This window comes from Niastella caeni (genome assembly GCF_004834005.1).
Classification (GTDB): Bacteria; Bacteroidota; Bacteroidia; order Chitinophagales; family Chitinophagaceae; genus Niastella; species Niastella caeni.
Map to the genome: position 1 here is coordinate 230,686 of NZ_STFF01000005.1, position 115,343 is coordinate 346,028.

Sequence of the window (115,343 nt, forward strand, 5' to 3'; positions counted from 1 at the left end):
TGTTGGTTTGTGGTTATTCCGGAAATTCGTGAAGCCTTATTGTAATAAAGAATACCTGGATGAAAGAACCATAAACAAAAAACTTTAAACCATAAACTGATTAACTTTCCTCGTCGAAGTATAACTTATAATATTTCTTACCACTCATTTCATCCACCCCTTTTTCAATAAGATCGCGACGGCCGTGAATATAAACGTGGAAGTTCTTATCGAGCTTTAATACAGTTTTGAATGCGCGCTGCTGTTGCTTTACCGCAGATACGTGAATGGCGAACTCATCCTGTATTTCGAAATTGCGCGCTGATTCAAAATTCTTTTTATAGTCCATAAAGGTATCTACCACTTCCTGGTGGTGAATGACCTCATTAGTGAATTCTTCAATGCTGAAATTCTCTTTGGTCTTAAAGTATTCCATTGACCGGTTCAGCATATCTATCTGGTCGCTTTTTGAAACATCGAATTTCTCCGCGTATTCATTGGTGATAAAGCTTTTGCACAGGCTCAGGTATTTGTCGGTGTGGTGATAGCTGTCCGCATACGGTTCTACCTGTAAAAAATCGGTGACCCAGTATTGGGCATCGTTTTGTTTGTTGGTGGCATCTACCACACAAACTTTAAACCCTTCGTTTGTGTTGGTATGGAAGATAAGGCAGCCTTTGTCGAGTTTATTGATGTTCACACCTTCTTCCTGAATCACTTCCCAGCTTGGACCATGCTGAAATACTTTCAGGAAGGTTTCTTTGGTTTCTGATTTGAATAAACCAATGGCCCTGATAAAATCACCATCAAAAGGTACATCGTCAAACATCACCACATAAAACTCCCCTTCCTTTACTTTTACGTGGGTTGACTTGCTGTACAGGAATTGCGCCAGTAATGCAGATTGTTGGGTAAAGCTTTCGCGGTCCTCAAAGATCTTACGCACAAAAGCATATACCTCGTTCATTTCTATATCGCTGAGGTGGGTAAAGCGATATAATTCATTCTCGTTGAAGGGGCCGAGAAAGTATTTGGTGAGTAACGCCCTTACCATATCATCGTTGAGGGTAAGCGGGTTAACGGAAAGCTTTAAGTCTTCGCCACGGGAAGGATTACCAACTTTATGTACGATAACCTGTTGCAACTGTACGCTGTCAATGCCGGTCATAACCTGTTTTTGAGGCCGCGAAGATAAGGTTGGGAAGCTATGGAATGGGAAAGATTTGTTGAGCCGGCATCGGATGTTGATAATTTTTAATCTGCAACGATTGAATACGACTGGTTGTCAAGTGGAACAAAAGCACACTATGAAATATCTTATAACTTTATTGATAGTCCTGCCATTATTTATGGGGTCCTGTAAAAAGGATCATGAAGAGAATGGGGAAGATTATGGTTGTATTGAACGCATTTTTATAAGCCCAAAAGACCATGACATCAAAAGCACTGATGTGCCAATTGTTGATAAGCTGTTTTCTGACAATGGGATAGACAATAGTAATTTCAGGTATGCCAGGTATTTTCAGGAAACGCGGAATCGTCAGTACCAACCATTTGAGTTGTATAATTACAAAAATGTGCGCGTAGATCAGTATAAAAATGGCTTGCGGGTTTTTAATGCAGGGATGATCTTCGCATTTGTGAATGATAAGCAGGATTTTGTTGCTACCAACCCGGTTGATGTATCGGGGTTAGACACAGTTGCTCATTTAACGCTTCCGCGGTTAAGAAAGTTATTCTCTGACGAACTAAAGCGGTCCTATGCTTTTCATAGTCAATACGCTGATTTCTGTTTCGAAGCAGAATTTGGATATTATAAAAAGTCCATAGCCATTGGAAATAATGAAAATAAAACCGTAAAAGCCTGGAGAGTGACAATAAAAGGGCACAGGGATGTGCCGGCTGGGTATTATGCCGATGAAAATGGAAAACTTATTTTCTTTGACAGTGGTATAATAATCGATTAATAATAACAAGGTGGGCTAGCCGTCAGTTGGCGAAGCCCATCCTATACTTTATTTTACATCGAAGTCGATCACAACTTTTTCAGTACGCGGGTGGCTCTGGCAGGTAAGAATATACCCGGCATCTACTTCCTCCTGTTCAAGGGCATAGTTCGTATCCATGTTTACCCTGCCTTCTATGAGTTTGGCTTTGCAGGTGCTGCATACGCCGCCTTTGCAGGAGAATGGCAGATCGGCGCCTTGTTGTAAGGCTGCTTCCAGTACGGTTTCGCCTTCATAGGGGAGATCAAAGTCAAAGGCAATGCCATCTAACTTTACCGTTACCTTACTTTTTTCAGTAGTGGCCCCTTCTTCTTTTCCTGCTTCCGTCTTCTTGCTTCTTACCTCGGCTTTCTGCCCCGGTGTAGTAAACAGTTCAAAATGAATTTTCTTTTTATCAATGCCTTGCTGTTGCAGCCAGTTCAGCACCGTAAAGATCATTTGTTCGGGACCACAAATGAAAGTATCGTCCATGCCCTGCACATCAATTAACTTTTCACTCAATTGATTTAATTTATCGGTATCTATTCTCCCAGAATAAATAGTGGCATCGGTTTGTTCGCGGCTTAACAGGAAGTGAAGAGACAGCCGGTTGATGTACTTGTTCTTTAAAGCTTCGAGCTGTTCTTTAAAAATTATATTGCTTCTGTTCTGATTACCAAATACCAGTGTGAACGTGCTGTTGGGCTCAGTTTGCAGCGTTGTTTTAATAATGGATATTATGGGCGTAATGCCGCTGCCGGCTGCAAATGCCAGGTACCTTTTCTTATGATCAGGATTGAGTTCGGTAAAGAAGGTGCCGGTGGGCGGCAATACTTCCAGCACATCTCCCTTTTTTAGCAGGTTATTGGCCCATACCGAGAACTTGCCGTAAGGCGCTTTTTTAATGGCTACGCGGAGTTCATTATCAGCAGGGCTGGTGCAAATGGAATAAGAACGGCGGATTTCTTCATTATTGATAACCGTACGTAATGTAAGGTTTTGCCCCTGCTTAAACAGGTAGGTTATTTTCAGATCATCAGGCACCGCAAATGCGATAGACACACAATCGGGCGTTTCTTTTCTGATATCAGCAATCGTCAATTGATGAAAATGCGTAGCCAAAAGGGCAAATTTTTAATGAAAAACTATGCTTGTTTACGGAGTCCATCCACCAGTATCTGCACCATATTATCCTCCAGCACTTCGCCGGCAATTTTCTTTTTGCTGCGATGCCAGGATTCGATACCACTTACCGCATGCAACATGATCAATACTGCAGTGGGTGCATCTATTGGTTTTATTTCTCCTTTGCGAATACCATCTTCAATTACGGAAGCAAAGCGTTGACGGTAGGTCCTGCGCTGGCTTTGTATGTTCGATAAATAAGGATCGGTGAGGTGTTTCCACTCCCGGTCGCTTACATATACTTCTTCATAGTTATCCAGCATTTGCTTTATATGAAAACGAAGAATGGCCTGTATCTTTTCAATAGCCGATTTATTGGGGGTGGCATCCACTTCCTCAATATGCGACATGAAATTATTAGCTATTTTAAAACAGATCTCCTGCAAGATCTCGGCTTTTGAACTGATGTGGTTGTACAGGCTGGCTGCCTCTACACCTACATGTTCGGCCAGATCGCGCATGGAAGTGGCGCTAAAGCCTTTTTCGCGAAACAGTTTGGCTGCTTTGGCGATAATTACGTCTTTCCTTGTACCGTTTCTGTTTCTTTTAATTTTTGCCATATATGAATCGGGGGTCAAAGATAATAAAATGCTAACAATTGTTAGCGTGTTTTACAGTATTATAGGTAAAAAAATAAAATTAGTTTACTAACGATTAATTGGCAATAACACTAAGTGGGCAGTAATACTGAAAACGGGTCATAATCATGGCCGCCGTAAAAACGGCTTGCTAAATAGTCACGTAGCTTTGTGTGGTATGTGTTTAACACATTAGCCAGCAATCGAAAATAACAAGATGGCAGCAAGTTAACAAATAGTCTGTCAAAACCGCCTTGTTGTTTCAGCACATCCAAAATTTCGCGTAGGTTTGCACGCCGCTTCAACCCCCTTCCATCGGGGAACAGGGTTTGTATGAGGCTTTCATCATTCCTTTCAATAATAATTAATTAGTCGCCCGGGGCCGCCTGTAAGGATGAGCTAAAAGGGTTAAAAATTTGCTTATGTCTTTGATCGTTGTGGGCACTATGGCCTTTGATGCTATCGAAACGCCATTTGCCAAAACCGACCGCATTATAGGCGGATCTGCCACGTATGTAGCCTATGCGGCCAGTAATTTTATCCAGCCAATTCAGCAGATCTCTATCGTTGGGTTCGATTTTCCCAAAGAGGAAATGCAGGAGCTGCAAAAAAGAGGTGTGCAGTTAGAAGGTGTTAAAGTGGTACCCGATAAGAAGTCTTTCTTCTGGAGCGGTAAGTACCATATGGATATGAACAGCCGCGATACATTGGTTACCGACCTGAATGTATTGCTTGATTTTGATCCCGTGGTCCCGGAATCATATCAAAGCGCCGAGTTCCTGATGCTGGGCAACCTCGATCCGAAAATTCAAATGAGCGTGATCAGGCAAATGAAAACCCGTCCGAAGTTGATTGTAATGGATACCATGAATTTCTGGATGGAAAGCACCTTGCCTGAACTGGAAGAAGTGCTGAAAATGGTTGATGTGCTGATGCTGAATGACAGCGAAGCCCGCCAGTTAAGCGCCCAGTTCTCCCTGGTAAAAGCAGCTAAGGAAATTATGAAGATGGGCCCCCAATACCTGATCATTAAGAAAGGTGAACATGGCGCCCTGTTATTCCATGGCGACCAGGTGTTCTTTGCCCCGGCTTTACCCCTCGAAGATGTGTTTGACCCCACCGGTGCAGGAGATACTTTTGCCGGCGGATTTATGGGCCATATTGCCCGTACAAAAGACATTTCTTTCGATAATATGAAAACAGGTATCATAGTGGGATCGGCTATGGCTTCCTTCTGTGTAGAAAAATTTGGTCCTCAACGCCTGAAAGAGATCACCCGCGCTGATATTGATACCCGTATTCAACAGTTCGTTGACCTGGTGAATTTTGATATTGAGCTGGTTTGAAAGTCGAATACCGGATTATAATATAACAGTAAACCCTGCCATGTATAAACGCTGGCAGGGTTTGTTTTTCCTATCTTCTTGCCAGTGTTACAGCTTGTTTAAATTTTTTGGTTTTCCCCTGCAGATTAAAGATCTCCGTTAAAACCACGTAAATGCCAACCGGTAATTTTGTCCCGTTGTCGTTCAGTCCATCCCAGCGAAACCGGCCAGTGGCTGCCAGGGTAGCGTTTTGCGCCAGGTGGCGCACTTTTCGGCCATTTGCGTCAAAAATGCGAATGTTAGCTACAAAACCGGGTTCTGGCAATTGATAATCGATGATAGCAAAATCATTGAAGCCGTCGTTATCGGGAGAAAAAACAGCGGGCGCAACTGATACTTGTCCTTGTATTTGCGCATCGGCCGCCAACTGCGAATTGGGATAACCGGGTGTGCCAAAACCCGCTGTTGAAGCGGCCGAGGACCAGTTTGATTTTTGTTGGGTGGGCTGGTTGTAATTGATGCGTTCCAGGGCAATGCCTTCCTTGTCACTAATAAGACCAAAATGCCAGTTATGGTCATAATGCAATTCATCAATAATGCTTCCTTCTGCATTTAACAATACAACGATCCCTTTATCGTCTGGCAGGGAAGGAAGGGCTGGCAGTTCACTAATTAAGTAAGGCTCTTTTACCAGGTATTGCTGTTGCAGCCACCTGCTATTTTCAGTAAGGACCCGGTATTCACCCGGGAAGAATAAAAAAGGAACAGCACTAACAGGTGCAATACCTGTTAACTGGCCGGTAGCATTACGGGTTGCCAGGTGCAATTGCTTCAGGTTGATGGTGCGGTTGCTGCGGTTATATAATTCAATATAATCAAACCCATCGGGTTGGGGATTGAACAAGACTTCATTAATAACGATCGTCATACTATCGGCCATAACGGGAAGGCCGGCTTTGACAGTATTCAACTGGTTAATAGCATTGCCTGCACAGTCTTTTACATTGTTCACCTTTAATTCATAAACCGTTTGGCTATTCAGGGGAGAAGCCAACTTTAACACCACTTCTGTGCACAAGGGCATTATAACCGAAGCTGATGCAGGATGCGCTACGCCGTTATTAAGCGTATAGTTAGCTGCTGCTATAGCCGTGCTGCTATCGAGTGGTTCATCGAACAGGACCGAAATGGTAAGGCTGTCTGTTGTAATGCTTCTGGTTATGGCCGGTGGCTGTTCGTCTATATTGGTATCATCCAGGGTGTTTCTTTTACCGGGAGAACCGCCGGTGTTATTAGTGCTGGCTTTCCAATTGCTCATACCCGTACAGGGGTTTTTGGTATCGATCATTTCAAGGCTCCAGCCTCCGTCGCTCTTAACGGCATTCTGATACCAGTTGCTGTTATAACCAACCGTATGGATCAGCCGGCCTTCGGCAGAATACAGGGATATTACATCAGCATCATTATTAAGGGAAGGGAAACTGCTAACGCCAATGGTATTGCCGAAAGCGGCAAAGGCGGATACTGCGTTATTGGGACAGATAATAACAAAGCTATCGGGTTTTAACAGGTAACTACTAGTTATGTTAGCGGTCGTACTGCCGTCGCTTATTTTCCAATTGCGTATATTAAAGGCCGTGGTAGAAACATTTTTCAGTTCAATGAATTCTGCATTAGGCAATTGAACCGGCGGCGTGGGATCGGGCAGCAGTTCATCGATCACTATATCGAAGCGATTGGCAACCTGGGCGTATGAGCCGCTCATTATAAATAAGAGGCTGCAAGCCAGTAATAAGCGGGGTAAAATAGGTAGTACCATTGTTTTTAGATGGTTTATTACTACCTAAGCAGAGCCAGACCTGAGAGGCGGGCAAATGTATTATTTATTAATATAAAAATTAAATTTGCAAATAATACATTTGCTGACTAATTTTGACCCTCGAAATGCAAAACATAAAGAAATATACAAAGGTTACCAAGACAAACTCCATACACGGGGAAGGTTGAGGACTACTTTGTATATCAACATATTCAGAGGCCTTCCCACAAAACGGGAAGGCTTTTTTATTTTAACTATTTTATTGCCCTGGCTGAAAAGGGCGTTCAACCAAAAAAACAAAACAAAAGGAGCAAACAATGAAAGTCGCGGTTGTAGGTGCCACCGGTTTAGTGGGTACCAAAATGTTACAGGTATTAGCCGAAAGGAATTTCCCGGTTACAGAACTTCTTCCCGTAGCCTCTGAAAAATCAGTAGGGAAAGATGTTGAGTTTAAAGGAAAGAAATACAAAGTGGTTAGCATGACAGATGCTATTGCCGCAAAACCTGCCGTGGCTTTGTTTTCAGCCGGTGGCAGTACCTCTTTGGAATGGGCGCCCAAATTTGCAGAAGCAGGTATTACTGTTATTGATAACTCTTCGGCCTGGCGTATGGACCCTACCAAAAAATTAGTGGTACCGGAAGTGAACGCGAATGTGTTAGGTAAGGATGATAAGATCATCGCCAACCCTAATTGCTCCACCATTCAAATGGTTGTGGCTTTACAACCTTTGCATAAAAAATATAACATTACCCGTATTGTGGTTTCAACTTATCAAAGTGTTACCGGTACTGGTAAAAAAGCGGTTGACCAAATGATGGGCGAACGTCAGAAAGCAGTTAAAAATGCTAAAGACGAATACCCAATGGCGTATAAATATCCCATTGACCTGAACGTTATTCCCCAGATCGATGTATTTCTCGATAACGGGTATACGAAAGAAGAAATGAAAATGGTGCTGGAAACCAAAAAGATCATGGGCGATGATGCTATCCGGGTTACCTCAACTACGGTTCGTATCCCGGTTATGGGTGGCCACAGCGAAAGCGTGAACGTAGAGTTCACCAAAGACTATGAACTGAATGATGTAAAGCAACTGTTGCAATCAGCCCCTGGTGTGGTGGTAGTAGATGATCCTGCCAGCCAGCAATACCCCATGCCAATGGATGCGCATGAAAAAGACGATGTGTTTGTAGGTAGATTGCGTCGTGATGAAACACAGCCTAATACCCTCAACATGTGGATCGTGAGCGATAACCTGCGTAAAGGTGCTGCTACCAACGCCGTGCAAATTGCAGAGTACCTGATGGGGAAAGGTCTTTTATAAATATTGAATATTGAATGCCCATTTTGAATGTCGAAGTAAATACATACTTCGACATTCATTATTTAATATTGGATATTCAATATTTTTATTTCTAGTCTTCCAGAGATCTATTAATGAATTGGACCATCGGCTGCAGTGTTTCAAATGCCATCAAGGTTTTTTTAACCAGGTCTTTTGCGGTTAGGTCGGCATCTTTCACCGATTGCATGGCAATCCAGCTCTTCAGCTTTAAATAATCGGCTGCCGGGTGATCTTTATCGAAACCCTGCGGCACCCTGCTTAAGCTCATATCATCTTCTTTATACAGGTCGCCGTATATGGTGGTAAACTTTTTCGACTGCACAATTTTTTTGAACTCATCGAAGCAATAATCAATTTCCTGCCGCACTTTTTTCATTTCCGGCGCCATAGGCATCCAGATGCCGCCGCCTACAAAGCTTTGTCCGGGTTCTAAATGAAAATAATAGCCGGCAAAAACAGATTTACGGCCGCCGCGGTTAATGCTGGCGCCCATATTCGATTTATACGGCGTTTTATCTTTTGAGAATCGAATATCGCGGTTGATGCGGAAGATGCATTTTTTTGCTTCCTGTTCGCGTATGGTGTCATCTTTTTGGGCGTGACGGTCTATAACAGCCTGAATGAACGTTTCAAAATCTTTCCTGGCATCTTCATATTGTTTTCGATGCGCATCGAACCAGGGCTTGTTATTGTTTTTTTTGAGGTCTTTTAGAAACTTTAATGTGGAAGGTTGTAGCATGGGTCAAAGATAAGAAAAGGCAACAAGGCAACGAGGCACAAAGGCGGTAATTGGCAATCGTGAAACGGCAGTCGGCAATCGTGAATCCGCAATCGTGAAATACAAAACGCCGGGCAATTGTAAAAGGGGCGCAAGAATCGGCAGTCGTGGATCGGAAATCGTGAAAGGGTAAGATGAAAGATCGTGGATTTGCGTTTGCCGGGTGGCTGTTAGTGGCTGCCTGTATTTGGCTTGCTGCTTATAGCTTGAAGCGCGTAGGCTGTATTCTTCCCCAAAAAAAATAAGTGGTGTGAAAGCTAGCCTTATACGATCACACCACTTATTGTCTGCATCAATTACCGGGCACTATTTAATCCTGCCCCAGTTTTCACCACTTTTAATGCGGTACATGGTCATCTCAGAGACGCCAAATTTTTCCGCCAACTTTTTAATGGTGATCTTCCGGTTCTTGTCGCTAAGGATCTTTTTAATGCCTTGAACCTGTTTCGCATTCAGCTTCAAACCTTCGGTTCTGTTTGCCTGTACTTTTTTGTACGCAATCTTTGCCGGGCTGTGTTGCTGATGTTCGATCATTTCTTCAAGCGTTGCCCATTTCAGGTTCTTCACTGCATTATCAAGCTTGTTGTGATTGATGTGAATCACATACTTGTTTTTGAGTGAGGGTTTCTTCAGAAATAAACGGGCAATCTCACGGTGAATGTACAAAGTACCGTTGTTGCCTGGACGATGCAGGTTCAAAGTTCTGTAACCGGTAGTTAGGGAACCCTGAAGCAATTTACCGTCTTCAACAACGTCGTTTGTGTAGCTGGCTATGCGTCCCATGGAGGATAACGCATACTTTTTACGGAGGTGCTTCCAGCCTGGAAACTGCAGTGGTTTCCACACCTCATTGGGGAGTTTTTTTATCATCGCCTTTTCCTTTTGGCTAAAGTTACAAAAAAACAAATGTGAAATTCAAACAATTGATAAGAATCATATCAATGATGTATAAGGGACAGGAATTCGGCTTCGGTTATGATCTTGATTGAGGTTATCTTTTTGGCCTTTTCCAGCTTGCTTCCAGCCTCTTCGCCCGCTACCAGATAGTTTAAATTGGCGCTTACGCTGCTTAATAACTTCCCTCCGTTAGATTCAACCATAGCCTCGGCATCGCTTCGCTTGAGTGTAGGCAAGGTGCCGGTAAATAAAAACGTTTGACCGCTCAGGTTGCCTCCCGTTACCAGGTCCTTTTTGTCGTTTTTCAGCTTCAGGCCTAATGTTTCCAGCTTTTGCAGGGTTTCAATATTGTCCCAATTATGGAAAAATTGATGAACGCTGCCTGCTACTTTTGGGCCAATATCTTCCAGGTTTTGCAGGGCTTCCAACGAGTAATCTTTCAATTCTAACAGATGCTTAACCGCATGGGCAAGCGTTTTTGCAGTTGTTTCTCCTACATACCGGATGCCCAGGGCGTATATCAGGCGGTGAATGGGTTGCGACTTGGATGTTTCAATGGCTGCCTGCAGGTTGGTAATGCTTTTCTTCCCAAATCCTTCTAACGTTCCTATTTGATCAAAGGGCAACTGGTATATGCCAGGTATGTCTTTCAGGAAACCTAACGTATAGAACTTACGAATGTTGGCCTCGCCCAATCCCCTAATGTCCATAGCGTCCTTGCTGGTGAAATGAATGATACGCTCTACAACCTGGGCCTCGCAATTGATGTTGCTGCAACGCCATACAGCTTCTTCGGCCGGCTTTTCCAACTTGTCGCCACATACGGGGCAATGGGTAGGAAAATCTATTTTCTTTTCGGTACCCGAACGCAGTTCAGGTAATGATTTAACAATATAGGGTATTACATCCCCTGCCCGCTCAACCAGTACGGTATCGCCGATCATAAGGTCTTTTTCTTTGATCACTTCTTCGTTAAATAATGATATAGAGCCCACGGTAACTCCGCCAATAGGTACGGGTTCAATCTTGGCAACCGGAGTAACCGAGCCGGTACGGCCAACCTGAAATTCTACCGCCTTTAACCTGCTGGTAGCCTGGCGTGCCTTGAATTTATAAGCAATGGCCCACCGGGGATGATGAGTGGTCATTCCTAACTGGTCTTGCTGGTGAATGTCGTTTATTTTAATCACCATGCCATCGATCTCATAAGGCAGGTCGTCGCGGTGGTGTTCAAATTCGTGGCAATAGGCAATAACGGCATCAATCCCTTTCAATACCTTTTTCTCTTTTACCGGGCTGCGAAAACCAAGCTCCCATAACATTTCCAAACAACCGCTGTGGCTGTTCAATTGGTTATCGGCAGTTGTTTTCGGTAATTGGTTATAATGGCTTACCTGGTATAAAAATGCTTCCAGGTTTCGCTTACTCACTTCTTTGGGATCTTTTATGCGCAAGGTGCCAGCAGCTGCATTGCGGGGGTTGGCTAACGGCGGAAGGTTTTGTTCGGCCAACTGATCGTTATACTTCTTAAAGTTTTGTTTACTCATCAACACTTCACCCCTGATCTCAATTTGCTCAAGGCCATACTTTGAAATGGCAGCCGATAAGGGAATAGACCTGATTTGTTTTATGTTGGTCGTAATATCATCTCCCTGAACTCCGTTGCCCCGGGTGGCACCGCGTACCAGCAGGTCATTCTCGTATACCAACGATATACTGGCTCCGTCGAACTTGGGTTCAACACAATATTCCAAAACATCAACCTTTGCCAATTCCCGCGCCCGGCGGTCAAAGTCGATAAGGTCATCGGCATTATACGAGTTATCGAGCGATAGCATGGGTACCAAATGCGAAACCGTTGGAAATTCCTTGGTAAGCTCTTTGGCTACCCGTTGGGTAGGTGAATCGGGCGTGCGAATGGCAGGATTCTCTTTCTCTAATTTTTCGAGCGCTTTATATAGTAGGTCGTATTCAAAATCGGAAATAAGCGGATCATTCAAAATATAATACCGGTGTTCATGGAAACGAAGCACATCCCGGAGCGTTTCGATCTCTTTATCGGTTATATGACCTTGGGAGTTCTTTTCCATTAAACCGGTAGTTGCCTTTTGTAAGGATTTTGTTTGGTCGGGCGAATACATAAATAAATTAGTTGTTACTGTTTTATGCGAAGTTAGTTCAATACCCTGTTTTATTTGCAAGGGCGTTAGACACTGTTAGCACATCCCGATATTGATAAATATCAATTACTCAGTACTTGCGATGCAGCAAAATAGGCTGTTTTATTCAAAATAACGCCATTCCAGCTACCCATACCGGTTGTAAAACTAATTCATAGGCAATGAGTTGGCGCAATTTCGTCTTTCGTGAAAAGGGTATGGTATTTGAAACATGTCCTTAGTCAAAAAGTGTAGTAAAAAACACAGAGGTGTTCGGGAGTGAAACAATCCATATATCTTTACCGGTATATGACGACCGGCATAAGCCATTCCAGGTTGAATGTGTAGTTATCATACAATTGCGTGCAAATAGGCTTCCTACCGGTGTAATTTAGTTTTCAAAAACAAACCTGTTATACTTTTCAAGACAGGTTAATAAGTATAAATCAAGTATTTCTTAACCCTGACAATCTGCTCATAGCCATGGGAACAGCATTACAAAGAACCATTCATCAATTGCGTTCTGAAGACCGCGAGTTTTTTCAAATCGCCTTTTCGGTTGATTGTGTAATTTTTGGATTCGACAAAAACGAACTTAAAGTTCTGCTCATCAAATCTGACCTTGAAGAATTCAATAATCAATGGTCGTTACTGGGCGATCTGGTAAAACCCAATGAGAATCTTGAAAACGCATCGTACCGCGTATTGAAAGAGCGCACTGGCCTCGATGATGTGTACCTTGAACAGGTGTATACTTTCGGTGAAGTAAACCGCCACCCTGCCGGACGGGTTATCAGCACCGCTTATTATTCTTTGATAAATATCAAAGACCATCAACCTAAGTTTTGTGATAATGAGCTGCACTGGCATCCTGTAAACGAAATTTCTACATTGGCCTTCGATCATAAGACGATCTTATACACCTGCCTTGAACGGCTGCAATCGAAAATTGAAGAACATCCCATCGTTTTCAATTTATTACCGGAGAAGTTCTCCTTGCGTGAGTTACAAAATTTGTATGAGGCCATCCTGGGCGTTAAAATGGATCGCCGTAACTTCCGGAAGAAGTTCTTCTTAATGAACTGGCTCGAAGATATGAATGAGCTGGAACAGGATGTTCCGCACCGACCAGGTAAATTATACCGGTTTAATGCTTCCCGGTTTTCAAACGGTAAAGTAAAATCTACCCCAATGCCCGTATAAAATATTTCTCACTATTTATTAATTAACATGGTTAAAAGCAGCTTTTTATAGTTGGGGCTGTCTTTTAATTAGAAGGACACTAATCATACCTGTAGTCCGGTGCATGGTACTATACTTCAAGTTACCATGTTGACGGCTCATAACCCTTGGATACGGCAGTAATTAAAGTAGCAAAGTAAGTTTTGTTAAGCATCGGCTAAATCGACTTTTTATTTTTTAGAGTCTTGGAAATTGCATAAAATTGTGTTCAGGATACACATTGGTATTATTGTTTTTTAACCAATAACTACTATTATTATGCCCTCAAAACGATTGCTAAAGGCAATATTGCCTTTGCTGACTGTCATCTATTCTCTCAACGTTTATTCTCAAGTAAAACAAATTACGGGAACTATCAAAGACAGCTCGGGTGCCGGTATTAATCGCGCCTCCGTTGTTGTTAAAGGTACCAACTCCGGTACTACCACCAATGAACAAGGTAATTTCAGGTTAGCCGCTCCCGAATCGGCCAGAACCCTCACGATCAGTGCAGTTGGTTATACTTCGCAGGAAGTTGATATTTCAACCAGTAACACGGTTAATATCATCCTCACTGAAAGCACTGTCGACCTTGGCGAAATTGTAGTAGTAGGTTATGGAACCGCCCGAAAAAGAGATGTTACAGGCTCTGTACAATCTGTTAAAGCAAAAGATTTTAATAGAGGGGTGATCGTTTCACCCGATCAGGCTATACAGGGTAAGGCCGCCGGGGTGATGGTTATCAGCAGCAGCGGGCAACCTGGAGCGCCCACTACCGTTCGTATAAGAGGTAATGCTTCTATCAGATCGGGTCAGCAGCCTTTATATGTGTTAGACGGTGTGCCCTTATCAGGCAGTTCGGCCCGCCCCAATGCGATCAGTAATGGGATAGGAACCTCGACGCCGGGAACCAACCCGCTTAATTTTATTAATCCGAATGATATTGCCTCGATGGAGATCCTGAAGGATGCCTCGGCGACGGCCATTTACGGGTCGAGAGGCGCTAACGGGGTAATATATATTACTACTAAAAAAGGGCAGAGTGGCAACCCTGTGGTTGACGCAGGCGCTTCATTTGGGGTAAGCAGAATAATGCGGCAGCTGGAAGTATTGGATGGAAACGAATACAGGGCCACCCTGCAGAAATATGGGCTAACGGGTGGAAATTTTGGCGGAGATTATGATGCCATGGATGAAATTACCCGTACCGCCTACACGCAAAATTATAATGCGGCGGTAGGAGGCGGCTCAGAAAATGCCAGGTACCGTATTTCTTTCAGCTATCTCAATCAACAGGGGATTGTAAAGGAATCGGAGTTTAAAAAATACACCGCCAATTTAAACAGTAGTTTCAAGCTGCTCAACAGCAAGAAAATGAATGTTGATTTTAGTTTGTTTACTACGGGAACAAATGAACAGCTTCCTCCCATTTCGAACGATGCCGGTTTTGAAGGAAGTCTCATTGGTCAGGCATTACAGTGGAACCCAACACACGCTTTTTACAAACCGGGTACCGATTCTGTATGGATCGATCCGGCTGTGGGTGCAACAACCGTTAACCCGGTGGCAATGCTCCAGGCATACGATGCCCGCTCAAATGAGAATATTATTCTTGCAACCGTTTCTCCCTCGTATAAATTCACCGACTTTCTGGAATACAAGCTGCAGTACAGCCTCACCCGGCGTACCGGTAAATCGAGAGGAGAACTAAAGCGGTGGATTAATATAGAAGCTGTTAAAGACCGGGGCGCAGCAGCGATTTTTAGCGCAGAAGAAACGGCGCAACAAATAACCAATACCCTTTCCTTTAACAGGAAAGTAACTGATAATTTTAACCTGAATGCAGTTGTCGGTCATGAATACCTGAAATATGAATCCAATAATTCAGGCTTGTCGGGGTTTGATTTTATTGACGTAGGCGACTTACGTTATTATGATTTCATGCAGTATTCAACCCAGGGTAACCGGCAGATTTATTCTTTTACAACCCCCACTACGGAACTGCAATCTTTCTTTGGAAGAGCTATTATGAATTTCTTCGACAAATATCTGGTAACGGCTACATTACGCGCTGATGGCAGTACCAAATTTGGCGAAAATGAAAAGTACGGTTATTTCCCCTCTCTGGCTTTTGCATGGAACCTATCGAATGAGGACTTTATGAAAGGTGTAGATGTCTTTACGAACCTGAAGGTCCGTATCGGATGGGGAAAGACCGGCAACCAGGAATTTCCTTCAGGCGCTTCCCTGCGCAGGTATGGACTTGGCCAGCAATCGATCACTCAACTGAATATCGAAAATCCTGAACTGAAATGGGAAACAAGTACTACTACCAACGGTGGTATAGATTTCAGTTTTATGAACGACAGGGTAACCGGTTCGATAGATTATTTCTATAAAAAAACAACAGATGTATTGTTTGAACAGAATGTACCTCAACCAGGCCCGGCAGGTACCAAGTACTGGATTAATTTACCGGGCAACATAGTGAATAAAGGGGTCGAAGTTTCATTATTTGGCGGTATCATCAGAAGCAGGGATATAAACTGGAATATAGGTGTCAATGCCTCTTTCATCAAAAATGAACTGAAAGGATTATTGGGATATTATGAAACAGGCGGCCTGCACGGACAGGGTATTTCGGGTGCTACAGCACAACGGTTAGTAAGCGGTCAACCTTTAAACGTGTATTACCTGGCTAATTATGAAGGTTTGGATAAAGCTACCGGCCAGGCCATTTACACCGGCGGTGATCCTTCGATCAACAGGTTTTATAAGGGCAGCCCGTTTCCCAAGACGTTGTTAGGTTTAAGCACCGATTTTTCATATAAGAACTTTTCGGCGGTTATTAATATGAACGGCAATTTTGGCCACTATATATACAATAATACGGCCAATACCGTATTGCCGATCGGTAACCTGGGAACACGTAATATAGCCAAGACACTTATAGAAAGCGATGTTCAGGAAGATCCTTCGAACCCGATTACACCATCCTCCAGGTATCTTGAAAAAGGCAACTACCTGAAAATGGCCAATGCCACCATCAGTTATTCATTCGGAAATTTTCGTAATACCTTCAGAAATTTAACGGTATCATTAACAGGTCAGAATTTGTTTGTGCTCACCGATTTCACCGGTTTTGACCCCGAAGTAAATACCGATAAATCGGTTGGCGGTATTCCATCATTGGGTATTGAGTATACTCCTTATCCAACGGCAAGAACCTTTTTAATTGGTGTATCAATGTCATTGTAAGCAATTAAACAGTTCGAAAATGAAACAATATAAAATTTTAATATTTGGTTTATTTTTCATGCTGGTTTTGGTAGCCTGTACAAAACTGGATGAAAATTTTGAATCAGAGCTTCAGCAAACGCAAACATCTTCTATACCGGTTGCCGATTTGCTCAGAGGTGCTTATAATTCTCTTGCAAACCCATTTATGGATCAGTCGAGATTATGGGCTGCCCAGGAGCATACTACCGATGAAGTAATAGGCCCAACAAGAGGTCCCGACTGGGATGATAACGGCGTATGGAGGGTATTGCATAGCCACAGCTGGACTTCAGAACATACTTTTTTGCGCGAAACCTACAGGGAATTATTACAGGCGCAGTATGCAGCAACAAACGTGTTGCAATTCAACCCTTCGGCACAGCAGGCAGCCGAAGCAAGATTCATCAGGGCGCTCACCGTTTTCGTTGTTGCCGATGGCTGGGACCAGGTGCCTTTTCGCGATGATCTGCAAGATTTGAAAAAAACGCCGACTGTATTAAAAGGCCCTGCAGCGCTTGATTTCGTTATCAGTGAGGTGAATGCTATTATGAGTACATTGCCCGACGGCCCTGCCTATGTAGCCAATAAAGACGGCGCAAGGGTATTGTTAATGAAAGCCTATCTTAATAAAGGCGCTTTCGCCAGCCGGCAAAACCCCACATTCGAGGCCGCAGATATGAATCAGGTAATTACCCTGGCCGACCAGATCATCAATAGTACTAAATATACGCTTGCTAATAACATTTTCGACAATTTTGCACCTGATAACGATGTGAAATCAACCGAGAATATTTATACGTTATATAACAAAGATGGCGACAGAGGTGGTAATGTACGCTCGAGATGGTTTTTAGGATTGCATTATAACATGAAACCAAGCGGCTGGAACGGATTTACTACACTGTCTGATTTCTATAATAAGTTCGGCAGTACCGATCAGCGGCGTGGAGGTTCCTACCCCGGCATGACCGATGTAGGCGGTGTTCGCACCGGCTTTTTGGTAGGTCAGCAATTCAATGAAAAGGGAGAGGCATTAAAAGACAGAAAGGGTAATCCTTTGGTCTTTACTCCCGAAGTAAAGCTGAAAGAAACAGGCGCGAACCTTGAAGTTACCGGTATCCGGGTAATGAAATATCCTATTGACTATTCTGGTGGCGAACAGGCCGATAATGACTACGTTATTTTCAGGCTGGCAGATGTTATGTTAATGAAAGCCGAAGCATTACTTAGGACAAACAATGCTGCAGGCGCTTTAGTAATTGTGAATGCTATTCGAACAAAGCGTGGTGCTACACCATTGACTTCGCTCAATCCGGAGGCATTGCTCGATGAAAGAGGAAGAGAATTGTACTGGGAAGGCTGGAGAAGACAAGACTTGATCCGGTTTGGAAAATTCCTGCAGCCATGGCAGGAAAAACCAACAGATGATCCCAAATATTTGATCTTCCCTATTCCTGCCGAACAATTGGCTGTTAATCCTAATCTAACTCAAAACGAAGGGTATTAATTGTTTTTTATAACTGCAAAACAAAAAGGTCATTCAATGCAATGGCCTTTTTGTTTTTACTTAAATTGTACATGGTTGTTAACATTCAAATTGCCGGTAAAAAGCTAAATTGAATTCACCGGCAATGAATGCCTAATTACTTTTTAGAAATGAAAATGCCACTCAAAATTGTTTACGGTTGTGCTATTGCCATGTTGTTTTCGTGTGGCCGCAATGAAAAAAAGGAGCCCACCCTTTTTGAACTAATGGAAAATACCGGCATCCGGTTTTCGAACGATGTGAAACAGACGAAAGATTTTAATATTTTAACTTTTCGTAATTTTTATAATGGCGGAGGAGTAGCTGTTGGCGACATTAACAACGATGGCCTGGCCGATGTTTTTTTTACGGCTAATGCAGGCAGTAACCAACTGTATCTGAATAAAGGCAACTGGCAGTTTGAGGATATTTCCGCCAAAGCAGGGTTCTCCCTAAAAAAGCAATGGAGTACAGGAACAGTAATGGCAGACATTAATAACGATGGCTGGCTGGATATCTTTGTAGCCAACTCAGGCCATATGAACGATGGTATTTCAAAAGCGAACCAGCTTTTTATCAACAACCATAATTTAACCTTTATCGATTCGGCCGAGGCATACGGACTGGCAGACACCGGTTATACCACCCAGGCCTCATTTTTTGATTACGACCTCGATGGCGATCTCGATTGTTTTGTAGTAAACAACAGTCCTATTCCGGTAAATACCCTGAACTATGCCAATAAACGCGAACTTGCTGCAGAAAACTGGCCTGTAGCCGATTTTTTAAAGGGCGGCGGTGATCATTTGTTGCGCAACGATAACGGAAAATTTGTTGATGTTACCCGCGAATCGGGTATTCATGGTAGTTTGATCAGTTTGGGTTTGGGTGTTACGGTAGGTGACATAAATAACGATGACTATCCGGATATTTATGTATCGAACGATTTTTTTGAACGCGATTACCTGTACATTAATCAGAAAAACGGCACTTTTAAGGATGAATTGGAAAAATGCATGCAGCATACCAGCCTGGCTTCTATGGGGGCCGATATAGCAGACATAAATAATGATGGTTATCCTGATATTTTTACAACCGACATGCTGCCAGGTGATGACTACCGGCTAAAAACTACTTCTTCCTTTGATAATATCGACGTATATCGCCTGAAGGAAAAAAACGGGTTCTATCGCCAGTTCATGCAAAACACGTTGCAACTGAATAACAAAAATGGTGAGTTTATGGACGTTGCCCAATACAGCGGCGTAGCGGCCACCGACTGGAGCTGGGGGGCGCTTATGTTTGATGCAGACAACGATGGATTAACCGATATTTTTGTATGTAATGGTATTTACCTGGATGTTACCGATCAGGACTTTATTGATTTTTTTGCTAATGATATTATTCAGAAAATGGTAATGACCGGCAATAGAGAAGAAGTTGATTCTATCATTAACAAAATGCCTTCACACCCAATTGCCAACAAGGCCTTTAAAAATGAAGGGTATTTAAAATTTTCAGATGCCGGGATAAACTGGGGGCTTGACCAACCTTCTTTTTCAAACGGGGCAGCTTATGGCGATCTTGATAACGACGGTGATTTAGACCTGGTAGTGAATAATGTAAACCAGCCTGCTTTCGTTTACCGCAACAACAGCAGAGAAGCCGGGCAAAACCATTACCTGGCAGTAACATTAAAAGGAAAACATCCCAATAAGTTTGCTGTAGGAAGCGAAGTAAAGTTGTACGCCAATAACCAGGTGTACAGCCGCGAAGTGATGCCCAGCCGGGGCTTTCAGTCATCGGTGGATTATAAAGTAGTAATAGGGTTGGGGCAAACAACAAAAGTAGATTCGATGATCATCATATGGCCTGACCGTTCTTATTTAAAATATGAACACCCTGCCATTGATACCCTGCATACAATTTCGCAACCGGATAATAATAAAATCAATTTTAATACTGATGCACAGCGCATTCAACCGCTCATGTTTGAGGCTGTAAGTAACACCTTCGATAAGCACCGGGAAGATGATCATATTGATTTTTATTACGAGCGTAATATACCGCGATTACTTTCGCGTGAAGGTCCCAGGGCTGCCAGTGCTGATGTGAATGGCGACGGGTTAACCGATATTTACATAGGCGGCGCCGCCAATCAGGGAGGACAATTATATCTTCAAACCCCATCAGGCTTTATTAAAAAGGACGAAAAAATATTTAAACAGCTGGCCGATTTTGAGGATGTATCAGTGCTTTTTTTCGATTGTGATGGCGACAAAGATTTTGATCTTTTTGTTGGCGCCGGGGGAAATAATGTGCCGGCTAATCAGCGCCAATTGCAACACCGTTTATATATAAATGATGGCAAAGGAAATTTCGATCTTGGTTCAAATTCTTTTCCGGCCAATAATATGAATATTTCAGTTGCTGTCGCTAATGATTTTGATGCTGATGGAGATGAAGACCTTTTTGTAGGCGCATCAAACGTTCCTTATACATATGGCGTTTCTCCGGTTAGTTATCTGTACGTAAACGATGGGAAAGGACATTTTACAGAAATTGCAAGAGAAAGGAACCCCGACATTGCCCATATTGGAATGGTTACCGGTGCTGTTTGGGCTAACCTTGCAGGCGATGAGCAAAAAGAATTGGTTATTGTAGGGGAATGGATGGCGCCCCGGATATTTTCCTATGCCGGTGATCGCTTTAAAGAAATTAAAACAGATCTTGTTGATTTGTTTGGCTGGTGGAAAGCAGTGTCAGCAGCGGATATGGACGGAGATGGCGACCTGGACCTGGTATTAGGCAATATGGGAGAAAATTTTTATTTGCATCCTGACCCGCAGCATCCTGTGAAAATGTGGATCAATGACTTTGACCAGAATGGTTCTATTGAAAAAATTATTACCCGCACCATAGAAGGAAAGGATATGCCCGTGTTTCTAAAACGCGAAATGACTGATCAGTTGCCTTCACTTAAAAAACAGAATTTACAGCATCGCGGGTTTGCAAAAAAAACAGTACACGAACTGTTTGATGCCGAACTGATCGAAAAAGCTGTTGTAAAACAAATTAACTATGCCGCATCATGTATAGCTATAAATAATGGCAACGGAAAGTTTACCATTCAGGATCTACCTGCGCCTGTGCAATTTTCATGCGTAAATACAATTAAATGCACCGATATAAACCACGACGGTAAAACAGATCTTATTCTGGGCGGCAATGAATTTGGTTTTCAACCCCAATTCGGCCGGCTCGATGCCTGTGCCGTAACCGTTTTAATGAACACCGGCCATGGTGGGAAATTAAAGGTCATCGACTCACGCGAAAGCGGTTTGCGCCTGAATGGTGCAGTGCGAGATATTGTTGAAATTAAGGGTGTGGAAAACGATTACCTGATCATTCTTCAAAACGATAGCTATCCTGTTTTATACGACGTATCAAAAACTAAAAAATGAAACGGCACACATTACTATATAGACAAGATCCTTTACTATTGCTTTCTTTATGCTGGCTATTGGTTTTGTCGGTATTAACGGGCTGTACATCCAGGCCGGCCCAACCCGTTTTGTTTGAAGCGTTGAATTATAAAAAAACCGGCTTGAATTTTTCGAATCAGTTAACAGCCGCTTCGCAATTCAACCTGTTCACTTACATGTATTTTTATAACGGCGCCGGTGTAGGCGCCGGTGATTTCAATAATGATGGGCTCATTGATTTATTCTTTGCAAGTAATCAGCAGCAGAACAAATTGTATTTAAATGCCGGCAGTTTACAATTTAAAGACGTCACTGCAGCCGCCGGAATTCCAAACGATGGCGGGTGGTCTACAGGGGTTTCAGTAGTTGATATAAATAATGACGGGCTACTGGATATTTATATATGCCGTGTGGGTAATTATGAAACGTTACATAGCCGTAATCAGCTTTTAATGTGCCAGGGTATCGATAAAAATGGCATTCCTGCATACAAAGACAGAGCCCGTGAATATGGCCTTGATTTTTCCGGCTTTAGCACACAGGCTGCATTTTTAGATTATGATAACGACGGTGACATGGACATGTTTCTGCTCAACCATTCTGTGCACGCCAATAGCAACTTTCGTCCACGGGTTCAATTTGCAGGTACTTATGATTCATTATCGGGCGACCGTTTTTACCGCAACGAGGGAACCTATTTTACAGATGTGACCCGCGAAACAGGGATCAACAGTTCTGTTATAGGATATGGATTAGGCGTAACGGTAGCTGATATTAACCTCGATGGCTACGCTGATATTTATGTAGGCAACGATTTTCACGAAAATGATTATCTGTATATCAATCAGCATAACGGCACCTTTAAAGAAGACCTCAACTCCTGCATTATGCATACCAGCCAGTTTTCGATGGGCGTTGATGTTGCCGATGTAAATAATGACGGATTTTCAGAGATCATTTCGATGGATATGCTGCCTTCCGATCCGTACATACTTAAACGGTCATTGGGGGAAGATGCATATGATATTTTTTATGAAAAGATCAGGAACGGGTACCACTACCAATATACACGCAATAATTTTCAATTGAACCGCGGCAATGGGATGTTCAGCGAAGTGGGTTTGTACAGCGGCGTGCATGCTACCGACTGGTCGTGGTCGGCCTTATGGATGGATTTTAATAATGACGGATTAAAAGATCTGTTCATTTCAAATGGTATACCCAAGCGGATGAATGATATCGACTACATCAATTATGTCTCCAACCAGGAAATACAGGGAAAGATTCGCGAGAGTAAAGTAAATGAGACCGACATGGCCTTGCTGGAGAAATTTCCGGAAATTAAAATACCCAATAAGTTTTTTGTTAATACAGGTCAGGGCGTATTTAAAGATGACGAGAAACAGATACATAACAATGAATCCACTTTTTCGAATGGCGCTGTATACGCCGATTTTGACAACGATGGAGATCTGGACGTGGTGGTAAACAATATTAATGAGCCGGCTATCCTGTATCAGAATAAGAACAACGACCAGCACAATAAACGCTATGTTCAAATAATGTTAAATGGTCCGGAAAAAAATATAAATGCCCTGGGCGCTAAAGTGATCATTTTTTCCGGTGGTGAAATTTGCTTATATGAAAAACAACCGGTGCATGGTTTTTTATCGGCTATGGAAATACCCATACATATTGGGCTGGAAAGAATAAAACCTGATTCCGCATTTTTGATCTGGCCTGATAATGCCTGTCAAAAGATACAATTTCCCAAAGACAGCACTGTATTGCATGTGCGGTATAATAAAGGATTGCCACTGTTCGACTACAGTAAAGTTACCAATCACCGGAAGTACAACAGCAGGCCAATGGAAGATATTACAAAGGCTGTTAATTTACCCCACCGTCATGTAGAGAACCCTTTTGTTGAATTCGATCGCGAACCGTTAATTCCGCATATGATATCTACAGAAGGGCCGGCCCTGGCGGTAGCCGATATTAATAATGATGGCCTGGAAGATGTATATATCGGTTCTTCAAAAAGAGAAAAAAGCGTCGTTTATCTGCAACAACCTGCCGGTAAATTTTATAGGTCGGTACAACCAGCGCTTGATATCGACAGTATGTATGAGGATGTGGATGCCTGCTGGGCAGACGTTAATAAAGATGGGCATATCGATTTGGTGGTGGCCAGCGGCGGCAATGAATATTTTGGTGGGGATGAAAATTTATTACCGCGGGTTTATCTTAATGACGGGAAGGCGCATTTCACCAGGTTTAAAGGCGCCATTGAAAATGTATATGTAACTGCATCCTGCGTTATTCCCTATGATTTTAATAAAGATGGTTTTGTTGATTTTTTCATTGGCGGAAGAGCGGTGCCCTGGGAATATGGACGGGCGCCCCGTTCGTACCTGCTGCAAAATGATGGAACCGGGAAATTTAAAGATGTTACCGTTGCCCGTGCTAAAGAACTTGAAAATGCAGGGTTTGTTACGCAGGCTGTTTGGTTCGACCTGGATAAAGATGGCGATAATGATCTGATCGTTTCCCTGGAATGGGGAGGTATTGATGCCTATATCAATACGAATGGCGTTTTTAGTAAAAAGCAACTCATCAATAAAAGGGGCTGGTGGAATTTCATGCTGCCTTGCGATATTGACAGCGACGGCGATATAGATATGGTAGCAGGAAACCTTGGATTGAACAGCCGGTTAAAGGCTTCGGATAAAGAACCGGTTCGGTTGTATTACAACGATTTCGATGACAACGGAAAAAAGGAGCAAATACTCACTTATTATGTCGGGGGCAGGGAAGTGCCTTTTGCCAGCAAAGCGGAATTGGAAAAGAAACTTCCTGTTTTAAAAAAGCGCTTCCTGTATGCCGAGGATTTTGCCAAAGCAAAGCTGGCAGATCTTTTTTTATCTGATAAACTGGATAAGGCAAGCGTGCTGTCGGCTGATTATTTTTCCAATGCTGTTTTAATAAATGATGGTCATCTGAACTTTACAGTAAAGGCGCTTCCCTGGGAAGCACAATTAACATCATATCGCGATGCCATTGTAGTGAATGCAAACAACGACTCACTACCTGACCTGTTGCTGGTGGGCAATTATTATGATAACAATATTGAAATGGGGCGTTATGATGCTGGCTTTGGGACCGTTTTAATGAACAAGGGAAACGCCGTTTTTACCTCGGAAGCAATAAACGGACTGGCAATAAAAGGACAAATCCGTCATATAAGAAAAATTGAAGTTGGGAAAAAAGAAGCGTTTATACTGGCAAGGAATAATGATAGTACCATGGTCGTTCGGTTTAAAGACTGATGCGCCGGTATTAAAAAAACGGGTAACTGATACGGGTAACCCATTTGCTTGTATCCGTTTCGGCAATCCTATCAGTTATTAAAGAATAAAATGGTATGGCGGGTGATTCAAGGTGATGGTCAGTCAGGTAATTTTCCATTTGTGTAAATGCATTGGATATGGTATGCTCTCCCCCTCTCACTTCTGCCACCAGTAAATTACCTGGAACCATTTTCTTTATAACAAAATCATTTTGTTCTTTAACCGCTTTATTAACAGGTATGGCCACCATGGTTGCAAAATGCGTATTATCTTTTCGTAGAATGTTCAACATCGGGTATCCCGTCTCCATTGCTCCCTGTTGCTGAATGTATGTTTTAAGTTTATTTATTAAACTGTATATGTTTTGAGTGGTAGGAAGAGAATCAAAAACCTTTCTGGCAGACAGCAGCAATGTATCTTTTACAAGCGTTTTTTTGATAGTAATACCATATACGTTCTCGGTTTTTTCAAGAAACAGCTTCATGCGGGTCTGCAGTTCTTTAATATGATGCCGTAGCGTACGTGCCTGTCTGTATCGTTGTATCCTTGTGGTAAGGTTAATGCCGGCGTAATAACCAAGATCCCATTGTATATGTACCGAATCTGTATGTTTAGGTATTAGTGTGATCCTGCTGTTAATAGTAAGATCATCGGCGTTAATGCGTACACCAATAGCATCGAACATTTTTTGATGGGGTTGAAAAGTAAAGGCTTTATAAGGAAAAGTAGCGGCCTGGCCTTGAGTTGTATCTTGTACTGAAGTATTTGCAGGCCACCAGGTAAACCAATTTAAATCATTCACAATGTACCTGTTTGCAGCCCCATGCGTACAGTTAATTGTAACTGTTTGTGACAGGTGGATTTTTTTAGGCAAAAAAATGTAGATGGCAAGAAAAGTTGCTGCAATCAAGGCTGTTGGTACAATGATCCATTTCTTCATAGTGCAAATGATCGAGTCTGTATTTGCAAAATAGCGAATATTGGTCTACCGGCAATTGATTATTGCACGTCTTTCTGCTTATCAATGATAAATTGAATGATCTCTTCCAGCGGGGTATTTATTCGGGCGAGGGCATCCGTAATATCATCCCGGTTTACCTGGGCGGCGAAGGAAGGCGTTTTTAGTTTTTTCAGAATGCTTTTCACGTCCATGCCTTCGTACCGGGTTGGCCGAATGAGGGCGGCGGCATGTATAAAACCGGATAATTCATCAAACACATAGATCATTTTATCCATCGTGTTCTGCGGTTCTACCTCAAAATATCTTGGACCATGCGAAGCGATGCAATGGATCACTTCAGGATCAATATTGCGGCGTTCCAGTTCTTCAATGATGATACGGCAATGCGCATCGGGGTGTTTTTCCCAGTCGGCATCGTGCAGGAGGCCGGCCAGTTCCCATTTGCGGGCGGTGAGTTCATCGGCCTGTTCTTTTTCGATGGCCCAGGCTTTCATTACGGCGGCTACCTGTTTCATGTGCAGGCGCAGGCGTTCGTTTGGCACCCATTCATTGAGTAATTGATGGGCTTCTTCAATAGGCATCAGGTTTCCGGTATTGGCAACATCACCAAATGTGTTGCGACCGAGTGCGTGAACAGGCATTAGCGGGATTGTTTTTTTCTGGAATTGTTTTTATTGGTTCTGGTCATGCGGGTTTCCTTGATGGTGATCTCAAGACCAACGGCATCCAGGAAACGAAGCAGATTTTTAAAGGTAACACTTCTGAAGTTATCTGCCTCGTAACGTTGTAATTGTTGTTCTTTAATGCCTAATTGTGCAGCGAATTCCTTTTGCGTTAAGCCGGATTTTATTTTGTATTCGGTGAGTAAGGAGGGAAGGTCGGCAACGAGGCGTTCTCTTAAAATAGCAATCTTGTCTGTCTTTAAAGTTTCATATAGTAATAGGTCCTGCTCTATCTCCTTTTGCATATTTAAGGCAGATGCCAACATCAATTTTATTTTTAATGGATGTTGAGTTGTATCCTTTTTTAGATTATCAATATTCTCATTGATTTCGTTCAACAACTTTTTTGAAATTCTATATTGCTTTTCATTTTTAATCATAAAAAATATCTTTTAGGTTGATTTTAACCAGTCCTTTCTGGTAACCATTCAAATCTTTTTCAAGCATATGTAAATATTGCAGGTTATTGGCATCAAAATGCAAAATGTGGCATTTTAAGTTTCTTCGAATTTCACCGATTTTATTATAATCAAAAAAATCAGGAAATACTTTCTCCAATTTATCGTAGTCTACGTTTTGCAGGTCAAAACACAGATCAATGTCATCAGGATTTATCTTGGTACTGATAAAGCTTCCCCCAATAAATACAGTCGAACAACCACAAGCGCAAAAGATTTCAAAGAATATGAGTGCGTTCTTGATTCTTGCCTTTCTCCAGTCGTTCGTTCCAAAGTGCTGTTCAAATTCCTCTAAAGTTAGTTCTTCGGTCTTGTGTAAATGTCCATTGGAATTGAAGCTTATGCTCATAAAGCAATTGTTTAAATGCTCCTATAGCACATCCCGTGTTGTAGGAGGGGTTAATAATTTGATTCTCCATTGGGTTGTTTGTAGTGTTTTGAGAAATTAGGATAGCAATAAAGATATGAAATAAATACAAACACAACAAAAATGTTGTGTTTTGTAAATTGTATTGCCCTGAACCATATCTAAGTCCTTAAGGTTTATAGTAAATCACAAGACCGCGCTGCATGCTGTCCCACCGTCCTTCGCCTCTGCTCCCATATTCCTTCGCACCCAATTCGCACCCTGTTTTGGGCACAGGCCATGTACCTCACATAATATTGATGCTCTGTTGGTGTAATGTTTACGCCGTTTCCGAAGAAATACCGGCGGTGGTGCGAAGAAAAACAAAAGATGGCCCGGCGGCCTATCGCTATAAGGTCGCTATAACATCGCTATAAGGTCACTATAAAGTCGCTGTAAGTACGCTATAAGGTGGGAGATAAATTAGCGTGGTATGTCAAATTCTCTGTACCTTTCGGTTAAGGGAATGCGTATGAGCTATATTCATTAAAGCTATAAAACTTTTTGATTATGGCCAAAGCAAATAAGAAAGCCATGCAGGGCATGAAGCGCATGACCTTTGTTCGTAGTAAACGGTACGACGAACATGAACGCAACCCCAGAGGCACCTTTAAGCCGGCCGTGCTGAACGAAGCCATGGAACAAAGCAAAAACAGGTTGCTCCAGGTGAACAAAACAGCCAGCCTGATCTTCAGCAGTATTCGCGATGTACATAACGATGGCTCTCTTTGGCCTCGTTTGCTGTCGGTCCTTCGCCTTCAATTAAAAGAGAAAAACTACAATGATGTGCATTGCCTGCTTAACCTTGAATGCCATGCCGTTCATACGCTGCAAAATTTACTCCGTTCCAATTGGTATAGTAATAAGATTGAAATAGATAAACGCCAGTTGTCCATTGCCCTGAGTTTGGATAAAGCACCCAAGTGGAAGACAAAGAATATGCACCAATTTCAACTAAGCTTTTATGTTATATATCCCGACCTGGCTCGTAATAAATTACACAAGGAAATAGTACATAGTGAGGTGTTCAGTCTCTTTGATTACCCGGAGGAGTTATCCTTTGTTGTGCCGGTTCCAGCCCGGGCAGCAGCCTATGCTGTATTTATGAAAGTTACCGGCTGTATTAATGGGGTGCCAGAAAACTGGTTGCAATCTACCGGCATGCGGTGCGTGGAAGTGGGAACCATTGAAAGGAAACAGCCCAAACCGGGTGGGCAAAAAGCCGCTACAAACAGGAAGAAGCCCAATGCCGGGAGTCAAAAAAGTAAAACAACTAACAGGACGGTCGTTAAGGGAAAAAGCAGTGGGAAGTAGTCAATGTGGTAATAGATTAGGCATTTAATAAATGCTGACTCAGGCCGGTATTTTTTAATCATTTCAATAATTGATTACTCACCCTATGCAAAACAGCAAAAACTTTTCTCTGCTGCTTCTGATCATTTTCCGGGAATTGGTTCCATAATGACGTACTTAAAAATGCTTCATTTGTATCGATATTCCATATGCCAGCATGTTCGGTATCATTAAGTTCCGGCTTGTGGTGTACAACAACAGTTATCGGTTCGTTTTCCCCTTTCGGAATAAATATAATAGTTCTTCTCATGGTCTGGTCATAAAGGTAAGGTTTACATCAATACCCGTTCTAATACCCTAATAAGGTTCTATTCAACCGGTATCCGGCTCCCTCAGAACCCGCAACCTTCTACCAATCTCCGGCCCCCAACTAAAAACTCAGAACCCAAAACTCAGAACCCAAAACTGAGAACTAAAAACTAAAAACTGAGAACTGAGAACTGAGAACTAAAAACTAAAAACTGAGAACTGAGAACTGAGAACTGAGAACTCAGAACTACCCATAACCGCCCTAAAACGCCCGCTGCGACTGCTTTTTAGGTATGATGAAAAATAAACTGTCAAAATATTTATTGAAAATCAATCAATTACAACGATGCGATGAAAAATAAGTCGCCAAAATGTTTGCTGTGCCGATTGGAACGGCCTATCTTTGCGACCCGTTTTTAGTTATCTGCTAAAAGCGGAAACAGCAAGCGGGATGGCGTTGCTGTTTAATTTCTTAACCAGCTGAGGCTTACAAAAGCAGCTTTCGGCTAAAAGTTTTTTTATGAGTAAACTTCATTTCACTACCCAACATGCGAATGCGGCTACCGTAAAACGCAACTGGTATGTTGTAGACGGTACCAATCAAACCGTGGGACGCATGTGCGCGAAAATAGCGGCCATTCTTCGTGGTAAGAACAAGGCCTACTATACGCCACATGTTGATTGCGGAGACTACATCATCGTTATCAATGCCGACAAAGTAAAATTCACCGGCAACAAAACCGACGAGAAAGAATACCTGACCTTCTCAGGTTACCCCGGCGGTCAAAAATCTGAAACAGCCCGCGAACTGTTGCGCCGTCGTCCGGAGCAAGTGGTTGAAAGAGCTGTAAAAGGTATGTTGCCTAAGAATCGCCTCGGCCGCAAAATGTTCAAGAAATTGTTTGTGTATGCCGGCGACCAACACGAGCATGCTGCACAAAAACCTCAATCTTTAACTTTCTAATTGTTTTAATACATGGAAAAGCAAAAAAATGCTATTGGTCGTCGTAAAGAAGCTGTGACAAGAATCTGGTTGTCGCGCGGAACCGGTAAGATCACCGTAAACGATAAAGACTACAAAGAATATTTTTCGCTGGTTTATTTACAAAACCAGGTGGAGCTGCCTTTAAAAAGCATTCAATCGCTCGATAAATTTGATGTAAAGATCAATGCTGCCGGTGGTGGTATGAAAGGCCAGGCTGAAGCTGCTAAACTGGGTATCGGCCGTGCGCTGCTTGAACTGAGCGCTGAATACCGCCCAGCTTTAAAAGCTGCTGGTGTACTGAAACGCGATCCAAGATCAGTTGAGCGTAAGAAATTCGGTCACAAAAAAGCTCGTCGCAGCTACCAGTTCAGCAAACGTTAATCCATACCGGCGCCTCCGCCAAATGGCGGAGTGCGTTTTGGAAACGCTTGTGGTCATTATCAAATTTTCAAATCACACATTTCAACTTAGTTAAATGGAAAATAACACTTCATTGCAACAGCAGTTACTGGATGCCGGTGTACACTTTGGTCACCTGCGTAAGAAGTGGAACCCAAAAATGTTGCCTTTCATTTTTGCTGAAAAGAAAGGCATTCACATTATCGACCTCAATAAAACTACCGAAAGCCTGCAGGAAGCCGCAGCGGCCCTGAAGCAGATTGCCCGCAGCGGTAAAAAGATCATGTTCGTTGGCACCAAGAAACAAGCTAAAGAAATTGTTACTGAGTGCGCCCGCAAAGTGAACATGCCTTTCGTTACCGAGCGTTGGTTAGGTGGTATGTTGACCAACTTCAACACCGTTCGTAAAAGCGTTAAGAAGATGCAAAGCATCGACAAAATGCTGGGCGACGGCAGTGCTGAATCACTGACTAAAAAAGAGAAATTAACCCTTGGTCGCGACCGCGATAAAATGGATAAAGTACTGGGTGGTATCAGCCAACTGGGCCGTGTACCCGCCGCTTTGTTCATCATCGATATCGGTCATGAGCACATCGCGCTCGCCGAAGCCAAAAGACTGGGCATTACCACTTTTGGTATGGTTGATACCAATTGCGACCCCAATAAAGTTGACTTTGCAATCCCTGCAAACGACGACGCTACAAAATCTATCGCAATCATCACCCAATACATCACTGCTGCTATAGCTGAAGGTCTTGCTGAAAGACAAGCTGCGAAAGACGAAGAAACTGATGAGCAGGCAGATGACGAAAAAGAAAAGAAAGCACAACGCCTGCTGGCTGAAGCCGAAGCTGAAGCTGGTCGTGGCCGTGGTGGCAACAAAGGCGGCGGCGGTCACGGTGGTGGCGGTCGTGGTCATGGCGGTGGCGGTGGTCATCGCGGTGGTGGCCAGAACAGAGGTGGCGGTGGTCGCGGACCTGGTGGTGGTAACCGCGGGCCTGGCGGTGGTAGAAGATAGTTCTTTAGTTTTAAGCCTGCCTGCCGGCAGGCAGGTTCTTAGTTCTAAGTTCTTTCAGGTTCTGCCCGCTCATTGCCTTTGTGCATTATGATTGTGCAGCACTTTTATGAACCCGGCTACAGAACAACTATTAAGCTACTCTTGCGTCGCACTCTTCTGCGTTCTCTTCGCTCCTGAGCGGAGTTGAAGGATGAGCAGAATTAATAAAATGAAAATGTTTCGCAAGTAATTGATTCGAATGGAATCGGGTTATTTGTGACGCATTTTCAAATTTTCAAATTATTAAATTTTCAAATTAATATGTCAAGTGTTGCTATTACTGCCGCTGATATTAACAAACTGCGCCAGATGACCGGCGCGGGAATGATGGATTGCCGCAAAGCATTGACAGAAACCAATGGCGATTTCGAAGCTGCTATCGACTGGCTTCGTAAAAAAGGCGCCAAGGTTGCTGCTCTGCGTGGCGATCGCGAGGCAAAAGAAGGTGTGGTACTGGCTAAAACTACAGCCGATAATAAAACCGGTATTACGTTGTGCGTTAGCTGTGAAACCGACTTCGTTGGTAAAAACGCTGACTTCGTGGCTTTCGCTCAAAGCATCATCGATGCCGCTGTTGCCAACAACGTAAAAAGCCTCGATGAGCTGAATGGTATTTCTATCAATGGTGCTAAAGTAGCCGACCTGGTTAACGATAAACTGGCCAGCATCGGTGAAAAGATCGGCATCACTAAATTTGAGCGTGTTGATGCTGACTTCGTGGCTTCTTACATTCACGGTGCTAACCGTATTGGTGTACTGGTAGGTATGAATAAAGCTGCTGCTGATGCCGGTAAAGACGTAGCCATGCAAATTGCTGCCATGAACCCGGTTGCCGTAGATGCTGATGCAGTACCTGCTGCTACCATCGAGCGCGAGCGCGCCATTGTTACCGAGCAAATCAAAGCTGATCCTAAAATGGCTGGTAAGCCCGATGAAATGATCGCTAAAATTGCTGAAGGTAAATTGAACGCCTTCTTTAAAGAAAGCACCCTGGTTAACCAGGCTTTCGTAAAAGACAACGGCAAAACCGTTGGCGATTACCTGAAAAGTGTTGACGGCGGCTTAAAAGTTACCGAATTCAAGCGCGTAGCTTTAGGTTAATACGCAATAACCGAATCAAAATAAATAAAGGGGAAACTGCTTATGGTGGTTTCCCCTTTATTGTTGAAGGCTGCCCGTTCAGGGCCAATTGATCCTGAGCGGAGTCGAAGGATGTGGGCAACACATTTTACAAAAGCTGTAAAACATTAATAAAAAATCCTTTCTTTGCACAGCGTTTAAAAAGGTTTGTGGTTTTTTGTTTGTGGTTTGTTGTTGCTGCCGCGCTTTGAAGCTCACAATTAATGGCGCGCCTGTAGCAATGGCAATCATTGACCATTGACCATTCACTATTCACTATTCACGAATAATAAAACGGTCATTCATACATGCTACCTAAGTACAAACGCATTTTGGTAAAACTCTCCGGCGAATCGTTGATGGGCGATAAAAGTTTTGGAATGGATCCCGCTATCCTGGCACAATACGCACACGATATTAAAGAAGTGGCTGACTTGGGTGTGCAGGTAGCTATTGTAATTGGCGGTGGTAATATATACCGGGGTATGAATGAGGCTGAGACAGGCATTGAACGCGCTCACGGCGATTATATGGGCATGCTGGCAACCGTTATCAACGGAATGGCCATGCAGGCCATGCTCGAAAAAATAGGCGTTTTTACGCGCTTGCAAAGCGCCATAAAAATGGAGCAGATCGCTGAACCATACATCCGCCGCCGCGCCATTCGACACGTTGAAAAAGGCCGCGTTGTGATCTTTGGCGCCGGTACCGGTAACCCATATTTCACAACCGATACAGCCGGCTCGTTGCGAGCCATCGAAATACAGGCTGATGTGATCCTGAAGGGCACCCGGGTAGACGGCATTTACACAGCGGATCCCGAAAAAGATCCTTCTGCAAAAAAATACGAGACCATCACCTTCCAGGAATGTATCTCTAAAAACCTGCGGGTTATGGATATGACGGCGTTTACCCTGTGTATGGAAAATAAACTGCCGATCATTGTGTTTGATATGAACAAGCCGGGCAACCTGCGGCGCGTAGCTTGCGGCGAAAAAGTAGGTACCCTGGTAAAAGGATAATAAATGGCTGATAAACAGTTGCTTAAATTTATTAGGCCGCCTTTTTGTAATTATCGAATTAACGTATTAAATTTCCAATACGAAAAACCACCAGATTGGTGGTTTTTTCTTTACCGCCTTTTCAAAATCCCATGAAAAAAATAGTGCAGTAATCCAATTGATTACTATCTGTGATGCGGGAGTATACTCTAATTCCGAAGCCGTTATGAACCATTTATTGCCCGTTATTCTGGGGTACCAGATTTATGTAGGGGTTTTTGAAATAATTTTCTTTTTGCTGGGCGGTATAGTCCTGGGCTTCTTTATTCACTTCTTTCTCGTCAGCCGCAAAACATTTTCTCTAAAATTACCCGAACGCGAACCTCCCGTTATTGCCGATGCTGCTTTCAATAATTCAGAAGAGTGGCGGTATAAATATTATGAAGAAATGGAGCTGCAGGAAAAAGTGCAAATGGAGTTACGCCGTGAGCTCGATGAAGTGCGCGATAATGAAGAATTACTGACCATAGAAGTGGAGGAACTGCAAAAGGAACTAAAACGCCGCCATAACATTCAACCGGCAGCTCCCATCTCAGGCACTTCTCAGGAAGAACAGTCTGAAGAATACCTGGTACGCCTGCAAAGAACGCAGGAAGGCCTGGTAGAACAAAACCAGCAAATTGCTTTATTGCTCGACCAGATAGAACTGTTGAAGCAAACAGAGTTTAAACACATCGATACGCTGAAGGCTAATGAAGAGCTCACAGCCCGTGTAAATGAAGTGCTGAATGTGCTGGCCAATAAAGATGCGCGCATTCTTGAATTGGAGCAGCAACAATTGCTATCGGAAGAAATGGAAGAGCGCATGCAAAAAGCATATGAAGAATTCAATGCATTGCGCCAAAAGTTATCGAAAGTAGAAAGCCTTTCCAACCCGCCCAGCCGGCAGTATGAATTTGAAGAATTGCAGCAGAACCATTTCAAGCTGATCCGCGAATTTGACGAATACAAACAAAAGCACCTCGACCTGCTGGAGGAAAATCAGCGGCTGTCGCGATTGCTGGCCGATACGGAAGAAAAGCTGCGCGAATCGAATTTTCAACGGCAACAACTGCAAAAAAAGATCACCTTCCTCGAAGAATTGAACCGCGACCTGCAACAGATCTCAGAGCATAATAAAAAGCTCGAGAACCAGCTTCGGCGCATGAGCGAAATTGAGGTGATGCTGGCGCGCGTGCAGGGTAAAGCGTCTGATAAAGCGGAGAATGAGCCACCGGAGTAAGAGGAAAACGGCTTCAAGCTACACGCTTCAAGCTGCAAGCTCAAAGGCAAAGCTGAAAGCAGGAAAAGGCACCCAGGCAACGGGAAGCCAATAAGCAATAAGAAAAATGGCAAACATCGGGAATCGGTATTAAACACGATAAACGAATATTATAGAAACAACAAACCCACTAATACTGAGTATAAGTGGGTTTGTTGTTTGGGGCGTTACGGTCGGTTAGTTGGTGGCTACCTATCAAAAAGTTACTTCCGGTTCAATTTTGTCTTCTAACTTATCTGATTTTTTATTGACCAACTATTCCAATCAGTTGTTTGAATTCAGGCTTTAAACAACCGCTCAGCTCTTTATAAGGAATATACAAGAACACTTCTCCAAGAGCATAAGCTGCTATTTCGTAAGGCACATAGTTAAATGCAATGCCTTTAGACGTAAGCATGAAATTATTGCCGGGCGCAATGGTATCATTGAACAGGTATTCAGAAAGTTTCTCTTCCGGCTTTACTTTATACTTTGTACGGAATTTTTTTGCCAGCAATGTACGCAGCGTTTCCCTGCATGCAAGTGTGTCTAATACATCGGTGATGGCCAGCTTATGGTTGTTTACCAGGTCAATGCAGATATATTGAGTGCCGTAATTACCATGAACGCCGCCACCATCTGTATAAATGAATTTCGATAATGTCAGCAATCGTGCATTTCGATATTCTACCTGCACTTTTCTGCTTAATGCATAGGTTGGCGCATCTTCCTCTTTGCCCTGGTTCAAGATTTCATTTTTTTCATTGATCATGATTTTGCCAATGGGCTCCTGGCTCTGCTTTTCATCGAAGGCTTCGTAAATTATTTCTTTTATCAGGTTCGTTGCGGGATGTTTTGAGGAAGCGGCAGGCCATATGGTAGCAGCGTCATATGATAAGGCATCGCGGTTATTTCCATCGCCGGTCAACTTTTTAGAACCCTCTGTGTATATATAGTCAAAAGCCAGCAGATGGCTGTTTTGGGGCAATGCAACCCGGAATGGCAGCATTTTACCTTTATTTTGCCAGGTGCCGGAAAATGAAGAGTCTTTAAAATTTCCCGAGATCTCTTCTGTTACTTCGCCATCCTGGTCATTATGCGCCAGTTTCAGGAACTGGTCTTTTTTAAGAATGCCGTAAACCGCAATAGGCACTTCGGTACTGTTGTAATAATAAATGCCTGAAAACTGCTCATTGATCCGGTACAAATGAAAGGTGACCGGAAATTTGTCGATAGTGCCGGTAAAAAAGTAATAACGGGTAATGACAGGGGCGGCGTTGCTTTTTTGTGCAAGCGCAGCATGAAAGCTGCCAAGGATAAATAAAAGGATAAATGTTTGTCTCATACAGTGTACTGTAAATTAACAGGTAAAATGGATATGATCAAAATCAGTAAGGTTAATTCGTGAGGCCATTACCTTTGTACCACTAAAATAAAGGCCATGTCATCAACTATCGCTGATATACGCAAAGATTATAAACTGAAATCCCTGTTAGAACAGGATGTAGCTCCCGACGCCATTCGCCAGTTCGATACCTGGTGGCAGGAAGCATTGAACAGTGAAATTGATGAAATAAACGCCATGACGCTGGCCACCGCTTCGGTTGATGGTGTACCCGCTGCCCGTATTGTGTTATTAAAGGGCTATGATGAACGCGGATTTGTATTTTTTACCAATTACGACAGCTTTAAAGGAATGCACTTAGCCGAAAACCCACGGGCATGCCTGGTATTTTACTGGAAGGAGCTGGAACGGCAGGTGCGCATAACCGGGTTGGTTGAAAAGACCAGTGCCGATGAAAGCGATGTGTATTTTAACAGTCGCCCCGAGGGAAGCCGCATTGGCGCCTGGGCATCGCCGCAAAGCAAGGTGATTGCGAACAGGGAATGGCTGGATGAACAGGAGAAAAAATACACCAGAGACTTTGCCGCCCAACCGCTAAAAAGGCCGGCTCACTGGGGTGGATACCGCGTAAAACCTATTTCTATTGAATTCTGGCAGGGTCGCCCAAGCCGTTTGCACGACCGGATCCAATATACGTTACAGGGAGATAATACCTGGACAATTGAACGATTGGCTCCTTGAGGGTATGGGAGGGTAAGCTGAATTCGGGAATACAGGAAGCAGAAGTAAGCGGTGTGAAGTAGGCTGTCAGATGGGTATCAGAAGAGTAAAAACAACCTTTTCAGAATATAGGATACAGCAGTAAGACGTATGAAGTACGATTTTGATGTTGTAGTTTAAAGTGGGGGGTAAGAAGTAAAAATTAAATTATAGGGTAATTCTTACTTCTTACCTCCTACTGCTTACTTCTTTTTAGCAGCAGCCTTTTTAACCCTTGCAGGGCGGCTTTTTCCGTATGAACCTTTGAAGGTTTTGCCTTTTTTCGTTTTTTTATCTCCTCTACCCATGTTATTAGATTATTAAGTGAATTATTAAAGTGATGCAAAAATAAAAAAAGCTCCGATACTTCGCATGCAGTAACGGAGCTTTCGTGCGTAAGGCAGTAATTATAATTTAGCCTGCAATTCTTTACCAGCTTTGAAACGGGCAACTTTTTTAGCTTTAATCTTAATCACAGCACCGGTTTGCGGATTACGACCATTGCGAGCTGCTCTTTTTGATACAGAGAATGTACCAAAACCAACCAGGGTAACTTTACCTCCACCTTTTAATGTTTTGGTAACTGCTTCAATAAAAGAATCCAGAGCAGCATTAGCCTGTGTCTTAGTAATGCCTGAATCATCGGCAAGTTTTGCAATTAATTCAGCTTTGTTCATAGTGTGATTTTTTAAGAATTTATGCAGCAACAAATTTAGCCGCTTTTTACTTGAAACAAAATTTTTTGGTCGAAAAATTAACATTTGATAAAGTGCTGAAATCCGCGTGGGATAAGGATTTTAGCAAATTGCAATGTTTTGTAATACGTTTTGTGAATTTATGTTACACGCTGAAACGCAGTACTGGTGTGTGTTTCATGCAATACCGCCTGAAATGCTGTCCTGTAAAGGGTTTCGTGAAATATACAATAAATTTAGCTCTGCCGCACAGGCCATGAAATTAAAATATTCTTATCCACACTCAGTTCACAACCTCCATTACTGTACGGAAAGCAATGAATCTCTCGCCCCACTTATCAAATGCTTTTTGTCGTAATGCAGGTGCAAACTCCTCAATATACCTATAGTAATTCTCCATTGCAGGCGCGAAATATTGTATCACAAACGTCATGCCTTCTGTATCGTCCTGCTCTAATAATCTGAATATTTTCCATTGTGTAAACTGGCCCGACGCCATAATCTCGGGTATATGTTCCTGCTGCTGCCATTGTATCCATTCTTCTTCTATAGCAGGATCGATTTTTACAGTTATGTTATATACAATCATGGAGGTTGACTAAAACAAATTTCACGTAATAATATTGTGACAAACCTGGGAAAAGGTGTAAAATTTACAATTCAAATACTAACTGAGTTCCAGATACACGGGACAATGATCACTGTGTTTTACATCTGGATAAATGTCGGCACTTTTCAAATTACCGCGCAATGATTCGGTAGCTGTGATGTAATCGAGTCGCCAGCCTTTATTCTGTAACCGTACACTGGGAAAACGCTGGCTCCACCAACTATACCGGTTGGGTTCGGGATGAAATACACGAAATGTATCTATCCATCCGCTGTTAAAGAATTTATCCATCCAGGCTCTTTCATTGGGCAAAAAGCCCGAAGTATTCTTATTCCCTTTGGGATCGTGAATATCTATTTCCGTATGGGCAATATTATAATCCCCGCATAAGATCAGTTTGGGATGTTTCTCTTTCAGCGCCTGCAGATAGGTATAAAAATCATCGAGCCACTGGTATTTGAATTCCTGCCGAACATCGCCCGTTGTACCTGAAGGAAAATACGCATTGATGAGCCGGATATCGCCAAAATCGAGCTGTATGATCCTTCCTTCATCATCACTTACGGCATGTTTGTTACCGTATTCAATATTATCGGGTTTTATTTTAGTGAAAACAGCTACGCCACTATATCCTTTTTTAGTTGCGGAGAACCAGTAATCTTCATACCCGCATTCGGTAACCAACAGTCGGTTCACATTATCTTTTGTGGCCTTTGTTTCCTGCAAACAAATAATATCTGCCGGATCAGTTTTTAACCAATCGCAGAAACCCTTGGTCATGGCTGCTCTTATGCCATTCACATTATAACTAATAATGCGCATGATTTTTTCTTTAAATTGGCTGGCAATTTACAATATTGATATGGAAGCAGCTTCAGCCAAGAAAAAGATTGAGCCGATAATACCCCCTAAAGAACAGGTTTATTTGGAAGGTCCTAAAAGCCGCAGCTATGAACTGGCTTTTGCGTGGCGGGTGTTCAAACAATTCATACATGGGTTTCGCAAGCTTCACTTTGTTGGTCCCTGTATAACAGTGTTTGGGTCGGCCCGGTTTAAGGAAGACCATCCTTATTATGAAAGCGCCCGGGAATTTGGTAAACGTATTGCCGATATTGGCTTTACCACTATGACGGGCGGCGGCCCTGGTATTATGGAAGCCGCCAATCGCGGCGCTTTTGAAAATGGCGGTACATCTATTGGCTGTAACATCCGGTTGCCCTTTGAACAACAAGCCAACACATACCTGAATAAGTCCATCACCTTCGAACATTTTTTTGTTCGCAAAGTGTTGTTAGTTAAATATTCTTACGCTTTCATCATTATGCCGGGCGGATTCGGTACCATGGATGAATTTTTTGAAACATTGACCCTGATACAAACAAAAACCATTACCCAGTTCCCTATTGTATTATTCGGTAAAGAATACTACAGCAGTTTGTGGAACTATGCTGAATTCATGGCGCAGCAAGGCACTATCAGCCGGGAAGACATGAAACTGGTTCTGCTTACCGACAGCATCGATGAAGCCATGGAACATATTCAAACCTATATTAACCAGAATTACAAGGTTAAACCACGCAATCGTTACTGGTGGTTCTTTGAAAAAAGGTAGGCAAGCGAATCGCGGGAATTGATCTTTATTGTACTTTCTTACCAGCGGGTAAAGTGATGCCCAGGTTTAAAATAAGCTCGTAGGTACCAAATGCCTGGCGGGCACGTCCTTTATAAACTTTCAGGTGCGAATACCGGGCGTAGTCTATTTTGTTCGCAAACTCCAGGTAAACGTATTTAAAGAAGGTTGCTCTTACAGCGCCTTCTGCGCCTACGTTCCAACCACCAATTTGAAAGCCGGGCTCATTCTTTTCATTGAACAGTTTGTTCTCTACGTGTGGGATCACAGGGCCAATACCGGCTTTACCCAAAAAATCGATCTTGATCTTTTCATTGGGATGCTGATACAATTCCCAGCGTTTTACGATGTTGAACAGTAAAAAATTGGCGCCATTGTTCAGGTAGTAAAAGAATCCATCACCTTCAGACCAATTTACAGAAGAATCAACAGCTTTGCCCTTCATTGTTCCTTTTACACGCGCCTGTTGACGATCGATAATGTACTTGGTGTGATCGAAGTTGATCTCAATGGCCAGGCCTTTTTCTTTGTTGAAGAAATAACCAATACGGTAGTTGTACTGGGGAATGGTCATCGCTTTGCTGAGGAGCCCTTTGTCCCAACCGGGATTGTCGTGAGCGCGAACGTTTTTAAAGGTGTAGTTGTTACCAAGCTCAGGTTGTACAATGTGAAGGTTACTTCTGGTGTACCATTCCTTGTTATAGCCCCAGGAGAAATAGAATTCACCTTTTCGGCCGGAATGTTTGGTTTGAGCTGCTACAATATTAGGCACAAGGATACTTAAAAATGCTATTGCCGTAATAGCATTTCTACGGGAATTACTCATGTTGCTACAGGATTAATCAGGCATTTTCAAGGGAACGGGACCCAAACGAAGATGCTTGTTTTGTTATTGTGAATCAGGCTTAACAAAAGTTATTACGCATCATATTCCAATACGGGACGCAACCAACGTTCAACCTCTTCTAACGGCATGTTCTTGCGGTTGGCATAATCAACCACCTGGTCTTTCTGAATTTTACCTAAACCAAAATACTGGCTTTGCGGGTGTGCAAAATACCAACCGCATATTGATGAGGCAGGATACATAGCCAGCGATTCTGTTAATGTAATGCCGGTTGCCTGCTCACCGCCCAGCAAATGGAATAGTTTATATTTCTCCGTATGATCAGGGCAGGCCGGATAACCCGGCGCCGGTCTGATACCGGAATACGATTCCTTGATCAATTCTTCGTTACTAAAATGCTCCTCTTTCGCATACCCCCAGAATTCTTTTCGCACACGTTCATGCAACAGTTCAGCAAAAGCTTCGGCAAGCCTATCTGCTAACACCTGTAACATGATTTTGTTGTAATCATCGTGATTTTCTATAAACTTTTTTATGTGCGGCTCTATTCCCTGTATAGTAACAGCAAACGCGCCCATGTAATCTGAACCTTCCTCATTTTTTCCTTTAGCGGGCTCAGCCACCGGTTTAACGAAATCGGCTAATGAAAAGTTGGGTTGTCCTTCGGCTTTTTTTAATTGCTGGCGCAAACTTTCCAACCTCGTATTTACTTTTCCGCTTTCATCATATAAGAAAATGGAATCTTTACCATCGCCGCTGGCCGGCCAGAAGCCAATAACGCCGCGGGCGGTTAACCATTTCTCATCAATGATCTTATTCAGCAGAGCATTGGCATCTTCAAATAGTTTGGTAGCTTCTTTGCCTACTTTCTCATCCTGTAATATGGCCGGGAATTTACCATGTAATTCCCAGGCTATGAAGAAGGGGCCCCAGTCGATGTAGTCTTTCAGTTCGTTGAGGTTGTAGTTGTCGAATATCCTGGTACCTGTGAATTGAGGCGTTGGGGGCGTATAACTGTTCCAGTCAATGGCTACCCTGTTTTGTTGCGCCTGTTCAAAAGGAAGGAATTGCTTGGCGGTTTTCTTACTGCCGAAATCGTCGCGCAGCTTTTGGTATTCTTTGCCAATGTTCGCGAGGAAATCGGGCTTCTGTTCATTGCTTAACAACGATCCGGCTACCGTAACACTACGGGAAGCATCCAGCACATGCACAACGCCATTCTCATATTGCGGTGCAATTTTTACAGCCGTGTGCATCCGTGAGGTGGTAGCGCCACCGATCAGCAGGGGCTGGTTCATGTTGCGCCGTTTCATTTCATGGGCTACATGCACCATTTCATCGAGCGATGGGGTAATAAGGCCGCTTAAACCGATAATGTCTACTTTTTCTTTCTGCGCTGTTTCCAGAATCTTATCGGCCGGCACCATTACTCCCAGGTCAATGATGTCGTAACCGTTACAGCCAAGCACAACGCCTACAATATTTTTACCAATATCATGCACATCGCCCTTCACCGTGGCCAATAGAATTTTGGCGGCGCCAGATGTGGCTGCTGCCGCACCCGAATTGCGCAGTTTTTCTTTTTCTTCTTCTATATAAGGGGTGAGAATAGCTACTGATTTTTTCATTACCCGCGCACTTTTCACTACCTGCGGCAAAAACATTTTACCGCTGCCAAACAGGTCGCCCACTACATTCATCCCATTCATTAGCGGCCCTTCAATTACGTCGAGGGGTTTTGGGTATTTTTGCCTGGCTTCTTCCGTATCCTGGTCTATATAGTCTGTAATGCCGTTAATGAGCGCATGTTTCAATCGCTCTTCAACAGAATTACTGCGCCAGGCTTCATTTTTTACTTCTGATTTATCTTTTGCTTTTACTGTTTCGGCAAATTGTATCAACCGGTCGGTAGCATCTTCGCGGCGGTTCTGGATCACATCTTCGCACAGTTCGCGTAATTGCGGTTCTATTTCATCGTATACGATCAACTGACCGGCATTTACAATACCCATATCCATACCGGCTTTAATGGTATGGTACAGGAACACGGCATGCATGGCTTCGCGCACCGGTTCATTACCGCGGAAGGAGAAAGAGATGTTACTTACCCCGCCGCTTATTTTGGCCAGCGGCATTTTTTGCTTAATGATGCGGGTGGCTTCAATAAAGTCAACCGCATAGTTATTGTGCTCTTCAATACCGGTTGCTACGGCAAATATGTTGGGGTCGAAAATTATATCCTGTGGGTCGTAGCCTACTTCTTCGGTCAGGATCTTGTAGGCGCGTTCACAAATGTCGACCCTGCGTTGCAGGGTATCGGCCTGACCATTTTCATCGAATGCCATTACTACAACGGAAGCACCGTACAGCTTACAGATATTCGCTTCGCGAATGAACTTGTCTATTCCTTCTTTCATGGAAATAGAGTTCACGATACACTTACCCTGCACGCACTTTAAACCTGCTTCAATGATCTCGAACTTTGAGCTGTCGATCATAATCGGGATCCTGGCTATATCGGGCTCACTTTGCAACAGGTTTAAAAAGGTGGTCATGGCTTTTACGCCATCCAGCAGGGCATCATCCATGTTTACGTCAAGCACCTGGGCGCCGCTTTCTACCTGCTGACGGGCTACACTCAATGCTTCTTCATACTTGTTTTCCCTGATTAGACGGGCGAATTTCTTGGAACCGGTAACATTGGTGCGCTCACCTACGTTTACAAAGTTCGTCTCCGGGCGAATGACTAAGGGTTCTAAACCCGAAAGCCGCAAGTATGGTTTTATCGTTGTGTTTGCTGGCATGCTTATTTCTTTTTTGGTACAACAAAACCAATCGGTTCTCTGGCCGTAGGTTTTGCATCTTTCGCTACTAATTCCTTTAATATTTTGAAGATGATTTGTATTGACTTCAACACACTCGACAACATGGCTACACCCTGTTCGGTAAATGCGTAGGGTAGTTTTCTTATACCGCCTCTTCCTGTTTTCCTTTCTGTTGCGTTTGATGTCACAATTTGTGACATCAAAGGTTTAAACTCCTCTTCGGTAAGCTGAAACATAAAATCCGGCGGAAACCGGGTTATATTTCTACTACCAGAACTGTTCCTGTTTGATATCGCAAATTGCGATATCAAGTTTCCTGTTATTCCAGCTTGAAGTCACAAATTGTGACCTCAAAAACTTCTTATAACGCCGTTTCCAAAACCGGTAAGGGTCTTGGTTTGAACTGGCGAACATGATCTGCAATGTGCCTGATATGGTCGGGTGTGGTACCGCAACAACCGCCTACGATATTTACAAAACCTTCGCGCGCCCATTCTTCGAGGAAGTGAGCGGTTTGCTCGGGTTGTTCGTCATATTCACCCATGGCATTGGGTAAGCCGGCATTGGGATACGCCGATGTATAGCACGCGGCGATCTGGCTTAACTCTTCAATATGCGGCCGCATTTCCGACGCGCCAAGGGCACAGTTCAACCCAATGGACAGCGGTTTGGCATGCATAACAGAAGTATAAAAGGCTTCCAGTGTTTGTCCGCTCAGGGTACGGCCCGATGCATCGGTAATGGTACCGCTGATCATGATAGGAAGCTCTGGTTTGCCTTCATCAGCAAAGTATTTCTTAATAGCGTAAATGGCGGCTTTGGCGTTGAGGGTATCGAAGATGGTCTCAATCAACAACAGATCTACGCCACCATCTACCAGCCCTTTCACCTGTTCGTAATAGGCGGTCATGGCCTCGTCGAATGTAAGCGCCCTGAAACCGGGGTTGTTTACATCGGGTGATAAGGAAAGTGTTTTATTCAGCGGACCAATAGCCCCGGCCACAAACGCCCGTTCCCGGCCACCTTTATTGGTGGAAGGGTCGGCAAAGAACTCCTGCACGGCTTCTTTGGCGATCTTAGCGGCTTCAAAATTCAATTCATAGGCTAGTGACTCCATGTGGTAGTCGGCCAGTGAAATAACCTGCGCATTGAACGTATTGGTTTCAATGATGTCGGCGCCGGCTGCGAGATATAATTTATGAATGCCTTTGATAATGTCGGGCTGTGTAAGGCATAAAAGGTCGTTGTTACCTTTGAGGTCGCTGGCCCAGTCTTTAAAACGTTCGCCGCGATAATCGGCTTCTTCCAGCTTATGGCGTTGGATCATGGTTCCCATAGCGCCGTCAATGATCAGGATGCGCTCCTGCAGGCATTGTTGTATTGATTTCATGCTGACCTCCTTTTGTTTGGCATAGCGGTTTATGTTGATGAGCATTACCGGCGTATTGTACGCCGTCGTGTGCGATCCCGACATTTGTGTGACAGGCGCAACTAAGCTGATAGCTGTTGCAATCGCCCACTTCCTAATAATGAACCGAACTGGTAAACGTTGGGAAACTGTTTAGAGAGAGTTTCTTGTCGTTTATTAGTTCAGTTTTAGCATCTTACCCGAAGTTATCAGGATGGCGGGATGCCGGTTGTTGCTCTGGATGCATAGGCCGAACAATAAACAAATCCGCCCATGCGGGTGCAAATTTACAGCTTGTTATGTTAATAGCAAATTAGAAGTGATGGTTTGATGGTTTAATGGCTTGATGGTTGGGTTGCTGAAATGCTAATGCTGCACATACTTTTCAACCGGTAGGCGGTTGGTAATGCTGCGGGCAAGGGTCATTTCATCGGCGTATTCCAGCTCGCCACCGAAGGCAATGCCACGGGCAATAGTAGTGATCTTAACCGGTGTTGATTGTAGCTTTTTTTGAATATAGTAGATGGTGGTATCGCCCTGAATATTGGGGTTTAAGGCAAAGATCAGTTCTTCGGTCTTTTCCTTCTCAATACGTTGTACCAGGGGTTCAATGGTAAGCTGGTCGGGGCCAATGCCATCGAGCGGAGAAATGATGCCGCCCAATACATGATACACGCCGCTGAATTGCTGCGTGCTTTCGATGGCAATAACATCGCGGATATTTTCCACAACACAAATGAGCTCCTGTTTGCGTAAGGGATTGGCGCAGATAGAACAGGTAGTAGTATCGGCCACATTAAAACAACGCTCGCAAAATTTAATTTCACGACGCATTTTAAGCACTGCTTCACCAAATGCCTCTACATTACCGGGGTCAAGCTTTAGCAAATGCAGTACCAGCCGCAATGCAGTTTTTTTACCAATACCGGGCAGTTTGGCAAACTCACTCACCGCATTTTCCAACAGAGAAGAAGAAAATTCCATGATACAAAGATACCGAACTGTTTGTGGTTTATGGTTTGTGGTTTGTCGTTGTTCCCGCAATTTATTAGGGCTGACAAATGGTTATTTTTCGCACTTTTTTATTTATAATTCTTAATTCCTTATTCCTCATTTCTGTAACGTAATGTCTACAATATTATCCCAGTTGGCTTTAACGGTTAGTTTACGGCTAATGGGCAATACTTTTTCGGGCTGGCGGCGTTTTTCAAAGAAGGAACCCGCATCCCACACACCATTTTTATTATCATCGTACAAGATGCGGAGATCATATTCGCCGGGAACAAATAATTTGGCGTTGAACTCCCTGGTGGTCATGGGATAGGCAAATTTCACCTCATCGTTTTGCACGAATTGTAAAACGGGGTTTTTGCTGAAGTCAAGGTTTAACAGGCGTAAGCGAACCAGACCATAGTCGCTGGGCTTTTTAGTGCGGAAAGAAAGCGTATCCAGTTTTTGAACCCTGTTGCCAGCAGTATCTTCTGCAAACGCTGAGTCAAGAATAAGGTTGTACTCGGTGTTTTCGGTCCAGCTATAGGTAAGGGTTACTTTTTTATTGCTGGTATCTGTAGTAAAACGATAATTGGCGAGCGGTTCATGTTTTTCGTCTGTAAATTTAACCCTGGTGCTATCGAAATTTTTGAGTGGTGTAGGGAACCTGAATTCAAACTGGCTTAACAGGTCTAATTCATTATTGGTCAGGTTGGTCTCGAACCGCAGGTTAGTATTCTCTTTGCCATTCTTTCTGGCTGCAGGCCGGCCTGGCTGTATGGCCGGTTTGCTTTTACCTTTGTCTTTCTCTTCTTCTTTTTCCAGGTAGGCATATAATGTAACCGGTTTGGGTGATGTGCTGGGTGTTACCCGTTCATCGGCAAACGCAAACAACTGGGTATTGCTGAGGTAGCGTCGCTGACCGCCTTCATCTTTCAGTGCAAACAAGGCAAAAGAGCCGGAAGGCAAATTGCTGAAAGCAAAGTTGCCATCTTTATCTACACGGGCTACATAGCGGGGTTTTTCTTTAATAACAGCCGAATCGTCCTGGCTGGTGTGCAACATAACAATAAGGGTGGAATCGGTTTTACCGGTCTCGGCAATGATCACTTTACCGGTAAGCTCTAATGAATCGAGGCTGCTGCCGGTTGTAAACAGGTAGGTGAAGTTCTTTAAGATATTTCCTTCGTTTATGTCTTTTATGGCATTGCCAAAGTCGATGGAATAGGTGGTATTGGGTTGAAGGGTATCTTTAACGGTTATCGTTACGGTACGTAGTTTCGACTCTATCACCGGGTTTACTTTGGGCACCGGCGATACCAGCAGGTTTTCCTGTACATTATCTAACTGAACGAATTCATCGAATTCTATAACGATCTTTTTACCGGTAAAATTCTTAGCTGAATCGCGGGGGTTCATGTGTACCAGTCGGGGTGGTACGGAATCGCGGGGGCCGCCCATGGGAGGTACTATATTGGCACAACCTGTTTGCACAAGGGTAGAAGGAAGCAGCGCAATGATCAAAAGGAACGGTGACACTATTTTTAATAAAGAAGCATACTTCATAAGGCCGCAAACTTAAGCCGTTTATTGGCAAATGTTGCTTCAAAAGACGTTAAATCGGGTGAAAAGAGTTACCGGTTGCCAGGTGCCGGTTGCCGGGCTTTATTCGGGACTTATTATTTTTTGGTTACAAGTTCCAGGTTTCAGGTTACAGGGTTTCTCATTTGGGGTTACTGTTATCTAAAGGGCCTTGTAACCTGTAACGGGCTTTACCCCTCTTCCTCCTCGGTCAGATCGTGCAGGGCAATGGCCATATTATTGGTTTTTACAAAGTTGCACCAATGGCAGTCTTCCTTGCCGCAACCAATGTAAAACTCCCGGTTCTGGATCTTTTGCCATACCGTAACTATTTGTTGCGAAACGGTGGTAATATCCGGCTGGGTAATGATCACTTTTTCCTTGCGGTATACCTTCTTCTTATCGGGCTCAATAAAATCGAATTCGGTACTGATCACCTGCCAGTCGCGGCTTTCATAATTATCAACCAGTATTTTGTAAAATACTGCCTGGCGCCAGTAATCGCCGCCATTGGGTTCTTTTTCATTGGGCGGCTGCAGTTTGGCTTTGGCTTTATCGGGGTCGCCGGTTTTATAATCTACGATGTTCACCTGTTTGCCATCGAATTCCAGTTTATCGAGCTTGCCTTTGAGGGGAACACCGTTCACTACAATGTTACGGATGTTCTTTTCCACGGTAACGATCCGGTTCCAACTGTGGATGTATTTGTCGTAATAGTTTGTGAGAACTTCATGGCCATATTCGAGGCGGCGGTCGAACTGCTGCCGGGTAAAGTTTTCGCGGTGGCGGTGCATGTACCAGTTAAAATCGTCTATAAACTCCAGCTTGCCCGGGAACACATTCTTGTTTTCCCTCATTTTTTCAAACAACCGTTGCAGGGCATGGTGAATGGCCGAACCAAATTCGGTAGCTTCATTCTTGGGTGATGGAATGCGCAACAGGTTTTTGAAATAGAACTCGAGCGGACATTTCAAATAATTGTTCAACGCCGTAACGTTCATCACAAAGCGATCGAGCAGGGCGCTGATAAAGTCTTCTTCAATGCGGCCGATCTCCGGCGCTTCTGCTTCGGCAAATTGCACCATTTGAAATTCGGTAAGCACCTCATCGCTGATAAATACTTTTTCTACCGGCAGGTGATGGTGTTCCTGTATTTCGGCAAGGAACATAGACGGCTCCAATTCCTTCCCATCATTTTTATGGCGGCTATAGCTAATGAATAAATGTTGTTCAGCGCGGGTAATGGCTACGTAGAAGAGGCGACGGAGCTCTTCATTGTCTCCCTGGGTTCCTGCGGCAGCACCCGCTACACTTGACGTTGCAGAAAATATATTATCGGGGATCTTATAACCCCCACCGGGCTTGCGTTTCTTTTCCCAGAAGGAAGCATTGCTTCCGGCAATAAATACATATTCAAATTCCAGCCCCTTGGAGCCATGCGCTGTAAGCAGGTTTACCCCTTTATCATTACCGCTTACCTGAACAAGTGGTAATGGCAACCCTTCTTTTTCCATGAGGTCAAAGATCTCTACCAGGTCAATCAGCTTTATTAAAGGGTTGCGGTGGGTTTCTTCTTTAACAAAATCAAACAGGGCGGTTAGCACCTGCATCATCCACGGTTTCTCGGGATTTTGCATGATGTTGTTGAGCACACCCGTTTTGCGGATCAGATTTTCGATCAGCACTGGTAACGTTACATTGGGTACCGCCGCAATGAGTTTTTCCAGTGCTTTTATCGCCTGTTGTAAACCGGGATGCAGGCCCTTGCTGAACAGATCGGCAGGCGGTGTGTTGGCCTTATCGTTCAATAAGCGACGTAACGAAGTTTTGTTATTGCCAAATTGCCGGTCGGCCACTTCAATGCTTAGCTTGGCAATTTCAACCGGCGGAATATTGAACCAGTCGAAGTGTAGTATTTCAAACAGCATTTCATCGCCGCCATAAGGTATATCATGTTCGGCGGCGATGTATTTGATAACCAGGATTATTTTTCGGGCGAGCGGTTCCTGCAGCAGGTTCAAATGACGTTTGCTGTATACCGGTATGTCCCGTAACTGGAAGTATTGATTTAGCTCTTCGCCATATTTATTCTCCCGGTAAATGATGCTGATCCTTCCCGGCAACACGCCCTGCGCCAGCAGGCGCTGTACCTGCATGGTAATATCGATCATTTCGTGCCGCTGCGTTTCGTATTCCCTTATTTCAGGAATGGCTTCCATTTGTGCGGTTGTTCTGAAACGCGGATGCGCCGATTTAAGATTTTTGCTGAGGCCCTCAATTTGTTTAACCAACCGCTCGTGGTTATTATTGATGAGCGTCATGGAAACATTCAGGATGGGTTGGGAAGAACGATAGTTGTTGGTTAACACAACGGTGAGCAGGTCTTGCTTGTATGAATTGGCAAACTGCAACATATTCTCTACGTTGGCGCCCTGGAAGCGGTAAATACTTTGGTCGTCGTCGCCCACAACAAAGACGTTGGGCACCTCCCAATAGCTGATCAATAATTTTACCAGTTGGTTTTGTGTACCGCTGGTATCCTGGTATTCATCAACCAGTATGTATAAGAATTGTTCCTGGTAACGGTTTAATAAAGTGGGGTTTTCTTCAAATGCTTTGATCACCCAGTTGATCATATCGTCAAAGTCGTACCGGTTGCGGCTGCGCATCAATTGCTGAAAACGATCGAACTCGTTTACGGCAGCCCGCAGTTTTTCCATCTTCTCTTTTTCTTCTTCTAACTTATCCTTCTTCAGATCACCGGCCTTGAATTGCTTGTACGCTCTTTTATATATAAAGTCTTCGCGGGTAGGCAGGTCGGCCAGCCATGCATCGATGCGTTCATTGATAAATGCGGGCGACCAGCCTTCGCGTTTCATAGTGCTGAACAGCGATTGCAGGTTATGAATTTCGTAGTATACGTCGCCCCGGTAGCGTTTGAGGGGGTGATTTTTAGGGAAAGTATCTATCAGGTGTTTGAACAGATCGATCTTTTCAAGGTCTGAAACAGGATCGAGCGCGGTCTTCTCAAAAAGCGACAGGTTCTCCTGGATGATATCATTGCAGAAAGCGTGAAAAGTATAGATGTTCACCCGGTATGCGTCGGGGCCTATAAATGAGGATAACCGTCTGCGCATAGCCACTACGCCGGCATCGGTATAAGTAAGGCACAAAATATTTTGGGGTTGTGAATCTGTTTCGAGCAGGATCTTGCCAATACGGCTGGCAAGGATTTGTGTTTTTCCGGTTCCGGGCCCGGCGATAACCATTACGGGTCCTTCTATTGTATCGACGGCAAGCCTTTGCTGATCATTCAGCTTCTGGTATTCCTCAACAAATTTCTGATTAAGGCGCTCCCTATTCACGCTCATTAACCAAAGATAACGAAGGGTAAATGAATACGCTGCTGGCCTAATATGATAACGGGCTTATGTTCAGAAACACTTTTTAAATGTGCAAAAGTTTTCAGTTTTTTAATCTGGCTGGTAGCCTCAAATGAGTGATTTTTACCAGATTTTGCTTCATTTTCGTGTATCAGATACGCCCAATTCCACTAAGGGGAAACAACTAGTGACTGATAATAAGTAGCTTATGAGGAAAAAAGAAAGTTGGGTTTTAAAGCTGGAATCGTTCTTTTTTTGGGAATAAAAATAATTTTCCATCGTTCTAACATTACAGATTTTCGTTATAATGAAAAACCAACACCCATTAAAGATATTTATACTTGAAGATGATGTATGGTATGGCTCCATGCTTCAGCATTACCTGGCGCTTAACCCCGATTACGAGGTAAAGCGGTTTCACAACTGTAAAGACTTTCTAAACCAGTTGCACGAGCGGCCTGAGGTGGTAACCCTTGACTATTCCATGCCCGACATGGATGGAAGTGAAGTGTTGAAGAAGATCAAGGAGGTAGACCCGGGCATTCAGGTTATCATCATTTCGGGCCAGGAAGACATTAAAACAGCCATCAACCTGATCAAGAACGGGGCTTTCGACTATATTGTAAAAGACGATGACGCCAAAGACCGCTTATGGAACAGCCTGCTGCATTTGAAGGAGATCGACGGCCTGCGGAAAGAGGTAGAGCACCTGAAAGAACAGGTTGGCAAAAAGTACGATTACTCGAAGTACCTGATCGGAAAGAGCCCGACGTTTGAAAAGGTTTTTAGCCTAATAGAAAAGTCCTGTAAAACAAACATCACAGTTTCAATTACCGGCGAAACCGGAACAGGTAAAGAAATGGTGGCCCGGGCCATTCATTATAATTCCGACAAAAGCAAAAAGCCCTTTGTGGCGGTGAATGTGGCGGCCATTCCCAGGGAGCTGATCGAAAGTGAGTTGTTTGGTCATGAAAAAGGCGCATTTACCGGCGCCATCACCCGCCGGATTGGTAAATTTGAAGAGGCACATAACGGTACACTTTTTCTGGATGAGATTGGCGAGCTGGATATTAACCTGCAGGCCAAGTTGCTAAGGGTGTTGCAGGAGCGCGAAATAACACGGGTGGGTGGCAACGAGGTAGTGCCCATTAACGTACGCATTATTGTAGCTACACATAAAAATCTATTGGAAGAAGTGCAGAGCAGGCGGTTCAGGGAAGACCTGTATTATCGTTTGATTGGATTACCTATACAAATACCACCATTAAGAGAGCGCGGCAATGATATAGTTATTCTGGCCAAGCATTTCATGGACCAGTTCTGCAAAGAAAACAATACTGAAAAGAAGTTATTATCGCCCGAAGCCCAGCAAAGATTGTTGCATCATGCATTTCCCGGTAATGTGCGGGAACTTAGATCAGTAATAGAGCTGGCGGTTGTAATGGCCGATGGCGATACCATTCTACCCGAACACATCACCCTTAATTCCAATTCCTCGGTGAATGACCTGATGAATAAAGACAGGACCCTGAAAGAATTTGAATGTCAGATCATACAGCATTATCTCGACAAATACGACAAAGACGTATTGCTGGTAGCAAAAAAACTCGACATCGGTAAATCGACTATTTATCGCATGATACAGGCCGGTGAATTAAGCGCCCGTTAAAAAAGGCTGCCAGTAGCAGTTTCGTTCCTTGTTGATCATTGTTACAATGAAACCGTTGAAAAAAATACAGGAAGCAGAAAAGGATGTTCCGCCAATACCCGGCGGGGCCGGAGAAAGCAAGAGCCCTGCGTTAACAACGCCGGCTTCATTTTATGAAGAAGTGCTCATGAATATTCCTGCAGATATTGCCGTATATAATATCAACGGTGAGTTCCTGTTTATAAATGCTGCGGTAATAAAAGAAGCAAGCACCCGGGAATGGCTGATAGGCAAAACCATAGAAGAATATTGCCGCATACGGCAAAAGCCACCCGAACTGGCCATCAGGCGCAAAGAGATGATAGACGAAGCGGTGCAAACTAAGCAAATGCAAAAATGGGAGGAGCGCTTTGAGTTCCCCGACGGACAGGTTAAATATCATATCAGACATATACAACCGGTATTGGATGCGCAGGAAAATGTGAAGTTCTGTATTGCATACAGCATTGATATCAGCGATCAAAAGCGGGCGGAAGAGTATATACAATTAAGTGAGAAGAAATACCGCGACCTTTTTAATTATAGCCAGGCCTGGATATGCACGCATGACCTGAATGGAAGGTTATTATCGGTGAACCCCGCTGCGAGCCTGGCGCTTGATTATACCGCCGGTGAAATGGTAGGCAAGCCGATGATGGAATTTATACCGGAAGAGGATAAGCCGTTGTTTGAAATGAATTACCTGCAACCCATTTTGCGGCAAGGGAAATCGGAAGGGGTTTTCAGGATACAGGGCAAGACCGGGGTAGTAAAATACCTTTTGTACCAGAACTATAAAATGGATGTGCCGGGCGTAGAGCCGTATGTAATTGGCTTTGCCCAGGACATTTCGGACCGCATAAAAGCCGAGCGGGAACTGAAGCAGGCGAAGAAGATAACAGAAGAAGCGGCGCGGGCTAAAGAAGTTTTTCTGGCCAATATGAGCCACGAAATACGAACACCCATGAACGGGGTATTGGGCATAGCGGGATTGCTGGCCAAAACCAGGTTAGATGAACAACAGCGGAATTACCTGCAATTGATACAGGAGTCGGCCAATAATTTGTTGCTGTTGGTAAACGATGTGCTCGACCTGGAGAAGATCCTTTTAGGCAAACTGCAATTTGAGCATGTGGTATTTTCGCTGGCCGATAGAATTGACCTTTGTTTACAATCATTTATATACAAAGCGGAAGAAAAGGGCATTGGATTAGTGCACGAGAATTCGTTAGGAGACAATTTAGTGGTCTTAGGCGATCCGTACCGGTTGAGCCAGGTGATGAATAATTTGATCAGCAATGCCATTAAATTTACCGAAACAGGGGTAGTAACTATTGAAACTCGTATAATACAGAAAAGCGGGAATGAAGCGCGGATAGCTTTTACCGTAAGGGATACCGGCATTGGTATATCTGAGAGCCAGTTGGGCTTGATATTTGAGCCGTTTATGCAGGCGCATGTGGCCATTAGCCGAACGCATGGCGGTACCGGTTTGGGACTGAGCATATGCCGGGAATTAATAACGATGATGGGTGGGGTATTAAAGGTGGAAAGTGAGGCGGGGAAAGGATCATCTTTCAGCTTTGAATTACCATTTGCAATAAGTTCATCTAAACTCAATCAATCAACCGTGGCACAAGACCTGAATTATCAAAGCCTGGGCAGCAGGTATGTTTTGGTGGCCGAGGATGTGGAGTTGAACCAATACCTTGTCAGGCATATTATGGAGTCGTGGGGATTTACCGTTGATATTGTAAACAATGGCCGGGAGGCTGTTGACAAGATACAGCAGAATAATTACGACCTTGTTCTAATGGATATACAGATGCCTGAAATGGATGGAATAGAGGCCACCCGGGCCATCAGGCAGTTGAGCGATCCCGTTAAGGCGGGCATCCCCATTGTGGCGTTAACCGCCAATGCATTAAAAGGGGATAGCGAAAAATACCTGGCAGCAGGCATGAATGATTTTCTACCCAAACCATTCAATGAGCAAAGGTTGTTCATTGTAATATCAAATAATTTAAAAACCGGCGCACGTGCGCCAGAAGCGAAGCTTATGAACGGATCAAATACCTCTGTTACCGGGATTGAAGAAAAATTGTACGACCTGAGCATGGTACAAACCATTTCGGGTGGCGATACCAGTTTTGTTAAGCGGATGGTGCAATTGTTTATAGACACTGTGCCGCCGTCGATGGCAGACTTACAGAAAGAAACAGCGCAGCAGAACTGGTTAAATGTAAGTAAGCTGGCGCATAAGCTGAAAGCGACCATTGACAGTATGGGCATTACCAAAATAAAAGATGTAGTGCGAACGATTGAAATGAATGGTAAGAAAAGTGAAGAACTGGATAAAATACCCGGGCTGGTGCAGGAGGTGATTGGTGTGTTGGAGGCTTGTATGGGGCAGTTAAAGCGTGATTTTGAGTTGTGAGAGTAAGAGGGAAGAAAAGGAATTTGGAATTGGGGGATGGGGAATTGGGGTGTGAGATATGGGCCGAAAGGCGAAACGCGGAGGGTAGCATTCGGGCCTTCTGAAATAAAAAAATCGGAAGTATGAATGATTGAGCTTCTTACTTCCGACTTCGTACTTCGTACTTCGATTTAACCAGGGATGCGCGAAATATATTTTTCTATTTCTTTGATCTGGCTTACAATTTCTTTAGTGGTTGGCTTCAGGGCCTTGGCTTTGCGGAAAAAATCCTTTGCTGCTCTGAACTCGCGTTTGTTCATCATGATATTACACATTTGCAGGTAGGCAGCCGCTTCATTTTCTTTATCGGGCAAACCTTCCCGAATAGCCTGGCGGATGTATTTTTCAGCTTGTTTAAAGTCGTTCTTTTGTAAGGAGATCATGCCCATTTGCAGCATGCTGGCGCCTTTTACTTCTTTCATGGGCGTACCCAGATCGAGCCCTTTCTTCATATTCTTTTCAGCACCGTCGAAATCCTGTTTCATCATAGCCAGTTGACCTTTGAAGGTAAAGTAGGCCGACCGGATGGGTTTGTACAACAGGTTGGGGTATTTTACAGAATTCAGCACGCGTTCGGCACCATCGACATCACCGGCTTCCATGTGCTCCTGAATAAGGCGAAGGGGGCCAATAAAGAAGTGGCCGGCAATGAGAATGAGGGCGATAAAATAGGCGGGGAAAGCAGGCCAAAAGCCGCTGTAGACATTGGCCAGTACGCCCACAGCTATCAGCGCCAAACCCACATATAGGCGGTAACGTATAAGCCATGTATAAAACTTCATAAACCTTTAATTTTTAAGGATTGCAAAGATAGGTTAAATCGGTTTGTGGTTTATAGTTTATGGTTTGTGGCCGGGACCAGTTTTCAGTTTTAAGTTCTTAGTTTTTAGTTTGGAGCGTTGAGCCCTCCTTTATGCCTTTTAGCCTCTATGCCTTCTGCCAGTTGGCGCCGCTCTCCGGTAAAGCCTTCGTTGGTCAAGCATTTCTTCGCCAATTATTTATTGTCATCATTGATCTCGATCCAGTAGCCGTCGGGGTCTTTGAAGTAGAGTTGTTTTACTCCATCGACCCGGTTGGTGACGGCATTCTTCTCCCCGGCCCAGTTTTCGTACTCCACGCCGTGCTTTTTGAGGTTGGCAATGAATTCGTTGATGGAAAGAACGCTAAAGCAAAGGTGCGTGTTTTTATCATGCGGCGTTTTTTCCTTAGCGCCCGAAATGATGTGCAGGTGGCTATGAGTGCCTACGCTGAACCAGGTATGGCGGCCATCGTGAAAAGGTTCGGGAATGGTATCGAGGCCGACCACATTTGAATAAAAGGAAGTGCTTTTTTTCAGGTCCATTACATAGAGGGCAATATGGTTGAGGCGGGGTTTATTTTGAGCGCTGACAGACATGGAAAGTGCTACGCTAATAGTTAATAAACAGAATGCTTTTTTCATATGTGAGTGTTTGTATCGCTGCAATTAAATGGGAAGTTAGTACAAACGTAACAACCTGCGCAAGCAAAATTGCCCTCCAGATGCATCGGGAGGGCAATTAAAATTTATAATGAATGGCAATTATGGACGGTCCCAGAAAGCAGGTGGTTCAATGCCCAGGCTTCTCAGGTATACGTAAGCCTGACCGCGGTGGTGAATTTCGTTATCGATAGCATAGAAGAGAATAGAGATGCAGGTGCCGGGCCACTGACCAAAAGCTACAGTCTGCTCCTGAAAACGCTGGGTTGGAATGGTTGGGAAGATCTCGTTGATCTGAGCGGTAGCTTCGTCCCACAGCGCCAGCAGTTCAGCTTTGGTATTCACTTTAGCGGCATCTGCCCATTTTTGCCATTTTTCAGTAGCGATACCTTGCAAGCAGGGTGCGGCCATGCCCAGGATTTCGTATACCAGGTCAGAGAAGGGGCGCATACCGCCGATGGAATGGGTAAACAATTTGTCTTCAGGAAAAGCTTCGATCATTTTACGGGTGAGGCCGCGGTGACCCTGCCAGTGACGGAGCAATTGTTCCGGAGTAAATACAGAAGCTGTAGCGCTTGGCGTTAATTCTTTCGTAGACATGATTATTATTTTTTAAGTATGGTAATGATTACGCCACAAACCTATCTACAGGGAGTGACAACAGTATGTCAGTAGGATTATAAAGGTGAGAAATTTTTATGGAGTGGGGTGTTATGGTGACGGGGTTATTATCCTAAAGGAAGGATTTCCAGTGGATTTACGCAGATGAAGCTCCCGGTTTATTAGTTTTCTTCTTATTTTTGCCACCCACCAGTCGCGGACGAAGTCTGTCGGTGCTGGTTTGGTCCCGTAGTTCAATGGATAGAATAGAAGTTTCCTAAACTTTTGATACAGGTTCGATTCCTGTCGGGACTACTTTCAAACTTCAAATGACGTTCAATCTTGAACGTCATTTTCTTATAAGTCGCTGCCAACCTGAATTACAGGAGATTTTTTTCCATATCAAATCAATTCAAATCATTTCAAACCTGTCGGGGCCTATTCGGGGGCCTTATTTTTAGGCCCCCCGATAAGCGGGATCTCTTTAAGCATTTGAAAGGGCGGTTAAACCTTAAATGATTTGATTATGCAAGTGCATCAGAACATATCCATCCTTTTCTACCGCAAAAGGAAAACGATCAATAAGAAAACTGGTTACATCCCGCTATATTGCCGTGTGACTATCGATGGGCTCGAAGATGAAATTTCTCCCGGCTGCAAAGTCCTGAACGATGATTGGGATTTTGAAAGTAAAACCGTACAACCTTCCCATCCGGATCAGAAAGACATTAATAAAAAGCTGGGTCAGATGAAGACAGACCTGGAACGGCACTTTGATCTGGTCGTAGCTAAACACGGATTGGCAACGCCCGAGCAGGTATTTGCCTCCTATAAAACGCCCATCACTGGTCAAAAGCAACAGGTCGAACGAAAGGAAAACGCTGCCTTTAGTTTGGTACAGGATGAACTGATAAAAGACGTGGTAAAGCACCTTCGACAAAGAATGGCCCACCATGGAGGAAATGTTACACCTCATCCAATTTGATTTTTGGAAGAAGAATCTGTACGCTGATAACAGCAAACTCTCCAATACTAATTTGAGGATTCTGAAATTTCACTACTGCCTGTAACCAATGCTATTATTGCCAGAAGAAAGCGCAACTGCTTCATGGGAGTAAAGTAATAAAAAATCCGGAGCCATTCCGGCCCCGGTTTTTCTTACCGCCCTTTCAACGTAAAGATCATGGTCTTGAAATTCGCCCCCACGGTATACCCGTCGGCAGATGCAATACTGACTGGCAGAATGTAATTATATTGCGGATCCATATTGCCGGGTATGATCGTAACAGGCAACAGGACCTGTTGCGTACCGGCGGGGATGGTAATTTCCATGGCGTTTGCCTGGTAACAATTGGCAGGCAGCAAACGATAGTCGGCGCCCCATTGGTTATTGTACTGTTCTGCCTGCGCGTTATCGATCACAAACTTCACCCGCACGTCTTTATCCAGCGGTTTTTCGTGCGAAACCCGGGCATACACATTCAGCCGGGTAATGCCGGCAACGCTGTCTGTAAGCTGCGGGGCATATCCTTTCACCGGCCAGTTGGCATTTGGAATAACGATCACCGGTTTGATGCCGGAATAATCGAGTGTTACTTCGTTCTTTAGACAGGCGCTTAAGAAAATAAGCGCAAATGGAATGATATATTTCATGTGTTGAAGTATTTGGTTGCTATGGCATCCACCATATTTTGCTGTTGAAAATGTCTATCTGGCCCTGTGCGTTTGCATTTTTTGCATTGATGATGTATTCGTTCTGGTTGTACAGCAACCGGATTGGAATAACATTTCCTACGCGCTGAGGCGCTACAGACGCGGGCACATCTGGATAACGGCCATTGCGCCGGTAATCCGTCCATGTTTCCAGTGGTTCGATGCCGTTGAAAGCGACGTATTTCTGGTACATGAGCAGCTTGTATTTATCGGGCGCCGCCATCCAGTTAACATGCGGATTTGCCGTTTGTGACGCATACCAGCTATTGAAGACGTCATCCGACAAGGACGGCATGGTGTTGTTAGCGCCGGCATTCAGCCAACGGAAAGATTCCTGCACGGCTTCCTTATATGCCGTTTCTGCATCGCCGGGCAACCAGCCGCGGTAAATGGCTTCGGCCTGTAAAAACTTGCTTTCAATACTGGTCATGATCCAGTCGGCCATATCCCTTCCTTTAATAATGCCTTTTGCGTACGGTGATACGATGTCGTTGTTGCGCGATCCGCCTACCGTAGAGATATAGGGAATATTCTGGTAGGGATATTCGGCACTGTTTACAAAATACCCGTATTGGTTGCCCCTGAAATCCTGGGGATCGGGTTGCGCAAAGGGTTCGGGGGCGCCGGCGGGTAAAGGCTCATCCACCGAACTGTAGATCAGCCCCAGGCGTGGGTCCTCATCGGCTTTCAACAGGTTCATGGCATACACATTGGCACGCGACCAATCGTGAGAGCCGATTTGCAGTATTGCGTCAAAATCGCCCCCGCCATACTGGTTGTGGTTGGAAAAGCATCCAAAATAATACGACAACTTCTTAGTGATCGTGTAACCGGGGTTCACGCTTGCATCCTGGCCGCTTTCCAAAAACCCATTGCCATCATTTTTGATCTTTGCTATTTCTGCTGCGATATAAGCTGCCCGGTCTGCGCGATTGGCCTGGTGTACAAGCAGCCGCAGCTTAAGGGTATTGATGAATTTCAGCCAGCTTATTTTGTTTCCATGAAACATAATATCCGCTATATCGATCTTCAGATTGGCATTTAAGTTCGCATTTTTTATAAGTGTTGAAGCGGTATCCAGTTGCCGCATCAGGTCTTCGTATATCAACCGCGCATCGTCGTAGCGGGGTTGCAGGATCGATGCATTGAATGCTTCGGAATAAGGCATATTGTTCAGCACATCTACTACCCGTTGAAACTGTATTGTTTTCAACACTTTTGCAATACCGGTATAAAATGTTTGGTTCAACTGGCGCGAACGCATTTCCAGGAAAGGGATCTCGGCGCTTACCCTGGCGGAGAAATACTGCACTTCGGCCTGTGTACGGTTATACGTTACCAATGCATGCCCTACGGGAAACTGGTAATAACACCAATAGCCCATCCAGTGCTGCAGAAAACGGGTATCTCTTGCAGCGATGGAGTTTTCGAGCAGGGGCGCCAGTATCAGGTCGGGTGTTGCATCCGTATCGGTAAGGTCCATGGGATTATAGTTCACATCGAGCCAGCCTTTTTTACACCCTGCCATAATAAGGGTACCACACAAAAGCAAGGCCCATATTCTATTTGAAAATTTCATGGTCGTGTTTTTAAAATTTAATTCCTACAGTGAAACCATACATTACTGTTCCGGGCAATGCCGTATTGTCTGAGCTTCCACCGGTGAGGTTATTAGGTACGGAAGAAAATTCGCGCTGGCCGGGGCCTTTGATCAAACCCGGGTCTCCCTGAATATTGGAACGCGGGTATATGGAAAACAAATCCCTGCCGTAGAGGCTGCAGTTCACTTCTTTCAGTACACCTCTTTTCATGGGGAATGCGTATTGGAACACCAATTCACGAAGTTTCCAGAAAGCTCCGCTGGTAAGCCCATGCAGGTCAACCTGGTCGAACCTGGAATACAATTCCTGGTTGGCAGAATTCACTACCACATCTGTGTTCTCGACATATTTACCGGAACCATCATCGTAAACGGAATTGGGAAATACAAACCGTTCTCTTCCATTAAGTGTAGTAAGCGTATGCATGCCAGACCATATGTCGGGGCTGAACTTATGATCGTAGCCGCCCAGGTAATCGAGCAGGATACTGGTAGAGAAATTCTTCCAGTTGAAATTGATACCAATGGATGCCGCATACCTGGGCAGGGTGCGCCCACGCAGGCTAAAATCGTAGAAACCCTCCGGTTTTGGTAAACCGGTCACTTTATCAACGATCACCCGGCCGCGGGGATCACGCTTCCAATCATGAACGGCAAAGGTGTAGGCATGCGATCCTTCCTGTGCATAGTATCGCTGACCCGAGCCGTCTATTGCGGGAAACAGGCCATTGTACACATCTGTAAGGCGTAATACTTTGTTGTCGTTGATGGCAAAGCGGCCTTCAAGCGAAAGCGACATTTTATCGGGCAATTGCAGTGCAGGATCGATTTTTACATCCAGCTCCCATCCATCATTCAGGAAAGAGCCGGCATTATCGATGCTGGGGTAACCACTGAGCCAGGCATTGGCCACGTTCAGAATAACGGAGTTGTTACGCTGGTGATAATACGTAAGATCTACCGTGATGCGGTCATTCAAAAAAGAGAAGTTACCGCCATATTCCTGTGAGATCACCCGCTCGGGTTTCAACAATGGGTTAGGGTTATCGGGATAAAATGAATATCCCAGCAAATAATCGCCGGTATTGTTATTCATATAGGGATACCCCCAACCAAGACCGAATATGCGCTCGGACTGGTAAGGTACAATATTCATATTGGCCGATTGCGCTACAGCGGCACGAAGGCGGGCAGTGCTCAGCCATTTCAACTTCTTCAACCCCGGAAAGATCTCGGTAAGTATTGCAGAAGTGTTGGCGCCAAAATACATATCCTGTCCGCGTGCAACCTTTGCTCTTTTTGAATCCCATTCATTACGGCCCGTCAATTCCAGGAAAATGCGGTCTTTATAACCTGCAGACAAATTTGCGAACAATGACCATGACCGGGATAATACGGCTATTTCCTGTGTGGTGGGAGAATACCGGTAAAAAGCGAGATTATATACCGGCACCACCAGTGAGGCACCAGACTTAAGCTGTTTATAATAGTTCTCGCGGATGGTATTACCTACATTAGTACGAACAAGAAAATTACCCGGGTGATGAATAGTAGAAACAACGAAATCGTTATTGATAGAAGAACTGGCAGACATGTCTTCGCCAACAGAAGCCGGCTGGTCGTACATCTTCGTATAATCCTGTGCTGCAAAGTCGGCATAGTTCACCGGCGCCACAGTCGATTTTCGATATATACCCGTATAATTAATGCCAGGTTGATCGCGTATAACCAGCCAGGGTAAAGGCTTCACTTCCACGATCAGGTTACCGGAAACGGCATTGGTGGTAGATTTGCTACGCCTGATGTCAATCGTCTCATATGGACTGATGCCGTTCCAGTACCGGTCGTGTTGCGACCAGTGGTCATTCAAATAATCCTTGTATTGCAAAATTGGAATGAACGTTGGTATACTCCTTACATTCGCCGAAATGTCGGGTCCGCGGTCATCGCTGGTGCGGGCATAATTCACATTCATCCTTATATCTACGAGCCCGAAATTCCTGCTGGTATTCAACAAAGCTGTTGATTGATTCTGTTTATCTTTTGGCACAAGACCGGTTTGCGTTGTATGACCAAGGCCCAGGTAAAAGGAAGAACGCGCATCGGATGAAGAAAAAGATAAATTATTCCTGATCGTTTTTGCTACCTCAAAAAATTTCCGTGCGTCCTTTGTATCGTGATAAGGCACTTTTTGTATTTCACCATTTTCATCGGGATAGCCGATCGGCACCAATGTACCATCATACCGCGGCCCCCATCCATAGGTTGATCGTGCATCATAGATACCATTACCAAATTCATCGGTAATGCCCGACCCGGTCCCAAACATGCGTTGCCTTCTTTCTCTCCGGTAATCTACCCGTTGAAAGGCAGTATTATTGCGGAAGTTGATGGTGGGTTTACCGATCTGTCCTTTTTTGGTGGTGATAATGATCACTCCGTTAATACCTTCCGGACCGTACAATGCCGTACCATTGGCGCCTTTCAACACGGTTACGTTCTCGATATCGGCGGGATTGATATTGTTGATGAAGTTCATTACCTGTTGTGCAGCGGTTTGGTCGTTACCAAAAGATAATGGCGCTCCGTTCAAAATGAACATGGGCTGGTTGTTGCTGTTTTGCCCGAAAGAGCGGATGCCGCGAACGAGGATGCGCATTTCGGGTGTCATATCGGAACTTTGCGTGGTGATGGTCATACCCGATACTTTACCGATAAGCCCTGTAAGCAGGTTGCCGGGGTTGGCTTTATTGATCTGTTCGCCGCTGACCTTTGCAATCGAGTAGCCGATCTCTTTTGTACGTTTCTCGATACTGTAAGCGGTTACCTGCACTTCATCGAGCGATGAAACGGCCCGCGTTAGTTTTACAATGATGTTTCCCGGTGATCCGTCTGCCAGTAATTCTTTCAATTGGCGGTTTGTTACCATGGCCGCCGTTGCCGTAATTCTCAATGTGAGTTTGGTGAACCCAACGGCAGAGATCTCTACAAGGGAATTTTCAGGAACCCCCGGCAGCAGGAAGCGGCCATCGGCTGCAGCAGAAGTGGCTTTATCTGTGCCTTTCACTGAAATGGTAGCGCCGGGAACAGGCGCGCCGTCTTTCTCCAGGATCTTACCGGATAATGTAATTGCGGGCACCGGTTGCTCTTCTATGGCGTCTGTAACAATTGGCTCCCGCGCTTTTGCTGAAAGAATGATGTTCCTGCCATTGATCCTGAAATTCAACGGCTGATCTTTGAGGATCATTTCCAATGCATCGGATAATGGCATGTCTTTTACAGAAATCGTAACAGGTTTGGCATTTTTGAACAGATCGCTCCTGCCAAACACAACATAGCCGGTTTGTTTTTTAATTTGAAGAAATACAGATTTAAGCGGAAGCTCTTTTGCCGAGATGGACACATTTTGTGCAAGGCCTTTTGCATGCGCCTGTAACAAGGCCACTGTCATCAACAATACGGTAAACTTCATCACTAACAGAGTTTTGGTAACGATTCGGCGCCGGCATAGGTGACATAGGGACGCACGCATGCCGGCACCGGACCAAGTAGTTTTTTGCATAAATTGCAATTGGTTTGGTGGTGATTAAATTGGTTATAGCTGACCGGTTTACAACCAACTGAACTTATGGCCGCTGCGGGTAACAGACGCAGCGGTTTTTTATTCAGTCGATCGATATGGCAAAGCAGAATGAAGGTCAGGGAAGTTTCATGGCAATACAATAAGCTTTCTGCCTTCTATGCGAAAATGCACATCGGAATCTTTTAAAGCAGCAATAACGTCTATCAGGGTGGTGTTGCGGCTGAGCTCTCCATAAAACTCTATGTCGGGCACGCCCGGTTCATACACCACATCTATATCATACCAGCGTTCCAGTTGTTTCATTACTTCCTTCAACCGCATACCTTCAAAATTGAACAGGCCGTTCTTCCAGGCCATTACTTTATCGATGGAGGGTTTGTCGTCGATAGCGAGTTGTGATGCCTGCGTTACAATTGCCTGTTCGCCAGGTTTCAACAAGACAGAACTTTTCGCCACAACCTGTACGCTTCCTTCGAGCAAGGTTGTTTTTACCGCAGCTTCGTTCTCATATGCGTTGACATTGAAATTCGTGCCCAACACCTGCACAGAAAGTCCTTCATTTATTTTTACCCTAAATGGTTTGGCGGCGTCTTTCGCCACTTCGAAATAAGCTTCGCCATTCATTTCAACCAGGCGTTCTTTACCGGTGAATGTGGTGGGGTATTTTATAGCGCTGGCCGCATTGAGCCATACCTTCGATCCATCGGGAAGCACCAACTGAAACTGCCTGCCCCTTGGGGTAGACATGGTATTGTAGGTGATCTCTGCAGCTATTTTGCCTGTGGCATCGTATTGCACCAACCCATTTTTCAGCACCACCTGCGCGCCGTTCTGGCTTGCAATGACCCCATTTCCCAAACTATCGAGCACCATTTGCGAACCGTTTGCCAATGTTAGAATAGCGCCATCATGACCAGGTGCAATATCAACTTTCCGGTGGCCTTTATTATTTACAACCCGGTCATTGTTGCGGTTACCGGTAATGAACCAGGTGGCAATACCGGCAATTATTATAATGGCGGCAGCATACCTGATCCAGGCAAAACGCATGCGAGCCGGGGCCTTCACATGTACAACATCCCTGTTCGTAAAGGCCTGTGACCTGAATTTTTCAAAGGCTTCCCTGTTGCGGTCACTGTCCATTCGCAGTTGCAGGTATTCCAGCAATTCCTGTTCATCGGCGCCTGGTTGCAGCAGGGCGTCTTCTTCATTAACCTGCAGCCATTCGTTCAATTGTGCCTGTTCTTCTTCCGTTAAAGGAATCTTCTGCAGCTTTTTTTGCAGAATGGTCAATATATATTGTTGGTTATCGTGCATAGTAATTCAGGCGCCCCTTCATAGGTATAGTCTAATGAAGCAGGCGTTTCATCACAATGATTTAATAAAAAAATAAAAAAAACTTCAGGCTGTCTGCCAAAAAGGTCCGCAGCCTGTCGAGGGCCCTGGCTTTTTGGTTCCTTACATTATTGGGAGAAATGTTCAGTTGGGCGGCAATTTCGTTGGTGTGCAATCCATCTATGTAGATCATTTTCATGATAAGCGCCTGTTGCCCCGGCAGCCGGTTGAATTCGCGGAAAATGCGGTTGAAGATGTCTTCGCGCATCAGTTGGTTCTCTACTTCATGCTCAAATGCTTTACCCAGGCGGCTAAGGTCATCTTGTTTGCCGGCCTTCATCAGTTCGCGCATGTTGAAGGTATAGCACCGGTTCCTTACCATTTGAAACAGGTACGACTCCGTATTATCTGGCTGAACGCCCTTGTCTTTTACATTCACCCAAAAATTCACCAGGGCTTCCTGGGCAATGTCTTCGGCTTCGGATTCGTTGCGGGTAAGCTTTTTAGCGAAATAATACAACCGCAGGTAAAAAGCGTCGAACGCTTCTTCCATGGCTTTTTCATCGCCTGCCGCCAGGCGGGCTAATAATTCCTTTTCATTATTTCTTGACTGATCGGTTGGCAATGGATCCTGCTCTTTACAATTGCTAATTTAAGCAAATCCCAGAGCGAGGGTTCGTTCATCTCATTATTTGCTTCGTTGCCTTTTCTTACTGATGAATTATAAATTCAGGCGTAGACGCAATTGTAAAAGCGGACCTCTATTGCCGTAATAAGCCTCTTGTTAAATACTTGCTGCATTTGATAGCCATTCCTCACTTGCTTTTTTATCTGTTCAACAGGATAGTTACCCCAATTTATATCTCATCAACATTTTTACTGCTCTAATTTTAATACATCAATACTCTCCCCGATGATTACGGGTTAGTTAAATATTGACGACCGTTATAATATACCCATTAACATTCCATTTAGCGCTTCGGCGGAAATTTCAGGTGCAGTGATGTTGTTAAATGCAAAATGTATTTCTATTGAATCATTCATCCCCTTTACATCAAGCGTATTGTTATTTATAAAAACTATTTTGGTGTAACGGGCTTTCCAACTGGTACGTGCATCTTCTTCTTTAAGCAGGTCAATAATTACGTCTTGTATTTTTTGGGTAAGTTTTAATACCCTGTTTAGTTGCTGGCCGTCTTCCGGAAGCTCCATAGCAGGTACCTCAACGGGTACTGCACAGGTATTAAAAATAGTCTCTGAAAAAGATTGGAACGCTCTGCGGACCTCTAATTTTCCGGATATCTCATACTGCTCACCTGTAGTGATTTTTCCCAATGATAAAATATTGACCAGATCTGCCGGATCTATCATCTCAATGGACGCTACTTTATGCAAAGAAAGATGTATAAATCTGTCAGTCAATTGATGCCTTTCATCGATAATTTGTAAAACCAAAAAGGCATCATCTTTTTTGACTTTACCAATAGTTAGTAAAATGCCTCCATAGGAATGACCGGAATCGGTAGCTATTCTTAACGTAGTTTCTGGAAAGTGTTCTGCAATATAAAATAACAGTTCCTGCTTATCAATGGCAGGAACTGATCTTAAGGCATTATTTAATTTACTCATTTTATCCCTATAAATTTTTCATTAAGAGCTTACCTAATGCTTCTGACCGGTCATTAACATAATCTATATTACTGCATGGTTCATGATCTATTGTTAAAACACCGCCATCGAATGAATATGCACTGGGAGCGGAATAAAAGCCGCCTTCATTTTTAATAACTACTTTCTTCAGGGATTCCTTAAGCGCTTCTTTGCCCATATCGTCGACCGTAATTTCTTTTATTGCATTGATCAATGGTGTAAAATAAACTTTAGAAAAGGCTTCTTCATACAGATGTGAATATTCTTCAACGGCCAGGGTATCCCAGTTTACTTCAAATTCAATGGGGTAACCGGCAAGTGTATTGATCTCGTTTGTTAATTTTGGGTAACTGCCATCCTGGAATGCTTTTACGGCTCTTCTTTCTAGTAATCCCATGGTTAGATTTTTGTGTTTATATTAAAAAAATAAATAGGTTATTGGTGGGTGGTACCATAAACGTTGCCCTTATAAGGATTGTTGTAGTAAATATTAATTATGTAGATCGTGTTCCAAAACCAAAGACTTCAAACTGGCCTGGGTTTATCTTACCCCGGGTAACATAAATACGAACGGTCCGGTTCCGATCCCATTGGAGGTGCAATATCACCGGAGGTAGATCCCGGCTCAACCGCTTATACAACCGATTTGGGGCCATCGAGGAATAAATCGTATATTAATTAAATTTAATCGCCTGAAGCGGTTCTGCGACTGGCTTTTTTGTATTATTTTGGCCGCAGCTCATTTTTAAAGCGGTTATGAAAAAATTGTATCCCCTCCTGATCCTGGCAATTTTCCTGATTTGTAGAAACTCTTCCAGCGCCCAGATGCGCCAGCTTTCTATAGATGCGGCAGATGATATGAATGAAGTACAGGAATTCAGTTTTTATTCCCCTTCCGAAGGTTATGTGGCTTACACCAAATATATTGGTTTTACAACCGACAGCGGGCGTACCATTACCCGCAAGTATATTACCCTCAGCAATGTAAATTTTAATAATTACCCGGTTAATCTCACTTTTGGTTTCGGCATCGAAGGCGTAAAGGCTTTTAACCAGGATACCATTATTGTATACGGTGATTATGGTATGGTTCCATCCATCTTATATTCCACCGACCGGGGAAACAGTTTTACATTGGTTTACCACGACCGTTATGATGGCTTTGCCTTTAAATCGGGTATTACAAGTATGGTTTTTCCGCAGGATCATACTATCGGCTATGCGGTAGAAGCCGACCGTATTTTAAAAACCACTAATAAAGGACGTACCTGGTTTGTAGTACGGCTCGATGTAGACCGGTATTACGACCATGTGTTAGCGGTTGACAATGACAACGTATTTGCTTTCAGCACGATGTATTCTACTAATAAACTATTCAAAACAACCAATGGCGGTAGTACATGGATTGAACTGATGAAGCCGCCAGGACAAATTGTTTACGCCCAGTTTCTCACAGCTGCCAAAGGCTGGTTGATCATGAAGAATGATGATCAGAATGGCGTGGTGTATTATACCTCGAATGGCGGTATCACCTGGGAGCAAAAAAACGATCCCGATATTACCCCCTTCTCCAGTTCAAAATTCTGTTTTGTGAACGACAGTACAGGGTATGGCATTACCGCATTGGTTAACGTTTATAAAACAACCGATTCTGGTAAAGTATGGCAACCGCTGCCGCGCGATAATAATTTTTCTCATCTAAATTATTCGCATAACGATATCCAGGTTCTCAATTCAAATCAATTGTGGGCCGGAGGCGGTCATGGGTTTATTGAAATTAATACAAACAGCAGCGACAATCCTTTGCCCGTTGCTTTTTTCAAAATTGATACGAATGGTGTAGAAGCTACGGGTACTATTAACCTGCGAAATTATTCAAAACCAATATACCAGTATAAATGGTTTAAGAACGATACGCTGATCAGTACTTCGTACCATACCAGTTTTACACATAGCATTTACCAGTTTCGGGATACCATCAAGTTGGTTGTTTCGGATGGTACGCATAGCGACACGCTTGTTAAATATATTGGTTATCCAAAAGTGTGGATCACCAGCTTTACGCCCACTTCTGCTGCCCAGGGGGATGTTGTAACGATCAACGGGTACAATTTTTCAGGAGCTTTTCATGTTCGTTTCGGCGGTGTTCCGGCCAGTTCATTCACTGTTATTTCTAATACCCAGATCCAGGCCGTGGTTGGTGCCGGATCATCAGGAAATGTAGAGGTCATTACTGTGCAGAATGGGAGTGCCATAAAGGATGGATTTACTTACCTGGGAGTACCGAATGTTGATCTTCCCTCAGCTATTTCCGATAGTATATTGTGTAAAGCGGAGTCGGTAACGGTCACCATTCAAAATTCCGAACCAGGTGTTTTGTACCAACTGATGTCCTGGGGCTTTGGTGCAACGGTCAGTGGCTCGGCAATGGGTAATGGCGGTACCATTAGCTTTGTTACTTCTCCTATATCGGAAAGCGGGCAGTATCGTGTACGTGCAAACCGGATCGGAGATCCGGTAGGTTATGGTTTCAAAACCTATTTTAATATCAAAGTTGAACATACGCGGGCCCGGTTCGTGGCCGACCAGGTGAATATAACCCCGGGTGAAACGGTTACTTATGCTGCCCAGGCGGGAGAAGCCCGGGACTATCTCTGGACGTTTTATCAGGATGCCAGTACTGCCACAGCCACCGGTGTAAAGGCGCCTGGTATTTCATATGCCGGCAGTGGACAAAAAACGCTGCAGCTCATCAGCATCAGCGAAAATGGATGCCGCGATACCGTGAATGCAAATGCTGTATTCGTTTATACCAGCCCGGTAACAGATGCGAGTTGCTTTATTAACCCAATGGACTCTACAGGTGCAACAGGTATGGCCGTAAGCCAGGTAATGAATAGTTACGACGACGGAACATATGTTATTGGGTCAACCGCCAGTGCTCCGAAACTGCGAAGCATGATCGGTGTTGCAAAAGAATTTGCTACAGGTAACCATAGTTTTTTCGCGAAATATAATGTGGGCGGTGTGTTGAAATGGGTGCACTACTTTAAGCCGGGTGCAGGGGCATTTGCAGCAGGCCAAACAGATGCACAGGGTAATATTTATCTCACCGGTTATGCTGTGTCTACCCAATGGCTGTACTTTGGCGATGGCGATTCCATGCAATTCTATGCCGCGCCTGTTGATACCACTTACCTGGGCGCGCGTACCAACGGATTTGTTTTAAAACTCGATCGCAACGGTAAGTATATCTGGCATACCATCCTGTACGATCATATTAAATTGTGGCAGGGTTTTGCTGCCAACGCCAAAGGCGAGCGTATTACCATTAAGGATAATCATATTATTGTAGTTGGCGGATTTTTTTCAACATTATCTTATGCCAGAAATGGTGTTATTCAACAGTTATATGATATACCATCGGGTGTGAGGGAGCACGAGAATCACGCTGTTTTGAAAATAAGGCCGGATGGCACGCTGATGTGGAATGCCGTTCTGAGATTCCAGGCAACTAACTGGCATCGCCTGTCGGATGTTAGTGTAGATAAGTCAGGAAACAGTTACCTGGTGGGCACGTATGAAAATTATCTGGGTGTATATGACGTTAGCGGTGTGGAACGGGTAAAACTGCAGGGGCAGACGGCCTATCATAGGGCTTTTATGGTTAAGTACGATGCTGCCGGAGCCGTTCAATGGCATAATAATTTTGTGTCGAGCTATCAATACGGAGATGCACGCCTCACCAAAGTAGTTGCCGACGACGATGGCAATACGTATGTAGCCGGAGAGATGTTCAACTGGGGAATGCCGGTTACCATTAATATTACCCATAGCGATGGCACTGTAGCCAAAGACAGTGTGGCCGCATTTGCATTGTATAAATTCGATACCAATGGCAAACGCAGATGGGGCGTGGGAAGCCGTTATCCTTATTATGGGGGAACCACAGCATTATATGCCAGAGGCAACGAGGTGTATGCAGCCGGTCAGCTTTACAACAACGGCGTGCCTTTATCTTCCTTCCAATTGACTTCTTCAGATGGAAATAACAGGACGTTGGTTATAAACCAGGGCGAATGTTATGTGGCGAAGTATGACACTGCCGGCGTATTTAAACGAGTGTATACCAGCGGGTATAATTACCTCGGTGCCTTAGTGTCGCCAACCAGTTTGTACATTAACAGCAAAGACCAGGTGATACTTGGCGCTAATGCCCGAAAATCAGTTGGCGGCGATGTGCATGATATCTTCGGCATTACATGGCCTAATTCATTTCAACACTTAACCGATGGCTTCTTCGTAAAGATGCAAGCTGATTTTTGCAAGGCTGCATTAACAGCCAATGCCGGCCCCGATAAGATCGGTTGTGTGAATGATACTGTTAGTATAGGGGCCAGGGAAAGCGGCGATTATTATTCCTGGACATCGAACCCGGCAGGATTTACATCCAATTTGCCAAATCCGGTACCGAGACCATTGGTAAATACTACCTACTATCTGAAAGTTACCAACGAAGAAGGAGAAATTGCTTATGATACTGTTACTGTTAGTCTCAAACCCGCGCCTTATGTAAATGCAGGGCGGGATACTGCTGTTTGTTCAGCGCAGGGCGCTGCTCTTGGTACACCGGCAATAGCCGGCAATACGTACCAATGGTATTTATTATCCACTAACTCGCCGTTCGGTTCGGGTACTGCACAGGTTTATGTTTATCCTAACTTCACTACCAGTTATGTATTGCGAGCGATTGGTGCCAACGGCTGTCCCGCTTACGACACCATAACAGTTACTACTTTATATGCGCCTGACGTGCGTATTGAATCGCCGGCAACTACTATATGCAAAGGTGAGCCGGTAGTATTTACTGCCGTTGCGCAAAATGTGGGTCCGGCCCCAGTGTATCAATGGAAGGTCCGTGGCGTTAAAGTAGGTACAAACAGCAGCACGTATACTACTGATTCTCTTAAACATGGGGACAGGATATCAGTTGAGGTTACGCATAACAATATTTGCTTATCACAGCCAACAGTAAGCACAAGTACGGGAGCTTTAACAGTAAAGGATACGCTTGATGCTGTAGTTGCTGTGACTGGAAATAACGTGGTAACGGAAGGAGATCTTACTGTAATAAGTGCAAACGTTTCCAATGTACCCGGTTACCAGTTGAAGTGGCAGGATAGTACAAGTACGCACAACTGGCAGGATCTACCGGCACAGGCGAGTGTTAGTACTTATGCATACAAACCATTAACAACCGGAGATAAAATCAGGTGCGTGCTTACTTTTTCAAATTCCTGTGCTACAGTTAAAGTAGTGAACAGCCCGGGCCTGAGCTTTACCGTTAATAAAATAACCGGTATTGATCCGGTGCCTGCTGCGCAATATGGATTGCGTTATTATCCTAATCCGGTACAAAGGGCGCTGATCATCGACAGCCTGCGCCTGAGTGACCGCTGGCAGCAACTGCAGATAACGGGCATAGACGGCAAACAAACTTTCTTACGCATGGATATAAATAATCGTACGCGCGTAGAGATTGCTGCTGAAGGATTAAGACAAGGAATGTATGTTGCTATTTTACGCAACCGCAGCGGAGTGGCGGTTTATTTGAAGTTTATTAAGTTATAGATCAAAATCGTCACATACGCGATTTGTTTTGCGTGTTAAAACAAATCATTTTTGCATATTAAATGATCCCTTTTGATTACTGCGAATTAAAACGTTCCGAAACTCAAACCCGCATACAATCTTGATTGCATGCGGGTTTTTTTAAAACTTTTTTTAAAAGCCCAGTTTGCTTCCCAGGTCGCCCAGTAAATTTCCACCTGATGCATTGTCTGATCCTTCCCCGCTGGCCCCTAATATAGAATCGATCTGACCGCCAAATTGCGGAAATTTTTGTTTAACAAAACCGGCAACTATACCTAAAACCTGTTGCGCTTGTTCGGCAGGGATGCCTGTTCTTTCTACTATCTGGTTAATTAATTCGCTCATAATGTATGATTTTATATGATAATGCAAATGTAGGGCCTCAACACATTGCAATCATCACCGAAGTTCAAAAGGATAAAATTTGCTTGTCCAAATCTCCCCTTTATAAAGTCCATATCACACCCGGTAGAAGCTATATTCCGATAATACATTTGTCGTAGAAATTTCAATATAAAAACATATTGGCCATTAAAAATTAAAACAATGACAACACAACAAAAGATACTTACAACACAGGAAGTGGCGGCACGATTCAATGAACTTGCTCAGCAAGAAAAATGGTTTGAGATCCAGGAGGAGTTTTTTGCAGACAATGTAAGAAGTATAGACCCCCAAAATTCACCGTACTTCGGTTATGCCGAAGGCAAATCTGCTGTTCGCAAAAAGGGCGAAGACTTTGTAAAACGCATAGAGGCGGTTCATAGAGTTTATACAAGCGAGCCTCTGGTAAGCGGTAATCATTTTGCAGTAGGAAGAGAAAAAGATATCACGGTGCAGGGGCACGGAAGAATACAAATTAACCAGATAATGCTGTATGAAGTGAAAGATGGGCAAATCGTATTAGAGCAATTCTTTTATTAAGAAGCTTTGGCTGGGACAGGAATGAAAGCTCATTCCTGTTTTCTTTCTACTACCTGCCGATATGTTTTCATGTCAATTTCATTTTCGCTTCGGCTCATGAACCTGTCAACGCCAATGAGTAATTGCCAACTTTCTATCCTCCTATTTAGAATATTCTTTCATCTTCATCAAAAAAAGATCTTTCTTCCTTTTTGCTACTTTTATTTCCTGCCCGTTTGTCATTGTTATGGTGCCTTCCTCACCCCGTCGGTATTCTCTTACATGCCGCAGATTTATAAGAAACGACCTGTGCACCCGAACAAAAAAATTGTCGGCTAACAGGTATTCATACTCCTTAATGGTTTTTGAAGTAACCACCTGTTTTTTATTGGATAAATAAAACCTGGTGTAGCTGCTGCTGGCTTCACAATAAATAATATCCTGAAGCAGGATTACTTCAAACCCGTATTGTGAAGGAACGCATAATTTAATTTCATGCGCCTGCAATTGCGGGCGCAGGTTGTTCATAAGTACTTCCAGCCCTTCCATTTTCTTCTTTTTATTGATGCGGGTAAAGGCCCTGTCTACAGCTTCTATCAATTCGGTTTCATCTACCGGTTTAAGCAAATAGTCCACTGCGCTGAATTTAAACGCCTGCAGCATATAGTCGTCATACGCAGTAACAAATATTACTTCGGGAATATGCGTGGTAAGCTCCTGCATTAATTCGATACCGTTTTTGCCAGGCATGGAAATGTCAAGGAAAAGCAGATCCGGCTGCAACCTGTTTATTTTTTCCAATGCGGTAGCCGCATCATTGCAGGTAGCGATTACCTCTACCTCCTCACAATTTTTTTTAAGCAATAATACCAGCGCATTAAGGCTTTTAATTTCATCGTCAACCAAAATTGCTGTCATAGTGTTTTATTCATAAGTTAGTGAAAGGGTTAACCGGGCCAGGGTGCCGCTTGCTGCATGGCCATTCCCGCCTGTATCTGTGATCTGCAACATACAGTGAATATGATATTTTGAGTTCAGCAACCTGATCCTGTCTTTAATGTTTTCAATGCCTACGGAATGATGGGTGTTCTGTTGTTTTCTTCCCGATGAATGGTCAATACCAATACCATTGTCTTCAATTTCACAGATCAACTGGCCCTGTTGTTTTAAAAAACGGATATCTATTTTCTTATTTCCATTCTTGGGTTTCAGTCCATGCCAGATGGCGTTCTCTACCAGCGGTTGTAATAACATGGGCGGAATTTCTACGCTGGTAGTATCGAGTTCTTTGTCTACGGTTATAGCATACATAAAATCCTCAAAGCGAAGTTTCTCTATCTCAAGATAACGGTGCAGGTATTGTATATTCTGATCGAGTGTTATAAAATGATGCCGGGAATGATCGAGGTTCATTCGTATCAACCGTGCAAAGCGGGCCAGGTAATGCGAAGCCTTATCGTTTTCATTCTGCAGGATCAGCTCCCTGATACTGTTAAGACTGTTGAAAATAAAATGCGGGTTCATCTGCGCATGCAGTGCTTTCATTTCTGTTATGGCTATCAGGTTGTTCAGGCTGGCCGTGTGCCGAATACTACGAATTCGAAAGTGCACAAGTATAAAAACAAGAAAAGCGGCAAGCAAAATTATTGCTACGTAAAACCAGGTTGTTTTCCAGAACGGCGGTTGAATAATAATAGTTATTTCCTTTACCGTCTCCAGCCAGTGGTTGGATGCAGAAAACGCTTTTACCTGCAGCGTGTAGTTGCCGGGTGGCAGGTTATTGAAGTTAATAGTATTTTGTTTACCCAATGCTACCCACGCTGCATTACTATCTATGCGGTAACTGAAGCGGTTGTTTTGTGCATCTGTAAAATTTATAGCTGCTACATGAATTCGGATATCGTTGTCGTAGTAAGGCAATTTCAATTTATTGCCGGGATACAATATACTTGTACCATTTGCAGTATTAATGGCATCAATAAAGAAAGGAAGGTCTTTGGCCGCACAATGTAATATGCTGTCAGTAACCCAACCTATATAATTAAAAGCATAACCTATGAAGATCCGTTTGGCAACCGTGTCGTGATACAGCAGGTTCGGAACGCCTCCTTCCTGCGGAATGCCGTCTTCAAATGAATAGCTGATCAATTGTTGGGTTTGCTGGTGCCAGGTGCTCAGGTAATTTCGGCTGGCTATCCATATATGATCATTGTTAAGCGCGAGTATAACACGGATGATATTTTCAGGTAAGCCCTGCGCAGTTGTAAGCTGCTGATATTTATTTAACGCCGGGTTAAAAAACAGTACCCCATTATGCCGGTTGCTAAAAATTATCTGCCGTTGCCGGTTGCGTGTTAAGGAAGAAATGTGGATATTATTTTTATTGATCCCGGTAAAACGTTCCATCAAAGTATCGAACCGGTTTGTTTGCCGGTTCCACCTGGTTAATCCGCGTGCGGCTATCCAAATGTTGCCATCTTCATCTTCCGTAATAAAGCTGGCGCTTTTAACCGGCAAATAATTTTCAGTATCGGAGCTTTGAAAAATGCGGGTGTGTTTGGTAGCATGGTCATATTGTATAATGCCGGTTCCCCATACGCCCTGCAGCCAGAAGTGACGATGTGAATCCTGGAACGAAAGCGAAATTGGTTTTTCGTACAATAATGATCGTATAGCCGGTGGCAATGATACATACCCAAAATTTTTATTTCCGGTATGCAGCCATACGAGGCCATTTTGGGTGGCAAACCATAAGGTGTCTTTCGCTACTGGTAAAATATTCCAGATCTCGTTGCACTCCGGATCAAGCTTTGCAAAACTGATCTTTTGTTTTAAGGACAGCGAAACTGCATCCAGTATATAAATGCCATCTTTTGCATAAGTACCTACAAAAAGGTCATTTTGTTGCCGGTGAAAAGCGGTGATCTCATAATTCTCTTTATAGTTGTTGAGCGAGAGGGACCGGAGATCTAATGATTTTACCGGCTTTTTTGCAAGATTCTCTTTCAACAATCCTTTTTCTGTACCGATCCATATTCTGCCTTCATTATCTTTCAGGATAGCCGTGCAGGAAAACCCTTCAAAATAACATTTCGGTTTGGGAGCTATTACTCCTGTAGCGCTGTTATAATAGCAGATGTATACGCCGCTTTTTTGACTTGTAACAATGGCCGTAGTATCATTGATAGCACACCACGTCATTTGCCAGCCAATATCCTGTTTAAAAGATGCCGGTACCCGGCAAGGTTGAAGCCGGTCTGTTTGCGCATCATAAAAAAACAATTCATTTGTTCTTCTATTATGCAGCACCATTTTATTTGTGCCGATAGTACCAGTAAGTTTAAACACCAGCTTGTTGATCGCAGCGAGGTTTGGGAATTTATTTTTGTATTCTGTTATTGGACTATATTTTTTTTGGCGGTTATCATATACGAACATCCCTTCTTTATTGGTGAAATGAAGATAGAGGTCACCGGTGAGGGCGGTAATTTCACGGCCATGGCTCCAGGCCGGATTTCCGCGTTTGCCGGCTTCGTACCTGTCGTGCCTGAAATTCAGCCTTTGGTTTTTCGAAAAAGAATACAGCCCGGTTATGCTCGACATCAGTACATTGCCTTCGGGAGTTGCCAGGGCATAATAGGCATCGTTTATATAAATGCTGCCCTTTTCCGTTTCGGGCAGCGCATAACCGGTCAACTGTTCATTTGTTGTATTGAGCGACTGTATACCTTTTCTTGTGGTAAGTAGCAACTGGTCTTTATTGACCGATAATTTTAAAACTTCATCAATGACGCCATTCCCATTAGCGGGCTTTCTGAATTCCCCGCCATCAAAACGGTTCAAACCGTTTGGCGTGCTTATCCATATAAACCCATTTTCATCCTGTACCAGTCCGGTCACGGTATTATCGCTCAGGCCATCCTGCATGGTATAACGTACAAACTGTTTTTCATTCAACTGACCTATTGCCATTGTATTACATAGAATAAAAAACAACAAATAACAACTGTATGTAAAGGGTTGTCTAAAAAGCGGCTGGTAAAAAATCAGGTGCATGCAGATAATGGTATACGCGGGAGTTTCTGGTTATTAACTTAATAAAATGGTATGCTCTTCACTGTTCACTTCAAACAAAAATAATTGTTTCATTGAATGTAAGAAAGAAAGTATTCATATGTGGCAGGGTTTGCTTAAGTAAACCGGTTGTACCTGTTCCCGCTTATTAGTTTAACCCGGCCGCTTATTTCTTCAAACAGGCTATTCACTGGTTTATGGTACCAACAAAAAAATCTACTGAATAACTTGCGCGCGAAAGTCCTTCAATACAGCTACATAGGTAGGAAAAGCGATCAACTAAAATCAAAAGTGAACAGATGAAAAATTCTTACCCAATCACAAAGGTATATACATGGTGCATCGCATTAGTATTTTTCACGATGCCTTGTTTTGGCCAGAATGTGGCTATTAATGAAGATGGTTCTTTACCTAACCCCAAAGCGATACTGGATGTTAAATCATATAGTAAAGGAATACTGATTCCCCGTATGAGCACAAATGATCGGCTTGGTATACTGGCGCCAACAGGCTTACTGGTTTTTGATTCAACCACGATGTCGTTTTGGTACAGCATTGGACAGGATACCGGAACTATTTGGAAAAACCTGGTAACGGAACGAGGTTGGTCGTTAAGGGGCAACCGGGGAGAAAGTGACTATTTTCTGGGAACCACAAATAATAAACCATTACAAATAAGGGTAAATAACCGGCCGGCAGGTGAAATTCAACTTTCGAGAATGAACACCTACTGGGGTTATGAAGCCGGGGTAAGAAATTCCAGTTATACTGGCGATACATCGGGATATGGTAATACAGCAACCGGATACCGTTGCCTGTATTTCAATAGTACCGGATATAGTAATTCAGCATCAGGTGCATATTCGTTGAATTTAAATACCATAGGGCATTCCAATACAGCAAGCGGAGCGCATTCTCTTCAGAATAATTGGTTGGGGAATTCAAATTCGGCCTTTGGCGTGATGGCATTGTATGAAAATAACAGTGGAACATTTAATACGGCAAGTGGCATATACTCCATGCAAAACAACACCACGGGTTCTTATAATACAGCCATCGGTAACCATGCATTATTTTCCAATGTAGGCGGATCATATAACACTGCTATAGGAAGCGATGCCAACGTTGCCTCAGTTGTTTCCAATGCTACTGCAATAGGCTATGGTGCAGTTGTGAACGCCTCCAATAAAGTACGCATTGGAAACCCTACCGTAACCGTTATCGAAGGGCAGGTGCCTTTTACCGTGCCCTCCGATGGTAGATTCAAGTTTCAGGTAAAGGAAGACGTGAAAGGCCTGGATTTTATTTTACAATTACGCCCTGTTACTTACCAGTTTGATGTAAAGCGGTTCGAAACTCAAATCGGCCGGTCTGATAATAAAGAGATCAAACAGGAGAATACCGAAATGGAGGCTGCTTACAAAGAAGCCACCGGAATACGCCGCAGCGGATTTATTGCCCAGGAAGTAGAGAAAGCGGCGGCGGCATCTGGATACAATTTCAGCGGTATCATTCAACCCAAAACAGCACAGGAACATTATAGCCTGAGTTATGAAGCTTTTGTAGTACCGCTGGTAAAAGCAGTACAGGAATTAAGTAAAGAACAACAACGGCTCATTGCTGCGCAGAAGCAAAAAATAGAAGAACAGGATAAAAAAATAATTGCCCTGCAACAGCAACTGGATGAAATTAAAAAATTACTGCTCAAGTCAAAATAGTGCCCAATAGTAAAAATGAAAACTGGAAAAATGACAAAATATTACATTGCTTTTCTGGCCCTGATAATGTTTATGACGCCTTGTGTGGCTCAAAATGTAGCCATCAATGAAGATGGCTCTTTGCCTGATCCCAAAGCGATCCTTGATGTTAAATCATACACTAAGGGAGTATTGATTCCACGCATGAGCTCGGCCGACAGATGGGCCATAAAGGCACCAAAAGGTTTGTTGGTATACGATACAACCACCAATTCGTTTTGGTACAGTTCACAATTGGTTGTGGTTACACCTGATTCTTCATACACCGTTTGGGAAAACCTGGCAACCGGGTACGGCTGGTCGGTGGGAGGTAACCATATTGGTGACTCTAATTCAAGTTATTTAGGAACCAAAAATAGAATTCCCTTAAGGATAAAAGTAAATGCGGTTAATGCAGGTATTATTGACCCCGTAGGTAAAAATACTTTTTGGGGTTATGAGTCTGGTACTTTTACTCCTGCTTACCGGTTAGATACACCAGGCATTTGTAATACAGGTACAGGAAACCTTTCATTGCATTACAATAACAACGGATCTTATAATACTGCAGCCGGAGATAAAGCTATGATGCGCAATAGAAGTGGCAACTTCAATACAGCAACAGGTGCAAATGCATTGCATTACAATACTACGGGAAACACCAATGTGGCAAATGGGTCAGGTGCATTGTATGTGAACTCTACAGGTAGTTTAAATACGGCAGTTGGCGGCCTGGCATTGTATAATAATCGTACGGGATCATATAATACAGGCATAGGTTATAACACCTCTTTAACCAGAGATAGTTTTTCAAATGCCACCGCAATTGGCTATGGAGCAATTGTGAACGCGTCGAACAAAGTTCGGATTGGTAACAGCGCTGTAACCAGTATTGAAGGTCCCGTAGCATTTTCAGTTGTTTCGGATGGCCGCTTCAAATACAGTGTAAAGGAAGATGTGAAAGGACTTGATTTTATTTTACAATTACGTCCTGTTACTTACCAGTTTGATGTAAAAAGATTTAACACCCAATACAGCCTGTCTGGTATTGCCAATGAAAATGGTAACGGAAATTATGCATTGCAGACGGCTTATGATGAAGCCTCCAGCATACGCCGCAGCGGGTTCATTGCCCAGGAAGTAGAGAAAGCTGCGGTGGCATCCGGATACAATTTCAGCGGGGTCGTTCAACCCAAAACAGCACAGGAACATTATAGCCTGAGTTATGAAGCTTTTGTAGTACCGCTGGTAAAGGCCGTTCAGGAGTTAAGTGAAAAGAATAAAAAACTGGAACAGGAAATTGCAGAAATAAAGCAGTTGCTGCAAAAGTTAAAATAATTATTATCTCACCGATAAGCACCAATATGGCATTAAAAAATTATTTGAGGGCGATAACATACAAGTGTTTGGTAATTGTATTGCCCATTGGGGTATGTGCACAAGGCATACATATTACACCGGGCGCTAACGTGGTGTTGAACGGAAATGTTAAACTGGTATTGAATAACGCCGGCCTTATCACCAATGGAAATTTTGAACCTGGCCTAAGCACTATCCTATTAACCGGAGCAGGTACTGATCAATCATGGCTCGGGGGCAGCGCTGCTGCCTCCTTTTTCAAAATTATCATCAACCGGCAGGCAGACGTAATGTTGAGGGGTAGTATCAATATTAACGATACCCTTTCAATGATCAAAGGAAACCTGCAATTGAACAATTATACCATCAACCTGAACGGATTTCTTTCAGGCGAAAGCAATCAGTCTTCAGTTACCGGCACCAGCGGTGGCGCTATTCGGGTAACAACCAAACTGAATGCGCCACTCGAAGTAAACCCGGGTAATATTGGCGTAGATATTTCCAGTTTATCGAACCTGGGCAAGGTAGTTATTGAAAGGCGGCATGTACAACAAATGCTGACCAAAGGCATGCAGGGTATTCAGCGTTATTTTCAAATCACTGCGTCCAATAATTCCCAGTTAAATGCTACGCTGCGTTTTTTTTACCTCGATAAAGAGCTGGCAGGGACCAATGAATCTTCATTAACGCTGTGGAAGGGCGCAGATCTGGGAAATTACTGGTTATTGAACGGAAGAGATAGTATTGATGTAACAGCTAACTACGTAGTAAAAACCGGCATCGATCATTTCACCCGTTATACGCTGGGCCCTGAAACTGCTGATCAATTGTCACGTGTTGCCGGTCCTGGTAAACCAGAACAATTGTCTCAGTCAGACAGCCTTCGGAACTTAGCTTTTTTCAAGCCGGTAACAACAATGCAGGTATATCCTAATCCTTTGCATGAGCAATTCAGGATGGCATTGTTCAGTGATTCCCAAAAAGAGTATACCATCAATCTTTATGACCAGTATGGGCATTTGTTGCAAACCAAAAAGATATGGTGCCGTTCAGGAATGAACCACATACCCTGGAATGTAAGCAAATATGCCCCTGGGATTTATTATCTCGTATTTGAGAACCGGGCTATAAAACTTATAAAGAAATAACAGGTAATAAAAGAACACATAAATAGTACTAACCCTTACACTATAAATAAACAACCTTCCTTTGAAATTAAAAATCTGTACCTACTATGAAAATTATGATCATTAATCGCCCCGAATTAACAGCAATGATTGTTGCTGCCCTGTTAAGTTTATTTTCCTGTAAAAAAGACAGCAATGGAACAGAACCGGCAACGGCAATAACCGGTTTTAGTGCGGATACGGCATGGATTGGTAAGATCATTACCATTAATGGAAAAGGCTTTAGCGCCACGGCAGCAGACAATTCAGTTCGAATAGGCAGCACAGTAATTAATGAAGTTGTAGAAGCTTCCGCCACCTCATTAACAATAAAAATACCGGCTGGCACAACCAGCGGAAAAGTATTTGTAAAGGTAAATGGCGTAGAAAAAGAAAGTGCTAAAGACCTGGTTATCGTAAATCAGTTGGTGTGGCATAAAATGCTGGGCGGAAAAGAAACTGATTTTGCAGTATCAACGGCGCCTACTGCTGATGGCGGTTATTTGATAGCAGGTTATAGCGAAAGCACCGATGGTGATGTAACGGGTAATCATGGGGACTATGATTATTGGGTGGTGAAACTGAATGCCGACAGAACTATTGCGTGGCAAAGATCATTAGGTGGATCTGGTGATGATAATTTAATCAAAATGATACCGCTGGCGGATGGCGGGTGTTTGCTGGCCGGGTATACAATAAGCACGGATGGTGATGTAACCGGTAATCATGGCAACAGTGATTGTTGGATAGTAAAGCTGAATGCCGCTGGTGCTATGGTATGGCAGAAAACGCTTGGCGGCTCCAGACAGGATAGACCAGGCTCTGTTATTGCTATTCCAGGTGGTTATATGGTGGTGGGGTATACAGGCAGTAATGATGGCGATGTGACCGGCAATCATGGAGGTTACGACTTTTGGGTGGTGAAGCTGAATGAAAGCGGAACGATCATTAGCCAAAAAACTTTCGGTGGAACTGGTAACGAATATGCCTCTGATATAACCCCCACTTCAGATGGCGGTTACCTTGTAGGGGGCAGAACAAACAGTACCGATGGCGAGGTTACGGGTAATCATGGTGGCCTGGATATCTGGGTAGTGAAACTGAATGCTGCTGGTAATGCCGAATGGCAAAAAACGTACGGTGGTACCGGAAGTGAAGCTATGCAATCGATACTCACTACTTCAGACGGGGGCGCAGTTATGGCCGGCTATACGAATAGTTTAAATGGTGATGTTACAGGTGTTCGTGGTGGTTTAGACTGCTGGATTACCAAATTAAACAGCAGCGGTGCTATTGTATGGCAAAAGACGCTGGGTGGTTCCGCAGATGAACATGCCTATTCAATTGTCGCTGCTCAAAACGGCGGATTCGCCATAGCCGGACTTACAGCCAGTTCAGATGGCGATGTAACCGGTTTTCATGCAGGTACTGATAGCTGGGTGGTGCGTTTAAATGCCAATGGCGGCATTGTATGGCAAAAAACAGTGGGCGGTTCTAACCTGGATAATTCCTATGCTATTGCTGCCTCAGGTAACAGCTTTATAGTGGCAGGAATAGCAAGAAGTACGGATGGGGATTTAAGCGGCGTGCACGGTGATTACGATTTTTGGTTGTATAAAATATTGGATTAATAAATCACAAATTATCACTGAAATCAAAGATCAGTACCTACTATGAAACACATGATCATTAATAGCCCCGCGGTAACAGCAATGATTGTTGCTGCCCTGTTAAGTTTATTTTCCTGTAAAAAGGACAGTAAAGGAACAGAACCGGCAATAACCATAACCGGTTTTAGTGTTGATACGGCATGGATTGGTAAGATCATAACCATTAATGGAAATGGCTTTAGCGCCACTGCAGCAGATAATTCGGTTCGAATAGGCAGCACGGTAGTTAAAGAAGTTGTAGAAGCTTCCAATACCTCATTAACAATAAAAATACCGGCTGGCGCTACCAGCGGGAAAGTATTTGTAAAAGTAAATGGTGTAGAAAAAGCGAGCGCTAAAGACCTAATTATCGTAAATCAATTGGTTTGGCATAAACTGCTGGGTGGAAATAATACTGATTATGCAGTATCGGCGGAGCCCACAGCCGATGGCGGTTGCCTGGTGGCAGGGTTTAGCAAAAGCACAGATGGAGATGTGACAGGTAATCATGGCAATTATGATTATTGGGTAGTGAAACTAAATGCCGACAGAACAATTGCCTGGCAAAAAACTTTTGGTGGATCAGGCGATGATTTTATATACAAAATGATTCCGCTGGCAGATGGTGGGTGCGTGCTGGCCGGGTATTCATTAAGCACGAATGGCGATGTGACCGGTAATCACGGCAACGCTGATATCTGGATCGTTAAGCTGAATGCTGCTGGCGCTATTGTATGGCAGAAAACACTTGGCGGATCCAATATTGATATGGCATCATCTGTAATTGCTACTTCAGATGGCTATGTAGTGTCTGGATATACAGTAAGTAATGATGGAGATGTAACCGGTAACCATGGTGATTATGATTTTTGGGTGGTGAAGCTGAATGAAAGCGGCACGATCATCTGGCAAAAAACTTTCGGTGGAACTGGTAGCGATTATGCCAATTCAATAATCGCTACATCAGATGGCGGTTATCTTGTAGGGGGCAGAACAAGCAGTACAGATGGCGATGTTACGGGCAATCATGGCAGTGTAGATTGTTGGTTGGTGAAACTGAATGCCACTGGTAATGCCGAATGGAAGAAAACATATGGCGGTACAGACCGCGAATCTATTGAATCAATGCTGCCTACCTCAGATGGCGGTACAATTATAGCCGGCTATACGAATAGTTTGAATGGTGATGTTACCGGTAATCATGGTAATACTGATTGCTGGGTTGCCAAATTAAACAGCAGCGGTGCTATCGTATGGCAAAAAACACTGGGCGGCAAGTCAGATGAGCAGGCTCTTTCAATTGCTCCTGCACAAAACGGCGGATTTGCCATAGCTGGTTTTACAAGCAGTACCGATGGCGATGTTACCGCCTTTCATGGCAGTAACGATAGTTGGGTAGTGCGTTTAAATACCAATGGCGCTATAGTATGGCAAAAAGCTGTAGGAGGTTCCCAGGTAGATGATTCCTATGCTATTGCTGCTTCGGGCAACAGCTTTATAGTGGCAGGCATGTCAAAAAGTACGAATGGCGATATAAGTGGAGGGCATGGGGATGCGGATTTTTGGGTGTATAAAATATTAGATTAATTAATCACAAATTATCTCTGAAATCAAAAATCAGTATCAACTATGAAACGCATGATCATTAATCGCCCGGCACTAACAGCAATGATTGTTGCTGCCCTGTTAAGTTTATTATCCTGTAAAAAAGATAGTAAAGGAACAGAGCCGCCAATAACAGGTTTTAGTGCAGATACAGTATGGATTGGTAAAATCATTACCATTAATGGAAACGGCTTTAGCTCCACTGCCACCGAGAATTCGGTTCGAATAGGCAGCACGATAGTTACAGAAGTTTTAGAAGCTTCCGCTACTTCATTAACCATTAAAGTGCCGGCAGGCGCTACCAGTGGAAAAGTATATGTAAGTGTGAATGGAAAAGAAAATTCCAGTTCCGGCAACTTGACTATAGTAAATCAAATGGCCTGGCAAAAAGCATTGGGAGGCACAAACAGTGATATTGGTGTTGCGGTAGCCTCGTCTTCTGACGGGGGTTATCTGCTAGCAGGCTATACAAATAGCTCGGATGGAGATGTAAGCAACAACTATGGCAACTACGATTTCTGGATAGTAAAGCTGAATGCTGATCGCACTATTGCCTGGCAGAAAGTATTGGGAGGAAGCGGCGAGGATCGTGCAAACAGCATAGTGGCATTAGCCGATGGAGGATGTGTTGTGGCCGGCTATACAACCAGCACAGATGGCGAAGTAACCGGCAATCATGGGCGAAGTGACTACTGGATAATAAAGTTGAATGCGAGTGGCAAAATCGTATGGAAGAGTATTTTTGGCGGATCAGGGAATGATGAAGCTACCTCTATTGTATCAAATCCCGGTGGTGGTTATACAGTGGCCGGATATTCTTCAAGCATTGATGGCAATGTATCAAATAACCGTGGTCGCATTGACTATTGGGTAGTATGGCTGGATGAAAATGGCGCTCTTATCAACCAGAAAACGTATGGTGGAGGCGGTGATGACCTGGCCCGATCATTAATAACTACATCAGATGGGGGGTACCTGGTAGCAGGTTCAACAAGCAGTACAAATGGCAATGTAACTGGTAATCACGGTGGTAATGATTATTGGATACTGAAACTGAATGCTGCCGGCAGTATCGAATGGCAAAAAGCGTTAGGTGGTACCGGTTCAGAAGTTGCACATTCAATCATGGCTGCTTCAGATGGCAGTAGCGTAATAGCCGGTTATACAAACAGCACAGATGGCGATGTAACCGGTAATCATGGCAGGGACGATTACTGGATCGTTAAATTAAACGCAAATGGTACGATGGCATGGCAAAAAGCGCTGGGTGGTTCCAGTGCTGATCAGGCGCTCGCGATAACGTCGGCAAAAGATGGAGGTTGTGCGGTAGCAGGCATAACACATAGTTTAGATGGCGATGTAACCGGCAATCATGGCACTGCTAGCGACAGTTGGATAGTTCGGCTGAATGCTGGAGGTTCTGTTGTTTGGAAAAAAGCATTGGGTGGTACGCGGGGAGAAACTACTTATGGCATCGCTACCATAGGAAAAAATTTTATTGCAGCAGGATATTCACATAGTGCTGACGGCGACGTGAGTGGTGTGCATGGCACTGTTGAGGTAGACCTATGGCTGTTTAATTTACTGGATTAATAAATAGCAATTAAACTTCATAGCTCTGGTGTTGTACCAGTTTTTTAAAGACAATGTTTTTTAATTAGCAAAGCCCCATATCCTTAATATCCCGATCTCATTCGGAGATGGACCTGAGGCAAAGCAAGACTCATCGTTTCATGAGCAACCCGAAGGCTACCGGGAGAAACGTATTGTCGAAACGCTGCTTAATTAAACTACATTAGTTATTAGTGGGTTGAAGACCCCGACATTCGTCGGGGTTTAATTTTTTAATAGCTGCTTTGAAGGTCATTTAAGGTGGGCAAAAAAACGCAAAAAGTTGCAGTAAATTCCTTTAATTGCAGTATGATCTCTTCTATAAATGATTTTAAGAACCCGTTCTTTATAGGAATAGCCGGCAGCGGAATGAGCGCTATTGCCCAGTACCTCAAGGGAATTGGTAAAAATGTTTCGGGTAGCGACCGTTTCTTCAACGCAGACGAATACAACGAAACAAAAGCCAAGTTGGAAGCAGAAGGTATTGCCTGTTTTCCCCAGGATGGGAGCGGTATCACTAACAACACCGACCTTGTGGTTGTTTCTACAGCAATAGAAGATACGGTAGCAGAAGTTCAGAAAGCAAAGCAACTGAATATTCCCATTGTTAAGCGTTCTGAACTGCTGGCAATAATTGCCGCCAGTAAAAAAACGATAGCCATCGGGGGTACAAGCGGTAAAAGCACTACCACTGCCATGTTGTTTGATATTCTTGAATACGCAGGCTTACAGCCAAGCATTATCAGCGGGGCCGGATTGGTGAGTATTATTAAGCAGGGAAAGATTGGTAATGCCAAAGTAGGCGCAGGCGAGTGGCTGGTGATAGAAGCAGACGAAAGCGATGGCTCCATTGTTCAATATAAACCGGAGATCGGGCTGTTATTGAACATTGACAAGGACCATAAAGAAATTGATGTGCTGCTCGACATTTTTAAAACGTATAAAGAGAACTCAAAGAAGTTTGTGGTAAACCAGTCGCACCCGCTTGCCAAAGAATTTTCGCAGGCCGCTAAACAGGATTTTTCATGGAATGGTAGCGATGCAGGATATAAAGCCACTGATTTTTCACAGGATGGACTGGTTATTTCTTTTAAAATAAATGGCGTGCCGTTTAAAATGAATCTTGTTGGAAAGCATAATATGGAGAATGCGCTTGCTGCTGCAGCCCTTGCCGCTCAAACAGGTGTGCCGTTGGCGACTTCCGCTGAATCACTGAACAGGTATGAGGGCATTTACCGCCGTAACCAGGTATTAGGAAACAAGAACGGGGTATGGGTAATAGATGATTTTGCGCATAACCCGGTAAAATGCGCTGCCGCTATCCAGGCTTGTCAGCCGATTGCACCAAAGGTTATTGCCTGGTTTCAGCCTCACGGGTATGGTCCCACAAGATTTCTGCGCAATGATTTCGTGCATGAAATTGCCAGTGTACTTCGCCCGGAAGATGAAATATGGATGAGCGAGATATTTTACGCAGGAGGAACAGCCGTAAAAGATATTTCTGCCAATGATCTTATCAACGATCTGAAAGCATTAAATAAACCAGCCTTTTTTATTGAAGATAGAAATGACTTTTTGGCTGCAGTTGGGCCACATTTGACCAACAACTGTGTACTGCTGTTAATGGGAGCAAGAGACCCGTCATTAGAGCAGTTTGCAAAAGAGGTGTGGAATAAACTAACTGTTTAATAGTTGTCCGGTCAGAACTGCGAATCGGATTTTAATGGCGTTCAAATCGAACGCCGTTTTTCGTTTTAATCACGCCGGTTTCAGGTAGATATAAAATTCCCCCGGTTTTTCTTTCTCATTACTCAATAACAGGAAAATGAAAAAGTCCTCAGGCCTGAACAGTTTCTTATAGCCAATAATGTTTTCCCTGAACAATGTGGTGTAATCGCTTATATTATCACCCGTAGGGTCACCAGGAATATCGAATACAAGATAGGCGCCTTCCTTTATAGGGCTGATAATATATTGCTCATGACAGTCAGGGGGTAAATGCTTAATTTCTTCTCCCGTCATGAGTATGCCATGGTGCATGGCAAACCTTCCGGCAGCACTGAAATTGAGTGAATCGAAAGGTTTAACTATAAAACGACTATTCCCTTTGTTGTCAAAATCGTTCATCACCCTTTTGAGATAAGTGTTATAGGAGAAACGACTTTCACTTAATGCAGACACCATTCGTAACGACCTGCATACCGAATACTGATTATTTATAATTTCTATTCGATAATTAAATGTAAAATCCTTTTTCAGGAGTGCAAGATAATCCTGCGCTGAATGAATGCCGTCCATTATGGCATTGGGTGAATCCTTTATAAATACCGGTCCTTTGCGAAACCTGCCCGGACTTTGATTGAACCGTCCGCTGAACGCTTTTGAAAATGCATGTTTACCTGAATAGCCGGTCTTGTCTGCAATTTCTGCCAGTGAAAGGTCGGTATACCATAGAAGGGAAGCGGCTTTTTCGAGCCGGTATCTTTTAATATAACTCCCAATACTTTCCTGCTCGGTTTGTTCAAAAATATCTGTAAAGTGATAATAAGAAACAAATACATGATCTGCCAGGCGTTGCAGGGAAATATCGGTATGAATATTTGCTTCCACATATTCATGGACCCTGTTGGCAATAGCCTGGTAATATTGTATGGTAGATGCTTTATACATAGCAGTTGCATCTTAGGCCGAAAAGTTATCCATTATTGGGATTTCCCGGAAGGGGGCTGTTCATAAAAAAATGGTAATTAATTTTCAGGCAATAATCTATTATTATGAATTTTAAGAATATCCGGCTTGGTGCAGCAATAGTAGCATTCCTCTATATAGCTATTCAGGCGTTTCAGCATTATGTATTTGACAAGTTTCCCGAACCGGCTTCGGCTGCGGAAGAATTGCAACAAGGTAATCACCCTTTGCATTTGATACGTTCTTACCTGATGTTTGGGGCAATGTTTGGGTTACTGTATATTCGATATGTAATTTGTTTCCTGGCAGCCATGTACAACCGGTTCTGGAGCATCCTGGCATTTATCTGCTATTTCATATTTTTCCTGCTGGAAATTCTGCTTCGTTCAACTGAATTATTTTATGCGCAGCTCTTTCTTCCTAAACTTGCCAGGGCGGCCAATTCAGATGACCTGAAAATTATCATAGACAAGTTCCAAACATTTCAATCGATCCAGTCTGCTTTATATTTTCCTTTGATCCTGTCGGCGACATGTAGCTATGCCATTCTGTTCTTTATATTTTCGCCTGTGAAACAAAAGGTCAACTGGCTGATCAAATTTGTATTGGGTGTTGATCTGTTAAGGTCCTTCTGGCGGTTGTTAAGTGATTATTTCAATGTGAAATGGCTGCAGGGCAACTTATATTCACAAATTTACTTACCTCTTGTTATCATAACTTTTGGTTCAATTGGCATCTGGCTGCTTAAATTTAGGGAGGAACAAATGCAGCGCGGACTTAAAATGTAACAATTTTTCAACTCATAATAACCGGTTTTGTATATAATGGGGGATTTAATAAAAGAGATGTACAAAAGATCATTGATAAAAACCTGGCGGGTAAATTATCGCTTGTTGGCGGCGATAATGTTGAAGTAATTCAAAGAATAAAAGTATTTACCGGCTCAAGACACACATTCAATTCACAATATGTATTGGTTGAAACGGGCGTTAATAAAATAATTCTTGCCTCAGACAATATATGGGTGTATTATAGTTTGGAGCATATGCAACTCCCGGCGAGTGGTGGTACGTATGATCCGGAAGGGTATATAAATGCCATGCGCAGAATGAAAACATTAGTAACCAATCCAAAATATATTATCCCCGGGCATGATGCAAATATCTTTTCAAAGTTTCCTTCAATAAAGGAGAGAGTAGTGAAGATAGAATAGTCGTGTATTATCAAATTATTACTAGAAAACTGGCAACACATTTTGCGTATCATTGCAGTAAATCTTCCCTTTACTTTAATTCACACTTAAAAATTGATTGATGAAACGAGGAAATTTACTAACGTGGCTCACCGCCACGGTGGTTTCAGTTGCTTTTACCTTTACCAGCTGCAGTAAACAACAAGCGCAGCTGACAGATAACGAAAAAGAATCACCTGTAACTTCTCATTCCGGCGCCAGGCAAATTACAGCTACTGGTGGCAGTTTTTCTGTTCTAACCTACAATGTTGCCGGGTTGCCAGAGATAATTTCCAGCGCCACTACCCCGCGTGAAGCCAGTACCCAGGAAATAGGTCGGCTGATTAATGCTTACGATATCGTACATGTGCAAGAGGATTTTAATTATCATGCCCACCTGTACGACTATGGCAATGCCCATCCTTACCGCTCATCCACCAGCGGCGGTGTGCCCTTTGGCGACGGGTTGAACTCCTTGTCATATTTTCCCTTTACCGACTTTACACGTGTTACCTGGAATACAAGGCTCAATGAAAATGCATTAACTCCCAAAGGGTTTACCTATTCCCGGTTACGCATTGCTGATGGTGTTTATGTCGACGTTTATAACCTGCACACCAATGCTGAGTCGGATGCGGCTTCTATTGCTGCCCGTGCTGATAATTTGAAGCAGTTGTCAGACTTTATCGTTGTCAATTCTGACGGAAATGCCATTTTGGTTTTCGGCGATACCAATGGCCGGTATACCCGGGACAGTGCATTGAACATGTTGTTAAACAGGCATGGCTTAATTGATCCCTGGATAACATTGGTAAGAAATGGCTCTTTTCCCGCATTCGGAAGCCCTGCTATCGCATGCGAGTTTCCCAATATAACTGATAGCTGCGAAATTGTTGACAAGATCTATTACCGTGGCAGCAAGTACATTCAGTTCACCGCTTCCGATTATCATGTGCTGCACAATTTTGTGAATGCACAGGGAACGCAATTGTCTGATCATATGCCCATTACTGTTAACCTGAACTATGTGCTGCAGACTGCTTTTGGTATGAGCGATTTATTTGGCGGCCCCCATGGCACGCCTTTTAACGACCTCCCACGCCTTACAGCTACCAGCGCACCAACAACTGTTTCCATTCGCGCCGGCAGTCGTTTAGACAATGTGGGCGTTACACTGCAAGACGGCAATACCCTTTCGCATGGCGGAACGGGTGGTACGCTTAAATCACTGACCTTGCAAGCGGGGGAGTATATCAATTCGGTTACTTTGAATTCTTCCCAATACAATGGGCATACCCGTATATTCTATATCAAATTAACCACCAGCTTCGGCCGAACTTTGTCTGGCGGAAGCACTACGCCCAACACGGCGACTTACACAGCGCCAGCCGGTTATAAGATTACCGGATTTTATGGCAACTCTGGTGACGAGATAGATCAGCTGGGCGTTATCTATAATAAACTATAAGTTTACCCAGTTTCCTTCGGAAGATTTCCCTGGCTAATATAAAACCTGCCTGCCGCACCGGCAGGCAGGTTTTGTTTAAGGGCGGTATATACGGCTTACAACTTCTTGAACTGTCTTGTTATTACGTCCGTTTCGGTAATGATCTTTATTGACTACGATCCATTTGAAAGCCCTGATAAGTTGTAGGTGAGGGAGGTGTTTGTTCGTATGGGTTGAAATGGTAGTTGCGTTCCTTTTGCATCTATCAATTGAATATTTTTAATAACCATATCTTCGGTTATATCAATTGTAAGGGTATTCACCACCGGGTTCGGGTATAAGCGTATGGAGTTTTCCCGCTCGCTGTTCAGTAAAATAACTTTTGAGTACTCAAATTTGCCATCGCGATCAACCTGTTTCAGGCGATATTGCAGTTTCTTTTGGATGGGATTTTTATCAGCAAAGGAATAGTGGTGGCTAGTTGATGAATTACCATAAACGATTCTTCCATTTCAATTGTAATAGTAAATGGATAAGAAGATCTCTGGTATTTCTGTTTTAACAGGAGGCACTTTGTCAAGAATACTAATTAAAAAACCATTTGTAAAGAAATTATTGGTTGCTTCCGGTCTGCAAGTGATAGCAGTAGTTTTGTTGATAACCCTCACTTTTTATCACCAAAGTTTACCTACACTGCTGCTGTACGTTTTTTTGCTGCACAGTACAGGTGGCTTTATATTTAACAATCTAATGTCCTACACGCTTACCCGCTTTCCGGAATTTGCAGGAAAGGCGGCTGGTTTGGTAGGCGGTGGCTTTTCCGTAGTTACTTCTATTTTAAGTTCCTTACTGGTAAATACCTTAACGATCACTAACCAAACGACATTAGGCGTGGCTTATGGTGTTTTGGCCATTGGCGTGCTGCTATTGATCGTAAAAATAAAATGGGTAGCAAATGAAAGTGCTGTCTCTAACCCAAACACAAAAAGGTCGCCGGCACCTGTTGCGGCATAGAAGGGAAGACCCGGGAATCGCAATAGCTGAATTACGTTTTTAATAATGCCCGATGGCTTTCTTCAATAGTAATTTGTTATTACTTTTATTGAAAAAAAGTAATGGGTGGTGAAATAATAGGTGCCATTCGAAGTCAATACAACCCGGTTCAACCTTCCATTTTACTCGAAAAAGATAACGAGGTAAGCTACCTGGAGTTTATGCCATCCGGGTTGCTGCAACCTTATATTTATTGTTATTGGCAATTGGTTTCTCAAAAACCATTGGAGCAGCCTTTTATATATCGCGTAGTTGCAGATGCCTGTATGGATATTTATTTTGATCTGTACAACCCGGCTGAAAGTTATGTAATGGGCTTTTGCAAGCAGTATACAGAGTTTGCCTTGCCGAAGTCATTCCACTATTTTGGCGTACGTTTTTTGCCATCGGCTTTCCCGCATTTATTTTCGATCAATGGCAAAGAGTTAAGCAATCGATACGAAAAGTTAGAGTTTGTTATCCCTAAACTGGCCCGTTATATAGCGGGTTACTTTGAGCCCGAACAACCGGTAGAAAAAATGGTGAGCTTGCTTGATTCCTTTTTTATAGACTGGATAAAAGTTCATAGTCCGGAAACCGATCATCGCTTTATGGAATCCGTTTTGAAAATCCTGAAAAATGACGGCTCGCTTCAGTTGGAAAGCGATCTTAAAACAGGTTTAAGTCCAAGGCAACTCCGGCGGCTATTTCATTACTATATTGGTGATAGCCCGAAAACATTTTCCCAGATCATCCGTTTTCAAAGTTTGCTGAAAGCAAAACCATCTTCACAGTTGTTAAAAAGTGAAAAGCTTTTTTTTGATGCCGGCTATTACGATCAGTCGCATTTTATTAAAGCTTTCAAAACTTTCTACGGCAGCACTCCTTCGCAGATTTTATAATTATGTCCGTTTTTTACAATGATTTCCTTTTGCCAAGGAGGAAATTTGTAAAAAAATAATGAGAGGAAGTCTTATTGCAATTATACTTTTTGTTTCAACAGCTGTTTTTTCCCAGAATTCAGTAATCAAAAAAAATGGTAGTAAAATGAAAATGAATGCAGGTATTATAACGTCTAAGCTGGAAGAAACCAGGAAGTTTTATACTGAGATCCTGGGTTTCGGGATCACTTTCCAGAACGAATTTTATCTTTTGTTGCACACGCCAGACAAGCAGGCTGAATTGAGTTTTCTGCTGCCTGATCATCCATCGCAGCAGGCATTGTTTCAACCGGCGTTTACCGGTAAGGGCGTTTACCTGACAATTGAAGTAGAAAATGTTGACGAGTGGTATCAAAAGTTAAAGAAAATGGGCGTAGCTATTAAAATTGACCTTCGTGCCGAGCCCTGGGGTGATAAACATTTTGCAATACAGGACCCGAATGGTGTAGGCATTGATATAGTTACTTACACGCAACCGGATAAACAATAGGCTTATTTTGGGTGGGGTCGTCTTATTGTGCGGGCTCACCCTTAATCATTCAATACTGCATGTTCTTCCAATGTCTTGCATATTTCCTCAATATGGCTATGATCTGTTCCGCAACAGCCACCGATCACTTTCAGTGAAGGCAATAAATTAAAAAGTTGCATATACCCTTCTGCCAGCAGGCATTTATCACCAGCATCGAGCGTATCTGATTCATCCAGCTCAGCATGGCTTTTGAGGGATGCGTTCGCCCTTATTCCCCTGATCCTATCTTTCCAATTGCCGTCTTTATTCAATTGGGGTAAAAAATGTTGCGGATGCGCGCAGTTGATCATATAATGTTCTGCATAGTATTCCGTTTCACTATCTGTTCTTTCAATGGCTTCCTGCAATGAATCGCCGCTGGGTAATTTGCCATCGGTTTCTACCGTAAATGAAATTACTACCGGTAAATGAAATGGCTGTACTGCCTTAATGATACCGATCGCTTCATCGCAGTAGGTAATGGTAACGGCCGTTACTATATCCGCATCGGCCGATGCAAATGCTTTTACCTGTTCCTGGTGATAGGCTTTGGCTTGTTCGGCCGTCATTTGGTTTTCGGCTTTATAGCCATCTCCTCTCGGGCCGATATTGCCGCTGATTATTATGTGCGGTACTGTTTGTGAAAAAGGTTCGGTGAGCTCCCGCATGAATTGTATGGATCCTTTGTTCAGGTCAAACAATTCCTCGTTTGTGTATCCCAGTTTTATGCCCCAGTCAGCGCTGGCGCGCCAGGTAGGTGTCTCCATCACAAACCCGAGCTTGTATTGCTCTGCCAGCGACAGGTATGGTTGGTAATAGGCTGAGAAAGCCTTTCTGCCGTCTTCTGTACGCAACAATTCAAAGGCCGAAAAATAGTTCAGCGAAATTCCCTTGTTAAAGATCAGGGTGGTTTCAAGGCCGCCATCAGTAAGGTAGTGTTTCTGTGGGAAAATGGCTGATGGATGATATATACTTTCCATCTGGTGTTAATTTAGTGGTTAACCGGCTTAACAAGCCTTATTAAAGTTACTGCTTATTATTAAATGGTTTTTTCTACAGAAAGTAAAAAATTAATAATCCTTTATATTTTTATGGCTTGAAATTGGCAGATGAGCCGGCGATCAACCCTATTTAATATGAAGTATATTTTGTCCCTTGCCCTTTTGAGCTGTATTGTTTTTGAAGTAAGTCCTGTTCAATCTGCTGTGCCCAGTAAAGTGTATCATGCCTCCGGCGCAGCCCCATCCGTGAATGTAAGTATGGCAGATGAGATCCTTAAGTACATTAATGAGTATCGAAGAAAAAAGAAACTCCCCCCAATGACAATGAATACTGTCATGAGTGCCGAAGCGCTAAAGCATAGTGAAAATATGGCAGCGCGCCGCACTTCCTTTGGGCATAATGGTTTTCAACACCGCATAAAAAGAATTACGCCTGCACTCAATGGTGTTTCCGGTGCTGCAGAAAACGTTGCTATGGGTAGTACCACTGCAAAAGAGGTAGTAAGCAGATGGTTAAAAAGTCCAGTGCATAAACAGAACATCGAAGGCAGGTACAATCATACCGGGATTGGTGTTGCTGCTGACAGGAAAGGCGTTTTGTATTTCACGCAGATCTTCGCCGCTAATTAATTCCAAAGTTATTTAATATAGAAGGCCCAGGCCGGTGCTTAAGGTATCGGCCCGGGCTATTATTTGTTAACCAGCCTTCAGATAAGCGCTTGTGATCGATTGTTCTGCATTTAATAGATCTGTCGGCGTGCCCTCAAATAGAACCTGCCCGCCTTTATGGCCACCTTCCGGTCCCATATCAATGATCCAGTCGGCATTTTTTATGATACTAATATTATGCTCGATGATGATCACAGTATTGCCGGCATCTACCAACCGGTTGATGATCGCAAGCAGGTGGCCTATATCCGACATATGTAATCCGGTTGTAGGCTCGTCCATTACATAAATACTTCCTTTTTTATGCATTTCACTCGCCAGTTTGATCCGCTGGCACTCTCCGCCCGATAAAGTGCTCAATGGCTGGCCAAGCGTTAAATAATCCAACCCCACATCATGCATAGCCTGTAGCTTTTTTTGAATTTCTTTTTGTTGAAAGAATGCAAGCGCTTCCTGAACAGATAAATTCAACACGTCGGCAATCGATTTTCCATCCAGTTTGTAAGCCAATACTTCTTCCTTGAATCGTTTGCCTTCACAAATTTCGCAAGGCGTTTTAATGCCATCCAGAAACGCCAGATCGGTATATACCACACCCGTTCCCTGGCAACTTTCACAAGCGCCTTCTGAATTAAAACTAAACAGCGACGCACTTACCTTATTGGCCGTTGCAAAAGCTTTTCTTATATCATCCATAATGCCGGTGTAAGTGGCCGGGTTTGAACGGGATGTAGTGCCTACTGCCGATTGGTCGATCACAATAGCATCAGTATGTTGTTTTAAAAACACGTGATGGATCAGCGAACTTTTACCTGAACCTGCAACACCAGTTACCACTGTAAGTATGCCTTTGGGAATGTTTACATTTAGGCCCTGCAAATTATTAATGGAGGCATTCACAACGGGCAATGTACCGGATGGTTTGCGGAAGCTTTCTTTAATGGAGCCTTTTTTCTCCAGGTGTTTTCCGGTGAGCGTATCTGCTTTTAGAAGTTGCGCAAAACTTCCTTCAAACATGATCTTTCCGCCCTGGGTTCCAGCGTGCGGACCTACATCTACTACATGATCAGCTATTTTTATTACATCGGGATCATGCTCTACTACAATTACCGTATTGCCTTTGTCCCTGAGTTTTTGCAGCAGGTCGTTCAGGCGATGTACATCGCGCGGGTGCAGGCCCACACTGGGCTCGTCGAATATATACATTACATCTACCAGGCTGCTGCTAAGGTGCTTTACCATTTTAATCCGTTGCGATTCTCCACCCGATAAAGTACTGGTCTCCCGGTCGAGGCTAAGGTAACCCACACCAATATCCACTATGTGTTGCAGCCTTTCCTTTAATGTGGCCAGCATTGGCGCTGCTACGGGATCGGTGATCTTTTCAAGGATTGGGAGCAGGTCAGTGATCTCCATGGAAGATAGCTCGGCAATGTTCTTTCCATTTATTTTACAGTTCAATGCAGCCTGGTTCAGTCTTGCGCCTTTGCATAATGAACAAGGCCCAAAACCAATGTAGGGTGCTACCTTTTTTTGTGTGCGTTCTGAAAGGGTTTTGATATCTCTTTTAATATAGGCTTTGGTAAACTTTTCAATAATGCCCATATAGGTAACATTGATGGTTCCGCCGCCAAACTGTGTCTTTACTTTTTGTGGCTTGCTGTACAACAGCAGGTCCATTTCTTCTTTTGTATAATCTTTCAGTTTTTTATCATTATCAAAAAATCCGGAGCTGGCATACATAGCAATTTCCCAGGAAGCAAAAACCGGCACCTGAATAGCGCCCTCATTGAGCGATTTGTTTTTGTCAATAAAAGAATCGGCAATAACGCCCATCTTTTTCCCGAGGCCATTACATTCAGGGCACATCCCTTGTGGGTCATTAAATGAAAATACATTTGAATAACCAGCATGCGGTTTGCCGATCCGTGAATACAACAAACGTAGTACCGGCGCAATGTCGGTAATGGTCCCCATCGTAGAAGTAGAGCCACCGCCCAGTCTTTTCTGATCTACTATAATAGGCATGCTTAAATTCTCAATCGCATCAGCATGGGGAGGCGCGTAACGCGGCAAAAAATTCCTGACAAACATGCTAAAGTTTTCATATAACTGGCGCCGGCCTTCAGTGGCAATGGTGTCAAATACAATTGAAGATTTTCCTGACCCCGATACCCCTGTAAAAATGGTGATCTTCCGCTTGGGGATTTTCAGTGAAACATCCCTAAGGTTGTTCTCACGAGCACCACGTATTTCAATGTATTCCTGATGCATGATACTTTTTTTTACTGTTTGTGAATTGACTTATAACGGCTGAGGCTTAAACGAAAGTTCGGCAATTTAGGGGAGGCGAAGCTTTGAAAGTAATAAAAAATTGTCAAACGCATTCATTTTGCTTAATGGTGTGATAAGTGATTAATATATTGCAAGTATGAGGTACTTCCTGGTTTCTATTCTTTTCTTGTGCATGGAAAATACCATTGCCCAAATGGATAGTATTCCCTTAAAAATGGAGTACTACGCTTCTTTTAAAAACACTGACCTGCTATTTGTTCATACCGATAAACATATTTATACCAACAATGAATTTATCTGGTTCAGCGCCTGGCTGCTGCGTTGTGGAAATGATTCCCTGCCGCTGCACCGTGTTCTGTCATTGGCATTGGTGCCGGCCGATACACGCATTGTTAGGGTACAACAAAAGTTTGTAATGACTAATGGCTATAGTTATGGTAGTATACAATTACCTGATTCTATAGCGCCCGGTGAGTGTAAATTGCTGGCTTATACAAATATGATGGGTGCAGATAGTTTACCTGTTGCCTTGTTTACCCAGGACGTATCCATCCGTTCATTGCGTCAGTCTGATTTTGTGGCAGCGGCCACCATCCTGGAAGATACCACCGCAAGCAAAGACCTGCTGATCACAGTCAGAGATAAAGTCACCGGCAAGCCGGTACAAAATGCGGAATTGTCGCTTTGGAGTGGAAACAGCAAAACGATCACAGCAAGCACGGGCAAAAATGGGATGTATCGACAAAACCTGTCGGCGCTCAAGCCTATCAATATTAATTCCCCCATGGTAATCACGAAAATAAAGTACCAGGGAGATGTGGAATACCTGCAGCATAAATGGCCGTGGACAACCTCAGCGCCACAACTTGAAATGCGGTTCTATCCTGAAGGCGGTTACCTGGTGTCGAACCTCCCTGGTAATATTGGTTGGGAATCGAAAAGCGATCAGGGTGAACCGGTAGCTATAAGCGCTGTGGTGTTTGAAGATCAGCGGCCCATTGATACGATCAAAACAAATGAAAAGGGATTAGGTAATTTTAAAATAGTGCCCCATGCGGGAGCCACTTACAGCATCCGGCCGCTGGCCTGGCCAAACGGAATGAAGTTGAAGGAGGAAGGATATACATTGCAAACTACCCTATCAAAAGGAATGACCATCAGCGTTCCGCAAGCGATTACCGGCGATTCACTATGGTTCAATGTGTATGCAACGGGGTATTCGCAGGTAACCATGGTTGTGCATAATTTTCAAACGGTATTTAATCAACAGATCTTACCTGGAAAAGAAGGTGGTGTGCGGGTGCTCCTTTTGTTAGATGATGTTCCTAAAGGACTAACTGCAATCACCCTGCTCGATAGTAATGGTGGTCCACTGGCAGAACGCATTTTCTTTGCGCATTACAACCGCCGGGCAAAATGTGCAATAACGCCTGATAAAAAGGTTTATGAAAAGCGGCAGCAAGTTAAGGTAACTTTTCAATTGACCAATAACCAGCAACCAATTGCCGGTTTTGCTTCTGTAGCCTGCGCCCAGGCGAACCGGTTCGATAACAGCAAACACCAGGACATTGAATCTTTTGCCTACCTGCATGCAGCAATACAGGATGCTCCTGCTTTTAGTACTGGCCAGGGGTACAACGATGTTGAGTATTTAGAAAATGTTTTACTGGTGCGCGGTTGGCGCAGGTATGCCTGGCAGGAACTGTTGGCAGACAATCATCAACCACCAATGTATCATACGCCTTTCATCAGCGGAAAGGTGATACCAGGTTTGGGAAAAATAAAAAAGCCGCTTACCGTAACCATACTCAATGGTAATACCTCCGTCTCTTTTGTAAGCACTGATTCAATGGGGAATTTTACCTGTGCATATGATCAGTTGCTGGTAGAACAGGATAAAAGATTATGGATGAATGCAGGCGATAAGACTTTAGACAATAAGCTGGTACTGCATGATCCGTTTATTGATATAAATAAAAGACTGGCGGTTAAAATGCATTTTAATTCTGTTGATGCAGACAGGTATTTACAGTATGCACTGGACCTGGCTGAAAGTGATTTTCAAAAAGTAAAACAACTGACCCTGGTTACAGTTACGGCAAAGAAATCAAAAGATGAGTCGATGTTTGGGGCAACAAACGCCTGCGGCGATTATATCTGCATGGGTAATAGATTGAACTGCTATACCCATGCAGGGCAAAGCTCTAATCGTTTACCTGAAAAGGGAAAGACCTATTTTACAAATGGTGGTGGCACTGCGGTATATTGGGGATGCGCTTTTGAGGAAAATAATCATGGCGTATTTCAATATGATGGCATTAAGCTGGGAAAGGAATTTTATAAAATAGATCCTGATGAAATGACTACTGGTAATCCGCAAAACATTTCAACTTTATACTGGTTGCCCACATTGGTATTTGATAAAGATGGTAAAGGCGAGATTAATTTTTATACCGGTGATATTACCGGCCGCTTTCGTATTGTAGTAAATGGTTTGGCCGGTGATAAGTTATTTTATGCGAATGGCTTTATTGATGTGAAATAAGCAGACAGTTCAGGAGTGCAAGTATGTATAGTATGTATAGTATGTATGGTGAAGTATGTATGCATCGTATGTATGTATCAGGATTATTAAAGAATGATCAGATAATAACTAACAAGGATCATTATATGCAGTACTTATAAAATGGTACACGACTTTTATCCACCTTTTTCAATTCTGGCATATAAATGGCCTATCTTGTTCCTGCATTACAGTTACCCCCCTGTAAATCCCTCATGCATGTAATCCCGTTAAATTTATTTGGGTGTGCATTTAAAGTAAATGCCTAACACCTGCCCTGACTGCAAGTAACACAACATCGATTTTTGATGCTGTAGGAAATGAACTGTGTCAACCAGTGAAATTCATGCGGTCAGGTAACTTTTTGTATCGTTTAAACATTTATTTATTATTTAAAAACCTGTTTTATGAAAAAACATTTTCTATTGGCAGGGCTGCTGGCGTTGTTGATCGCCTCCTCCTGTAACAAGCAAGTTGAAAATTCACAGCAACCGGAAGAACAACCGGAACAAATGAAACGACCTGAAGGTGAATACAATGAAATGGATACCGCTGGCATTCGTATGCTCACAACTGCTGCTGCATCCATCGATGTATATCCGGTAAGAGGGAAGCACAATACGGGTTATGACCGATCGCTCGATGGTGGAAGCAAAGCGTCCTGGAACTGTGACCGCGGGTATTCAAACAGCGATTATGTAGCTGGCGATCACCTGGGTATTGATATCTGGGCCGCAGAAGGAACACCCGTAGCGGCAACAGTAAGTGGTACGCTTACGTTGGTTGGCTGGTCAGATTACTCGGGTAATAAAGTAACCATTAAAACGTCCACCGGCTGGTACCATTTCTTTTGCCACCTGAAATCAATTAAATCGGGCATTTCGAATGGCAAAACAGTAAAAGCCGGCGACATTATCGGTTATGTAGGAAAAACGGGTACTGCCTCTAACGGCGTGGTACATTTACACTATTCATTATATCCCGATGGCAATTATAACCGTGGTATTAATCCCTGGTCTTTATTATATGCGAAAGAACTGAATGTTTGTGGTACTACTACTCCAACACCTACTATTAAAGTGCTGGATGATTTTACCAACGGGGTTGGCCATTTTAATACCTCACCAACTTTCAGTGGCAGCACTACAGGTATTGCCACTTCTTCTACTGCAACGCATTATAAGAATGGCACTTCTACGCACCTGCAGGTGAACCTGAATGATAACACCAGTGTTACTACACCCTGGAAGGTAAGGCTACTGTCTGCAGAAGGTACGCCGGGCAGTAATATTTCCTTTTCCAAAAATGGTATTGTGAAATTGTGGTTGAAAACTTCGAATGCTGCCAGTGGTAGTACAGTGCAGGTTTACATCGATGACAGTGATGGAACCGAGGGGTCAGCTACACTCAATGTGATCAACGATGGCGAATGGCATGGCTATGTGTTTGATCTTACGAACTTTAACGGTGTAAATGTGAGTGGCGGAAATGGTAAGATCGATGGCGCCAATGTTACGCTGGATGCCATTGTATTGAACTCGCCCAACCGCTCAGGGACCTGGACGGCCTACATCGATGATGTAGAATGGCAACCGAAATAACAGATTAAACTGAACGATACAAGCCCGGTAATAACCTGAAGGTTGTTGCCGGGTTTATTTTTTGTACTGGTTCAAGATCCCTGTGCCAAACGGCGTCCACCAGCAGGCTTTTTGGCCGCAGGCTTTCAACGCGTTGTTGGTCCAGGTATTACAGGTGTGAAATAAACTGTACCTGCCTTTCGCTTCATAGAAGGTGTCGTGGTCGCCGTAAGGTTTTGCTGTAGTAATAGCAATAGGCATTCCAGAAGCATTTGTGAGAAAACTGTTTTCAATGAATTTTACCAATCGCTGATATTGTTCTTTAGAGATCATCAGCCGGATGCAGTGTTCTCCTTCTTTGGGGTCCTTGCAAAATCTCGTATGTACTGCGGAAGTGCTTAGCCAGAAAGCGGCTTTGAAGGCGGTGCTTGCTTTCAGATCGGCCCAGGTTGGTGTTTCCAGATAAAACCCTTTATCTCCCCAGCCAAATGCTATGTGGTTGAACGCGGTGTCGCCGGTGCGGGTATATTTGTACAGAACGCTTTGACTCCAATCTTTGTTCTCCGTTTTTACCGGCAGTATCAGGTCGGTATGAACGGCATCCCCTTTAATGAATATAGCGATCTGCGGTTGGGTATTGGGCTCAGCGTTTACGGTTAGGTGCGATAAAATACATGCACAACCGACATACACGAGCAATAGGATGACCAGGGTTAATAGTGTATAACCAGTGTATTTCAGAAATTTCCTCATGTGGAAAGGTTATTGATCTTTCTTAATTCCTAAAACCACATGAAAGTAACCTATTTTTTGTAAAAATGACTGACGGGGAAATTGTATAAAGCTATTGGCAACAAATTAACCGGTGAGGCTCCAAAAAAAAATTATAGTGAAAAAATGCTGCTGCAGACGGTGACTGATCCTTTTTTGCTGTCGTTAACTATTTTCAGACCCCTTTTTTCTTTTTGCTGATACACAAAAAAAGTTTTGGCATGCCTGCAATTTATAAAAGCGTCGGAAAATAAACTTCGCTATCGCTTTACTTATTTTCTGAAGAGGAAAATATTTTTTTACGATATCGGAAAAAGTTTACACTATCAGTTTATTTTTTTCTGAACCGGCAAATTTATATTAAGCATCAGTTGTTTTTTTCTGCATCACATAAAAAAGTTTTTGCTATCGGTTTATTTTTCCTGAGGGGGGCAAATTATTTTTATGCATCATCTGCTTTTTTTCTATATCAGTAAATAAGTTTTTGCTACCAGTTTATTTTCTTTCTGTATCACATAATCAGCTTTGTCACCATGTTGCTTTGTTAATACCTCCTTTTAATCCTTTTATCAATGCTTCAATTAGTTAAACGGCTTTATTAATAGGCGTGTATGCACCCGGAAGAAATCATGCAGGCATGGGTAATTGACTTTGCGCATTATGTAAGTAAATACGTCAATATTTACATTTAACGAAAGGAGCGCCAAATGTGGATATTATGGCCAATGTGGCCAATATGGCCATAATGGTCACCGCTTTTGAAAGTGCATTATACATTTGTGTGAGATAACTGAAACCAAAATGAATAGATGTAAATGTTGTGTATGAGGCCGTTTTTTCGGTTACATACAAAGGGTCCCCCGGCAATTGCGTTTAAACAGGCAGGTAGCAGTTATCGATCAACTTTCATTGGCCAATGACCTCTCCAACCCGTTGAAAAAGCCTGGTAAGAGCTTGTTTTTGTAGCGCGTTTTAAACAATCATCAGTAAACACAAAAAAACAAGTATTATGAAAAAGATCAAAATTAGCAGGATACTGTTCACATTCAATTATTGTCGTGCAGGCGACCTCATTAAAATAACACGTCGCATCATTGACAGTATGAAACAGAATGCCAATTTCCCGAATCCCACGCCTCCCCTGGCAGACGTTGAAAAAGGGTTGGAGGAGTTCTTAACAGCTTTATCTAACGCGGGCGGATTCGACCGGGCATTGGTAGCTATCAAGGACAATAAACAGGCCATACTGAAGCAACTACTCACAGAGCTGGCTTATTACGTAACCCAGACCTGTAAAGGCGACAAAGCCCTGTTACTGGGAAGTGGCTTTGATATCAATGCCGATTCTGGTAAACCGCAGCAGGAGCCGCCTAAGCTACGCGTTGAACTGGGTATGCCCGGCCAGGTTACTATCGGAGTAAAGAGGATTGCCAAAGCAAAGGCTTACGTACACCAGTATACCGCCGATCCGCTAACGCCACAAAGTGTATGGATAAGTGAAACAACGCTGAACCCTCAGCATACTTTCACCGGCCTTACATCAGCAGGAAGGATCTGGCTCCGGGTCATTGTCATTGACCGGAAGGGGCAATCCATTTTCTGGGACCCTGTGCTGCGTATTGTTCAGTAAACCGTTTGTTTCATCAGGCTGTGCCGGCTTAACCGGCACAGCTTTTATATAGTATTATATATGGGATACCCGGTTCACGCAACTTGACACTTTATTAAAAACCATTAAAAACAAAAAGTCATGATGCTAACAAAAGAAACAATCTATTCAAAAGATGCTTCAAACAAAAAGCTCAGCGTAGAAAGAGATTTCGATGCGCCGCTTGAAGTGGTTTGGAAAGCCTGGACGCAAAGCGAATTGTTAGACCAGTGGTGGGCCCCAAAGCCCTGGAAGGCCAACACAAAATCTATGGATTTTCGTGAAGGCGGTACATGGCTGTATTACATGGAAGGCCCTGATGGCATCCGCCAATATTGCAAGGTGGATTATAAATCCATTGTTCCCAATAAATCATTCGCTGGTTTTGATGGTTTCTGTGATGAGAACGGAGTTACCAATACCGAAATGCCGGGCATGGATTGGAAATGTGTGTTCACTTCGGTTGGTAATACTACAAAGGTAGAAGTGGAAGTTACCTTTGCTTCAGAAACTGACCTGGAGAAAATTGTTGAAATGGGCTTCAAAGAAGGTTTTGCTGCAGCGCATGCCAACCTCGACGAATTGCTGGCCGCCCAATAGCACTTTTAAGTTACACCCATGCTATAAAAAGCTGAACGGTTTGCCTGCCTTCATGGCAGTAGCTGTTCAGCTTTTTTGCATATAGTAACATGTTATCATATATGCAGTATGTGATAACATCACTCATATGGGGATGACCGTTGTGTAAAAAAAATGTATAAATAGGTGTTTTTACGGGTATTCCCAACGGTTCTCTTTCGTAGTTTTAATCCTATTAAAACTATCCCATGGCTAAAAGTGCAAAAAAGGCAAAGCCAAAAAAGAAACCTTCCACAAATACCAAAACTAATACCATGAATTCTCAGGAACTTACTACCGGTGCGCTCGTAGCTGTTGGAGCGCCCCACTCGCAACAAGTAGGCATTACATTTACTTTTACCGCAGGCCTCGGGCAGGCTACTTCATCCCTGTTCCGGAAAGGTGTTTTGATAAACATGCAAAGTATAAGCAGCAGCGGTAGTGTTCAGTTTTCAGAGGCCCAGAGCGGTGATGTTATTTCAGTGAATGGCATTTGCACCGGAAATGCAACTATTGTGATAGATACACCCACTACGCCTGCTACACCTGACCAATTTAATGCAGGATTGATCATCGCAGGCTATTTAATTAATTAATAAAAAGGTAATATGATCGGAAAAATATCCGGGTTTGGTGTGGTGTTACTTTTATGCTTATCCGTAAAGGTGGTTGCACAAAATCCTAATCCTATTCTTACAGCAGATTCATTGGCTACCGGTAATTATAAAGACGTACTGAATAGCTTTTTTCAACTGGCATTTGAAAGACTGGCAAGTCCTGATAAGGAGATTAAATTTACGGGTACTCCATTTGCCGTGATGGCAAAATTAGACACTACCTTGCTCGTAGACACCGCCTATTTAAAGTATAGAACACTCAGGAACATAAATTATATGTTCGCGCTCAAATTGGATACTTCTTTCCGGTTCAACGGATTTGCATCTGGTATTAAGTATGCGATCATCAATAAACGGGATGAAACCGTTTCAAGGGCATTCCAGATAATGGTACTTAATAATCCCAGCGTTAAGCAACTTTTTGCTTTGAACAATAACATCCTGGCAAAAATTTCGGCCATGCCCGATGCGGCAAGTGCTATTACAGAATATAGCCAGTTTACAAAAGGCGCCATAAATTTCGGCCAATTGAGCCCACCACTGCAAGCAACCATTCTGGCTGCGTCGAACACCGACTCTACACAAGCGTTGAATCAAATGTTGTTAGCAAATAGCAGCTTTAACATGGCCACCACTGCGAATAATATTTACCAGGAACTCAAAGATAATTTTAACCAGAACCTGCTGTGGACTGTAGGCGTTACTGATACCACCTACAAGAACCAATTTGTTTTTTCTAACATCGTAATTCATTCTGAATTAATAAAAGGACTGAATAAGTTTACTAAAGCCAAGAACGACCTGGAGTTGAACATCAGATCGGCCTTGCAATTGCTTGACGATTCCCTTAAAGTGGGCAGGGATCTAAAGCGGGTGTTGTTTAGTTTCGAGCCCGGCATTAACGTAGCTTTTAAAACCAAGACCACCAAAAAGAGTTACCTCGAAATGAAATTCAGCGGCGGCTTTTATCATAACTTCAGTTATTTGTATGCAAATGAAGACCGCAACAGGGTTTTCCTGAATGGCACCGTGCGGGTTAGAATTATGAACGATATCTGGGTGCCGTTTGAAGTGAAGTATGATCCCAGGAATGGCAATTTATTCGGCTTCATTAATGTGCGAGCTAACTTTAAAGCGCTCGGTAGCGCCGCCAAACAGCTTTAATGTATAAGATGCCCTGATTAAAAACAGGGAAACAAGATAATAGCAAAGGTTGGTGTAAAAGCCAGCCTTTTTTATTGCTGCTTTCGGGGTTTTGTGATCCGGAGAGTAATATTCAAAAACTCAGAAGGTAAAAACAATTCAATCCCAAAATCCCGCAATCTCAAAATCTCACAATCCCACAGTCCCACAGTCTCCCAATAATCTTCCCCACTCTGCAATCATTAAGACTACTGGCATAGAATACGTTGTGCATTCCTGAACCTTCGTTATACCCGTGGCACAATTTTATATGAACCTTACATATGCACCGCCGGTTCAGGTTATACATATATCTGGGGCTGATACTTATAACCCAAAACTCCACCGCTCAACTGTTGGTATCAGATACAGCTACCTATATAAAGGTTGTTGCCGGGCCTGCGTACCAGCGGCCGCTATCTCAGCAAAAGCTTTGGGGGCGTAATCGCCGCGTTGAATGGACAACACCTATTCGGGTTCCTGTTTTAAAACTCGATACAGCTTTTGGCGGTTTAATTCCTTATAAAGCGGGCGGTGGCAATGAATCAAAGTCACTAAGGTTGCGAACGAAAGCTGGTAAAGAATATGCACTTCGCTCAATACATAAATCAAGGAAAGAAGTGATACCGCCTGGTATGGAAGGCACGTTCATCGAAGATATTGTGAATGACGGTATATCTATGTCGCACCCATACGGCGCCTTTGCCGTGGGTGGAATGATGGAGCAAGCTGGTATTTACCACACCTTACCAAAGGTGGTGTATTTACCGGAACAAAAGGCATTGGATACCTTCAATACAAAATTCGCGAACGATCTTTATTTATTGGAGCAAAGACCTGAAGGCAACTGGCAGGAAGCCGATAACCTGGGTAATTTCAGCACATTCAGCAGTACGGAAGAAGTGATTGCAAAGCTGCAGAAAGAAAATACGTTCACTGTAGATCAACGTGCTTATGTAAAAGCCAGGTTGTTTGATATCCTGATCGGTGACTGGGACCGGCATGAAGACCAATGGAGTTGGGGCGAAAGGCGTGTGGCAGGTGGCATACAATTTATTCCCGTACCCCGCGATCGTGATCAATCGTTTTTTGCGCATGACGGCGTGCTTGTTGATCAGTTCATTAAAGTGGCAGGGCTTAGTTATATGCAGAATTTTGATCATGAAGTTAAAAGGCCTGAAGTCTTGAGCACGTCGGCAAGGTTTATGGACCGGCTGTTTACCAATGGCCTTACCCTCGCCGATTGGCTGAAGGAAGCTGAAAGCCTGCAACAGGCGTTGACCGATTCTGTGATCATTCAATCCGTTGCAGGATTGCCACCGGAAGTATATGCGGTTAAAGGCCAGGACCTGATCGTAAAATTAAAATCGCGCCGCAGGCAAATACCCTTATATGCAAAGCAGCATTATCTGTTTATTGCAGAACAGGTAGAAGTGCTCGGAAGCAAGCAGCAGGAGCATTTTGAAGTGACCAGCGCAGGCAAGGATGAAACCGTAGTAGCTGTCTTCCGCATAAATAACAAAGGGGAAAAAGCGGATAAGCCTTATTATCAAAGACAATTTAAACGCGCAGAAACAAAAGAGGTGCGGTTGTTTGGCATTGATGGTGAGGATGTATATGTTGTTAATAACGACGCAAATATTACCATTCGATTAATTGGTGGTCCCGGAAAGGATTCCATTGTTCAGGAAAAACGCAAGGTGCACGTATATGACAATGCGAACAACGCTTTCCAAACTACATCGGCCCACATGCATTTGTCATCAGATACTTCTATTCATAGCTGGGATTACAAATGGTTCAAGATTGGCAAGAAAGGTTTTCGGCCCAGCTTATTATATAATAACGAAGATAGGTTTTATGTAGGGTTACGTTACCGGATCAGAAAGCATAAATGGCGCGAATATCCTTTTGCTTCCTATCATGAAGTTGGCATTAATTATTCCCTGGTTCAAAATGCATTCAGTGCAGAAGCGCAGGCAGTATATCCTAATGTAATAGGACGGTGGAACCTGGTTTTACGGGGAGAATACGATGCCATACGCTGGACAAATTTTTATGGTGCGGGCAATGAAACCCATGCTATAACAAACGATATGAACTATTACCGATTACGCACGGAGGAGTGGTACGCCAGCGTTGGTTTAAATAGAACTTTTGGCAAAAACACTGTACAGGCAACTGCTTATTACCAGCGGGTAAAGGGCAGGAATGATCCGGAACGGTATCCGGCGAAAGTATTTTCACACACGCACGGTGTGTTTTCGCCAAATCCATATGCGGGTGTGCAACTTACCTATTCCTATGCGTCGCTTAATGATTCTGTGGTGCCGGTAAAAGGATTCACTTTTTTGACCAATGCAACGTATGCAAAAAATTACAGGCAGCAGGAGTTTTTTCAGCAATACAATGCGCACCTGCAGGCTTATTATCCCCTTGGCGATCATTTTTCGCTGTCTGTACGCGTAGGTGGTGAAACCATAGTTAATGATGCTGTATTGAACAGCGGCCAATCGTATCAACATGCGATCATTGGCGGTCCCCGCAACCTGCGTGGTTATCGAAGAGACCGGTTTTGGGGCAAGACCGCATTTTATAATAATAATGAGCTACGCTATCTTACCAGCTTCCGTTCGCGCCTGATGGCTGGAACAATAGGGTTCTTCGGCTTTTTTGATCAGGGACGCGTATGGATGCCCGGCGAAAGTTCCGACGTATGGCATACGTCGTGGGGGCCAGGCATACTCATAGCCCCTTTCAATAAAGTAAGTTTATCGGTTTCTTATGGCGTTGCAGAAGAAGTGAACCTGATCCAGGTGCGTTTGAACAGGTTGATCTATTAAACTTACAGTTCAATCATTCCAATATTATTTGATACCTCAGTACCATTAGCAATGGTAAAATTACCGCCGATATACAAAGCATTTTTATAAACAGCCATGGTATATACCGAACCTTCAAAGCCATGAATAACGGGCGACCAGCGGTTTGATTTTAGAACGCTGATGTTTTTGGCCAGGTTGTTCTCTTCACCGGTTTGGAATTTTCCCCCTGCATATAAATTTCCGGCATATTCAGTTAATGTCGACAACCAATGGCGGGGTATTGCTCCCCAAAGCCCATCTTCGTTATGGTTCCACTTTTTGCCATCATAATATACGATAAACTGCGAAGGTGTATTGTTAATGCGAGAGAAGTAACCACCGGTATATAGTTTATTGTTATGAATAGCAAAGCATGAAACTGCGCCGCTTAATTCAACACCGGCATCAGACCATACTTTCCCGTTCCAGCGCATAACACGTGCGTTTTCGTTTTCCAGGAAGGTGCCGCCTGCATATAATTCGCCATTGTATTCGGCCAGCGCATAAATGTCATTGCCATGTTTGGTCTTGATGGGTACCCATTTCTTCCCATTCCATTTAAATAAGTTGGCCTGTATATTTTCTTCTTCAGCAAAAGAACCGCCGGCATATAATTCTCCTTTATAAACAATCAGGGCGTTAATGCCGTAAGTGTCTATCTCACCCACTGCCGACCATTTTGTTCCATCCCATTTTGCAATATATTTTACAGGAACGCCGCCGGCTGATTTAAACACGCCGGCAACATACAGTTCATCTTTGTAAACACATACTGCCGTGGCTACGGCATCGAGGCCAGTGCCTACCGGAGACCATAGGGAGCCATTCCACCGGGCAATATTGGCGGCGTCAATATTGCCAGCCTTTTTAAAACTGCCGACTGCATACAGTTCTCCTTTATATTCTATCAATTTCTGTACAGTTCCACCATATGAAGCACCTTTATCAGCATAAATTAATGGGGAAGATTGTTTTTTTTCAGTAGGTATCTGGTCAAATACCCCCGTTCCAAGGGCGGTTAATTTTTGTGCATTAACAGAAGTGGCCATGTTTATAAATATAATGATGGTTAGAAAAGAAGTGATAATAAAATTGAGCGATGTGTTTCGATTATATTTCATGGGTACCATAATGTAGTACGTATTTTAATTGTTAAATCAGTTAATAAAAACGGCAATGCTGTTTACAATACAGATGGCGGGCAGCCAAAAATTGCATAAAGAAGGCATATAATTTTTTTAGAAACTGTTACCCTGCCAATTTATTGCCGACCGTGGTATTTATACCCAGATACATGATCAGGAAAGGCAATTGATGGCCGATTTTTGCCAAATGCCGTACAAAGCCCTATGAGTTCGGTAATAGGGTAGTAAAAAAGCTACCCGGTCGGTTACAGGTAGCTTTCGGTGTCAAGGATTGGATTAATGATAAAAAAACCGGAAGGAGAGATTCTTTGATTCTTTACATAAAGCTATTAACACATTATATTAATGTAACTGATGTTGGTTGGCATGAAGGATGATTAAGATCAGGGGCATTCTTTACCGAAAAAGCCCTGCGTGTAGGGGTTGCTTTTCAAACGGCAGATTATTGTTACCAGTTGGTCACTGGTAAGGATATCGGCTTTGGTGTTATGCATCTAAAAATAAGTAAAGCCTTCGGGTTAAAGCCTGAAATTTAAGCATCACCGGTGGACCTTCTGTCAGTTGGCGGAAGGCCTACCTTATTATTACAACGGTATATTCCCATGCTTCTTCTTTGGCAGCGTTGCTACTTTGTTTTCCAGCATGGCAAATGCTTTAATGAGTTTGGCGCGGGTATATTGGGGTTCTATTACTTCATCAACAAATCCTCTTTCAGCAGCCAGGTAGGGTGTCGCGAATTTTTCGGCGTACTCTGCTTCTTTTTCCGCCAGCTTTTTGGCGGGATCAGCCGCTTCGGAAATTTCTTTTTTAAAGATGATCTCACTGGCGCCTTTGGCGCCCATCACCGCTATTTCCGCCGTGGGCCAGGCATAATTAATATCTGCTCCAATATGTTTTGAATTCATTACATCATACGCGCCGCCATACGCTTTGCGTGTGATAACCGTAACGCGTGGCACCGTAGCTTCACTGAATGCATACAACAACTTGGCGCCATTGGTTATAATGCCATGCCATTCCTGGTCGGTACCCGGTAAAAAACCCGGTACATCAACCAGCACCAGTAACGGAATATTAAAGCAATCGCAAAAACGCGTAAACCGTGCTGCTTTTTTTGAACTGTCAATATCGAGCACACCGGCGAGGCTCATGGGTTGATTAGCCACAATACCTATACTTCTTCCCGCCAGCCGGGCAAACCCGATCACTATATTGGTAGCGTAATCGCTGTGAATTTCAAAGAAAGATGCTTCGTCACAAATGCCTTCAATCACAGCGCGCATATCGTACGGCTGGTTATTGCTTTCCGGTACAATGGTTTCCAGTACCGGCCGGGTTTCATCGCCTAACGTGTAAGCAACTTTTGGTGTGGTGTCTTCACAGTTCTGCGGTATATAGCTTAAGAGTTTTTTTATTTCAGCAATGCATTCCATATCATTGGCGGCGGTAAGATGCGTAACGCCTGATTTGGTGGAATGGGCAGAAGCCCCGCCCAATTCTTCCGGGCTCACTTCTTCATTGGTAACGGTCTTCACTACGTTGGGGCCCGTTACAAACATATAGCTGGTATTTTCTACCATCAAAGTAAAATCGGTCATGGCGGGTGAATAGACCGCGCCTCCTGCACAGGGCCCCATAATGGCGGATAGCTGTGGAATAACGCCGGAGGCCAATACATTCCGGTAAAAGATATCGGCATATCCACCGAGCGATCTCACGCCTTCCTGTATACGGGCGCCGCCTGAATCGTTCAACCCGATCATAGGGGCGCCGGTTTTCATGGCCAGGTCCATCACTTTGCATATTTTTTCGGCATGCGTTTCTGATAACGCACCGCCAAACACGGTAAAATCCTGGGCAAAAACATACGCAAGCCGTCCATTGATGGTGCCATAACCGGTAATTACGCCATCGCCATAAAACTGCTGACTGTCCATGCCGAAATCCTTGGTGCGGTGCAACACCAGCGCGCCGATCTCTTCAAACGACCCCGGGTCCATTAACAACGTAATGCGTTCCCGTGCGGTGAGCTTTCCTTTTTTATGCTGCGCTTCATTTCTATACGCACCGCCGCCTTGCTTTCCGTTCTCAATTTTTTGCTGTAATATGTGCGATTTGTTTTTTTTCATCAGCGTTCTTTTTTCAATTATCTGTAAATGGCATTCATGCGCCGCATGCTCGTTTTATTGTGATCGCTTTGTCCAGTTGGTTGGGGTAGTTTCCACGGCCCTGACTTCCTTTTGTTTTTCGAGCCAGTATTTTAAGGCGATCATGCCTGCTAATGCCGCTTTGCTTTTTTGTTGGGCCAACAGCTTTTCGGGCGAATAATATTTTTGAACGAACTGGGTATCGAACCGGCCCGATAAAAATGCGTCGTGCTCAAAAACAAAAGTGCCGAAGGGCAACGTGGTGCTTACACCTGCAATGGTATAGTCGTTAATTGCTGCCTTCATCTTTTGAATGGCTTCCGTACGGTTATTGCCATGTGTTATTAATTTGGCGATCATTGGGTCGTAATACACAGGAATAGCCATGCCTGCGGTATAACCATCATCTACCCGAATGCCTTCGCCGGTTGGCGTTTCATATTTCTCCAACGTACCGGTTGAAGGTAAAAAATCATTTAAAGGGTCTTCTGCATATACCCGTAGTTCAAGCGCATGCCCATTGATGGTAATGGCTGACTGTTTGTAACGAAGTTTTTCACCCCGGGCAATTCTTATTTGTTCTTCCACCAGGTCAATGCCGGTTATCATTTCCGTAACCGGATGTTCTACCTGCAGCCGGGTATTCATTTCCAGGAAATAAAAGTTGAGCGCTTCATCTAACAGAAACTCAACGGTGCCTGTGCTTCTGTAATTGCACGATTTGGCTACCAGCACGGCCGCTTCGCCCATCTTTTGGCGTAGCTCAGGCGTTAACACAGAAGAAGGCGATTCTTCTACTATCTTTTGATGCCGCCGTTGAATGCTGCATTCCCGTTCAAATAAATGAACAGTATTGCCATAGTTATCGGCCAGCACCTGTATTTCAATATGGCGGGGCGATGAAACGTATTTTTCAATAAAAACCGAGCCATCGCCAAACGACGACAACGCTTCGCTGGTGGCTCTTTCCATCTGTTCTTCCAGCTCACTTTCCCTGGCGGCTATGCGCATACCTTTGCCGCCGCCGCCTGCAGATGCTTTAATAAGGATTGGATAGCCGATCTCTGCGGCTATTTTTCTGGCAAGGGGAATGGAGTCAACTGCTTTATCAATGCCCGGCACCATGGGAATATTATATTGCTTTACGCATTCCTTAGCCGCCAGCTTGGAACCCATGATGCGCATGGCCTCGGCACCGGGGCCAATAAATGTAATGCCGGCTTCTTCTACCTTTTTGGCAAACGCCGCGTTTTCGCTCAGGAAACCATAACCGGGATGAATACCGTCTACTCCCAACTTTTGGGCAAAGGTTATGATCGCATCACCGTTCAGGTAAGACTGGTTTGAGGGGGCCGGGCCCAGGCAAACGGCTTCATCGGCAAATAATACATGCGGCGCCTGGCGGTCGGCTTCTGAATATACTGCCACCGATCGAATGCCCATTCTCTGTATCGTACGCATGATCCGCAAGGCAATTTCTCCCCGGTTGGCAACTAATATTTTATGCATCGTTTGTTTTTCTTTTGATAAACTTTATTCCA

Annotated in this window: 88 protein-coding genes and 1 tRNA gene (1 of these 89 running past the window's edge); 44 read left to right on the forward strand and 45 right to left on the reverse strand. The window is 43.6% G+C overall.

What is annotated here, in order from left to right:
* Window positions 1-100 precede the first annotated feature (100 nt).
* A complete protein-coding gene (locus FAM09_RS18705; protein ID WP_136578664.1) occupies window positions 101-1,147 on the reverse strand; it encodes a nucleoid-associated protein in 1,047 nt (348 codons plus the stop codon).
* Window positions 1,148-1,286: 139 nt separating this feature from the next.
* On the opposite strand from FAM09_RS18705, the gene FAM09_RS18710 reads away from it, so the two are divergent.
* Window positions 1,287-1,946 carry a hypothetical protein gene (locus FAM09_RS18710; protein ID WP_136578665.1) on the forward strand — a complete coding sequence of 220 codons (660 nt, stop codon included), beginning with the start codon at window positions 1,287-1,289 and terminating at the stop codon, window positions 1,944-1,946.
* Window positions 1,947-1,994: 48 nt separating this feature from the next.
* Here the strand turns inward: FAM09_RS18710 and paaE are convergent, their stop codons facing one another.
* Both paaE and FAM09_RS18720 read right to left on the reverse strand, forming a co-directional pair.
* Window positions 1,995-3,086 carry a 1,2-phenylacetyl-CoA epoxidase subunit PaaE gene (paaE, locus tag FAM09_RS18715; protein WP_136578666.1) on the reverse strand — a complete coding sequence of 364 codons (1,092 nt, stop codon included), beginning with the start codon at window positions 3,084-3,086 and terminating at the stop codon, window positions 1,995-1,997.
* A 23-nt stretch (window positions 3,087-3,109) separates the two neighbouring features.
* Window positions 3,110-3,709: a TetR/AcrR family transcriptional regulator gene (locus tag FAM09_RS18720; RefSeq protein ID WP_136578667.1), complete on the reverse strand. Its 600-nt coding sequence runs from the start codon at window positions 3,707-3,709 to the stop codon at window positions 3,110-3,112.
* A 440-nt stretch (window positions 3,710-4,149) separates the two neighbouring features.
* Here FAM09_RS18720 and FAM09_RS18725 point away from each other — a divergent pair, with 440 nt between their 5' ends.
* Window positions 4,150-5,073, forward strand: a complete 924-nt coding sequence (locus FAM09_RS18725) for a PfkB family carbohydrate kinase (RefSeq protein WP_136578668.1) — start codon at window positions 4,150-4,152, stop codon at window positions 5,071-5,073.
* 70 nt (window positions 5,074-5,143) lie between these two features.
* Here the strand turns inward: FAM09_RS18725 and FAM09_RS18730 are convergent, their stop codons facing one another.
* Entirely contained in the window at window positions 5,144-6,871 is a 1,728-nt protein-coding gene (locus FAM09_RS18730) for a lamin tail domain-containing protein (protein WP_136578669.1), read from the reverse strand.
* A gap of 317 nt (window positions 6,872-7,188) precedes the next feature.
* Here FAM09_RS18730 and FAM09_RS18735 point away from each other — a divergent pair, with 317 nt between their 5' ends.
* A complete protein-coding gene (locus tag FAM09_RS18735) occupies window positions 7,189-8,196 on the forward strand; it encodes an aspartate-semialdehyde dehydrogenase (protein ID WP_136578670.1) in 1,008 nt (335 codons plus the stop codon).
* 91 nt (window positions 8,197-8,287) lie between these two features.
* On the opposite strand, the gene FAM09_RS18740 is transcribed toward FAM09_RS18735, so the two are convergent.
* The 3 genes from FAM09_RS18740 to ligA all read right to left on the reverse strand — a co-directional run bounded on the left by FAM09_RS18740 (window position 8,288) and on the right by ligA (window position 12,033).
* Window positions 8,288-8,956, reverse strand: a complete 669-nt coding sequence (locus FAM09_RS18740; protein WP_136578671.1) for a DUF2461 domain-containing protein — start codon at window positions 8,954-8,956, stop codon at window positions 8,288-8,290.
* Window positions 8,957-9,301: 345 nt separating this feature from the next.
* Complete coding sequence (locus tag FAM09_RS18745; protein WP_136578672.1) at window positions 9,302-9,865, reverse strand: NUMOD4 domain-containing protein; 564 nt, start codon at window positions 9,863-9,865, stop codon at window positions 9,302-9,304.
* A 68-nt stretch (window positions 9,866-9,933) separates the two neighbouring features.
* Window positions 9,934-12,033, reverse strand: a complete 2,100-nt coding sequence (ligA, locus tag FAM09_RS18750; RefSeq protein ID WP_136578673.1) for an NAD-dependent DNA ligase LigA — start codon at window positions 12,031-12,033, stop codon at window positions 9,934-9,936.
* Between the two features lie 501 nt (window positions 12,034-12,534).
* Between ligA and FAM09_RS18755 the strand changes: the two genes are divergently transcribed.
* From FAM09_RS18755 to FAM09_RS18775, 5 genes are all read left to right on the forward strand, one after another.
* Window positions 12,535-13,254, forward strand: a complete 720-nt coding sequence (locus tag FAM09_RS18755; RefSeq protein WP_136578674.1) for an NUDIX hydrolase — start codon at window positions 12,535-12,537, stop codon at window positions 13,252-13,254.
* Between the two features lie 297 nt (window positions 13,255-13,551).
* Entirely contained in the window at window positions 13,552-16,530 is a 2,979-nt protein-coding gene (locus FAM09_RS18760) for a SusC/RagA family TonB-linked outer membrane protein (RefSeq protein ID WP_136578675.1), read from the forward strand.
* A 19-nt stretch (window positions 16,531-16,549) separates the two neighbouring features.
* A complete protein-coding gene (locus FAM09_RS18765; protein WP_136578676.1) occupies window positions 16,550-18,058 on the forward strand; it encodes a RagB/SusD family nutrient uptake outer membrane protein in 1,509 nt (502 codons plus the stop codon).
* 149 nt (window positions 18,059-18,207) lie between these two features.
* Window positions 18,208-21,540 carry a VCBS repeat-containing protein gene (locus FAM09_RS18770; RefSeq protein WP_243751716.1) on the forward strand — a complete coding sequence of 1,111 codons (3,333 nt, stop codon included), beginning with the start codon at window positions 18,208-18,210 and terminating at the stop codon, window positions 21,538-21,540.
* Window positions 21,537-24,890 carry a VCBS repeat-containing protein gene (locus FAM09_RS18775; protein ID WP_136578677.1) on the forward strand — a complete coding sequence of 1,118 codons (3,354 nt, stop codon included), beginning with the start codon at window positions 21,537-21,539 and terminating at the stop codon, window positions 24,888-24,890. Before FAM09_RS18770 ends, FAM09_RS18775 begins: the two co-directional genes overlap by 4 nt.
* 10 nt (window positions 24,891-24,900) lie before the next feature.
* Here the strand turns inward: FAM09_RS18775 and FAM09_RS18780 are convergent, their stop codons facing one another.
* The 4 genes from FAM09_RS18780 to FAM09_RS18795 form a co-directional block, all read right to left on the reverse strand.
* The gene (locus FAM09_RS18780; protein WP_136578678.1) at window positions 24,901-25,713 is read right to left on the reverse strand and encodes a GyrI-like domain-containing protein; all 813 of its coding nucleotides are present in this window, start codon (window positions 25,711-25,713) and stop codon (window positions 24,901-24,903) included.
* 197 nt (window positions 25,714-25,910) lie between these two features.
* On the reverse strand, window positions 25,911-26,513 hold the full coding sequence (locus FAM09_RS18785; RefSeq protein WP_136578679.1) for an HD domain-containing protein: 603 nt from the start codon (window positions 26,511-26,513) through the stop codon (window positions 25,911-25,913).
* On the reverse strand, window positions 26,513-26,974 hold the full coding sequence (locus tag FAM09_RS18790) for a helix-turn-helix domain-containing protein (protein WP_136578680.1): 462 nt from the start codon (window positions 26,972-26,974) through the stop codon (window positions 26,513-26,515). The genes FAM09_RS18785 and FAM09_RS18790 overlap by 1 nt, the downstream gene beginning before the upstream one ends.
* Window positions 26,967-27,401, reverse strand: a complete 435-nt coding sequence (locus FAM09_RS18795) for a DUF6932 family protein (protein ID WP_136578681.1) — start codon at window positions 27,399-27,401, stop codon at window positions 26,967-26,969. Before FAM09_RS18795 ends, FAM09_RS18790 begins: the two co-directional genes overlap by 8 nt.
* Window positions 27,402-27,968: 567 nt before the next feature.
* Here FAM09_RS18795 and FAM09_RS18800 point away from each other — a divergent pair.
* On the forward strand, window positions 27,969-28,772 hold the full coding sequence (locus tag FAM09_RS18800; RefSeq protein ID WP_136578682.1) for a hypothetical protein: 804 nt from the start codon (window positions 27,969-27,971) through the stop codon (window positions 28,770-28,772).
* Window positions 28,773-28,830: 58 nt separating this feature from the next.
* Here the strand turns inward: FAM09_RS18800 and FAM09_RS18805 are convergent, their stop codons facing one another.
* Complete coding sequence (locus FAM09_RS18805; RefSeq protein ID WP_136578683.1) at window positions 28,831-29,061, reverse strand: hypothetical protein; 231 nt, start codon at window positions 29,059-29,061, stop codon at window positions 28,831-28,833.
* A 519-nt stretch (window positions 29,062-29,580) separates the two neighbouring features.
* On the opposite strand from FAM09_RS18805, the gene rplM reads away from it, so the two are divergent.
* The 6 genes from rplM to FAM09_RS18835 all read left to right on the forward strand — a co-directional run bounded on the left by rplM (window position 29,581) and on the right by FAM09_RS18835 (window position 34,903).
* Window positions 29,581-30,024: a 50S ribosomal protein L13 gene (gene rplM / locus FAM09_RS18810; protein ID WP_136578684.1), complete on the forward strand. Its 444-nt coding sequence runs from the start codon at window positions 29,581-29,583 to the stop codon at window positions 30,022-30,024.
* Between the two features lie 12 nt (window positions 30,025-30,036).
* Window positions 30,037-30,426 (forward strand): 30S ribosomal protein S9, encoded by a 390-nt coding sequence (gene rpsI, locus FAM09_RS18815; RefSeq protein ID WP_136578685.1) that lies wholly within the window; start codon window positions 30,037-30,039, stop codon window positions 30,424-30,426.
* Window positions 30,427-30,520: 94 nt separating this feature from the next.
* Window positions 30,521-31,462: a 30S ribosomal protein S2 gene (gene rpsB / locus FAM09_RS18820; protein ID WP_136578686.1), complete on the forward strand. Its 942-nt coding sequence runs from the start codon at window positions 30,521-30,523 to the stop codon at window positions 31,460-31,462.
* 300 nt (window positions 31,463-31,762) lie between these two features.
* Window positions 31,763-32,602 (forward strand): translation elongation factor Ts, encoded by an 840-nt coding sequence (gene tsf / locus FAM09_RS18825; protein ID WP_136578687.1) that lies wholly within the window; start codon window positions 31,763-31,765, stop codon window positions 32,600-32,602.
* A gap of 326 nt (window positions 32,603-32,928) precedes the next feature.
* On the forward strand, window positions 32,929-33,642 hold the full coding sequence (gene pyrH, locus FAM09_RS18830; RefSeq protein ID WP_136578688.1) for a UMP kinase: 714 nt from the start codon (window positions 32,929-32,931) through the stop codon (window positions 33,640-33,642).
* Between the two features lie 205 nt (window positions 33,643-33,847).
* Window positions 33,848-34,903 carry a coiled-coil domain-containing protein gene (locus FAM09_RS18835; RefSeq protein WP_136578689.1) on the forward strand — a complete coding sequence of 352 codons (1,056 nt, stop codon included), beginning with the start codon at window positions 33,848-33,850 and terminating at the stop codon, window positions 34,901-34,903.
* 283 nt (window positions 34,904-35,186) lie between these two features.
* On the opposite strand, the gene FAM09_RS18840 is transcribed toward FAM09_RS18835, so the two are convergent.
* Window positions 35,187-36,266: an RsiV family protein gene (locus FAM09_RS18840; protein WP_136578690.1), complete on the reverse strand. Its 1,080-nt coding sequence runs from the start codon at window positions 36,264-36,266 to the stop codon at window positions 35,187-35,189.
* Between the two features lie 96 nt (window positions 36,267-36,362).
* Between FAM09_RS18840 and pdxH the strand changes: the two genes are divergently transcribed.
* Window positions 36,363-37,007, forward strand: a complete 645-nt coding sequence (gene pdxH / locus FAM09_RS18845) for a pyridoxamine 5'-phosphate oxidase (RefSeq protein WP_136578691.1) — start codon at window positions 36,363-36,365, stop codon at window positions 37,005-37,007.
* A gap of 221 nt (window positions 37,008-37,228) precedes the next feature.
* On the opposite strand, the gene FAM09_RS31600 is transcribed toward pdxH, so the two are convergent.
* From FAM09_RS31600 to FAM09_RS18865, 4 genes are all read right to left on the reverse strand, one after another.
* Window positions 37,229-37,333, reverse strand: a complete 105-nt coding sequence (locus FAM09_RS31600; RefSeq protein WP_136578692.1) for a 30S ribosomal protein THX — start codon at window positions 37,331-37,333, stop codon at window positions 37,229-37,231.
* Between the two features lie 99 nt (window positions 37,334-37,432).
* Entirely contained in the window at window positions 37,433-37,786 is a 354-nt protein-coding gene (locus FAM09_RS18855) for an HU family DNA-binding protein (RefSeq protein WP_165920396.1), read from the reverse strand.
* A gap of 217 nt (window positions 37,787-38,003) precedes the next feature.
* Window positions 38,004-38,309, reverse strand: coding sequence for a DUF4286 family protein (locus FAM09_RS18860; RefSeq protein ID WP_136578693.1), 306 nt, complete (start codon window positions 38,307-38,309; stop codon window positions 38,004-38,006).
* A gap of 78 nt (window positions 38,310-38,387) precedes the next feature.
* On the reverse strand, window positions 38,388-39,152 hold the full coding sequence (locus tag FAM09_RS18865) for an exodeoxyribonuclease III (RefSeq protein ID WP_136578694.1): 765 nt from the start codon (window positions 39,150-39,152) through the stop codon (window positions 38,388-38,390).
* Here FAM09_RS18865 and FAM09_RS18870 point away from each other — a divergent pair.
* A complete protein-coding gene (locus FAM09_RS18870; protein WP_243751717.1) occupies window positions 39,151-39,942 on the forward strand; it encodes an LOG family protein in 792 nt (263 codons plus the stop codon). The two genes, FAM09_RS18865 and FAM09_RS18870, sit on opposite strands and share 2 nt — an antisense overlap.
* A 25-nt stretch (window positions 39,943-39,967) precedes the next feature.
* Here the strand turns inward: FAM09_RS18870 and FAM09_RS18875 are convergent, their stop codons facing one another.
* The 7 genes from FAM09_RS18875 to FAM09_RS18905 all read right to left on the reverse strand — a co-directional run bounded on the left by FAM09_RS18875 (window position 39,968) and on the right by FAM09_RS18905 (window position 50,982).
* Window positions 39,968-40,786 carry a hypothetical protein gene (locus tag FAM09_RS18875; RefSeq protein WP_136578695.1) on the reverse strand — a complete coding sequence of 273 codons (819 nt, stop codon included), beginning with the start codon at window positions 40,784-40,786 and terminating at the stop codon, window positions 39,968-39,970.
* A gap of 92 nt (window positions 40,787-40,878) precedes the next feature.
* A complete protein-coding gene (gene metH / locus FAM09_RS18880) occupies window positions 40,879-43,611 on the reverse strand; it encodes a methionine synthase (RefSeq protein ID WP_136578696.1) in 2,733 nt (910 codons plus the stop codon).
* A gap of 2 nt (window positions 43,612-43,613) precedes the next feature.
* Entirely contained in the window at window positions 43,614-43,943 is a 330-nt protein-coding gene (locus FAM09_RS18885; RefSeq protein WP_262711666.1) for an ORF6N domain-containing protein, read from the reverse strand.
* Window positions 43,944-43,993: 50 nt separating this feature from the next.
* Window positions 43,994-45,022, reverse strand: coding sequence for a homocysteine S-methyltransferase family protein (locus FAM09_RS18890; RefSeq protein ID WP_136579027.1), 1,029 nt, complete (start codon window positions 45,020-45,022; stop codon window positions 43,994-43,996).
* Between the two features lie 384 nt (window positions 45,023-45,406).
* Complete coding sequence (recR, locus tag FAM09_RS18895) at window positions 45,407-46,024, reverse strand: recombination mediator RecR (RefSeq protein WP_136578698.1); 618 nt, start codon at window positions 46,022-46,024, stop codon at window positions 45,407-45,409.
* A 126-nt stretch (window positions 46,025-46,150) separates the two neighbouring features.
* Window positions 46,151-47,596 (reverse strand): Ig-like domain-containing protein, encoded by a 1,446-nt coding sequence (locus FAM09_RS18900; RefSeq protein WP_136578699.1) that lies wholly within the window; start codon window positions 47,594-47,596, stop codon window positions 46,151-46,153.
* Window positions 47,597-47,802: 206 nt separating this feature from the next.
* Complete coding sequence (locus FAM09_RS18905) at window positions 47,803-50,982, reverse strand: ATP-dependent helicase (RefSeq protein ID WP_136578700.1); 3,180 nt, start codon at window positions 50,980-50,982, stop codon at window positions 47,803-47,805.
* Between the two features lie 319 nt (window positions 50,983-51,301).
* Between FAM09_RS18905 and FAM09_RS18910 the strand changes: the two genes are divergently transcribed.
* Together FAM09_RS18910 and FAM09_RS18915 are read left to right on the forward strand one after the other, a co-directional pair.
* The gene (locus FAM09_RS18910; protein WP_136578701.1) at window positions 51,302-52,663 is read left to right on the forward strand and encodes a sigma-54-dependent transcriptional regulator; all 1,362 of its coding nucleotides are present in this window, start codon (window positions 51,302-51,304) and stop codon (window positions 52,661-52,663) included.
* A gap of 46 nt (window positions 52,664-52,709) precedes the next feature.
* Window positions 52,710-55,118, forward strand: a complete 2,409-nt coding sequence (locus FAM09_RS18915; RefSeq protein ID WP_136578702.1) for an ATP-binding protein — start codon at window positions 52,710-52,712, stop codon at window positions 55,116-55,118.
* 170 nt (window positions 55,119-55,288) lie between these two features.
* On the opposite strand, the gene FAM09_RS18920 is transcribed toward FAM09_RS18915, so the two are convergent.
* The 3 genes from FAM09_RS18920 to FAM09_RS18930 form a co-directional block, all read right to left on the reverse strand.
* A complete protein-coding gene (locus FAM09_RS18920) occupies window positions 55,289-55,939 on the reverse strand; it encodes a tetratricopeptide repeat protein (RefSeq protein ID WP_136578703.1) in 651 nt (216 codons plus the stop codon).
* Window positions 55,940-56,151: 212 nt separating this feature from the next.
* Entirely contained in the window at window positions 56,152-56,598 is a 447-nt protein-coding gene (locus tag FAM09_RS18925) for a VOC family protein (protein ID WP_136578704.1), read from the reverse strand.
* A gap of 120 nt (window positions 56,599-56,718) precedes the next feature.
* Window positions 56,719-57,216, reverse strand: a complete 498-nt coding sequence (locus FAM09_RS18930) for a DinB family protein (protein WP_208025603.1) — start codon at window positions 57,214-57,216, stop codon at window positions 56,719-56,721.
* Window positions 57,217-57,459: 243 nt separating this feature from the next.
* Here FAM09_RS18930 and FAM09_RS18935 point away from each other — a divergent pair.
* Window positions 57,460-57,531, forward strand: a tRNA-Arg gene (locus tag FAM09_RS18935).
* Between the two features lie 211 nt (window positions 57,532-57,742).
* Window positions 57,743-58,201, forward strand: a complete 459-nt coding sequence (locus tag FAM09_RS18940) for an Arm DNA-binding domain-containing protein (RefSeq protein WP_136578706.1) — start codon at window positions 57,743-57,745, stop codon at window positions 58,199-58,201.
* Window positions 58,202-58,374: 173 nt separating this feature from the next.
* On the opposite strand, the gene FAM09_RS18945 is transcribed toward FAM09_RS18940, so the two are convergent.
* From FAM09_RS18945 to FAM09_RS18975, 7 genes are all read right to left on the reverse strand, one after another.
* Entirely contained in the window at window positions 58,375-58,869 is a 495-nt protein-coding gene (locus FAM09_RS18945; RefSeq protein ID WP_136578707.1) for a DUF1735 domain-containing protein, read from the reverse strand.
* A 19-nt stretch (window positions 58,870-58,888) separates the two neighbouring features.
* Window positions 58,889-60,508, reverse strand: a complete 1,620-nt coding sequence (locus FAM09_RS18950; protein ID WP_136578708.1) for a SusD/RagB family nutrient-binding outer membrane lipoprotein — start codon at window positions 60,506-60,508, stop codon at window positions 58,889-58,891.
* A gap of 10 nt (window positions 60,509-60,518) precedes the next feature.
* Window positions 60,519-64,001: a SusC/RagA family TonB-linked outer membrane protein gene (locus FAM09_RS18955; RefSeq protein ID WP_243751735.1), complete on the reverse strand. Its 3,483-nt coding sequence runs from the start codon at window positions 63,999-64,001 to the stop codon at window positions 60,519-60,521.
* 237 nt (window positions 64,002-64,238) lie between these two features.
* A complete protein-coding gene (locus FAM09_RS18960; RefSeq protein ID WP_136578710.1) occupies window positions 64,239-65,429 on the reverse strand; it encodes a FecR family protein in 1,191 nt (396 codons plus the stop codon).
* 61 nt (window positions 65,430-65,490) lie between these two features.
* Window positions 65,491-66,072 (reverse strand): RNA polymerase sigma factor, encoded by a 582-nt coding sequence (locus FAM09_RS18965; protein WP_136578711.1) that lies wholly within the window; start codon window positions 66,070-66,072, stop codon window positions 65,491-65,493.
* Between the two features lie 320 nt (window positions 66,073-66,392).
* Window positions 66,393-67,076, reverse strand: a complete 684-nt coding sequence (locus tag FAM09_RS18970) for a hypothetical protein (protein WP_136578712.1) — start codon at window positions 67,074-67,076, stop codon at window positions 66,393-66,395.
* A gap of 7 nt (window positions 67,077-67,083) precedes the next feature.
* Window positions 67,084-67,494, reverse strand: a complete 411-nt coding sequence (locus tag FAM09_RS18975; protein ID WP_136578713.1) for a hypothetical protein — start codon at window positions 67,492-67,494, stop codon at window positions 67,084-67,086.
* A 359-nt stretch (window positions 67,495-67,853) separates the two neighbouring features.
* On the opposite strand from FAM09_RS18975, the gene FAM09_RS18980 reads away from it, so the two are divergent.
* On the forward strand, window positions 67,854-72,728 hold the full coding sequence (locus FAM09_RS18980) for an IPT/TIG domain-containing protein (RefSeq protein WP_136578714.1): 4,875 nt from the start codon (window positions 67,854-67,856) through the stop codon (window positions 72,726-72,728).
* Between the two features lie 153 nt (window positions 72,729-72,881).
* Here FAM09_RS18980 and FAM09_RS18985 read toward each other — a convergent pair whose 3' ends face one another.
* Entirely contained in the window at window positions 72,882-73,094 is a 213-nt protein-coding gene (locus FAM09_RS18985; protein ID WP_136578715.1) for a hypothetical protein, read from the reverse strand.
* Between the two features lie 201 nt (window positions 73,095-73,295).
* Here FAM09_RS18985 and FAM09_RS18990 point away from each other — a divergent pair, with 201 nt between their 5' ends.
* A complete protein-coding gene (locus tag FAM09_RS18990; RefSeq protein ID WP_136578716.1) occupies window positions 73,296-73,673 on the forward strand; it encodes a SnoaL-like domain-containing protein in 378 nt (125 codons plus the stop codon).
* A 141-nt stretch (window positions 73,674-73,814) separates the two neighbouring features.
* On the opposite strand, the gene FAM09_RS18995 is transcribed toward FAM09_RS18990, so the two are convergent.
* Both FAM09_RS18995 and FAM09_RS19000 read right to left on the reverse strand, forming a co-directional pair.
* Window positions 73,815-74,570: a LytR/AlgR family response regulator transcription factor gene (locus FAM09_RS18995; RefSeq protein WP_136578717.1), complete on the reverse strand. Its 756-nt coding sequence runs from the start codon at window positions 74,568-74,570 to the stop codon at window positions 73,815-73,817.
* Window positions 74,571-74,576: 6 nt separating this feature from the next.
* The gene (locus tag FAM09_RS19000; RefSeq protein ID WP_136578718.1) at window positions 74,577-77,624 is read right to left on the reverse strand and encodes a sensor histidine kinase; all 3,048 of its coding nucleotides are present in this window, start codon (window positions 77,622-77,624) and stop codon (window positions 74,577-74,579) included.
* A 401-nt stretch (window positions 77,625-78,025) separates the two neighbouring features.
* On the opposite strand from FAM09_RS19000, the gene FAM09_RS19005 reads away from it, so the two are divergent.
* The 7 genes from FAM09_RS19005 to FAM09_RS19035 all read left to right on the forward strand — a co-directional run bounded on the left by FAM09_RS19005 (window position 78,026) and on the right by FAM09_RS19035 (window position 88,541).
* A complete protein-coding gene (locus tag FAM09_RS19005) occupies window positions 78,026-79,444 on the forward strand; it encodes a tail fiber domain-containing protein (RefSeq protein ID WP_136578719.1) in 1,419 nt (472 codons plus the stop codon).
* A gap of 30 nt (window positions 79,445-79,474) precedes the next feature.
* Window positions 79,475-80,800 (forward strand): tail fiber domain-containing protein, encoded by a 1,326-nt coding sequence (locus tag FAM09_RS19010; protein ID WP_136578720.1) that lies wholly within the window; start codon window positions 79,475-79,477, stop codon window positions 80,798-80,800.
* Between the two features lie 44 nt (window positions 80,801-80,844).
* Window positions 80,845-81,969, forward strand: coding sequence for a T9SS type A sorting domain-containing protein (locus tag FAM09_RS19015; RefSeq protein ID WP_166437202.1), 1,125 nt, complete (start codon window positions 80,845-80,847; stop codon window positions 81,967-81,969).
* An 86-nt stretch (window positions 81,970-82,055) separates the two neighbouring features.
* The gene (locus FAM09_RS19020) at window positions 82,056-83,618 is read left to right on the forward strand and encodes an IPT/TIG domain-containing protein (RefSeq protein WP_136578722.1); all 1,563 of its coding nucleotides are present in this window, start codon (window positions 82,056-82,058) and stop codon (window positions 83,616-83,618) included.
* A gap of 42 nt (window positions 83,619-83,660) precedes the next feature.
* On the forward strand, window positions 83,661-85,223 hold the full coding sequence (locus tag FAM09_RS19025) for an IPT/TIG domain-containing protein (protein ID WP_136578723.1): 1,563 nt from the start codon (window positions 83,661-83,663) through the stop codon (window positions 85,221-85,223).
* Between the two features lie 42 nt (window positions 85,224-85,265).
* Window positions 85,266-86,834 carry an IPT/TIG domain-containing protein gene (locus FAM09_RS19030; RefSeq protein WP_136578724.1) on the forward strand — a complete coding sequence of 523 codons (1,569 nt, stop codon included), beginning with the start codon at window positions 85,266-85,268 and terminating at the stop codon, window positions 86,832-86,834.
* Window positions 86,835-87,161: 327 nt separating this feature from the next.
* Window positions 87,162-88,541 (forward strand): UDP-N-acetylmuramate--L-alanine ligase, encoded by a 1,380-nt coding sequence (locus tag FAM09_RS19035; RefSeq protein ID WP_136578725.1) that lies wholly within the window; start codon window positions 87,162-87,164, stop codon window positions 88,539-88,541.
* A gap of 69 nt (window positions 88,542-88,610) precedes the next feature.
* On the opposite strand, the gene FAM09_RS19040 is transcribed toward FAM09_RS19035, so the two are convergent.
* Complete coding sequence (locus FAM09_RS19040) at window positions 88,611-89,522, reverse strand: helix-turn-helix transcriptional regulator (protein WP_136578726.1); 912 nt, start codon at window positions 89,520-89,522, stop codon at window positions 88,611-88,613.
* 104 nt (window positions 89,523-89,626) lie between these two features.
* Here FAM09_RS19040 and FAM09_RS19045 point away from each other — a divergent pair, with 104 nt between their 5' ends.
* From FAM09_RS19045 to FAM09_RS19070, 6 genes are all read left to right on the forward strand, one after another.
* Window positions 89,627-90,328, forward strand: a complete 702-nt coding sequence (locus FAM09_RS19045) for a hypothetical protein (RefSeq protein ID WP_136578727.1) — start codon at window positions 89,627-89,629, stop codon at window positions 90,326-90,328.
* Window positions 90,329-90,585: 257 nt separating this feature from the next.
* Window positions 90,586-90,753, forward strand: coding sequence for a hypothetical protein (locus FAM09_RS31095; protein ID WP_208025604.1), 168 nt, complete (start codon window positions 90,586-90,588; stop codon window positions 90,751-90,753).
* A 100-nt stretch (window positions 90,754-90,853) separates the two neighbouring features.
* Complete coding sequence (locus FAM09_RS19055; protein ID WP_136578728.1) at window positions 90,854-92,239, forward strand: jacalin-like lectin; 1,386 nt, start codon at window positions 90,854-90,856, stop codon at window positions 92,237-92,239.
* 507 nt (window positions 92,240-92,746) lie between these two features.
* A complete protein-coding gene (locus FAM09_RS19060) occupies window positions 92,747-93,232 on the forward strand; it encodes a multidrug effflux MFS transporter (protein ID WP_136578729.1) in 486 nt (161 codons plus the stop codon).
* Window positions 93,233-93,333: 101 nt separating this feature from the next.
* A complete protein-coding gene (locus FAM09_RS19065) occupies window positions 93,334-94,152 on the forward strand; it encodes an AraC family transcriptional regulator (protein WP_136578730.1) in 819 nt (272 codons plus the stop codon).
* 145 nt (window positions 94,153-94,297) lie between these two features.
* Window positions 94,298-94,681, forward strand: a complete 384-nt coding sequence (locus tag FAM09_RS19070; protein ID WP_136578731.1) for a VOC family protein — start codon at window positions 94,298-94,300, stop codon at window positions 94,679-94,681.
* A gap of 41 nt (window positions 94,682-94,722) precedes the next feature.
* Here the strand turns inward: FAM09_RS19070 and FAM09_RS19075 are convergent, their stop codons facing one another.
* Complete coding sequence (locus tag FAM09_RS19075) at window positions 94,723-95,682, reverse strand: homocysteine S-methyltransferase family protein (protein ID WP_136578732.1); 960 nt, start codon at window positions 95,680-95,682, stop codon at window positions 94,723-94,725.
* Between the two features lie 156 nt (window positions 95,683-95,838).
* On the opposite strand from FAM09_RS19075, the gene FAM09_RS19080 reads away from it, so the two are divergent.
* Window positions 95,839-96,333 (forward strand): CAP domain-containing protein, encoded by a 495-nt coding sequence (locus FAM09_RS19080; protein WP_208025606.1) that lies wholly within the window; start codon window positions 95,839-95,841, stop codon window positions 96,331-96,333.
* A 66-nt stretch (window positions 96,334-96,399) separates the two neighbouring features.
* On the opposite strand, the gene FAM09_RS19085 is transcribed toward FAM09_RS19080, so the two are convergent.
* Window positions 96,400-98,646, reverse strand: a complete 2,247-nt coding sequence (locus tag FAM09_RS19085; RefSeq protein ID WP_136578733.1) for an ATP-binding cassette domain-containing protein — start codon at window positions 98,644-98,646, stop codon at window positions 96,400-96,402.
* A 157-nt stretch (window positions 98,647-98,803) separates the two neighbouring features.
* On the opposite strand from FAM09_RS19085, the gene FAM09_RS19090 reads away from it, so the two are divergent.
* Both FAM09_RS19090 and FAM09_RS19095 read left to right on the forward strand, forming a co-directional pair.
* On the forward strand, window positions 98,804-101,212 hold the full coding sequence (locus FAM09_RS19090) for a hypothetical protein (RefSeq protein ID WP_136578734.1): 2,409 nt from the start codon (window positions 98,804-98,806) through the stop codon (window positions 101,210-101,212).
* Between the two features lie 425 nt (window positions 101,213-101,637).
* Complete coding sequence (locus tag FAM09_RS19095; RefSeq protein ID WP_136578735.1) at window positions 101,638-102,831, forward strand: M23 family metallopeptidase; 1,194 nt, start codon at window positions 101,638-101,640, stop codon at window positions 102,829-102,831.
* A 54-nt stretch (window positions 102,832-102,885) separates the two neighbouring features.
* On the opposite strand, the gene FAM09_RS19100 is transcribed toward FAM09_RS19095, so the two are convergent.
* Window positions 102,886-103,563 (reverse strand): TIGR02117 family protein, encoded by a 678-nt coding sequence (locus FAM09_RS19100; protein WP_136578736.1) that lies wholly within the window; start codon window positions 103,561-103,563, stop codon window positions 102,886-102,888.
* A 1,027-nt stretch (window positions 103,564-104,590) separates the two neighbouring features.
* Between FAM09_RS19100 and FAM09_RS19105 the strand changes: the two genes are divergently transcribed.
* From FAM09_RS19105 to FAM09_RS19125, 5 genes are all read left to right on the forward strand, one after another.
* Window positions 104,591-105,211: a hypothetical protein gene (locus FAM09_RS19105; protein ID WP_136578737.1), complete on the forward strand. Its 621-nt coding sequence runs from the start codon at window positions 104,591-104,593 to the stop codon at window positions 105,209-105,211.
* A gap of 120 nt (window positions 105,212-105,331) precedes the next feature.
* On the forward strand, window positions 105,332-105,829 hold the full coding sequence (locus FAM09_RS19110; protein ID WP_136578738.1) for an SRPBCC family protein: 498 nt from the start codon (window positions 105,332-105,334) through the stop codon (window positions 105,827-105,829).
* A 293-nt stretch (window positions 105,830-106,122) separates the two neighbouring features.
* Window positions 106,123-106,443, forward strand: a complete 321-nt coding sequence (locus tag FAM09_RS19115) for a hypothetical protein (protein WP_136578739.1) — start codon at window positions 106,123-106,125, stop codon at window positions 106,441-106,443.
* Window positions 106,444-106,455: 12 nt separating this feature from the next.
* A complete protein-coding gene (locus FAM09_RS19120) occupies window positions 106,456-107,628 on the forward strand; it encodes a hypothetical protein (RefSeq protein WP_136578740.1) in 1,173 nt (390 codons plus the stop codon).
* A gap of 374 nt (window positions 107,629-108,002) precedes the next feature.
* Window positions 108,003-110,489 (forward strand): BamA/TamA family outer membrane protein, encoded by a 2,487-nt coding sequence (locus FAM09_RS19125; RefSeq protein WP_136578741.1) that lies wholly within the window; start codon window positions 108,003-108,005, stop codon window positions 110,487-110,489.
* Window positions 110,490-110,491: 2 nt separating this feature from the next.
* Here FAM09_RS19125 and FAM09_RS19130 read toward each other — a convergent pair whose 3' ends face one another.
* The 4 genes from FAM09_RS19130 to FAM09_RS19145 form a co-directional block, all read right to left on the reverse strand.
* Window positions 110,492-111,631, reverse strand: a complete 1,140-nt coding sequence (locus tag FAM09_RS19130) for a hypothetical protein (protein ID WP_136578742.1) — start codon at window positions 111,629-111,631, stop codon at window positions 110,492-110,494.
* Window positions 111,632-112,239: 608 nt separating this feature from the next.
* Window positions 112,240-113,784, reverse strand: a complete 1,545-nt coding sequence (locus FAM09_RS19135; RefSeq protein WP_136578743.1) for an acyl-CoA carboxylase subunit beta — start codon at window positions 113,782-113,784, stop codon at window positions 112,240-112,242.
* A gap of 54 nt (window positions 113,785-113,838) precedes the next feature.
* Window positions 113,839-115,311 carry an acetyl-CoA carboxylase biotin carboxylase subunit gene (accC, locus tag FAM09_RS19140; protein WP_136578744.1) on the reverse strand — a complete coding sequence of 491 codons (1,473 nt, stop codon included), beginning with the start codon at window positions 115,309-115,311 and terminating at the stop codon, window positions 113,839-113,841.
* 24 nt (window positions 115,312-115,335) lie between these two features.
* Window positions 115,336-115,343, reverse strand: the 3' portion of a protein-coding gene (locus FAM09_RS19145) for an acetyl-CoA carboxylase biotin carboxyl carrier protein subunit (RefSeq protein ID WP_136578745.1). The gene runs 481 nt beyond the window's last position; the window shows 8 of its 489 coding nt (coding positions 482-489); its start codon lies off the right edge, out of view — the gene reads right to left on this strand; its stop codon occupies window positions 115,336-115,338.

Excerpts from the sequence above, each read along its gene's own strand:
- FAM09_RS18975 (WP_136578713.1), bottom strand. The coding sequence starts at position 67,494 with ATGGGATTACTAGAAAGAAGAGCCGTAAAAGCATTCCAGGATGGCAGT.
- FAM09_RS18860 (WP_136578693.1), bottom strand. The coding sequence starts at position 38,309 with ATGATTGTATATAACATAACTGTAAAAATCGATCCTGCTATAGAAGAA.
- FAM09_RS18980 (WP_136578714.1), top strand. The coding sequence starts at position 67,854 with ATGAAAAAATTGTATCCCCTCCTGATCCTGGCAATTTTCCTGATTTGT.
- FAM09_RS18775 (WP_136578677.1), top strand. The coding sequence starts at position 21,537 with ATGAAACGGCACACATTACTATATAGACAAGATCCTTTACTATTGCTT.
- FAM09_RS18725 (WP_136578668.1), top strand. The coding sequence starts at position 4,150 with ATGTCTTTGATCGTTGTGGGCACTATGGCCTTTGATGCTATCGAAACG.
- FAM09_RS19120 (WP_136578740.1), top strand. The coding sequence starts at position 106,456 with ATGATCGGAAAAATATCCGGGTTTGGTGTGGTGTTACTTTTATGCTTA.
- FAM09_RS18800 (WP_136578682.1), top strand. The coding sequence starts at position 27,969 with ATGGCCAAAGCAAATAAGAAAGCCATGCAGGGCATGAAGCGCATGACC.
- recR (WP_136578698.1), bottom strand. The coding sequence starts at position 46,024 with ATGGAATTTTCTTCTTCTCTGTTGGAAAATGCGGTGAGTGAGTTTGCC.
- FAM09_RS19085 (WP_136578733.1), bottom strand. The coding sequence starts at position 98,646 with ATGCATCAGGAATACATTGAAATACGTGGTGCTCGTGAGAACAACCTT.
- FAM09_RS18710 (WP_136578665.1), top strand. The coding sequence starts at position 1,287 with ATGAAATATCTTATAACTTTATTGATAGTCCTGCCATTATTTATGGGG.
- FAM09_RS18785 (WP_136578679.1), bottom strand. The coding sequence starts at position 26,513 with ATGCCTGTTCACGCACTCGGTCGCAACACATTTGGTGATGTTGCCAAT.
- FAM09_RS18925 (WP_136578704.1), bottom strand. The coding sequence starts at position 56,598 with ATGAAAAAAGCATTCTGTTTATTAACTATTAGCGTAGCACTTTCCATG.
- tsf (WP_136578687.1), top strand. The coding sequence starts at position 31,763 with ATGTCAAGTGTTGCTATTACTGCCGCTGATATTAACAAACTGCGCCAG.
- FAM09_RS18950 (WP_136578708.1), bottom strand. The coding sequence starts at position 60,508 with ATGAAATTTTCAAATAGAATATGGGCCTTGCTTTTGTGTGGTACCCTT.
- FAM09_RS18945 (WP_136578707.1), bottom strand. The coding sequence starts at position 58,869 with ATGAAATATATCATTCCATTTGCGCTTATTTTCTTAAGCGCCTGTCTA.
- FAM09_RS18835 (WP_136578689.1), top strand. The coding sequence starts at position 33,848 with ATGAACCATTTATTGCCCGTTATTCTGGGGTACCAGATTTATGTAGGG.
- FAM09_RS19040 (WP_136578726.1), bottom strand. The coding sequence starts at position 89,522 with ATGTATAAAGCATCTACCATACAATATTACCAGGCTATTGCCAACAGG.
- FAM09_RS19060 (WP_136578729.1), top strand. The coding sequence starts at position 92,747 with ATGGATAAGAAGATCTCTGGTATTTCTGTTTTAACAGGAGGCACTTTG.
- FAM09_RS19020 (WP_136578722.1), top strand. The coding sequence starts at position 82,056 with ATGAAAATTATGATCATTAATCGCCCCGAATTAACAGCAATGATTGTT.
- FAM09_RS19055 (WP_136578728.1), top strand. The coding sequence starts at position 90,854 with ATGAAACGAGGAAATTTACTAACGTGGCTCACCGCCACGGTGGTTTCA.
- FAM09_RS18795 (WP_136578681.1), bottom strand. The coding sequence starts at position 27,401 with ATGAGCATAAGCTTCAATTCCAATGGACATTTACACAAGACCGAAGAA.
- rplM (WP_136578684.1), top strand. The coding sequence starts at position 29,581 with ATGAGTAAACTTCATTTCACTACCCAACATGCGAATGCGGCTACCGTA.
- FAM09_RS19110 (WP_136578738.1), top strand. The coding sequence starts at position 105,332 with ATGATGCTAACAAAAGAAACAATCTATTCAAAAGATGCTTCAAACAAA.
- FAM09_RS18985 (WP_136578715.1), bottom strand. The coding sequence starts at position 73,094 with ATGAGCGAATTAATTAACCAGATAGTAGAAAGAACAGGCATCCCTGCC.
- FAM09_RS18870 (WP_243751717.1), top strand. The coding sequence starts at position 39,151 with ATGATTTTTTCTTTAAATTGGCTGGCAATTTACAATATTGATATGGAA.
- FAM09_RS19080 (WP_208025606.1), top strand. The coding sequence starts at position 95,839 with ATGAAGTATATTTTGTCCCTTGCCCTTTTGAGCTGTATTGTTTTTGAA.
- FAM09_RS19065 (WP_136578730.1), top strand. The coding sequence starts at position 93,334 with ATGGGTGGTGAAATAATAGGTGCCATTCGAAGTCAATACAACCCGGTT.
- FAM09_RS18875 (WP_136578695.1), bottom strand. The coding sequence starts at position 40,786 with ATGAGTAATTCCCGTAGAAATGCTATTACGGCAATAGCATTTTTAAGT.
- FAM09_RS19070 (WP_136578731.1), top strand. The coding sequence starts at position 94,298 with ATGAAAATGAATGCAGGTATTATAACGTCTAAGCTGGAAGAAACCAGG.
- FAM09_RS18865 (WP_136578694.1), bottom strand. The coding sequence starts at position 39,152 with ATGCGCATTATTAGTTATAATGTGAATGGCATAAGAGCAGCCATGACC.
- FAM09_RS18745 (WP_136578672.1), bottom strand. The coding sequence starts at position 9,865 with ATGATAAAAAAACTCCCCAATGAGGTGTGGAAACCACTGCAGTTTCCA.
- FAM09_RS18765 (WP_136578676.1), top strand. The coding sequence starts at position 16,550 with ATGAAACAATATAAAATTTTAATATTTGGTTTATTTTTCATGCTGGTT.
- FAM09_RS19025 (WP_136578723.1), top strand. The coding sequence starts at position 83,661 with ATGAAACACATGATCATTAATAGCCCCGCGGTAACAGCAATGATTGTT.
- FAM09_RS18995 (WP_136578717.1), bottom strand. The coding sequence starts at position 74,570 with ATGACAGCAATTTTGGTTGACGATGAAATTAAAAGCCTTAATGCGCTG.
- FAM09_RS19135 (WP_136578743.1), bottom strand. The coding sequence starts at position 113,784 with ATGAAAAAAAACAAATCGCACATATTACAGCAAAAAATTGAGAACGGA.
- rpsI (WP_136578685.1), top strand. The coding sequence starts at position 30,037 with ATGGAAAAGCAAAAAAATGCTATTGGTCGTCGTAAAGAAGCTGTGACA.
- FAM09_RS19000 (WP_136578718.1), bottom strand. The coding sequence starts at position 77,624 with ATGGCAATAGGTCAGTTGAATGAAAAACAGTTTGTACGTTATACCATG.
- FAM09_RS18740 (WP_136578671.1), bottom strand. The coding sequence starts at position 8,956 with ATGCTACAACCTTCCACATTAAAGTTTCTAAAAGACCTCAAAAAAAAC.
- FAM09_RS18735 (WP_136578670.1), top strand. The coding sequence starts at position 7,189 with ATGAAAGTCGCGGTTGTAGGTGCCACCGGTTTAGTGGGTACCAAAATG.
- FAM09_RS19010 (WP_136578720.1), top strand. The coding sequence starts at position 79,475 with ATGACAAAATATTACATTGCTTTTCTGGCCCTGATAATGTTTATGACG.
- FAM09_RS19005 (WP_136578719.1), top strand. The coding sequence starts at position 78,026 with ATGAAAAATTCTTACCCAATCACAAAGGTATATACATGGTGCATCGCA.
- FAM09_RS19130 (WP_136578742.1), bottom strand. The coding sequence starts at position 111,631 with ATGAAATATAATCGAAACACATCGCTCAATTTTATTATCACTTCTTTT.
- FAM09_RS18805 (WP_136578683.1), bottom strand. The coding sequence starts at position 29,061 with ATGAGAAGAACTATTATATTTATTCCGAAAGGGGAAAACGAACCGATA.
- FAM09_RS18730 (WP_136578669.1), bottom strand. The coding sequence starts at position 6,871 with ATGGTACTACCTATTTTACCCCGCTTATTACTGGCTTGCAGCCTCTTA.
- FAM09_RS18990 (WP_136578716.1), top strand. The coding sequence starts at position 73,296 with ATGACAACACAACAAAAGATACTTACAACACAGGAAGTGGCGGCACGA.
- FAM09_RS19075 (WP_136578732.1), bottom strand. The coding sequence starts at position 95,682 with ATGGAAAGTATATATCATCCATCAGCCATTTTCCCACAGAAACACTAC.
- FAM09_RS18840 (WP_136578690.1), bottom strand. The coding sequence starts at position 36,266 with ATGAGACAAACATTTATCCTTTTATTTATCCTTGGCAGCTTTCATGCT.
- pyrH (WP_136578688.1), top strand. The coding sequence starts at position 32,929 with ATGCTACCTAAGTACAAACGCATTTTGGTAAAACTCTCCGGCGAATCG.
- FAM09_RS31600 (WP_136578692.1), bottom strand. The coding sequence starts at position 37,333 with ATGGGTAGAGGAGATAAAAAAACGAAAAAAGGCAAAACCTTCAAAGGT.
- FAM09_RS19100 (WP_136578736.1), bottom strand. The coding sequence starts at position 103,563 with ATGAGGAAATTTCTGAAATACACTGGTTATACACTATTAACCCTGGTC.
- FAM09_RS19090 (WP_136578734.1), top strand. The coding sequence starts at position 98,804 with ATGAGGTACTTCCTGGTTTCTATTCTTTTCTTGTGCATGGAAAATACC.
- FAM09_RS18790 (WP_136578680.1), bottom strand. The coding sequence starts at position 26,974 with ATGATTAAAAATGAAAAGCAATATAGAATTTCAAAAAAGTTGTTGAAC.
- accC (WP_136578744.1), bottom strand. The coding sequence starts at position 115,311 with ATGCATAAAATATTAGTTGCCAACCGGGGAGAAATTGCCTTGCGGATC.
- FAM09_RS18915 (WP_136578702.1), top strand. The coding sequence starts at position 52,710 with ATGAAACCGTTGAAAAAAATACAGGAAGCAGAAAAGGATGTTCCGCCA.
- FAM09_RS18905 (WP_136578700.1), bottom strand. The coding sequence starts at position 50,982 with ATGAGCGTGAATAGGGAGCGCCTTAATCAGAAATTTGTTGAGGAATAC.
- FAM09_RS18960 (WP_136578710.1), bottom strand. The coding sequence starts at position 65,429 with ATGCACGATAACCAACAATATATATTGACCATTCTGCAAAAAAAGCTG.
- FAM09_RS19045 (WP_136578727.1), top strand. The coding sequence starts at position 89,627 with ATGAATTTTAAGAATATCCGGCTTGGTGCAGCAATAGTAGCATTCCTC.
- FAM09_RS18970 (WP_136578712.1), bottom strand. The coding sequence starts at position 67,076 with ATGAGTAAATTAAATAATGCCTTAAGATCAGTTCCTGCCATTGATAAG.
- pdxH (WP_136578691.1), top strand. The coding sequence starts at position 36,363 with ATGTCATCAACTATCGCTGATATACGCAAAGATTATAAACTGAAATCC.
- FAM09_RS19105 (WP_136578737.1), top strand. The coding sequence starts at position 104,591 with ATGAAAAAGATCAAAATTAGCAGGATACTGTTCACATTCAATTATTGT.
- FAM09_RS18855 (WP_165920396.1), bottom strand. The coding sequence starts at position 37,786 with ATGTTAATTTTTCGACCAAAAAATTTTGTTTCAAGTAAAAAGCGGCTA.
- FAM09_RS18720 (WP_136578667.1), bottom strand. The coding sequence starts at position 3,709 with ATGGCAAAAATTAAAAGAAACAGAAACGGTACAAGGAAAGACGTAATT.
- FAM09_RS18705 (WP_136578664.1), bottom strand. The coding sequence starts at position 1,147 with ATGACCGGCATTGACAGCGTACAGTTGCAACAGGTTATCGTACATAAA.
- rpsB (WP_136578686.1), top strand. The coding sequence starts at position 30,521 with ATGGAAAATAACACTTCATTGCAACAGCAGTTACTGGATGCCGGTGTA.
- FAM09_RS18770 (WP_243751716.1), top strand. The coding sequence starts at position 18,208 with ATGAAAATGCCACTCAAAATTGTTTACGGTTGTGCTATTGCCATGTTG.
- FAM09_RS18930 (WP_208025603.1), bottom strand. The coding sequence starts at position 57,216 with ATGTCTACGAAAGAATTAACGCCAAGCGCTACAGCTTCTGTATTTACT.
- FAM09_RS18940 (WP_136578706.1), top strand. The coding sequence starts at position 57,743 with ATGCAAGTGCATCAGAACATATCCATCCTTTTCTACCGCAAAAGGAAA.
- ligA (WP_136578673.1), bottom strand. The coding sequence starts at position 12,033 with ATGTATTCGCCCGACCAAACAAAATCCTTACAAAAGGCAACTACCGGT.
- FAM09_RS18760 (WP_136578675.1), top strand. The coding sequence starts at position 13,552 with ATGCCCTCAAAACGATTGCTAAAGGCAATATTGCCTTTGCTGACTGTC.
- FAM09_RS31095 (WP_208025604.1), top strand. The coding sequence starts at position 90,586 with ATGCAACTCCCGGCGAGTGGTGGTACGTATGATCCGGAAGGGTATATA.
- FAM09_RS18920 (WP_136578703.1), bottom strand. The coding sequence starts at position 55,939 with ATGAAGTTTTATACATGGCTTATACGTTACCGCCTATATGTGGGTTTG.
- FAM09_RS19115 (WP_136578739.1), top strand. The coding sequence starts at position 106,123 with ATGAATTCTCAGGAACTTACTACCGGTGCGCTCGTAGCTGTTGGAGCG.
- FAM09_RS18900 (WP_136578699.1), bottom strand. The coding sequence starts at position 47,596 with ATGAAGTATGCTTCTTTATTAAAAATAGTGTCACCGTTCCTTTTGATC.
- FAM09_RS18910 (WP_136578701.1), top strand. The coding sequence starts at position 51,302 with ATGAAAAACCAACACCCATTAAAGATATTTATACTTGAAGATGATGTA.
- FAM09_RS18755 (WP_136578674.1), top strand. The coding sequence starts at position 12,535 with ATGGGAACAGCATTACAAAGAACCATTCATCAATTGCGTTCTGAAGAC.
- FAM09_RS18890 (WP_136579027.1), bottom strand. The coding sequence starts at position 45,022 with ATGAAATCAATACAACAATGCCTGCAGGAGCGCATCCTGATCATTGAC.
- FAM09_RS19035 (WP_136578725.1), top strand. The coding sequence starts at position 87,162 with ATGATCTCTTCTATAAATGATTTTAAGAACCCGTTCTTTATAGGAATA.
- FAM09_RS18955 (WP_243751735.1), bottom strand. The coding sequence starts at position 64,001 with ATGAAGTTTACCGTATTGTTGATGACAGTGGCCTTGTTACAGGCGCAT.
- FAM09_RS19030 (WP_136578724.1), top strand. The coding sequence starts at position 85,266 with ATGAAACGCATGATCATTAATCGCCCGGCACTAACAGCAATGATTGTT.
- FAM09_RS19095 (WP_136578735.1), top strand. The coding sequence starts at position 101,638 with ATGAAAAAACATTTTCTATTGGCAGGGCTGCTGGCGTTGTTGATCGCC.
- metH (WP_136578696.1), bottom strand. The coding sequence starts at position 43,611 with ATGCCAGCAAACACAACGATAAAACCATACTTGCGGCTTTCGGGTTTA.